The organism is Devosia sp. Root413D1, from assembly GCF_001425235.1.
GTDB lineage: Bacteria > Pseudomonadota > Alphaproteobacteria > Rhizobiales > Devosiaceae > Devosia_A.
In genome coordinates, this window is sequence record NZ_LMEA01000010.1 from 116379 (window position 1) to 227803 (window position 111425).

The window sequence follows — 111425 nt, forward strand, 5'->3', positions numbered from 1 at the left end:
AAGCCGGCGGACCTGATTTCATTCTGCCTGTTGCCGTCACGTCTTTTGAACTCACAGGGGAGTCGCTTGCATGAAGTACGGATTTCTTAAGCCTTTGAGACTGTTGGGGTTGGCGCTGTTCGCCGCCGTCGCCCCGATCAGCACCGCCATCGTTGCACCGGTCACCGCCCAAGCCCAGGAGTTGAAGGGCGGTACGCTGCGTGTCGGCCTGCTCGCCGACATGACCAACTATGATCCGCAGCAGTTCTCGACGGTGAATTTCCACCTGATCAAGAACCTCTATGACAGCCTGATTGAGTACACGCCGGAAGGCGAGGCGGTGCCGAGCCTTGCCACGGAATGGACGATCAACGCCGACAACAGCTCGGTGACGCTGAAGCTGCGCGACGACGTGACCTTCGCCTCGGGCGGCAAGTTCAGCTCGGCCGACGTGGTGGCGACGCTGGAGAAGGCGGCCAACCCCGACCTCGGCAAGAACGTTTTCGGCACCATGGCGATCGTCAAGGATTGGGCAGCGCCCGATGCGACGACCATCACCATCAACTTCAAGGCGCCGGCGCCGACCAAGCAGATCACCGACCTGTTGCAGTTCATGATCCCGATCGAAGCGGCGGGGATCTCGACGGTCGAAACGGTGCCGGCCGGCACCGGGGCGTATCTGCTCGCCGATCGTGCCGTCGGGCAGAGTCTGACGATGAAGAAGAACCCCAACTACTGGCGCGAGAACGAGCCGATCCTCGACGAGATCGTCTTCACTATTTTCGCTGACGACGCGGCGGCCAGCGCGGCGCTCGAGTCGGGTTCGATCGACATGGTCTATGGCAGCACCGCGCGCAACGCCGTGCGGCTGCAGGATGCGGGCTACCAGGTGATCCGCGGGCCGGGCTCGCTGGTGCAGGTGTTCCGCATCAATGCGACACGCGCGCCTTTCACCAACGAGAAATTCCGCCAGGCCTTCAACTACGTCATGGACCGCGAAGGCATGGTGAAGGTGGCCTATGCGGGTCTCGGCACCGTCGTGGCGCTGCCCTGGGCACCGGCCTCGCCGGCGTTCGACGCGGCCTATACCGCCGAGTTCGCCTACAACATGGACAAGGCCAAGGAACTGTTCGCGGCCTCGGGCCTGTCGGCCGCCGAAATGAGCGACTGGAAGATGCTGGTGTTCGGCAATGACGAGCCGGGCGTGGTGATCAGCCAGATCGTGCAGAGCGCCCTGGCCGAAGCCGGCATCAATATCGAACTCGATGTCCGCCAGGGCGCCGAATACACCGATGCGCTGCTGGGCGGCGACTTCTGGGCCACCTTCGGGGCGGTCGGCAATGCGCAGAAGTTCCCGTCGCGCATGGCCACCAACTCGATCTACCGCACGGCCAAGAACCCGGTGCTGAAAGACCCGCATCCGTTCCCGGACTATGTGGCGGCGATCGACAAGGTGAACGCCACTTCCGGCCCGGAGGATGCGGTGAAGGCGGCCTATGCCGAGCTCAACCGCGTGCTGGTGACGGACTCGTTCGCCGTTCCGACCAACACCGTCGATACCGGGCTGATCGTTGCTTCCGACAAGCTCGGCGGCTTCACGCTCGATATCGATAACCTGCTCGTCGCCCGCACGATCGGCTTCAAGTAATGGCTGACGCAGGCGCCGCACGGCCCGACATGGACCCGAAGAGCGTTCCAGTCCTGTCGGTCAGGGATCTCAAGGTGGAGTTCACCGGTTCCGGTCGTGCGGTGCCTGTGGTGCGGGGCGTCGATTTCGACGTCTACGCCAATGAAGTGCTCTGCATCGTCGGCGAAAGCGGATCGGGCAAGAGCGTTACTTCCCTCGCGATCACCGGGCTGTTGCCCGAGACCGCGCGGGTCTCCGGCTCGATCCGGCTCGGCAAGCTCGAGGTGATCGGGGCCGAGCCGGAAACGCTGCGCCAGATGCGCGGGCGCGATGTCGGCTTCATCTTCCAGGACCCGACGACGACGCTCAATCCAGTGCTGCCGGTCGGCCGGCAGATCACCGAGGGGCAGGTGGCGCACGGGCTGCTCGCCAAGGGCGAGGCGCAGAAACGCGCCGCCGAGCTGCTGCGCGAAGTCGATATCGCCGATCCCGAAGGACGGGTCGCTCAGTATCCGCATCAGTTTTCCGGCGGCATGCGGCAGCGGGCGGTGATCGCCATGGCGATGGCCGGACAGCCGAACCTGATCATTGCGGACGAGCCGACCACGGCGCTCGACGTCACGGTACAGGCGCAGGTGCTGGCAGTGCTGGCGCGGCGACAGGCCGAGACCGGCGCGGCGGTGATCCTCATTACCCACGATCTTGGCGTGGTGGCGGAAGTCGCCGACCGGGTGGCGGTGATGTATGGCGGCCGGATCGTCGAGACCGGCCCGGTGGCCGAGCTGTTCCGCTCACCCCGGCACCCCTATACGCGGGCGCTGCTGCGCTCGATCCCGCGGATCGACACCACCGATGCGCGGCTCGACCCGATTCCCGGGCAGCCGCCGACGCCCAGCGCGCTGCCGACCGGCTGCAGTTTCCACCCGCGCTGCGCCCTGGCGGTGGGTCGGGCCCGTTGCAGCGGCGAAGAACCATCCCTACGTGTCGTCAACGAGCTGCAGCAGGCAGCTTGTCATTATGCGGACGAGATCCCCGTTGCGAGCGTAGTTGCCACGCCGCGCGAGGCGGCCGGCGGAGCCACCCCGCCGGCCAACCCGCTGCTCGTCGTCGATGACCTCAAGGTGCATTTCCCGGTTCGATCCTCGATCCTCCGCCGTACCATCGGCTGGGTGCGGGCCGTGGATGGCGTGAGCCTCTCGGTGCGACCGGGCGAGACGGTGAGCCTCGTCGGTGAATCCGGTTGCGGCAAGACCACCACCGGGCGCGCCATCATGGGGCTGATCGGGGCGACGGGCGGCGATATCCGCTTCGAGGGTCAGTCGATCGTCGGGCTGGAGCGCGCCCAGATGCGCAAGGCCCGCCGGCAGATGCAGTATATTTTCCAGGACCCCTATGCCTCGCTCAACCCGGTGCTGACGGTCGAAGACATCGTCGCCGAGCCGCTGCGCATCCACGGCATCTATGACGAAATGGGCGGCGCGCCGCGCATTGCCGAGCTGTTCGATATGGTCGGGCTGTCGCGCTCGATGCTGGGGCGCTACCCGAGTGAGTTCTCGGGCGGGCAGAAGCAGCGCATCGGCATTGCCCGGGCGCTGGCGCTCAAGCCGCGGCTGCTGATCCTCGACGAGCCGGTGGCGGCGCTCGACGTGTCGATCCAGGCGCAGGTGATCAACCTGCTGCAGGACCTGCAGCGGGAGCTGGGGCTCGGCTACCTGTTCATCGCGCATAATCTCAGCGTGGTGCGGCACATCTCGGACCGCGTGGCGGTGATGTATCTGGGCCGCATCGTCGAAGAGAGCGGACGCGACACGCTCTACGACCAGCCGATCCACCCGTACACGCAGAGCCTTCTCTCTGCTGCGCCGGTGCCCGATCCGGCGGTGCGCGACAGCCGGCGGCGCATCGTGCTGGAAGGCGAGATCCCCAATCCGGCCAAGCCACCCAGCGGTTGCACCTTCCACCCGCGCTGCTTTCGCGCCACCGAGCGCTGCCGCAGCGAGGCGCCGGTATTCGCGGCCTACCCGGGGCTCGAGACACGTACGTCGTGCCACCATGCCGGGCCGTTGTCGGTGGTCGCCGAACGGCAGCTGGAGGCGGCGCGATGAAGCTCCTCCACTCGACACGATCGGTGCTGCAGCGGCTGCTGCGTAGCCCCGGTTCGGCGCTGGCGCTGCTGTTCCTCCTCGGCATCACGCTGGCGGCGATCTTGGCGGATTTCCTGCCGCTCAACCCCTATGCACAGAAGCTGGTCAACGCGCTCAACGGGCCATCGGCAGCCAATTGGTTCGGCACCGACGAGGTGGGCCGCGATATCCTGGCGCGCGTGGTGTTCGGGGCGCGGACCTCACTGCTCACTGCGGCCGGCGCGGTGGCGATCGCGGCGGTGATCGGGGTGCCGATCGGGCTGGTCGCCGGGTTCTTCGGTGGCTGGCGCGACGCGACGCTGATGCGCTTCGTCGATGTGCTGCTGGCGCTGCCGGCGATCCTCTTCGCCATGGCGATGATCGCGGTGCTGGGGCGCAGCCAGGTGGCAGCGCTGATCGCGGTGGGGATTACCGGCATTCCGAGCTTTGCCCGCATCACCCGGGCACAGGTGCTGTCGCTCAGGCGGCGCGATTTCGTCACCGCCGTCGAGGCGTTCGGCGGCAGCTCGGCCTACAACATGTTCCGCACGATCCTGCCCAACTCATGGAGCCCGATCTTCGTCCAGATCGTCGTGCTCTGCTCGGTAGCGATCCTGCTCGAGGCGGCCTTGTCCTTCCTCGGCGTCGGGGTGGCGCCGCCGACCCCGAGCTGGGGCGAGATGCTGCGCACCGGCAAATCCTACCTGCATGAGGCGCCGTACTATGCGGTGCTGCCGGGCATCGTGCTGACGCTGACCATCCTCAGCTTCGACACTATCGGTCGGGCGCTGGCCGGCATTCTCGAGAACCGCAGCGAGGTCGTCACGCCCGCCAAGGTCGGGGGCACACCATGATCGGCTTCGTGTTGCGGCGTTTCGGGCAGTTGCTGCCGGTGCTGCTGCTGGCCTCGATCGGCATCTGGGCGATGATCTTCGCAGTGCCGGGCGGGCCGATCGGCATGCTGGTGGGCGAGAACGCCACACCCGAGGCGATCGCCGCGGCGGAGAAGCAGTTCGGTCTCGATCGGCCGGCGGTGGTGCAATATCTCGACTGGCTGTGGAATGCCCTGCAGGGCAATTTCGGCATGTCGATCCATGGCCGTGAGCCGGTGCTGCACCTGATCGGGCAGCGGCTGCCGGCGACGCTGCACCTGGCGGTGGCGGCGACCATCGTGTCGCTGCTGATCGGCATTCCCGTCGCCATCCTCAGCGCGCTGAAGCCCGGCTCGTGGATCGACCGGGTGCTGAGCGCCTGGAGCGCGCTGGCGCTGGGAGTGCCGACCTTCTGGCTGGGGATCCTGTTGATCCTCCTGTTCGCGGTGGAACTGCACTGGCTGCCTTCCGCTTCGGGTTACGTGCCGATCTGGGAAGATCCGCTGGCGGCGCTGCGCAACCTGGCGCTGCCGGCGCTGACGCTCGGGGTCTATGTCTCGGGCATCCTGGCGCGGTTCCTGCGCGCTTCGCTGGTCGGCGAATTGCGCGCCGACTACGTGCGCACCGCGCGTTCCAAGGGGCTGCCGGAGCGGCAGGTGGTCGGCACCCATATCATGCGCAATGCGCTGCTGCCGTTCGTCACCATTGTCGGGTTGATGATGGCCAACTTCATCGGCGGGGCGGTGGTGACCGAGGCGGTGTTCACCTATCCGGGGCTCGGGCGGTTGCTGATCCAGGCGATCAGCACGCGCGACTATCCGCTGATCCAGGGCTGCATCGTGGTGATCCTGGTGCTCTATATCGGCATCAACATGGCCGTCGACGTGCTCTACGCCTATATCGACCCACGGATCGAATACAGCTGATGACAGAACCGGCACCGCGCAATCCGGCGCAGCTTTTTGACCTCTCGGGCCAGGTGGCGCTGGTCACCGGCGCCTCCAGGGGACTTGGCTGGGCGGTGGCGCAGACGCTGGCTGCCGCGGGCGCCCGCGTGGTGCTGACCGGGCGGCGTGCCGAGTTGCTCGAAGAGCGGCTCGAGCAGATGCTCGGCTGGGGGTTCAGCGCCGAGATCGCGGCCTTCGATGCCGCCGACGGCGATGCGGCGGTCGAGGCGCTCAACGATATCGCGGCCCGGCATGGGCGGCTCGACATCCTCTATTCGAACACCGCCGCCGGGGTGCGAAAGCCGTTCGTCGAACTCGACGAAGCCGAGTGGCAATCGGTGATCGATGGCAGTCTCACCGCCGGATGGCGGCTGGCGCGGCATGCGGCGCCATTGATGATCAAGGCGGGTTACGGGCGGATCGTTTTCGTCTCGTCGATCAACGCCACGGTCGCCCGGCCGGGGATCAGTGCCTATGTGACGGCCAAGACCGCGCTGCATGGGCTGGTGCGTGGGCTGGCGGTGGAACTGGCGCCCAATGGCATCACCGTCAATGCCCTGGCGCCGGGCTACTTCCTCACCGATGGCAACGCGCCTTTGCGCGGCGCGGTGCCGGAGTTCCAGCAGAAGATTGCCGACCGCACGCCGATGGCGCGCTGGGGCGATCCACCCGAACTCGGTGCGGCTGCCCTCTATCTCGCCTCACGCGCCTCGGGCTACACCACCGGCAGCGTCATTACCGTCGATGGCGGACTCACCGCCGCGATCTGAAGTTTTCAAGGAAACCATCGAATGTCCGAGACCAAGATGCACCTTGTCCCGTGGGACCGGCTGCAGGCGAATACCCTAAGTGTTTTCCGCGCCGCCGGGTCGGAGCCGCGGGAAGCCCAACTGATCGCCGAGCATCTGGTGGAAGCGAACCTGCGTGGCCACGATTCTCACGGCGTCGGCGTGGTGCCGATGTATATCAACGGCGTGAAGTCCGGTGGCATGGTGATGAACCAGAGCCTCAAGGTGGCGATCGATACCGGCGCCATGCTGATCTGCGATGCGGGGCAGGGCGCCGGGCAGGTGATGGCGCATGATGCGATGGCGCTCGGCATCGCCCGCGCCAAGGACGAAGGCAGTGCCATCGTCAGCCTCCGCAACAGCCATCACATCGGGCGCATCGGCCACTGGGCCGAGCAGTGCGCGGCGGCCGGCATGGTGTCGATCCATTTCGTCAACGTGGTCGCCGGCGCCATCGTCGCGCCGTTCGGCGGCACGCAATCGCGGCTCGGCACGAACCCATTTGCCGCAGCCTTCCCGCGCGATGGCGCGCCGCCGGTGGTGGTGGATTTCGCCACCTCCAAGCTCGCTGCCGGCAAGGTGCGCGTGGCGCACAACAAGGGGGTCGAGCTGCCGCCCGGGGCGCTGCTCGACAACCAGGGCAAGCCTACCATCAACCCTGGTGCCCTGTTCGAAACCCCGCCGGGTTCGCTGACGACGTTCGGCGAGCATAAGGGCTGGGGTCTGATGCTGGCCTGCGAGCTGCTGGGTGCGGCGCTGGTCGGGGCGCCGACGCAGCATGAGAAGGCGGGCAGCGGCGCGGTGATCAACTCGATGTTCTCGGTGATCGTCTCGCCGGAGCGGCTGGGGACAGCCGGACCGTTCGCGGCCGAGATGGAAGCGGTGCTGGGCTGGGTGCTGTCGGAGAACGAGGGCGGCGGCAGTGTGAAGCTGCCGGGGATGCCCGAGCTCGAGACGAGGGCGAAGCGCCTCGCGGAGGGCGTGCCCGTAGATGCGGCGACACTCGAGCAGCTCGAGGCGTCGGCGCGCGATGTCGGGCTTAAGGGCTTCGGGGCTGTCTGATGCGCATCTTCATCGCGGCGCTAGGCACTGAGACCAACACGTTCTCGCCACTGCCGACCGGACGGAAGACGTTCGAGGAAACCCTGTGGGTCCGCCGCGATGCCAGCCTCAGCTCGGACAATTATTTCGTCCTGCCGCTGAGGGAGTGGCGCCGCCTCGCCGAGGCGGCGGGTGACGAGGTGATCGAAAGCCTCTCGGCCTTTGCGCAGCCGGCGGGTCGTACGGTGCAGGCGGTATGGGAGGAACTGCGAGATACGCTGCTCGGCGACCTCCGGGCCGCCGGTCAGCTCGACCTGGTGCTGCTGAACCTCCATGGCGCGATGGCGTCGGAGCAGTGCGACGACTGCGAGGGCGAGCTGGTCGAGATGGTGCGCCAGGTGGTCGGGCCTGAGGTCACCGTGGGCGTCGAGTTCGACCTCCACTGCCACATCTCCGAGCGGCTGATGCGCCATGCCGACCTGCTGGTGCTCTACAAGGAGTATCCGCATACCGATGTCGCCGAGCGCGGGGCGGAGCTGTTCGAGCTGGGGCGCCGTACCGTGCTGGGCGAGATCAAGCCGGTGATGGCGCTGCGTGATCTTCGCATGCTCGATGTGTGGCGCACTTCGGATGCGCCAGTGCGCGCGCTGGTCGACTGGATGCAGGCGGCCGAGCAGTGCGACAATATCCTGTCGGTCAGCTTCGGGCACGGCTTCCCCTGGGCCGATGTGCCCGATGTCGGGGCGAAGACGCTGGTGGTGACCGATGGCGATGCGGCGCTGGCCGAGGCGGTGGCAAAGGAACTCGGCGACCGCATCTGGGCGCTGCGCGAGACCTATGCGGCAAACCTGCTCGACGTGGCCGAGACGATGGCGGCGATTGCTGGCGGCAATGGCTGCACAGTGGTCGCCGATATCTCCGACAATGCCGGGTGCGGTGCGGCAAGCGACTCGACCTTCCTGCTCGAGCCGCTGCTCGCCGCGAAAGCCGAGCGGGCACTGTTCGGGCTGCTATGGGACCCCGCGGCGGTGCGGATCTGCGAAGAGGCCGGCGAAGGCGCGACGCTGGGGCTACGGATCGGCGGCAAGGTCAGCGCCATGTCGGGCCGGCCGGTGGATGTCGAGGCCAGGGTGCTGAAGCTCATCCATGATGCCAAGGTGAGCTATGGCGACGGCAAGATGCCGATGGGCGATGCGGTGCTGCTCGATGCCGGCGGCGTCCACATCGTCATCAACACCATCCGCACGCAGACCTTCAATCCGGATGCGTTTACGCAGTTCGGCATCGATTTGCGCGATTATCGGACGGTGGTGCTGAAGTCGGCGCAGCACTTCCATGCCGGCTTCGCGCCGGTGGCCGACCGGATCATCTACGCGGTGGCCGAGGGCACTTCATCGCCGGATTTCCGGACGCTGCCACTGCCGCATGCCGGGCGGCCGTTATGGCCGCAGGTGGCGGATCCGTGGGCGTGACGGGCACCAACTGACGCCGGTGCGGGCTGACCCCCACCCTTGATCCCTCCCCCTAAACATGGGGAGGGAGACGCAGACTGCGATGTCAGTGCGGGGGTCTCCCTCCCCCTTGCGGGGAGGGGACAGGGGTGGGGGGCAGCCCGCACCGGCCTATCGAGCGGTTCAGACCTTGTGCCCCGGCCATCCCATCAGCAGCTTTACGTCCTTCTCGGCTTCCTTGGCCTTCGCCGCATCCTTGAACACCCGCATGACGCATTGCGGTTTCTTCCTATCGATCACGTCATAGACCAGGTGGTAGCCGGTCTTGTCGAAGATCGGGCCGATCCAGCCGGCGCAGTGGTCGCAGTAGCGGCCCATCGGCTCGGCGTCGTTGTCCATGACCTTGCTCAGGCTCGGGCAGACATTCATCCGCAATTCGAGGCGATCCTCGTTGCGGTCGATGTCCATGTCGCAGTTTTCTTCGATCTTGATGTGGGTCCAGTACTCCTCCATGCCCGCGAGACCCTTGGTCTGGATCAGCTCGAGGATGTGCTTTTCCTGGTTCTTCGAGATGGCGAGGAAATAGGCTTCGAGCACCTCCTCACCCTGCGCCTCGAGGAACTTGAACACCTCGTTGTAGAAGCGAGTGTAGTGATCGGACGGGATCATGTGCGCCTCCTGATGACCTGGCGGCAGGCGCCGGGGCCGGTGATTTCGGTGTCGATGGCGAAGGGCGAGCCCTCGGCCATGCCCTCATTGGTGCGGGTGGTCTGGTCGCAGAAATGCGGCGAGGGGGTGCCGACAAGCTTGGCGACGTGGTGCCAGGCGGTGCAGTGGCGGACGGTGAGGACGATCTCGTCGTCGCCGACCGCGATATCGTAGTCGCAGTTCTCGCGATCGAAGAAGTGCCGCCAGTGGCGCACCAACTGTCCGGTATCGCCGGCCAGCAGATCCTCATGGATCGAGCGATAGACGTCCTTGCCGACCTTGCGGAAAATATCGTCCATCGCGGCAAGGCCGAACTTGCCGATGATGAACTCGATGGTGGTGTCGGTCGCGCCATGGAAATCGAGGTGCACTTCGCCGGTCTCGGCGTAGCGGAGTTTTTCACTCATGCTTGGGGCTCCCAGGACATCTGATTGGCGAGGATGCCGCCATCGACATAGAGCATCTGTCCGGTGATGTAGCGGGCGGCGGGTGAGGCGAGGAAGACGGCGGTGCCGCCGATATCGTCGGGCATGCCGACGCGACCGAGCGGGATCTGCCGTTCGAGCGCCGGGCGCACGCCCGGCGCCGCCAGCCCCTTCGCGGACAGGGGCGTCTCGATGATCCCCGGCCCGATGCCGTTGACGCGGATGCCGCGTTCGGCGAGCGTGACCGCAAGGTTGCGGACCAGCATCAGCACCGCGCCCTTCGAGGTGTCGTAGATGACGCTGTTCTTTTCGGCCGCCAGTGAGTTGGTCGAGCCGGTGCAGATGATGCTCGGATTCTCCTGACCCGGCGCCAGACCTTTGACGAAGGCCTGCGCGGCGAAGAGGTAGCCTTTCACGTTGAGGTTGAAGGTGCGGTCGAACGCCGCCTCGGTGAGGTCGTCGAAATTGGTGTCGAGATAAGTGCCGGCGTTGTTGACCAGCGTATCGAGCCGACCGAGTTTCGCGCGCGCCGCCGCGACGAAGCCCTGCGCACCAGCCACCGTCGAGAGATCGGCCTGGACGAAGTGGCATTCGGTCAGCTTGCCGAGCCGCGCGGCTGCCCCGCTATCGTCAGCGAGGTGCGAGTTGATCACCAGCCGCGCGCCGGTATGGGCAAAGGCCTCGGCGATGGCATAGCCGATGCCGGTGGTAGAACCTGTTATGGCGACGCACTGGCTCATGCGAGTGCGTTCCCGGCGAGACCCGCTTCGACGCTGAGCACAGCGCCGACGAGCGCCTGTGTCGCCTCGGCCTGTGGGGTGCGGAACAGGTCGAGCGGCTTGCCCACTTCGACGATCTTGCCAGACGACATCACATAGACCTTGCTGGTTGTGTAGGCGACGACGGACAGGTCGTGCGCGATGAAGACGAGGCTGAGGCCGAGGTCGCGCACCAGGTCCTTAAGCAGGTTCAGCACCTGCGCCTGGATCGACACGTCGAGGGCGGAGACCGGCTCGTCGGCAATCAGCACTTTCGGGCCCGGCATCAGGGCGCGGGCGATGGCGATGCGTTGCAGCTGGCCGCCGGAGAACTCATGCGGGAAGCGCTCGAGCGCATTCTTGTCGAGCCCGACCTGGTCGAGCACCTCAAGCACGCGGGCGGCGTGGTCGCCTTCGATCCTCAAACTGCGCAGCGGCTCGAGCAGCGAAGTGCCGACACGCATGCGCGGATCGAGCGAGGAGCGTGGGTTCTGCAGCACCACCTGCACCGAGCGACGGAACAGTTTTCGGTGCGCCTCGCCGCCGGTCCAGACGTCGACGCCGTCATAGAGCACCTGGCCTTCGCCCGGACGTTCGACGCCGGTGAGCATGCGAGTGAGGGTGGTCTTGCCCGATCCGGATTCGCCGACAAGGCCGACGGCCTCGCCGGGGCGCACCGAGAAATCGATGCTGTCGAGCACCTTGAGCTTCGGGCGCGGGACGAACAGTTTTTGCCGGTTGAGGTTGTAGACCTGGCTCAGCTGCCGGACTTCGAGCAGCGGGCGCGCGTCGGCGGGGAATGGGGTCACGGCACTCATTGCGCGGCCACCTCGCCGGCGACGTTGATCGGGTGCCAGCAGGCGGCGCTGATGCCGTCGCTGCCCAGTTCCGGCATGGTCTCGCGGCACTTGTCGGTGGCTGCCGGGCAACGTGGGTTGAAGGCGCAGCCGGTGGGCAGGCTGTGCAGCGGCGGCACCATGCCGGGGATCGAGACGAGGCGCGACGAGCCGTCGAGCGCGATATTGTCCATGGTCGGCTGGCTGTCGAGCAGGCCGCGCGTGTAATGGTGCCTGGGGTTGCGGAACACCTCCTGCACCGGGCCGATCTCGACGATGCGGCCGGCATACATCACGGCGACGGTGTCGCACATGGCGGCGATGATCGGCAGGTCGTGGGTGATCATCAGCAGCGCCGAGCCGCGGTCGCGGACCGCGCCGTTGAGCAGCCGCAGCACCTGCTTCTGCACCGTGACATCGAGCGCAGTGGTCGGCTCGTCGGCGATGATCAGCTGCGGGTAACAGGCGAGCGCCATGGCGATCATGATGCGCTGGCGCTGGCCGCCCGAGATCTCGTGCGGGTAGGCGCGCACCAGTTGCTCGGGGCGGGGCAGGTTCATCTGCTTGATCAGCTCGATGGTCTGCGCCTCGGCAACCTTCCTGTCGGCGCCGGTATGGCGGCGGATCACCGAGCTGATCTGGTCGCCGACGCGGCGCACCGGATTGAGCGAGCTGAGCGGATCCTGGAACACCATGGAGAGGGTGCGGCCGCGGCGGCTCGACAGCGCCTTGTCGGACTGGGTGACGAGGTCGACGCCGTCATGGAGGATGCTGCCGTGGGTGCTCCAGCCCATGGGCAAGAGGCCCATCAGCGCCAGCGCGGTCATCGACTTGCCGGAGCCGGATTCCCCGACCAGCCCCATGCGGCCGCCCTGCGGGATGGTGAAGGAGACGCCGCGCACGGCGGTGACGTCACCGTTAGTGACCTCGAGGTTTTTGACTTCGATGGCGTGCGGTTTGGCCGAGGTCATCAGCTCCTCCGCTTCAGCTTGGGATCGAGCACATCGCGCAACCCGTCACCGAGCAGGTTCAGCCCGAGCACGACGATGACGATGGCGAGGCCGGGCCACATGGCGAGCGGCGAGGAAATGCCGACGGTCTGCTGGGCTTCGTTGAGCATCATGCCCCACGAGATCGAGGGCCGGGTGACGCCGACGCCGAGATAGGAAAGGCCCGCCTCGGTGAGGATGCCGGCGGCAAAATAGAGGGTGAACTGGACGATCATTACACCGGCGATATTGGGGATGACGTGGCGCGCCAGGATGAACAGCTTGCCGCGGCCGTAGAGCTTGGCGGAGGTGATGAAATCCTCCTGCAGCACGCTCATCGCCGCGGAGCGGATGACGCGGGTGAAGGAGGGGGTGAAGAAGGCGGTGAGCGCGAAGATGGTGGTGAGTGCGCCCGAGCCCATGGTGGCGGCGAGCACCAGCGCGGTCACCATGCCGGGGATCGACAGCATGATGTCGGCGCCGCGCGAGATGGTTTCGTCGGCGATCTTGCCATAGGCGGCGGCGACCAGCCCGGCGACGGTGCCGAGGATCAGGCTGATGGTGGCGCCGCCGGCGCCGACGAGGATCGAGGTGCGCGCTCCGACCATCAGCTGGGCGATGATATCGCGGCCGAGCCCGTCGGTGCCGAGCCAGTGGTCGACGGTGCCCGGCGGCAGCATGCGGTTCTTGATGTTGGGGATGTTCGGGTTCGAGGGCAGCCAGAAGAACGAAACGATGGCGATGACCAGAAAGCCGATGGTCAGCACGACGCCGACGACCAGCGAGGCGTTGAGCTCGAGGCGGCGCCGGCGGCGCGGGGTGACTGCGGGGGCGGTGGTGGTGTTCATGGGGATGCCTCCGTTCTCACGCCGCGTTCCGGACGCGCGGATCGAGCACGCCGTAGAGCAGGTCGACGACGAAGTTGACGAAGATGACGAAGATGATGATCAGCATGACGGTCGACTGCACCACGATCACCTCGCGGGCCGCGACGTTGGCGAGGATCATGCGGCTCAGGCCCGGCAGCGAGAACACCATCTCGATGATCACGGTGCCGCCGATCAGCTCGGCGATCTGCAGCCCGACAATGGTGACGATGGGGAGCGCCGCGTTGCGCAGGCCAACGCTGAGCAGCGCCTGGGTGCGGGTCATGCCGACGGCGCGCGCGGTGCGCACATAGTCCTGGTTCATGACGTCGAGCACGGCGGAACGCACGTAGCGGATCAGCACCGCGGCCATGATCAGGCCGAGCGACAGCACCGGCAGCACCAGCGAGCGAATGGCGCCGATCGGACTTTCGCGCCAATCGGTCCAGCCGCCGGTGGGCAGCCAGCCGAGTTTCACGCCGAACAGCACCGAGAGCAGGATGCCGGCCCAGAATACCGGCACGGCGATGCCGATCTGGCTGATCAGCGCCAGCACGGCGCCCGAGGGCTTTCCCACGTTGCGCGCGGCGTAAGTGCCGACCGGGATGGCGATGATGAGGCCGAGCAGCAGGCCCGAGAGAGCGAGCGGCACCGAGACGGAAAGCCGCGCGGTGACCAGCTCGGCTACGCTTTCCTTGGTGCGGAAGGACTGGCCGAGGTCGCCCTGCAGCATGTTGGTGATCCAGTTGAAGTACTGGACCGGCAGCGGCTGATCGAGCCCATAGGCGTGCGCGAGGGCGTTGATCGCCTCGGCGGTGGCGTCCTTGCCGAGGACGATGGCGGCCACGTTGCCGCCGGCAGCACGGATCAGAATGAAGATGGCCAGCGAGGCAACGAAGACTGCGCCCAGAAAAAACGCAAGTTTGCGCAGCGCGTAGATTGCCATTCAGCTCAACCCTTGACGAAGCGGCCTGTTCGGGGCCGCAGAAACCTGGTGCGAGCCGCCGGCACGGGCCGGCGGCTCGCGGATTGGATCAGGCTACACTTACCAGTGCAGCTTGCCGATCTCGATTGCGACGAGGACGCGCGGCTCAAGGAAGCCCTTGAGCTCGCCGTCGAACAGGCCGACGCCTTTCTTGGCGATCAGCGGCACGATGACGGCGTCCTTGCGCAGGATGTCGGCGGCCTCTTTCATCTTGGCGAGGTAGTCCTCATCCGAGGTCGCCTTGTCGGCATCGCTCAGCGCCTGGGTGTATTCGGCGCTGCAATAGGTGCTCCAGCCGGCCTTGTCCGGGGTGGGGCAGGCCCACTGGGTCGGCTCGGCGTCGCCCGACATCACGGTGATATCGAACTGCGGCGGACGGCCCTGGAAGATCAGCTGGCTGTAGCGCGCGAGGTCAATGGCGTTGCGGGTGACGTTGAAGCCGGCGCCCTGCATCGCCGGGATCATGATGTCGGCCGGCAGCGACAGGTCAGGCACGTCGCTCAGCGAAGCGTATTCGAGCGGGGTCGAGGCGAACTCCGGAGCCTTGGCCATCGCGCCCTCATAGTCGAACGGGTAGGGGCAGGTTTCGGGGCTTTCCGGCGAGTACCAGGGCTGGTTGGGCAGCGCGAAGGTACAGGTGTTCTCGGCACCCCAGGCGGCGCCGAAGGCGTCGTTGTACGATTGGCGGTCGAGCGTCGCGGCAAGCGCCTGGCGCAAAGCCGGGTCGAGCTTCTGGTTGAACACGGCGTAGGTCGGCTCGCCGATCTGCGGGTAGGTGACGAGCGTGAACTTCTTGTCGAGCTCACGCTTGGTCAGCTGTTCCCACAGGTCAATGGTGATCACCGGAACGGCATCGACTTCACCGGCTTCCAGCGCATTGAGGCCGGCGGTGCCGTCGGTCACGATGCGCACGGTGGCGGCGGTGATCGTTGGCTTGGTGCCCCAGTAGTTCGGGTTGGCTTCAAACTCGAAGGTCGAGTTGGTGGTGTAGGACTTCAGCACGTAGGGGCCGGTGCCGATCGGGTTGGTGGCGATGCTGCCGGCGGCGTGCTCGGGCTGGATCAGCCCGGCGACCGAGCCCATGCCGCGCCAGAAGTTCTGGCTCGGCTGCGACAGCGTCACCTTGACGGTCTGGTCATCGACCTTCTCGATGGCGGTGACGGCATTGTAGGCCGACGAGTTGTTGACGACCGGCGAGGCCTTCATGGTGTTGAGCGAGTAGATCACGTCCTCGACGGTCACCGGGGTGCCATCGGAGAAGTTGGTCTTCCGGATCTTGAACTCGTAGGTCAGCTTGTCGTCGGAAATGGTCCAGGACTCGGCGACGCCGGGCTCAACCGAGCCGTCCTTGTTGAAATAGATCAGCGGCTCGACGACGTTGGCCGGAATCCACAGGCGCAGCGCGGTGAGGCCGCTGGTGACGTAGTCGAGCGTGCCCGGATCCTGTCGGGCGATCAGCACCACCTTGTTCTCGGCGGCGCGCGGCGAGGCGGCCATGGCTTCGGCGCCGCCAAAGGCTGCCAGCATGATCGCAGCCGCGGCGATGGCGCCGAGGCGCTGGCCGAACTTTCCCTTAGACTGCATGTTGAATCGTCCCTTCCGATTGTCCCTAAAAATCTGTGCGTGGCGCGGCGCCTCCACATCTGACCCCCTGTGCCGTCGGCAGTGCACCGCGCCTGTGCTGCCGTCGTATTCCATAATGTGGAATGCAAACTCTTTTTGCATGCCGATAGTCTGCATAGGATATGTGCGTATGGCAAGTAGCTTCCCGTTTCAGCGGCAAAACGCGCAGCAATTTGATGTTCGGTCGCTGAGTTGCGTTCCGCTATATGGAACGTTGTTTGCGCAGTAGCATGATTTTCTCGCTGGCGATGGCTGGGTGATCGAGCGGGAATCGGTGTAATCGCCCCGAACACGATGTCATCCCGGCACAGGCCCTTATGCGCGTGGTCGTGCCCACCCACCGGTGTCATCCCAGCGAAAGCTGGGACCCATCCATCCACTTGCGCGGGCTGTGAGTTGGGTCCCAGCTTTGGCTGGGATGACATCGAGTTTGGGGTGCTTGCAGAGCGTTGGTTCGCGTACCGGCGCTACCCATTGCGTCCCAAGTAGCGTGCATCAGAGCAGCAGGGTGGTTCGGTGGCGGTCTACCGGAAACTGATCTAGCTTCTGCGCCGCCTCGAGGAGAAATTTGACGTGAAGATCGGAATTGTCGGGCTTGGCGCCCGGGTAGGGTACCTGGCGCGGATCGCGGTGCAGCAGGTGCCGGGCGCGAGGTTGGTTGGCTATGTCGATCCGACGCCCTATGGGATGCCGGAACTGACCGGGGCAGGGATCGATGCGGGGCCCGCCTATGAAACGCCGGAGGCGCTGCTCAAGGCCGAAAAGCTCAACCTCTTGATGGTCGGCTCGCCCAACCACATGCATCTCGATCACATTCGGATCGGGCTCGAGGCGGGCCTGAAGGTGTTCACCGAAAAGCCGGTGGTGACCACCGAGGCGGATACCTATGCGCTGCTCGAGCTGTTGAAGCAGAGCGGCGGCGCCGACAGCGTGATGATCGGCCTGGTGCTGCGCTATGCGCCGCTCTATCGCGACCTCGTCGCGAGCTATCGTTCGGGCGCGCTCGGCAAGATCACCTCGATCGAGGCCAGCGAGCACATCGCGCCCTACCATGGGGCGTTCTTCATGCGCGACTGGCGGCGGCGCAGCGGCTATTCGGGCGGCTTCATCCTCGAAAAGTGCTGCCACGATATCGACCTCTACCAGGGGCTGGTCGGCAATCGGCCGGTGCGGGTGGCGAGCTTCGGCGGGCGCAAGACCTTCGTGCCCGAGAACATGCCGACCAAGGCCGGGATCAACGATCTCGACGTGTATTTCCGCAAACCCGGTGGCTGGGAGAGCAATAGCCGGGTGTGGGACGGCGATGGCGACATCATCGACTACCAGACGGCGCTGGTGGAATATTCCGGCGGCGAGAACCTCTGCTTTCACACCAACCTGAATGTGCCCGACGAGTACCGGCATTTCACCGTCATCGGCACGCATGGCATGGCCGAGGGCGATTTCGTGCGCAACTTCTACCGCATGCACGATGCGCGGACCGGCGAACGGATGGTCGACAAGCGCTATGAGACCAAGGGCACCTCGGTACATTACGGCGCCGACGAGCAGATGGTGGCCGATATCTTCGCCCACCTGACCGATGGCGCGTCGCTTCCGGTGTCGATCGTCGACGGGCTGGTGGCGGGGATGACAGCGATCAAGATCGATGAGGCGCGGGCCAGCCGGCAGGTGATCGAGCTCACCGAGACCTGGCGGCAGTTCGACAGCTACGGGCTCAGCTGACGGATTCTCCGTTGGAAGGGCTTTGCGGCCTCAAACGGCGCCGATATGTTCGCGCGGAATTCTCGGAGGACAATCCCATGCATAAATCCATCGCAGCCCTCGGGCTCGCGTCCATCCTGGCGCTCGGCGTCTCCTCGGGGGCACTCGCCGCCGGCGAGAAGGTCTCGGTGATCACCCCGTTCCTCGCGGCGATCGCCACGGGCGAGATGATCGAGGCGTTCAAGGCCAAGGCGACCGAGTATCAGTGGACCGTCGACGTGGTGGACACCGCCGGCGACATGGCGGCCTTCGCCAGCCGCGTCGAGGATGCGACCACCAGCGGCGCCAACGCCATTGTCCTGGTGTCGGTCGACCCGGCGCAGATCCAGGACCAGGTCGACAAGGCCAAGGCGGCGGGCGTGCCTGTCATCACCATCGACGGCGCCAAGAACGCCTCGAGCGTGCTCAACGTCACCTCCGACAACTACGTGCTCGGCGAGACGATGACCAAGTTCCTGTTCGATCAAATCGGCAACAAGGGCAACATCGTGCGCTTCTTCTACTCGGCACACCCGGGCGTGCATCAGCGCGAGCTGGCGCTCGATGCGGCGCTGAAGGCCAACCCTGCGATCAAGCAGGTGGCCGATCACTACGTGGCAGTACCGGGCCAGGTCGATGACAGCCGCGCCGCCATGGATGCGATGCTGCTCGCCAACCCGGGCGACGGCGCCATCAACGCGGTGTGGGCGGCCTGGGACGAGCCGGGGATCGGAGCCAACCTCGCCATCGAGGCGGCGGGCCGCAAGGGCATCGTCATTGCCGGCATCGACGGCAACCCGCAGGCGATCGACCTGATCAAGGCCTGCGGCGCCTATATCGGCACCGTGCGCCAGGGCTTTGGCGAGATGGCCAGCATCGCGGCCGGCGAGCTCAACACCATCCTCGCCGGCGGCAGCGCCAAGGCCGACGAACTCTACGCGCCGGTGGAACTGATCACCCGCGAGAGCCTCGGCGTCACCTGTCCCTGACGTTGCTGGACCTTTCCGGGATCAGCCGGCGCTTCGGCGCAACCCACGCGCTCGAGGACGTGAGCCTCGCCCTTTCCGAGGGCGAGGTGCTCGGGCTTGTCGGGCCGAACGGCGCCGGCAAATCCACGCTGATCAAGATCATCGCCGGCGCGGATCGACCCGATGCGGGCGAGATCCGCATCGACGGCAGCCTCACGCAGTTTCACTCGGCGCATGATGCCTACGCGGCGGGCATCCGGGTCATCCACCAGGATGCGCCGCTGGTGCCGGGCTTCGATACGGTCGAAAACTGCTATCTCGGCCGCGCCTATCCACGGCGGTTCGGACGGATCGACCGCAAAGCGATGCGCGCGGCGATTGCCGAAGTGGCGGCCGACATCGCGCCGGAGCTCGATCTCGACCTGCCGGTGATGTTCCTGCCGCCGGCCGAGCGGCAGTTCGTGCGGCTGTTGCGGGCGGTGGCCGACAAGGGCCGCCTGCTGATCCTCGACGAGCCGACCGCGGCGCTGCCGGCAGAGGATGCCGAGCGGTTCTATGACGTGCTGCGCCGCACGCGACAGCGCGGCACCTCGATCATCCTGGTCAGCCACCGGCTCGACGAGATCGCCGATTTCTGCGGACGCGCCGTGGTGATCCGCGACGGGCGGATCGTGGCGCGCTTTGCCGAGGGCGAAGTGAAACCCGAGGCGATGATCGCGGCAATGGGCGGCAGCGCCTCGGAGCGCTCGAACCGGGCGACCGACACCAGCGCGCCCAAGATTATCGAGATCGATGGCGTGACGGCAGGCGACCTGACCCGGCCGGCGCGACTTGACGTGCATGCCGGTGAGGTGATCGCGCTTTATGGGCTGGCCGGGTCCGGACGCTCGAGCCTGCTCAACGCGATCTGGGGGGCGATCCCCTGGGTCGGCAAGATGCGGCTCGCCGGTGCGGATTATGCGCCGCGCTCGCCGCGGCAGGCGATTGCCCGGGGCGTGTCGTGCGTGCCGGCCGACCGACATCGCAGCGGGCTGTTCGTCAACGAGGACCTGGTGTTCAACAAGACGCTGCCGCTGCTGTCGGGCTATCGCCGCCTGCGCGGGCTGCCGGTGCCGGATGTGAAGGCCGAAGAGGCGGAGTTTGTTGTCGCTGCCGAGCGGGTGTCGCTCAGTTATCGCGACCCGAAACAGCTGGCGCGGACGTTGTCCGGCGGCAACCAGCAGAAGCTGATCTTTTCGCGCTGGGCCAACCGGCACTCCAAGGTGATGCTGCTCGATGAGCCGACCGAGGGCGTCGACGTGATGGCCAAGGCGACCATCAAGGACATCATCCGGGCCATCGCCGCCGACGGCAATGCGGTGCTGGTTTCGACCTCGGACCGCGACGAGGCGCTGGAACTGGGCGACCGTATCGCGGTGTTCCGGCAGGGCGGCATCGTTAAAGTTTTCACCCGCGCGGAGGCGAGCGCCGAAGCGCTGTCGGCGGCCGCGCAGTCTCGGGAGGCGGCGTGACCCGCACCAATCTCAATCGCTTCGGCACGCTGATCGCCTTCGTGCTGCTCTGCATCGGTTTTTCGATCGCGGCGCCTGCGGCATTCGCGTCGCCAGCCAATGTGTTCAACCTCGTCCAGCAGATGGCGACGCTGGCGATCGTCGCGACCGCGGCGACGCTGGTGATGACCATTTCGGAGTTCGACCTGTCGGTCGGCTTTTCGGCGTCACTGGCGGCGGTGATCTGCTTCGTGCTGTTCGGGCAGGGCTATGACGTGTGGCTGGCGGTGCCGGCAGCGCTGCTGGTGGGGATCATCGGCGGTGCCGCCAATGGGGTGCTGGTGGCGCGGTTCGGCATTCCGTCCTTCGTTGCGACGCTGGCGCTCGGCACCATCCTTTCGGGCTTCGCTTTCGGGCTCAGTGGTGGGCAGAGCCTGTTCCAGTCGGTGCCGGATGGCTTCAAGAGCCTGGCGCGCGGCGACGTGTTCGGCATTCCAGTGCTGGGCTTCTGGATCGTCGCGGTGCTGGGGGTCGCGGCGTTCGTCTTGACGCAGACCGAGTTCGGGCGGCGGTTGCGGGCCATCGGCGGCAATGCACAGGCAGCGCGGCTCGCCGGTCTGCCGATCGTCCGCGACGTCATCGTCACCTTCGCCATTGCCGGCGGCCTCTCGGCCCTCGCCGGGCTGCTGCTGGCGTCGCGGCTGGGCAGCGTGCAGCACACCATGGGCGAGCCGCTGCTGCTGCCGGCCTATGCGGCGGTGTTCATCGGCACCACGGCATCGCCGACCGGAGCGCCGACGGTGGCGGGAACGCTGCTCGGCGTCGCCATCACTGGGGTGATGGTCAACGGCATGACCATCGTCGGGGTCGAGCCGTTCGTGCAGAAGATCATGACCGGGGTGATCATTCTCGTGGCCGTGCTGCTGCGCCGGGTGGGGCGGGCGAAATGAGCATCCTGGTGCTCGATTGCGGCAGCTCGGCGCTGAAGGCGACGGTGTTCGCCGACGACGGCGCGGTGATCGCCACCACCGATGCCGGCTACCCCGAGCAGCGTGCGCCGCATCGGCGGGCGCCGGAGGACTGGTGGCGCGCCGCGGTCGAGGCGTTGGGCAGGCTGCCACGCGACGGCGTCACGGCGCTGTCGCTGACCGGGATGATGGAGAACCTGATCGCCGTCGATGCGGTCGGCACGCCAGTGCGCGACGCGGCGCTCTATTCCGATCCGATCGGGACGGAAGCCTTCGAGGCGGTGGTGGCGCGGCTCGCGGCGGCCGATGCCACGGCGATCCTCGGCAATGCGCCGCGGCCGCTGATGACGGCGTTCAAGCTGCTGGCGCTTGGGCCGAAAGGCGCCGAGTGGGTGCTGCCTGGCTCAAAGGATTACCTGGCGCTGCGGCTCACCGGTGTCGCAGCCACCGATCCGAGCTGCGCCAGCACCACCGGGCTGATGGATATCGGCACGCGCGACTGGTCGGCTGAGCTGGTCGAACTGCTCGACATCGATCGCGGCTTGCTGCCCCCGATCCTCGCGGCAGAAACCGTGCTCGGCGGGCTGACGGCTGAGGCCGCGACTGCGCTGGGTCTGCCGGCTGGCATCCCGGTGATCAACGGCTGTGGCGATGCCGCAGCGACGACCATCGGCAGCGGGGCGGAGCAGCCCGATGAGGTCAGCATCTACCTGGGCACCAGCGGTTGGGTGGCGGGTGTCACCGCGCTGACCGAGCGAACGCCGCGGCCATACTATCGGCTGTCGCATCCGCTGCATGGCGGGCTGATCGAGGTGGCGCCGATCTTCTCTGCCGGCGCGGCGGCGCAATGGGCCCGTGACACGCTGAGTCTGACCCTCTCCGAAGCCGAGCGGCTGGCGGATGAGGCGGATGCTGCACCCGGCGGGGCGCTGTTCCTGCCTTATCTCAACGGCGAGCGCACCCCGTTCGTCGACCTTGAACTCAGGGCCGGGTTCGCCAATGTCGCGGCTAGCGACAGCGCGGCGGCGCTCTACTATGCGGCGCTCGAAGGCGTGGCGTTCGCCATCGCCGCCAATGTGCGGGCCATGGGCGCCGTTGGGCCGGTTTACCTGGTGGGCGGTGGCGCGCAGAGCGCGGTGTGGCCGCAGATCATGGCCGACGTGCTGGGCCGCGAGGTCACGGTGCCGCAGTATCCGGTATTGGCCGCGAGCCTCGGCGCCTATCGCGCCGCAGCGAAGGCACTTGGGCTGACCGTCGGCGCCGCGGCGCGGGGCAGGGTTTTCCTGCCGAGGGCCGATCGGGCGGAGCGGATTGCGCGGCAGCAGCAGCGGTTCGAGCGGGCGACGGTGATGCTGCGGGAGCTGGCGCGGGTTTAGGCCGGACTAGATGAACGCCGGTGCGGGCCGACCCCCACCCTTAATCCCTCCCCCTAAGAATGGGGAGGGAGACGGCAGCCTCGATGTCCGTGTGAGGGTCTCCCTCCCCATTCTTAGGGGGAGGGGACAGGGGTGGGGGTCCGCGACCACCAGCCCAGCGGCCAGCTAGTCGCCCGCTTCCGCCGCCAGCATATCACTCAGGTCCCGCGAAAAATGCTTGCGGAACATGGTCAGCTGGGCGGCGCCGAGCGGGGTGGCGCGGGCGCCCAGCGTGCCGGCGACGAGGCGAGGGCGCCTGGCGCCGATGACCACCAGTTCGGCCAGCGATTGCTCGGTTGCCGCCACCAGCCGCTCGATGATCGGCTGCGGGGCGGTGCTGTCGATAATGGCGTGATCGATCTCCAGCACAGCGCCGGTATTGACGATGATCTCGGCGAGGGCGCTGCCCGACGCCTCGACCCATGGGGCGATGTGCGCTTCCCAATCCGCCCATGGCCACTCGGAGGGGTTGCCGACCGGCAGTTCGATGCCCGCCTTGGCGAGGCGCCGGCCGAGGGCCGTGGTCGAGGCGATGTCGTGGCCGAAGCTGCGATGGCCGTCATGGCCGTTGACCAGCATCGATCCGAGGTTGGCGGAGTTGCCGGTCGGGCCTTCCCACAGCGTGTGTTCGGCGGTGATGCCCGCCCCGAGATAGGTCGAAACGAACAGGTGTACCAGGTTGGCCGGGCGCGGCGGCGGCGACATCACCATTTCGGCGAAGCAGGCGCAGTTGCCGTCATTGAACCAGGTGGTGGCGAGGCCCGTCGCCGCTTCGAGCGCGGCGCGCAGATCGAGGTCACGCCACGCCTCGAGCTGATGAGCCGGCGCGTCGACATTGCCGATCAGGCTACCGAGGTTGCTGGGTGTCGCGAGGCCGACGCCGGCGACGCGTTGCTGCTGCGCGGGGCTGAGCCGGGCAACAAGGCCGGCGATCGCTTCGGCCGCCTCGGCGATGACGGTGGTTGCGTCGGGGTAGGCGAAATCGCGGCGATAGCGGCCGAGATCCTCGCTGCCGAGGTTGATCAGGATGATGTCGATGTGGTGCCAGGAGATCTCGCAGCCGATGCCATAGGCGCCGGCGTAGTCGAGGTAGAGCGGCGTCGCCGGCTGGCCGCGGCGGCCGCGCAACACATCGCCACGGGTGATGAGGCCATCATCCTCGAGCTCGGTGACGATCGCCGACGCCGTCTGCGGGGCGAGGCCGGTGCGACGCGACACTTCGGCGTTGGAAATGCCGGGGCTGAAGGTGATGGTGGTGAGCACGGCGCGGCGATTGGCGGCGCGCAGGCTGGCATGTTGCACGCCGCGTCCCGCGGGTTCAAAAAAGTCAGCCAATTCTAAGCCCTCGCCGCAACCCAAATTGACGCCGAAGCAACGCCGCTCAGCCCGAAGTACGGGCTGAGCTTCGATTCCTGCGTCCACAAGTACTAAGTGGGGTGGCGCGGCGGGGCGTCAACCCACGAGATCACTACCAATTGGTCACAGAGCCATCGCGGCGGTGCAGCATGGGTGCCTGCCAGAACTTGAAGCTTTGCTGCTTGATCAGTTCTTCATTGACCTCGATGCCGAGGCCTGGGGCATTGCTGACCGGGTAGTGCGAGCCCTCAAGCCGCGGCTGCACGGGGAAAAACTCGGTATTGTCGAAGCCGAGATGTTCCGCCGGGCTGGAGCGGGTCTCGAGCCAGGAAAAGTTCGGCACCGCTGCCGAGAAGTGAACGGTGGCCGCCGTGCAGATCGGGCCGAGCGGGTTGTGCGGCATCATGTCCACGTAGTGCGCCTCGGACCAGCCGGCGACCTTCATCGATTCGGTCAGGCCGCCGACATTGCACACGTCGATGCGGTTGAACTGATGGATGCCGCGTTCGATGTAGGGCAGGAACTGCCACTTGGACGCAAACTCCTCGCCGATGGCGAAGGGTATGTCAGTGAGGGTGCGCAGCGATTCATAGGCCTCGGGGGTCTCGTCGCGGATCGGCTCCTCGAGAAAGTCGAGCGTGCCGGACGGCATCTTCTGGCAGAAGCTCGCAGCCTCGGCCACGGACAGGCGGTGGTGGAAGTCGATGCCGAGGATGACGTCCTCACCCAGCTCCTCGCGCGCCTTGACCATCCACTTGGCGGTCTTGCCGATATGCTCACGCGGCTCGTAGATCGTTTCGCCATGACCCGACGGCGACAGCCGCATGGCGTTCCAGCCATGGGCAATCAGCATTTTGGCCTGCTCGATCATTTCGGTGCCGGGTTCGCCCGAGGTGGTGGCGAAGGTCGGGATCTTGTCGCGCTGCTTGCCGCCCAGGAGCTCGTAAACAGGTACCCCCAATGCCTTGCCCTTGATGTCGTAGAGCGCGATGTCGATGGCCGAGATCGCCGCCTGCAGCACGCGGCCGCCCTCGAAATACTGGCTGCGGTAGAGCAGCTGCCAGATGTGGCCGATCTTGAACGGGTCCATGCCGATGAGGATCTCGGCGTAGTGCTCGATGGCGCCGACTACTGCCTTTTCGCGACCCGACAGGCCGCTTTCGCCCCAGCCGAAAATGCCCTCGTCGGTCTCGATCTTGACGACGAGCTGGTTACGGATGCCCACCCAGACGGCGTAGGGCTTGATGGCGGTAATCTTCACTTCAATGGCTCCTCAGCGGCGGGGTTGTCCCGCTCGATTGTGAGAGAAGGGGCCCTGATTGGCGGAAGGGAGTCAATTGGACGAGCGAATGAACCGGCGCGGCGAGGCCGGCGTCGACGGCCGGCCCCAGGGCATGGCCGCTCCAGCTGATCAACCGTCGCGGCCACCGCCTCGCGCTTAGTTGGTCTTGGGCGAGCCACCCAATCTGGCGCGCATCCCGCCATCGACCCGCAAGACCTCGCCGGTGATAAAGGAGGCGTTTTCGGAAGCGAGGAACAGCACGGCGCTGGCGACCTCGGACGGGTGGGCCATGCGGCCGAGCGGATGCATGGCGTCGATTTCCGCATAGACGGCGGCCGGGTCGGGCGCGGCGTCGACAGCGTTGCGGAGCAGTGGGGTATCGACCGAGCCAGGGGCGATGCCGTTCACGCGCACGCCGTAGGGAGCGTAGTCGACGGCCATCGAGCGGACGAGGCCGATGAGGCCGTGCTTGGACACCGAGTAGGCGGTGACGCCGGCCTGCGAGGCCACACCCTGCACCGAGGAGATGTGGACGACGCTGCCTTTTGAGGCGCGCAACATGGCCATCGAGGCCTTCGAGATGAGGAAGGCGCCCTTGAGGTTGACGTCGAGGGTGCGGTCCCAGAGCGCCTCGTCGGTGGTCTCGACGGTGCCGTAGGTCTGGATACCGGCATTGTGGCTCAATACGTCGAGGCCGCCGAAGCTCTGTTGCGCCATGGCCGCGGCACGGCTGCAGTCGGCGAGGCTGGCGACGGAGCCGACGCAGATCTCGGTGGCTGCGGCCTTGCCCTTGAGCGCGGCCGCGACCTCATCGAGCCCGGCGGCATCGACATCCATCAGTACAAGCTTGGCGCCCTCGGCCGCGAAGGCCTCAGCGACGGCGCGTCCGATGCCCTTGGCCGCGCCGGTGACCAATACACGTTGCATGAAGTCCTCCCTGTTGTTGCCGGGCATATCAGCATCGGAACGGTGCTGGCGAAAGATGGAAACAGGGACTAATAGGCGCCGTCACCCGCCAGCCGGGCGGCCACCGCCCGCAAGCAGCGGCCTGCAACACACCGCCGGTTGTTGTTTGCCGAGGTGTAATAAAGAAGTTCCACCGGTAACCATTTTCGCGGTTCTGCCTATAACGTGATCGGCGAAGTCGTTGCGGCGCGTTGACTTTCGACGTGACAGACGCTTAGTGTTAAAAATGTGTTACAAAGAGGAGGAGGGTAAGATGCCTCATCTTAAACTTGCGTGTGGAACTCTGGCAGCGGTTTCTTTCATGGCTGCCCTGTGGAGCCCGGCTGCGCTGGCGCAGAGCGCTCCGACGGACATTCCTGGCGTCATGTCTGTTTGCGCACCGGTGGTGGGCGAACAGTATGACGGCGACAAGGACCGCTGGGGCCAGTGTATTGCCGCAGTGGACGGTTTCCTCAAGGGCATCGGTGCGCCCTCGGAGGCCGCTAATGAGACGATCGCTGAACTGGTGGCGGCTCTGGTTGAGCTCTACCAGGACGACGAAACTTGTCTGGTAGACCAGACCGAGCTTCCGATCGCAATTGAAACGGCGGCACAGCTTTCGACTGATGGGGTTCAGCAGGCCCAGATCATCGAGATCAGTGCCACGATCAGGGATTGCCAGATTATTACTACGGCGGCGATCCCCGTGCCGGAGCTGGCCAGCGCCAATTAAGGCGCCGGCTATCTGCCTAACCCGATGGCAGGGTCCAGGCCTCATCGCAGGGTGAGGCGAGGATTGGTGTTTGGGCAGTGCCGGGCAGCGGGCCACACGCTGACGGTGCTTATGAGCGGTAGTGCCATTGCGGTGGCGTGCCGTCGATTTTGAAGTTCGGCCGAGCTACTGGCTGAGCGCCGCGTTCCCGAGGGCGGGAGAGGATGTAGTCGCTTGGCGGATGCAGCCGAGTGCTTTGGGCTAGGCGACGGAGCAAAACTTGCGTGTCTTTCTTTCGTCCGAGATCGGGGATGTGGTCCCGATCGATCGCGCGTTCACCAGGCGGGTACCGCAACATGGCCTGCCGCTGGCATTGAACAACGGAATCCCGGTGATCGCGGCGAGGCCGCCACGGGCGACCGTTCAGGATATCCTCAAGCGAACCATCGACATCGTGCTTTCGGCGGGGGCGCTGATCGCGCTGTCGCCGACGCTGCTGATGCTGGCGATCGCCATCAAGCTTTCCAGTCCCGGGCCGGTGCTGTTCCGGCAATGGCGCCACGGCCGCAATGGCGTGCCGTTCCGCATCTACAAATTCCGCACCATGCGGACAGACGCCTGCGATCCGACCGGGGTGCGACAGGTGACGACCGGCGACCCCGGGGTGACGCCGCTTGGGCGCTTCATGCGCTCGCGCAGCCTCGACGAGTTGCCGCAGCTGTTCAATGTGCTCAGGGGCGACATGTCGCTGGTCGGACCGCGCCCGCATGCCATCGGCATGAAGGCAGCGGGCGTGGTCTATGAGGACCTGGTGCCTTACTATGAGCTGCGGCACGCAGTGCGGCCAGGCCTGTCGGGTTGGGCTCAGGCCAATGGCCTGCGCGGACCGACGACCGATGCGCAGTCTTCGTGCAGCCGGATCGATCACGACCTGGCCTATATCCAGAATCAGTCGCTTGGCCTCGACCTCAAGATCATCTGGATGACGATCAAGAGCGAGTTTCTCTCCGGCTCCGGCAACTGACGGACGTCGGGCGGCCCGGCGCCCCGCGCGTGGAGGCCAGCCCCCTGTCGCACCATTGCGCGGCCTTCATCGTCGTTTGGCGATGGAGTGCTCTTTTCTTTTCGCTCCGATCCGCCTAGAGCATTTCCATCGTCTCGCTGAGACGACGGAATGCTCCAGGTTATCGGCTTGGTCGCGCTTTCGAGGTGGAAAAGTCTCACGACTTTTCCTGCAGGCGCTCCAGGACGTGTCGGGCGAGTGAAGGGAAGCGTGATGCCGAAGACCGACATTGCCCGGCGGGTTTACAACCATACCTGGAAGCTCGATCCGATCGTCAGAAGCCTGCTCGATACGGATTTCTACAAGCTATTGATGCTGCAGATGATCTGGGGGCTCTACCCCAAAGTCGACGCCACCTTCTCGCTGATCAACCGCAAGACCTCAGTCCGTCTCGCCGACGATATCGACGAGGGCGAACTGCGCGCGCAACTCGACCATGCGCGGACCCTCCGCTTCGGCAAGAAGGAGATGATCTGGCTGGCGGGTAACAGCTTTTATGGCTCGAAGCAGATTTTCTCGCCCGAGTTCCTGCGCTGGCTCGAGGGGTTCCGGCTGCCGGATTACCACCTCGAAAAGCGCGACGGGCAGTTTGAGCTGACCTTCCACGGCAAGTGGATCGAGACCACGATGTGGGAGATCCCGGCGCTCGCCATCATCAATGAACTGCGCAGTCGTGCCGCGTTGAAGGCCTATGGGCCGTTCGCGCTCGACGTCGTCTATGCGCGGGCCAAGGCCAAGATGTGGGAGAAGGTGGAGCGGCTGAAATTGCTCCCTGAGCTCCGCATCTCGGATTTCGGCACCCGTCGCCGGCACTCGTTCCTGTGGCAGCGCTGGTGCGTCGAGGCGCTGAAGGAAGGGCTGGGGCTCGAAGTGTTTACCGGCACGTCGAACGTGCTGCTGGCCATGGACAACGACCTTGAGGCACTGGGCACCAACGCGCATGAGCTGCCCATGGTGCTGGCGGCAATCGCGCCGAACGAGGAAGCGCTGAAACAGGCGCCGTACCAGGTGCTGCAGGATTGGGAGAGCTACTATGGCGGCAATCTCAAGATCGTCCTGCCCGACGCCTTCGGTACCGATGCGTTCCTCAGGCATGCGCCCGACTGGGTGGCGGACTGGACCGGCTTCCGGCCGGACAGTGCGCCCGCCATCGAGGGCGGCGAGAAGATCATCAAGTGGTGGCAGGAACGCGGGCGCGACCCGCGCGACAAGCTGCTGATCTTCTCCGATGGGCTGGACGTCGACATGATCGAGGAAGCCTATCACCACTTCCATGGCCGGGTGCGCATGGCCTTCGGCTGGGGCACCAACCTCACCAACGATTTCTCGGGCTGTTCGCCGTGGCCCAACCCGCAGCTTGAGCCGATCTCGCTGGTGTGCAAGGTGAGCGAGGCGGATGGCCGTCCGGCGGTGAAGCTCTCGGACAATCCGGAGAAGGCCACCGGCGATGCGGCAGAAATCCGCCGCTACATCAGGATCTTCGGCGACAAGGGCCGGGTTTCCCACAAAGTTACCGTCTGACAGACGCTGTTTTTCGTCGCGGGAATCGAATCGGAAGAGTCTCACAGCTTTCCCTGATCCCGCTTGGTTATCTGAGGTCTTATGCATTACTCCGCCTGTATCGAGTGGCTGTTCGCCACCGAAGAACCTGATGTTGCCAACCGGGTCCGCGCGGCCAAGGCCGCGGGGCTCGACGCTGTCGAGTTCTGGCGTTTCTCCAACAAGGATTGCGACGCCATCAAGCTGGCGCTCGACGAAACCGGGCTGACGCTGGCCGGGATTCTGTGTGAGCCGATCGCGCCGCTGACCAATCCGGAATCGCACCAGTGGTTCCTCGAGGGGGTGCGCACCTCGCTGGCGGCGGCGCTGCAGCTGGGCGCCAGGGTGATCATCGCCCAGGCCGGCGACAACCAGCCCGGCATGGCGCGCGCGGCGCAGCATGCGGCGATCGTCAAGGTGCTGAAGGAAGCCGCCAGAATCCTCGAGGGCTCGGACGTGGTGCTGGCGCTGGAGCCGCTCAACGACCGCGTGGATCACCCGGGCTATTACCTCACCTCGACCGAGGAAGGGCTCGACATCGTCGACGAGGTGGGCCGGCCCGAAATCAAGCTGCTCTATGACATCTACCACGCGGCCGTGATGGGCGAGGAAATCGAGGTGCTGGCCGGCCGGCTCGATCGCGTCGTGCATGTGCATCTTGCCGATACACCGGGCCGCGGCGAGCCGGGCAGCGGTCGCATGGACTATGCCGAGCGGCTCGAATGGCTAAAGGCGCAGGGCTATGACGGGCTGATCGGGCTCGAGTACAAGCCGAGCAGGCCGACGGTCGAGACGCTGAAGTTCCGCGATGCGGTGTAAGCCGAAAATGAACGGAACGGAGATGGGGCGCTCAGCGTGAGTTAAGCTTGGGTGTGACAGCGTCGTGGCCATCCAGGAGGAGGTCCAGATGCGCTCTCCCACTCGACTCCAGCTTATCCGCAGCCTCGCTTTTTGCGTCGGCATACTTGTCGCCGGCGCAGCGCTAGCCGCTCCCAAGGACAACGCGGCAAAGTCCGATTGCCTGCAGAAGGCGCTGGTGCAGTTCAATATCGATGATGCGGGTTGTGCGATCTACCCGCTCACCTCGGTGATCTATGGCGAGTGCAAGGTTCGCGTCGCGCGGGCCTACCAGATTGCCATGGCCAACTGCGTGCTCGACACGCCGTCATCAAGTAGCCGGCCGCAACTGCGCAACCCGGGCAGGCTGACCATCAAGCAGTAGCCGGTCAGTCCCCGGCTTCGCCCCTCAGCCAATAGCCGGCGGCCCGGATGTAGTCGTTGTTGAAACCGCGGGCGACGAGGTGGTGGCGCAGCGCCTTGGCCATCTGTGCCTCACCGGCGACGAAGGCAAAACCTTCGCCGGGTGGGAAGCCGATCTCGGCGACTGTGGGCAGGATCAGGTTGTCGGCGCCGGCCTCGCGGCCATTGCGGTGGATCCAGTGGATCGCCACCGGAGAGCTGGTTTCGAAGCGCTGCTCGTCGGCGGCCTCGGGCACTTCGATGATGGCGATAGCAGGCTTATTGGCGGGCAGTTCCTCGATGCGGCGGCCGATGGCGGGCAGCGCGGTCTCGTCGCCGGCAATGAAGTACCAGTCGAACGCCTCGGGGACACGGATGGTGCCGCGCGGACCACCGATCATCAACTGGTCGCCGGGCTTGGCGGCCGCCGCCCAGCTTGAGGCCGGGCCATCGCCATGCAGCACGAAGTCGAGGTCGAGGGTCAGCGCTGCGGCGTCGAAGTAGCGCGGCGTGTATTCGCGCACGAACGGCTTTGCCACCTCGTCGGGCCAGACGAGGCCATCGGGATGGCGCTCAGGGCGGGGGAGCGGCTTGCCGTCGGAGGGCAGGAAGACCTTGACGTGGTCGGCGTGACCCGGGGACTGAAAGCCCTCGAGTTCAGGGCCGGTGAGCCGGATCCGGCGCATATGCGGGGTGATGTCGACGACCGAGGCGACGTCGAGGATGCGGATGCGGGTTTCGAGCCGGATGCGCTCGAGCGATCTATTTATGACTTCCATAGTCAAGATTTAGCCGAGGCCGATCCGATCGGTCAAGTGAACACCCCGTAAGCTGTGATTGTTCGATCGAAACAAACAATCCCTTGCGCCGATGGTGCGCTATTCGAGTGAATGCCGGTGCCCTATCTCTAGTGCCGAAGCGACCGGCAAAGGCCGGCACACTAGACAGCGATCGGCAGGGGCCGACACAGGAGCGCGATCGGCAAGAGCCGACGCAAGGAGTTAGCGATGATCACTCAGATCAAGGGCCTGCACCACGTTACCTCGATGGCGCGCGATGCGGCCGAGAACAACCATTTCTTTTCGAAGACGCTCGGCCTGCGCCGGGTCAAGCAGACGGTCAATTTTGACGCGCCCGATGTCTATCACCTCTATTACGGTGATGAGGTCGGCACGCCGGGCACGGTGATGACGCACTTTCCGTTCCCGCACATCGCCCGTGGCCGGCCTGGTGTCGGCGAGGTCGGCACCACGGTGTTCTCGGTGCCTGAGGGTTCGCTCGGCTACTGGCAGGAGCGGCTGGCGGCGGATCGCGTCGGGGATCTCGAACTCTCCGAAAGCTTCGGCGAGAAGCGCCTGAGCTTCCGGGCGCCGGAGGGCGATGCGCTGGCCCTGGTCGAGAATGCTGCCGATGCGCGGCTGCCGTGGACCGGCAACGGCGTCGATGCCGAGCATGCGATCCGTGGCTTCCATTCGGCCTCGCTGCGGCTGCGCGATGGCGGCGCCACCGAAGAGCTGCTGAAGTTCATGGGCTACCAGAACGCCGAAAGCTCGGGGAACATCCACCGGCTGATCCGGCCGGATGGCAACCCGGCCAACAGCATCGACATCGAGGTGCTGCCCGACGCCAACCGGGCCGATCTCGGCGCCGGTTCGGTGCACCACATCGCCTTCGCGGTGGAGAACCGGGCGGCGCAGCTCGAAGTGCGCAAGGCCTTGCTGGACACCGGCTACCAGGTGACGCCGGTGATCGACCGCGACTATTTCTGGGCGATCTATTTCCGGACCCCGGGCGGTGTGCTGTTCGAGATCGCGACGAACGAACCCGGCTTCGACCGGGACGAGGACACCGCGCATCTGGGTGAAGCGCTGAAGCTGCCCAAGCAGCACGAGCACCTGAGAAGCACGCTGGAGCAGACGCTGCAGCCGCTCGAAGAGAAGGAGCCAGCATGATGGCCGAGACGATCGACAGCTACGTCAACGTGGATATCCCCGGCGCATCCTCGGATGCGCCGGCCTTCTACCTGTTGCACGGTACCGGCGGCGACGAACACCAGTTCACTGACCTCGCGGCCGAACTGAAGCCCGGGGCGCGACGCATCGGGGTACGCGGTGACATCTCCGAAGGCGGCGCCCTGCGCTACTTCAAGCGCGTCGGTGAGGGACGCTACGACATGGCGGACCTGGCGCGGGCGACCAGGAAGCTCGCGGGCTTTGTCGGCGCCAGCAAGGGGAACGCCAAAGAGGTGCTCGGGCTCGGCTACTCGAACGGGGCGAACATCCTCGCCTCGGTCTTGTTCGAGGCGCCGGAGCAGTTCGACGTGGCGGTGCTGATGCACCCGCTGATCCCGTTCACCCCCAAGCCGCAGCCGGGGCTCAGGGGTAAGCGGATCATCATCACCGCCGGCCGTCGCGACCCGATCGCGCCGGTGCATTCGGCCGAGCTGCTCTCGGCCTACTTCAAGGAGCAGGGTGCCGAGGTATCGCTGTTCTGGCACGAAGGCGGCCACGAAATCCGCCGCGAGGAGCTGCTCGCGGTGCGGGATTTTCTCGGCTGAGGAACGCCGTGGTTCGTCGTGTATGTGCACCAAGCTACGCTCGTGCCCCACCCACCGGACGTCATCCCAGCGAAAGCTGGGACCCATCCATCCACTTGCGCGGTGGCGAGACGGACGAGGGCGAAGCCCTCGCCGTGGGGTCCCAGCTTTCACTGGGATGACACCGAGGTGGGGGCACCATGGAGTGGCAAGGTCAGCGATGGGCGCTGGCGTCAGATCAACCCGTGCTCCTGCATCGCCTGATGCTCGTCGGGGGTGATGTAAGCGAAGATCTTGGGCGTATCGCCGGCGACGTTGAGGAAGTAGCGGTTGGCGAAGCCGACTGTGCCGGTCTTGCCGTCCCGCCTGCGCTTGTAGTCGAACTCCCAGTCGACCGTCGCCATGACGTTGGCGTCATCGAGTTCAGTGACCTTGACGCCGGTGATCCGCATGGCAGTGCCACCGACGTTGCGGTATTTGGCAAAGCCCTGGCCGATCATGTTCCTGAACTCGGTATTGTTGGCGCCGCCCATCACGCCCTGCGGGCTCGATTCGACCAGGTAGGGCGCGAAGCTTGCCACGGTGCCGTCGACATCCTCGACGGGCGGATCCTGCAGCGCAGCGTTGCTGCGTTTGGCATAAGCCTCGAAGAAGCTCTTGATATCGGTGCCTTGTTTCAGCATTGGCCTTCTCCTTGTACCTGACCAATGCTCCCGGGGCAGATCGGTTGCCTCGCGCCGGCTCGCCGGCCGGCACCACTCACCCGGTGGCGCGTAGAACCACATCATCCGACGAAGTCGACGGGCACGCCGGGTTTCACCATCTTCGCCAACTCATTGGCATCCCAGTTGGTCAACCTTACGCAGCCATGCGAGCCAGTCTTGTCGATGAGAGATGGTTCCGGGGTGCCGTGGATGCCGAAGGTCGGCTCGCTCAGGTCGATCCACATCGAGCCGACCGGCCCGTTCGGACCGGGCGGGATGGTGAGCACTTCGGTGTTCTTGCCCTGCTGGAAATTAACCTTGGGATTGTAGGTGTACTCGGGCATCGGGGCGACGCCTTCGACGATGTGGGTGCCCGACGGAGAGGGGTTCTCCTCGGAGCCGATGGTGGCAGGGTAGGCGGCAAGCAGGCGATTGTCGGCGCCATAGGCGCGGACCTGGCGCAGCGACTTGTCAGCCTCGATGCGCACGACCTCGCCTTTGAGATCGGGGCCGTAGCCGGCGACATAGATCGGCTCGCCGACCGTGTAGCCGGCGCCGGGATTGAGCGCCTTCAAGAGGTCGATATCCATATGGAAACGCTCGGCCAGCGACTCCTCGATCGAGGTGTAGCCGAGGAATTTGCGCTTCGCCTGCTCGGCATAGTCCTTGGGGATCGGCTCGCCGATGGCGTTGAGGTCATCGGCGATGATGGCGTAGTCGCCGATCACCGGCCCGCCGGTTTCGAGCGCCGCCAGCACCTCGGGGTCGAGCGCCCCATCGGGCGGCAGCCCGCGCATCAGCTCGAAGGCCAGCACAGCCTTGCGGACATTGTCGCCATCGAAACCATCGATGACGCCCGGCGAGGCGCCGGCACGATCGAGCAGCACCTGCAGGCGGATCACGGCCGGGTCGGGGTGACGCTCGGCCGCAACTGCGGGATCGGCCGGCGCGACGGGCGCGTAGATCGCGGCGATGGTCGAGATGTCGGCGGCGTTCACCGCCTCGGCAGTCAGTGGAGGGATCGGCAGGGTTACCGCCTCCTGCGCGTGGGCAGCGGCAGCGGCAAGGGCAAAAGCGAGGATGGCGAGCGCGCGGCGCATGGTTTCCAATTCCTTTAGGGAACAGGAAAGCGCGCCAGCGGGCTACAAGTTGCCTCGGCGCCCCCTTGGAGGCGCGGGATGGTTAGCATTTGGCTAAAAAGCGACCGGCCGGACAAGGGCGAAGCCCGCGCCGGGAGGCTGTCGCCGAGGTCAGGCCTGCAGGTCGGCCCACTCGGGGTGGCGGCGGAACTGCGCCACGACGTAGGAGCAGACCGGTACGATCTTGCTGCCGGTGGCGCGGGCGTCGGCGATGGCGGTTTCCACCAGCTTCAGCGCCAGGCCGAGGTTGCGATGCTGCGGCGGCACGCCGGTATGGTCTGCAATGATGGTGTTGGCGTCGCGGCGCTGGTAGGTCATTTCGGCTTCGGAGCCGTCGGGGAGATAGACCACGTAGCGGCCACGGCCGTTGGCTTCTTCGTGCTCGACGGGGAGTTCGTCAGACATAGCAGGCCTTTCAGTTCGGCGGCGGGTGAGCGCCGGTAATGCGTGTCATATGGGGTGGCAGCGGACAGGCGGAAGGGCGGTGGGGGCAGGTCAGATCTGCGTCATCGGCTCACCCAGTTCGGGGAACAGACGCCGCTCATTGAGGAACGGGTGGACCGCCAGGGCTGCGGCCATGTCCTTGAGCGCCAGCGCTCGCTTGCCCAGCTGCAGGTACATCAGGGCGCGCCCGGAGAGGGCGCCAAAGTGACGCGGCTCGAGGGCCAGCACTTTCTCGCAATCGGCGATCGAGGCGTCGAAATCGCCCAGCGTGTAATAGATGGTGGCCCGTTGGTTCCAGCCTTCGGCATAATCGGGATAGTCGGCGATCAGCTTGTCGAGCAGGCGCAGTGCGCCGGCCGCGTCGCCCATGCCGCGCGCCGTCAGCACCTCGCGCATGCGGCCAGCGAGGATCGGGTCGGACGGGGTGGTCCAATAGGTCCAGATCTGCGCATCGATCGCCTGTGCGGTTTCGGCATTCGGCGCCACACGCAACTGGGCGAACAGCTTGTCGATAGCGGCGCGGTCGGCGGCGTCGTCGGCGAAAGCCGGCCCTGCCGCGAGCAGCAGCAGGAGCCCCATGAAGAGGCGCGTCAGGATCGAAGCGAGCCGACGTGGGATGTGCAGCATCGGGCGATATTCGACCTCATGCCGGCGCGGCGCAAGTAGGAGTTAGTGCTCCGCCTCGCCCTTGCTCCCCTCCCCCTTGAGGGGAGGGGCTGGGGGTGGGGGTGGTGAGGCGGGCTCGGTGCTGACTGCACCACCCCCTCCCTCAATCCCTCCCCTCAAGGGGGAGGGAGGCGACGGTTTCGTGGCCGGTGGTCGCCGTCTCCTTCCGCCAGCGGGCCTCGATGCTGCGGCCGAAGGCGCCGAGATAGGGCGCGGCGGCGAGCAGGATCGACTGCCAGTAATGCAGCAGGAGGAACAGCACGACCAGCACCAGCGCGCCGACGATGATCACCAGCTCGAGGCTCAGCCCCATCGATTTCAGCCAGGCCGAGAGCAGCATGCCGGGAAGGATATGCGCCGCGGCCCAGACGAAGGCCGAGGTGACGTTGATGATCGAGAAGTGCCGGTAGTTCATGCCGAACATGCCGGCAATGCCGGGGACGACCGCTTTCACCCCCGGGATGAACCGCCCGATGAACACCGACTTGCCGCCGTGCCTGGCAAAGAACGCTTCGCCGCGAGCGATCAGCGGCAGGTGGTTGCGGAACGGCCAGAGCGTCTTGATCCGGTCCTTGAGCCAGAAGCCGAGCGCATAGGAGATCGCATCGCCGACCACGGCGCCGAGCACCGCGGCAAGGTAGATCTCCCAGAACGGCAGCTTACCCTCAGCGATCAGCCCGCCGGCCAGCAGCAGCACCGGGGTCGAGGGGATGAACAGGCCGAGGATGAACACCGCCTCGGTGGCGGCGATCAGAAAGATGAACCACAGGCTGAGCCAGAAATTGCCCGAGATGGTTTCGAGCACCATCTCCAGCCAGCCTGTGAGCGCAGTGAAAATCTCAAGCATCGGCCCTCAATAGCGGGCCGACGTGAGATGCGTATGACAGGGTTTTGAGAGGCTTTCCTAGTGCCCGGCCTCGGGCTTCTGCCAGCGGGCCTGCAGCGAGCGGCCGAACTCGCCCATGAAGGGGGCGAAGACGAGGAGGATGCGCTTCCAGAAGTGGACGACGAGGAAGGCCACGGTCAAGACGATGGCGCCGACGATGATCACCATCTCAAGGCTCAGCCCGATGGACTTGAGCCAGCCGGTGAGCAGCACGCCGGGCAGGATATGCACGGCCGCCCAGACGAAGGCGGAGATGACGTTGATCACCGAGAAGTGCCGGTAGGGCATGCTCATCATGCCGGCGACGCCGGGGATGACGGCTTTGACGCCGGTGATGAAGCGGCCGATGAAAATCGCCTTGCCGCCATGGCGAGCGAAGAACACTTCGCCCTGCTCGATCAGCTTCAGGTGGTTCTTGAACGGCCAGACCGTTCGGATCTTGTCCTTGAGCAGGTAACCGACGGTGTAGGAAATGGCGTCGCCGATAATGGCGCCGAGCACCGCGGCAAAGAAGATCGGCCAGAAGGGCAGGCTGCCCTGCGCGATCAGGCCGCCGGTCAGCAGCAGGATGGGGAGCGACGGCACCAGCAGGCCGAGGATGAACACGGCCTCACCGATGCAGACGAGGAAGATGAACAGCAGCGAAAGCCAGAAATTGTCGGAGATGCCCTGCAGGAACAGCTCGAGCCAGGTCGAGATGGAGTGAAGAAATTCGAACATAGGCTCCTGGAAGCTCCCCTGGAATAAGGCGCGGAGCCCCAAGCCCCACGCAGCAGCGTGTCATGAATGGAAGGGCGCCACCAGCCGCCATGGGCACCCGCTTTGCGACTATTTGAAGAGGGGCGCATGAACTCCGCGTGAACGTGGTAGAGCATGTAAATTGTCGCGCTTTCGAAGCGGAAAAGTCTGCAACTTTTCCTGAAAGCGTTTTATGCCGTCTCTGCTGAGCTCGGGGCCGTGGGGGCGAGCGGGCAGCAAAGACAGCAGGAATGAACGATGTCGCTGCCCATCCATCACATGATTTCCAGTGGACCGCAGCCGGTGGCGCCGTTCAGCCATGCGGTCGAGGCCGACGGCTTTGTGTTCATCACCGGGCAGATGCCGACTGACCCGGCGGCGCCCGACGCGCCGCTGCCGGAGGGAATCGAGGCGCAGACGCGCCGGGTGATCGACAACCTGAAGCTGATCCTCGGCGGCATCGGGCTGGGGCTCGAGCACGTGACGATGGCGCGCATCTATCTCACTGAGTTCCAGCGCGACTATGCGGCGCTCAACGCGATGTGGCCGAGCTTCTTCGAGGCCGGAAAGCTGCCGGCCCGCACCACGGTCGGCGTCACCGCACTGGCGGTGGGGGCGCTGGTCGAGATCGACCTGATCGCGCGGCGACCCTAGAAACCGGCCAGCACCGCGCCGGCCGCGGCGCTCAGCAGCACCACCAGCCATGGTGGAGTTCTGATCAGCAGCAGGACCAGCGCGCCGATGCCCCAGCCGAGATCGAGCAGGCCGAACACGGCGCTGGTGAACACCGGATCATAGAGCGTTGCCAGCAGCAGGCCGACCACGGCGGCATTGGCGAGATCGAGGCCGGCGCGCAGGCGTGGATTAACGCGCAGCGACTGCCAATAGGGCAGGGCGCCGAACACCAGGAGGAACGAGGGCAGATAGATGGCGCTGAGCCCGAGCAGCGCGCCGGCGATGCCATTGGGCGGCGCGTCGAGCAGCGCGCCGACATAGGCAGCGAAGGCGAAGAGCGGGCCGGGAACCGCCTGCGCCGCGCCGTAGCCGGCGAGGAACAGGTTGCGGTCGATCAGGCCGGGGGTCACCAGCTCGGCCTCGAGCAGCGGCAGCACGACATGCCCGCCGCCGAACACCAGCGAGCCGGTGCGGTAGAATTTCTCGGCGACCACCAAAGTGGCGTTGCCGGTGGCGGCGAGGATCGGCAGGGCGAGCAGCAGGCCGAAAAACAGGGCGAGGAAGATGCTGCTGGTGCGATCAAAGGCGAGGCGCGGGGCAGCGGCTGATGGCGCCAAGAGGTATCCGGCGAGAGCTGCCGCGGCAATCAGCGCCAGCTGGGTCAGGCCGGATGGGAGCAGCAGCGCGATCGCCGCGGCAGCAAGAGCAATGAGGCGGCGCTTGAGGTCCGGGGTCAGCGACTTCGACATGGCCCACACGGCTTGTGCGACCACCGCGAGTGCCGCGAGCTTCAGCCCATGCAGGACGCCGTCGGCCAGCGGGCCGGCGAGGCGGGTGGCGCCATAGGCGAAAGCCAGCAGCAGGACGACCGAGGGCAGGGTAAAGGCCACCCACGCCGCGATAGCGCCCCAGTAACCGGCGCGCAGCTTGCCGATGGCGATGCCGACCTGGCTCGAGGCGGGGCCGGGGAGAAACTGGCAGAGCGCCACCAGATCGGCATAGGCGGCATCATCGAGCCAAGCGCGGCGCTGTACCAGCTCGGTGCGGAAGTAGCCGAGGTGAGCCACGGGGCCACCAAAGCTGGTGAGCCCGAGCAGCAGGAAGACGCGGAAGACCTCGGCGACGCTGTTCCTGCTTTGCTGCATCGCCGACACACACTCCGTCGTCATCCCGGCGAAAGCCGGGACCCAGCGCTCGGTGGCTCCGCGCGCTGCGGCTTCTCCGAACTTGCCGTGAAAGACCGGAGATATCCGGCGCGTTGCGCCGCCCGAGCAGTGGGTCCCGACTTTCGTCGGGATGACGGCCGGTGGCTAGCGGACGGCTGTGCCAGAGCCCCTCGTCACAATCAACTCGTTACCTTCGCCGTCCGACCGTAGACCAGCAGCATGATGATGATCACCAGGCCATAGATGATCTGCCGGCCGGCCTCGGGCATCTGCATGATCGACAGCACCGAGTTGAGCAGCACGATGAGGATCACCCCGACCACCGTGCCGATGAAGCGGCCGCGGCCGCCGAGGATGTGGGTGCCGCCGATCACCACCGCGGCGATGGCCGGCAGCAGGTAGGCGTTGCCCATGCCCTGGTAGGCCTTGGCCGAATAGCCGGCGAGCAGCACGCCGGCGAGCGCGGCGCAGAGACCGGAGATGACGAAGGCGCCGACGATGACCCAACGGGTGCGGATGCCGCTGAGATAGGACGCCGCCTCGCGGTTGCCGGTGGCGTAAATCGCCTTGCCGAAGGCGGTGCGGCTGAGGATTGCGGCGATGACGATGGAGACGGCGGCCCAGACGAAGATGGCGACGGGAATGCCGAGGATCTTGTCGGCGGCGAGGTAGCGCATCAGCGGCGTGGCCGAATCCTGCGGAGCAAAGCCGCCGGTGTGGGCGATCATGAGGCCGCGCATCACCGAGTCGACGCCGAGAGTGAAGATCATCGAGGGGATGCGGAGGTAAGCGACGCCGAAGCCGTTGAACAGCCCGACCAGCAGGCCGATGGCGAGGCCGGTGGGGATGGCGGCGGGGCCGCCGACGGTGGTCGCCATCATGGCGGCGGCGGTCATCGTCCAGGGGACGCTGAGGTCGATGTGACCGAGCAGGATCACCATCATCATCCCGGCCGCGACGATGCCGAGAAAGGCGCCGGTCTGCAGCTGGGTGAGCAGGTAATTGGGGCTCAGGAGCGGCATCGTGCCGAGCGTGGCGACGGTATAGATCGAGCCGAGCGCCAGGATCACCAGCACGAAGCCGGCGGAGATGACGATCGGAAGATCGTCGGATTTCAGGCGGGGCAGGGTGAGATCGTTGGCCATGGGTCCGGTCCTACCTGAAGAGTTCGAGACGGTTCTTCACCCGCAACGTGCGGATGGCGCCGAGGCTGACGGCGGCAAGCAGCACCACGCCTTCGACCAGCGGCTGCAGCAGCGGATCGATCGACAGGATGCGGAAGTAGAACGAGATGGCGCGCAGGATCAGTGCGCCGATCAGGGCGCCGATCACCGTGCCGACGCCGCCGAGCAGCGAGATGCCGCCCAGCACCACGGCGGCGATGGAGTTGAGCGTGTAAGCGCCGGCCTGCGGGATATCGGCGTTGCCGGAGCCGGTCTGGATGGCGAGATAGAGCCCGGCGCAGCCGGCGAAAAAGCCCGCCAGCGTGAAGGCCCAGAGCTTGGCGCGATTGATCGGCAGGCCCGACATATAGGCGGCGCCTTCGGATGAGCCGATGGCATAGAGGGTACGGCCGGTGACGGTGCGGCGGAACGGCATCCACACCGCGGCGGTGATGGTGACGAGGATGAGCAGCGGCACCGGCACCCAGGCGATGGGCTGCAGCCAGGCCGCCTCACCGTCCTCGAACAGGTGATAGGTCTCGGCCAGGTCCTTGATCGAGTTAGTGACGGCCCAGTTGAGATCGAGATCGACCTCGCCGCCCGGCTGTGGGCGGATCAACAGGGCAAGGCCGATGGCGACGGCGCCGGTGGCGAGCGTCGCGATGATCGGTTGCAGGCGGCCATAGACGATGACGAGGCCGTTGACGAGGCCGAAGCCGGCGCCGGCGGCCACCGAGACGACGCAGCCGAGGATGATCTGCCAGGGTTCGCCCCGCACCAGTTCGCTGGCGATACAGCTGGTGAGGGTCATCACCGCGCCGACCGACAGGTCGAGGCCGCCGACGATCACCGTCATCGCCTGCGCCATGGCGACGAAGGCGAGCGCCACCGATTCATTGGTGTTGGCGATGAAGACGTTGGTGGAAAAACCGCGCGGGTGGATGAAATTGTAGACCAGGTAGAGCGCGGCGAGCAGCAGGATGGCGCCGTAGAAGCCGCGGTTCTGGCGGATCGACATGGCGAGCGCCGAGGCGCGCGGTGGGGTGCTGGCGGTGATGGCGCTCATGCGGGCACCGCCTCTCGGGCCGGCACATCGGTCGGCCTGGTGATGTTGAGCGCGGCGGCAACGAGGGCTTCCTCGGTGATGGCGTCGCCACTGAACTCGGTGACGATGCGGCCGTCATACATCACGGCGACGCGGTCGCAGCAGCCGATCAGCTCGGCGTAATCGGTGGAATAGAACAGGATCGCGGTGTCCTTGTCGGCGAGCTCGCGCATCAGCCGGTAGAGCTCCTGCTTGGTGCCGACGTCGATGCCGCGGGTGGGATCGTTGAGCAGCATCACTTCGGGCTGGGTCAGCAGCCATTTGGCGATCACCACCTTCTGCTGGTTGCCACCGGAGAGGCTGGCGACCGGATCTTCCGGCTTGTTGAGCTTGATCTGCAGCTGGGCGATGGCATCGGCGACGGCCTGACGCGACTTCGTGGGGTCGATGAACGGTCCCTGGCGGACCTTGTCGAAGCTGGCGACGAGGAGATTGTCGGCGATCGACATGGGCAGCATCAGGCCCTCGGTTTTCCGATCCTCCGGTACCAGCGCGATGCGGCTGCGGCCGCCCTTGGCGTCGGCGGGCGAGGCCGGGATGCCGCCCTCGCCACCGACCGTGACCTTGCCCTCGACGCCGCGCAGCACACCGAACAGGGCGAGCAGCAGTTCCTTCTGGCCCTGGCCATCGAGGCCGCCCAGCCCGACGATCTCGCCCTTGCCGACCGAGAGCGAGACGCCGTTGAGGCGGTTTTCCCATTTGAGGTCGGTGACGGCGAGATGCGGCTTGCGGCTCAGCGCCGGCGGCTTCACTGGAAACTGGTGGACGATGTCGCGGCCGATCATCAGCTTGACGATCTCGTCCTGAGTGCGGGCGCCCTTCAAGAAGGTTTCGATGTGGCGGCCGTTGCGGAACACCGAGAGGGTGTCGCAAAGCGCCTCGACCTCGTGCATGCGGTGCGAGATGAACAGCATGCCGGTGCCCTCGGCCTTCAGCTCGGCGAGCACGTTGTAGACGGTTTCGACGTCGCGGCTGGTCAGCGCCGAGGTCGCTTCGTCGAGGATCAGCAGTTTCGGATTCTTGCCGAGCGCCTTGGCGATCTCGACCATTTGCCGGCGCGACAGCGAGAGATCGCGGATCAGGGCGCGCGGATCGACGTCCTCGCAATGGATGCGGGCCAGCAGCGCCTCGGCGCGCTCGCGCTGGGCGCGGCGGTCGATCAGGCCGAAGCGGCGCGGTGGATCGGATATCGAGATGTTGTCGGCCACCGACAGGTCGGGCAGCAGCGACAGCTCCTGGAACACGCAGACAATGCCGGCCTTGGCTGCCTCGGAGGGGCGCGAGAAGCGGTGCTGTATACCTTCGACGCTGAGCGTACCGCTATCGGGCTGCACCACCCCGGCCATGATCTTGATCAGGGTGGATTTGCCGGCGCCGTTTTCGCCCAGGATGGCGTGGATGGAGCCCTCGTGGCACGAAAAGTCCACCCCCTCGAGCGCCCGTGCCCCCGAGAAATACTTGGAAACGCCGCTCAGTTCGGCAAATGGCCGTGCGGCCCGCCCGTCCAGCATCGTCAATCCTCAGCCGTCGAATGAAAGGGGAGAAGCGATGCCGGGCGATGGGACCCGGCACCGCCTGGAAACCCGGCGTCGCTCTTGCGAAGCGACCGGGTTTCCGTTCACCGCTGGTCGCGCGGTCGAAGGCCTCGTGGACCTGCCGACCGCGCTCCAGGACGTGCGGAGGTCTACTGCACGTTCTCCTCGGTCTGGGCCATGATCGCCGGGCCCGAGATGTTCACGCCGCAGGGCGGGAATTCGTTGACGGTGAAGAAGTTGTCCGGCAGGTCGGTCCAGAAGTTTTCGCCGTCCTTGAGCCCCGTGTAATCGACCGACGGCAGCGGCACCGAGATGAGCTGCGGCATCACGTTGCCCTCGAGGGCCGAGATGGCTGCCTTCATCGAGATGGCGACGAGGCCGGGCGACTGGCCGATCGAGAGGCCGACAAGACCCTCGCCGGAGTGCTTGGCGACAAGCTTCCTGAAGCCGTTCTCGGCTTCGCCGCCCACCGGGACGAACGGGTGCTTGGCATCGAGCAGGGCCTGCACGGTGCCGGTCGAACCACCCTGAGTGATGACACCATCGAAGGTGCCGTGCACGGCGAGCGCGTCGGCGGTGACCTTCTGGGCGGTGCCGTCATCCCAGTTGCCGACCACCTGGACGATTTCCCAGGGACCGGGGGTGGCATCGAACACCTCGTGGATGCCGATCGAACGATCACGGTCGACCGAGTTGCCGGCAAGGCCGCGGACTTCGAGGATCTTGCCCGAGGTCTTGCCCTTGGCGGCCAGTTCCTTGAGCACGAAGCTGCCCCAGTCGCGGCCCATCTGCAGCTGGTCCTCGTTGACCATCATGACCGCGTCGGTATCGAGGATGTTGTCGAACGGCACGATCACCACGTTCTCGCGGTCGGCGAGGCGGATGACGCGGTCAAAACCTTCCGGCGATACTGCGATGGTGACGATGGCGTCAAAGCCCTGGTTGATGAAGTCCTCGATGGCGCCGAGCTGGGCCGGCGCGTCGGTGCCGGTCGAGACGACCTTGAACTCCTTGATCTTGTCCTTGATCGCCGGGTCCTCAGCGAAGGCCTTGGCGGTCTTGATCATCTGGATGCGCCAGGTGTTGCCGACATAGCCGTTGACCACGGCGATGCGGTACGGCCCTTCCTGCTTGTCCCATTGGAAATACTTGGTCTCGGCGTTCCACGGGGCAAAACAGGTGGGGTCGGCGCCTGGGCCGGAAACCACCTTGGGGCCGGCGGTGCTGAGACTGGTCGAGACGAGCAGGCCGACAAGCGCGGCCGAGGCAATGCGTAGTGCGTTCATAGGTTTCTCCTCCCAGAGAACGATCTGAAACAACTAGGCAGTCGCTGGTCTGTGGTGGCCGGTAGTCCTCCCCCGCCCACCTGTCGTCGGGGCCGTTTCGGCCCATCCGGCGCGCCGCTCGGGCGTCGCCAAATTCTACTCCTTGAACAAAGCCAGCCCCGCTTCGAGGTGCTGGCTCATGCGATACTGAAAGGCAAAGCGGTTGCGGCTCTCGAGCGCGTCGGCGATGCCGCCATGCTCGTCGAAGCTGACACCATGGGTCTTCATGCGGTTGACGCCGCTCTCCATGATCTTGAGCATCACCGGCTTCATGATCCGATAGATCTCGTTGACCTGCTTGTTGCCGAGGATGCCGACAAGCTTGGAATGAAAGCGGAAGTCGTGCTGGGCGGCGACGTGGAGTTGCTCCTCCTCGCGCATGGTGTCGTTGATGGTTCTCAGCTCGACGATATCCTCGCACGTCGCGCGATCGAACAACTGGTCGACCGCGCCGACCTCGATCAGCTGGCGGAAGCCCTGGGTGTCGAGGAAGGTCTGCCGGCTCAGCTCCAGCGTATTGAACGAGTAGAGTTCGAAGACGGCGTCCATCCGCCGATCGATGATCACCGCGCCCACCTTGGGGCGCACGTCGACCACGCCATAGGCCTTGAGGATGCGCATCGCCTCGCGCACCGTGGTGCGGCTCGACGTGAACATCTCACCCAGCTCGCGCTCCGACGGCAGCGGATCGCCGACGCCGAGATTGCGCTTGTCGATCAGCGCCTTGATCTGTCCGACCAGGGTTTCGACGGCGGAATCATAGAGGTGCACGGCGCCATGCTTCTGGCGCGCGCCCCCTTGCTTCAGCCGAACGACATCGCTCCTGGCCGTCATGACCGGATTGCCTCGACACAAGTTGTAGTAGATCCCTCAATCCTACATTTGTAGGACCAGCGGCACGGTAGTTTCAGTGTTTTTGGCTGTCAATAGCCCCGCAATGGAAGCTTATGCGAGATTGTGACGTCATCTGGTATGACAAATAGTAGTTCAAACTGATCTGACAACGATTGCACAGATGTCAAATGGCGCGGAAAAATCATTGAATGCTAACATGTTAGCAAGGGTGCGCCGCGAGTGAATGTGGAACACCGAAAAACCCCGCAGCAGGTGCTGCGAGGCTGTGAAAAACCTGCCGGCAACCGGCTCAGGAGCAGGGGTGATCTGCCTCAGTTCGGTGTGTAGGTCAGCGCCACGACGCCATCGGGCAGGGGCGTGGCTTCCAACAGGCGAAGCTTACTCTGAACGCCAGAACCGAAGACGGCCTGGCCGCCACCGAGCAGGATCGGGTTGAGGAACAGGTGCAACTCGTCGATCAGGCCGCGCTCGAGGCAACTGCGGACGAGCAGCGGACTGCCGAAACTGACGATGTCGCCGCCCGGCTGCTGCTTGATGGCAGTGAGCTCAGCGGGATCCCGCAGCAGAAGGGAGGTTTCCCAACTGGCCTCGGCTTCGGGCAGGCTGGTGGAGACGACGATCTTGGTGGCGTGCGCGATCCAGTCGGCATGGGCGCGCTCGCCAGGAGTGGCGTCGGGATCGTTCGGGACGCTCGGCCAGTAGCCCTGCATGCCCTTGTAGGTCTTGGGACCAAAGACCACGGCATCGGCATTGGCGGTCAGCTGCTTGGCGCGAGCAGCGATCTGGTCGTTGTAGGTCACCCAATGGAAGCCGCCAGCGGCATCGGAGGCATAGCCATCCAGCGAGATATGCAGGTGCATCTTGAGTTTGCGCATGGTTGGTCCTCATTGGTTAAGTCATAGCTTAACTAAAGCGGAGCCGGGCCGGAGTCAATAGTTAGTAGGATGCTTAAGTGATGTGCTTGCCGTGCATGCCGCCAGCCACCGTGGTCAGCGAGCTTCGGCGCCCAAAGCGAAGGGCGCCGGCCTTGCGACCGACGCCCTTCAAAACTCAGTGGCGAAACCTCAGGCGGCGTAGGCCTTGGTCTTTTGCTGCTGCTCGCCCAGGCCCTCGATGCCCAGCTTCATGGTCTGGCCCGGCTTCAGCCAGATCGGGGTGGGCTTCTGGCCCATGCCGACACCCGGCGGGGTGCCGGTGGTGATCACGTCACCCGGCTGCAGGCTCATGAACTGGCTGAGATAGGCGACGAGGTGGGCGACGCCGAAGATCATGGTCTTGGTCGAGCCGTCCTGGTAGCGGTGGCCATCGACGTCGAGCCACATGCCGAGGTTCTGCACGTCCTTGATTTCGTCCTTGGTGACCAGCCACGGGCCGATCGGGCCGAAGGTGTCGGCCGACTTGCCCTTGGTCCACTGGCCGCCGCGCTCGGTCTGGAAGTGGCGCTCGGAAAGGTCGTTCACCACGCAGTAGCCGGCGACGTAATCCAGCGCGTCCTTTTCCTCGATATACTTGGCTTCCTTGCCGATGATGACGCCGAGCTCGACTTCCCAGTCGGGCTTCAGGGTGTTCTTGGGCAGGATCACGTCGTCGTTCGGGCCGATGATGGCGCTGGTGGCCTTCATGAACAGGATCGGCTCGGCCGGAATGGCAGCGCCGGTCTCGGCGGCGTGGTCGGCATAGTTGAGGCCGATGCACATGAACTTGCCGACATTGCCGACGCAGGGGCCGATACGCGAGCCCTGGTCGAGCACCGGCAGGCTACCATGGTCGGCCGCCTTGATCTTGGCGAGACCGGCAGCGCCGATCGAGGCGCCGTTGATGTCGGGCACCACGGACGAGAGATCGCGATAGGTCCCGTCGGTGTGCAGGATGGCGGGCTTTTCGGCGCCCTTGGCGCCGACGCGCAGAAGTTTCATGGAATGCTCCTCAGACTTGGCGGGAAGGGATAGGGCCAGACCCACGCGGAGTCGAGGCCAACCATGGTCGAATCCGTTCGGTGCATTCAGGCAGGCGGAATGTCGAGGGTGAACAGCCGGGGGCGGCCGTTGGCCGGGTGATCGGCGAGCACCAGCAGTTCGGCGCTGGCACTGCCGTTCGCGGCGGACGCATAGCCGGCGAGCAGCAGGCCCTCGACCTTGTCGCCCTCGATCGGGGCGAGCCGGCCGAGGCGGCGTACCGTCTCGCGCTTGCGGTCGAACAGATGGATGGCGAAGCCCGCCGTCGCGTCGGATGCGGGGCCGGAGAGGATGAGCAGGCGGCCATCGGGCAGCATGGCGAGATCGCGAATGCCGGCGCCGCGGCCGAGCGGGACACGCAGGGTTCTGGGGGCGAGATCGGCGCCTGGGGTGAACAGCGCGGCGGCGCGGACGCTGAGCAACAGCGCCTTGCCGTCGATGACCGGGCTGCGGAAGCCGAAGTAGAGCCGGCGTCGCCAGGCGGCGAGACCTTCGATGTTGAGGCCATCGCGCTTGTTGGGCGATTTGAGGAAATACGGAGCAAAGCTCTTGCGCTCTGCCAGCAGTTCGTTGAGGCGGAAACTCAGCTCGGGGCGGCGACCATCGCGGCTGATGCGGGCGACGAGGTGGGCGGAGCGGCGATAGTCGGCGCGCTTCCGCTGCTCAGGGGTGACCCAGTCGTGGATGCTGTGCGAGCCGGCGACATAGTAATGGGGGCCGAGCCAGGCGACGCCTTCGCCATCGAGGATGTAGCGATCGGGCCCGGGATCGCCGTCATCGGGGGCGATACCGACGGCCTCGAGCGCGTCGCGGTCGGTGGGCAGCAGCGGCACCACGGCGCCGGCCGTCAGGGTTGCCGCATCGAGGTCGAGCGTCGCGAACTGGGCGAACAGCCCTTCGTTGTCGATGACGAGGCATTTGCGCCGCCGGCGGTTCAGCGGGGCGGCGCTGGCGATGCCGCTGAGGTCGGTGGCGACCGCAGCCTCGCCGCTCCGGAACTCGCCGATCACGGCGAGCTCCCGGGTGGCGATGAACGGCGGATCGACGCGCCGCGGCATCGGTTACTCCGGGCGGACGATGCCCTTCTTCAACAGCACGTTGCCGTAGAGGCGGCGCTCACCGGTCTGGATCACCGCGTAGGCGCCGTGCACGCGCTCGTAGAAGGCGAAGCGCTCGAGCAGGCTGAGTTTCATCTCCGGCTCGTGCTTTTTGATCAGCTTGTCGAAGTCCTTGTGGGTCGCTTCGCGCTTTTTGGCGTCGCCGACCACCTCCATGCCGAAGGCCTGCTCGTCGACGAAGGTATCGAGCGGCATCACCGTGAGGATGGCGTCGAGCACCTCGGTGGCGCTGATGCCGTCGAGCCGCACCAATTGCGGGCCGGCGCTGTCGCCGGGGTAGTTGGCATCGACGATGGCGATCTCGTCGCCATGGCCCATGGCGCGCAGGATGTAGAGCAGGTCAGGGCCGAGGATCGGGGGGATGTTTTTGAGCATGCGAGGGGTCTCGTTGGTGGATTGGAGTTCGGCAGTAGGCAGTAGGCAGTAGAAGAATGGAGAGGGAGCGGTGCACCACTGCCGACTGCCGACTGCCGCCTACCCGAACGGAAACGCCGAGTGGGCTGGATCTTCCCGCAGCAACTGGCCATCGGCGAAGAGTTCGGCGTGCTCGACGGCGAAGGCGATGAGCTCGGCCATCACCGAGTCGATATGGGCGCGCATGGCGGCCGAGGCGATCGCGGCGTCGCCGGCGGTGATGCCGTCGAGAATCTTCTGGTGCTCGGCGAGGGTGACGCTCAACCGGCGCGGCGTGAGGATCAGCCGGCGAGCCCGATCGAGATTGGCGCGGGTGTTCTCGATGACGCCCTTCACCTTGGTGAAGCGCATGTCGCCGAAGACGATGTCGTGGAACTCTAGGTCGCGCTCGTGGAAGCCGTTCTGGTCGTCGATCTCCACGGCGGCGCGCTGGTAGCTCATGTTGCGCTGCAGCGTGTCGATCAGCTCCGGGCTGTGATTGCCGGTGACGACGCGCACCGCTTCGGCCTCGAGCGCCTTGCGGATCAGCATGTATTCGAGCACGTCGGCGATGCGCACCAGCGAAACGGTGGAGCCGCGCTGCGGCAGGATATCGACCAGGCCCTCGGCCTGCAGGCGAGCCAGCGCCTCCGAGACCGGGAAGCGCGAGACGCCCAGCCGCTCGCAGATGGCGCCCTTGTCGATCACTTCGCCGGGCTTGAGGTCAAGCTGGACGATGGCCTGGCGCAACGTGTCGGTGACGAACACGGTGACATTGCCACGCGTCGGGGTCGCCGGCGTAGACAGAAATGAGTAGGGACTTGCCTCGGTCTTCATGCTAACATGTTAGTTGGAGTGCCGGAGCTTTTCAATCGCACCTGCTTGTCACCCGACTGGTTTTCCGCCGCAAGCGGGCTAGCTCGGGCGTACAATAGTTTTGGTGGTTTTGAGTGGTGTTGGCAGTTCCTGCCCCGAATCCAGGATCAAAAGAGCCGCTCGCGATGTCCGATGTCATGTCCCGCCCCGCCGCCGCTAAGACGCTGCTGCTCAACGCCCAAGACAATGTCGCGGTGGCGCTGAGCAATCTCGATGTCGGCACCGATACGCCGCAGGGCGTCAAGACCACCAAGCGGGTGCCCAAGGGACACAAGTTCACCGTGCGGCAGGTTGCGGCAGGCGAGCCGATCGTCAAGTTCGGGCAGATCATCGGCTTCGCCAAGGATAACATCCCGCCGGGCGAATGGGTGCACGAGCACAATGTGACGATCGGCGAAGAGCATGGCGCGTTCAAGCGCGACTACGCGTTCGGCGAGGGCATCGTGCCGGTGGAGTTCGTGGCCGACGCAGAGCGGGCGACGTTCCAGGGCTTCCGCCGCTCCAACGGGCAGGTCGGCACCCGCAACTATATCGGCATTCTCACCTCGGTGAACTGCTCGACCACGGTGGCCGGGTTCATCGCGCGCGAGGTCGAGCGCTCGGGCATTCTCGAGCAATATCCCAACGTCGATGGGATCGTGGCGCTGAAGCAGGCGAATGGCTGTGTCATCGATTATCGAGGGGTGATCTTCGACATTTTGAAGAAGACCACCTGGGGCTATGCCACCAACCCGAACATGGGCGGGGTGATCATGGTGGGGCTAGGGTGCGAGGGTTTCCAGATCCCGCGGCTCAAGGAAGCCTATGGTGTCACCGAGAATGAGACCTTCCGCACCATGACAATCCAGGAAGTCGGCGGCACGAAAAAGACCGTCGAAGCCGGCGTCGAGGCGGTCAAAGCCATGCTGCCGATCGTCAACAAGGCCAGGCGCGAAACGGTGCCGGCGTCGGAACTGATGCTGGCGCTGCAGTGCGGTGGCTCGGATGGCTATTCGGGCATCACTGCCAACCCGGCGCTGGGCGTCGCGGCCGACATCCTGGTGCGGCATGGCGGCACGGCGATTCTGTCGGAGACGCCGGAGGTTTATGGGGCGGAGCACCTGCTTACCCGGCGCGCCAAAAATCGCGAGGTCGGCGAAAAGCTCATCGATATCATCCATTGGTGGGAAGATTACGCCGAGCGCAACAATATGGAGATGAACAACAATCCGTCGCCGGGCAACAAACTCGGCGGACTTACCACTATCCTCGAGAAATCTTTGGGTGCGACTGCAAAAGGTGGGACGACTCCACTCAATGCAGTGTATCACTATGCCGATCCGGTGACCGAAAAGGGGTTCGTGTTCATGGATACGCCGGGATACGATCCGGTTTCGGCGACCGGGCAGGTCGCGGGTGGTGCGAATATACTATGCTTCACCACAGGGCGTGGCTCGGCCTATGGCTGCAAGCCGACGCCGTCGATCAAGATCGCCACCAACTCGGACATCTATCACAAGATGATCGACGACATGGATATCAACGGCGGCGAAGTGGTCGAGGGCGGCTCGCTCGAAGAGAAGGGGCAGGAGATATTCGACAAGATCCTTGCCGTCGCTTCGGGCGAAAAGAGCAAGTCGGAACTCCTGGGCTACGGCGACAACGAGTTCGTGCCCTGGCAGATCGGCGCAACCTTCTGATGCGGCGCGCCGTCCACGTGGTGATCACTGGACGGGTGCAGGGAGTGGGCTTTCGCGCTTTCGTCGAGCGTGAGGCCGAGGCATTGCGGCTCGAAGGCTGGGTGCGCAACCGGCGTGACGGCACAGTCGAAGCGGTGTTCGCCGGCGATGAGGGCGAAATCCAGCACATCCTGATGGAACTCAATGCCGGCCCGCCCGCCGCCGCGGTGACCGACGTGCGGACCGGACCCTATGAAGGCCCGATCCCGCCGGGATTCAGCTCGCTGCCGACGGCGTGAGGGCTGGGTCGGTCGGCAGTCGGCAGTAGAAAAAGGGCTTGCGTCGCTGCCCGGCTTTCGCGCTTTCCGACTGCCGACTGCCGACTGCCGACTGCCGACTGCCGACTGCCGACCGTCGACTGCCGATTTGACTTTGCGCCGAGACCCCCTACATTCACGTCATGTCTTGCTTCGCGACCATCATCGGTATGGCACCGCGCCGGGAAAACCCGGTCGCAGGCATATAGCCCCATGATCCGCGCCTAGGCGCCGCCGGGTCTGGGGCATCCCGAACCCACGCGGAGCTTTCCGCTCGGGCTCACCAGCAAGGCGCCACATCCAAACAACACCAGCGTGAACCGTCGCGGGCGATGACCCGCCGACATTCGCGCATCGAAAGGAATTTCTCAGATGCAATCCATGCGTCGCTATGACCTGCAACCGCGTATCGTCCTCAGCGAGGACGACCACCGCAAACTCATCGCCCTGGCGCTGGCCGGCAGCGGACACAGCTCCGATGCGGCCGACGACCTGTTGTATGAAATCGAACGCGCCCGCGTCGTGCCGACCCCCAAGTTGGGTTCGAGCATCGTGCGGATGGGCTCGACCGTGACCTACCGGCCCGACAACGGCGCGGAGCGCACCGTGCAACTGGTCTATCCGGTCGATGCCGATATCTCCCAGGGCAAGATCTCGGTGCTGACCCCGGTCGGCACGGCGCTGATCGGCCTCGATGTCGGGCAGTCGATCACCTGGGAGGCGCGTGACGGCCACAAGCACGTGTTGACCGTCCTGGCGGTCGCGCGGCAGGCGTGATTCGCGGCCAGCGGGCCGCCCGGCCTGCTCGTCTGCAGCCGGATCATCAGCAAAACCAGCCGGTTGGACTGTCACAATTGTGCGGTCCAACCGTCATCGACCGGGCATCGCCAGTGGTTAATGAAGTGTTGCGGCCAAATTGGCCGCGCCGCACTTCGGAGGCTCGAATGGCCCAGCAACGTGCCCACCACCCAATCGTCACCGGCATGCGCTCGACCACCGGGCAGGCGCTGGCGATCCGCTACGATCTTAGCTCCAACACTATCGCCTTCGTCGAGGACGACTGGTTCGCGGACGCCGTGTGCAGCGGAAGTGTGCCGCCTCGCACCGAGGTGAGGCAGCGGCTGGGCAACAACGTCACCAGGCTGAGGCCACGGCGGCGGGTGTGAGCTTCTCTGGCCGGCGCGAGCTGACCCCCACCCCTGTCCCCTCCCCCTAGGGGCGCGGTAGCGCCCCGGAATGGGGAGGGAGACCCATGCTGAGCCGCCCGTGTGGGCGTCTCCCTCCCCCTGTTTGAGGGGGAGGGGACAGGGGTGGGGGTCAGCCCGCGCCAGCTCGGCGGCTAAGGCCGTGTCGCCCCATTCACCGCCAGGTAGATGCTGTGCAGGCTCTGCGTGGCGCAGATGAACAGGCGGTTGCGGCGGGGGCCGCCGAATTCGACATTGGCGACGGTGTCGGGCGTCAGGAGCTTGCCGAGCAGCACGCCCGATGAGTTGAAGCAGTGGACGCCGTCGCCGGCCGAGGTCCAGACATTGCCGCGGTCGTCGAGGCGGAAGCCGTCGGGCAGGCCGGTATCGGTGACGCAGAAGACGCGGGAATTGCTGACGGTGTTGTCGGCGTTGACGTCGAACACCCGGATGTGGCGCGGCAGGTCGGCGCCGTGGCTATAGGCGCTGTCGGCGACATAGAGACGCTTCTCGTCAGGCGAAAAGGCGATGCCGTTGGGGCGGACGAAATCGTCGATCGCGACCTTCAGCACGCCGGTGGCGGGATCGAGGCAGAAGACGTAGCAGCCATCCTGCTCGAACTCGCCCTTGTAGCCCTCGTAGTCCGAGAGAATGCCGTAGCCGGGGTCGGTGAACCAGATGGTGCCGTCGGATTTCACCACCACATCGTTGGGGGCGTTGAGCTTCTTGCCGCGATAGCTGTCGGCGAGGACGGTGATCGAGCCATCGAGCTCGGTGCGGACGACGTTGCGGCCGCCATGCGAGCAGGAGACCAGCCGACCCTCACGGTCGCGCGTGTTGCCGTTGATGTAGTTTGCATTGTGCCGGTAGACCGAGGCGCCGCCGTCGGGGGTCCAGCGCAGCATGCGGTTGTTGGGGATGTCGGACCAGACCAGCTGGTTGGCGTCGCCGAACCAGCACGGGCCCTCGGCCCAGCGGCAATCGGAATAGAGCGTTTCGAGCTTGGCGCTGCCCTGGATCAGGTGCCCGAACTCTTTCTCGTGATGCTGATAGACGCCGGCCATTTTGGTCCCCCGCTTGTTTGTTTGGCGGCATCCAATCGGAAGTTTTGGAGCCCGGCAAGGCTACTTGCGTTCATTGCAGGCGAGGCGCAGAGCTTCCGCCTCAAGGAGAATACCGATGCCGATCACCGATGCGCTCAACACCCGCCTCAAGGATCCCTCGCTGCTGCAGGCCGCCGCCTTTATCGGCGGGCGCTGGCTCGAGACGGCAGAAAACGGCACAACTTTCGAAGTGACTAACCCCTCGACCGGCGCGGTGCTGGCGGTGCTGCCGAACTGCGGCGTGGCGGAAGCCAAGCTCGCGATTACCGCAGCCGAGACGGCGCAGCAGGCCTGGGCGAAGCAGACCGGCAAGGCGCGCGCCGCCGTGCTGCGCAAGCTGCATGAGTTGATGGTCGAGAACGCCGACGATCTGGCGGCGATCATGACCGCCGAGCAGGGTAAGCCGGTGCCCGAGGCCAAGGGCGAGGTGCTCTATGGCGCCGCCTATGTCGAGTGGTTTGGCGAGGAAGCCAAGCGGGTCTATGGCGACACCATTCCCGGGCACCAGGAAGACAAGCGGATCATCGTGATCAAGCAGCCGGTGGGGGTGGTCGCGACGATCACGCCGTGGAACTTCCCCAACGCCATGCTTGCCCGCAAGGTGGCTCCCGCATTGGCGGCCGGGTGTGCGGTGGTGTCGAAGCCGGCAGCGGAAACGCCGCTTTCCGCCATCGCCATTGGCGTGTTGGCCGAGCGGGCCGGGCTGCCCGCCGGGCTGTTCAACCTGTTGCCGTCGACCCATTCGTCGGATCTGGGCAAGGAGTTCTGCTCGAACGAGGTGGTCAGGAAGCTGAGTTTTACTGGCTCGACCGAGGTCGGCCGCATCCTGGTGCGGCAAGGAGCCGACCAGATCAAGCGGCTGAGCCTCGAGCTCGGCGGCAATGCGCCGTTCATCGTGTTCGATGATGCTGATCTGGATGCGGCGGTCGAGGGCGCGATGATCTCGAAGTACCGCAATAACGGGCAGACCTGCGTCTGCGCCAACCGCATCTATGTGCAGGCCGGCGTCTACGATGCGTTCGCCGAAAAGCTCACCGCGGCAGTGGAAAAGCTGAGGGTGGGCGACGGATTTGGCGAGGGGATCACCACCGGACCGCTGATCGACGAGAAGGCAGTGGAGAAGGTGGAGCGGCACCTCACCGATGCGCTGCGCAAGGGCGGCCGGCTGCTGGTTGGTGGCAAGCGCAAGGAGGGGTTGTTCTTCGAGCCGACCATCGTCGCCGACGCGACCGCCGACATGATGCTGGCACGCGAAGAGACGTTCGGGCCTCTGGCGCCGCTGTTCCGCTTCGAGACGGTGGACGAGGTGATCCGGCTCGCCAACGCTACCGAGTTCGGGCTCGCGTCATACTTCTATGCGCGCGACCTGGGCCGGGTGTTCGAGGTGGCCGAGGCGCTCGATTACGGCATGGTCGGGATCAATACCGGGCTGATCTCCACCGAGGTGGCGCCGTTCGGCGGCGTGAAGCAATCGGGGCATGGGCGCGAGGGGTCGAAGTACGGGATCGAGGATTATCTCGACATCAAGTATCTTTGCCTGAGTGTTTGAGGCGGTGCATTGGCCCCACCCCACCCAGTTTCGCTAGGCAGCAAGCTGCCAAGCTCCACTACCCTCCCCATCAAGGGGAGGGAGACCCGACTGCAGGCTTCGGGCTCTGTCGTCTCCCTCCCCCTTGTGGGGAGGGTAGCGCAGCTAGGCGGAGCCTTAGCGGAGCTGGGTGGGGGTGGCCACCCGCACGGGGCCAGAGGCTAAAGCCTGATCAACCCCGCCGCGGTCGGCCTGAACCCGCACGCCTTGTAGAACCCATCCAGCTTCTCCTCATAATCGACATGCAGCCAATGCGCGCCGCGCTCGCGGGCGGCGTCGGCCACCTGCCGCACCAGCTCCTTGGCAATGCCGCGGCGCTGGAAAGCGGGGTCCACAGTCGTATCGAGCAGGAAAGCGTGGACGCCGCCGTCCCAGGCGACATTGACGTAGCCGACCATGCGGGTACCGGCATAAGCGCAGGCGTGGGTGAGGCTGCGGGTAAGGATGAAGGCGAGGTCGCCGCTCCAGTCACCACCCCAGGCGGCGCGCCACAGCGGGGCCAGTTCTTCCTCGCTCGGGAACGGATCGAGCCGGTAGGCGATCTCGATGCCAGTGTTGTCTTTAGTTTCCTGCATGCAGTTCCGTTCCGGCGAGGCCTTCGATGATCGGGCAATCGGGACGGTGATCGCCATCGCAGGCATCGGCGAGGGTGGCGAGGGTGTGGCGCATCTCGCCGAGCAGCCGGATCTTCTGGTCGAGTTCGGCGATGTGGCTCTGGGTCAGCGCCTTGACGTCGGCGCTCGAGCGCTGCGTATCGCCCCAGAGGCGCAGCAGATCGCGGATTTCGTCCATCGAGAAGCCGAGGTCGCGGGCGCGGCGGATGAAACCGAGACGGTGGATGTCATGATGGCCGTAATCGCGATAATTGCTGTCGCGCCGGTCGGCATTGGGAATGAGGCCGATGGATTCGTAGTGACGGATCATCTTGGCCGATACGCCGGTGAGCCGGGAGGCCTCGCCGATCTGCATGGGAACACCTATCTGAACAATGTGCTTGACCTTACCATGATGGGAAGGTGCAGAACAGGGCCCAGTACGATTTCGTTTGTCGCGTCTCCGCCGGGCTCAGCCGCCGGGAGACGTTCTACAGGAGCCGAGCATGGATCACGCTGAACACAAGCATTCGCACGGGTCAGGGGGCGCGGTCAGTCGCGACCCGGTCTGCGGCATGACCGTCGATATGGCCAAGACACCGCACCGCACCATGCATGAGGGCCGCGAGATCGGCTTCTGCAGCGGCGGCTGCAAGGCCAAGTTCGAGGCGGAGCCGGCAAAGTACCTGACGGCGACCGACCCGGTCTGCGGCATGCAGGTGGATCGGACGACCGCCAAACACATGCTGAAGCACGAGGGGACGCGCTACTATTTCTGCAGCGCCGGGTGCCTCAGCAAGTTCGAAGCCGAGCCGCAGAAATACCTTAACGCTCAGAAGGACGACGCCTGCGGCTGCGGGGATGGGCATGATCACGGCGCCGCCGCGAAGGGTGGACACGATCATGCGGGCCACGACCACAGCCATCACGGCCACTCGCACGGTGCGCCGCCGGTCGATCCGTCGACCGTTGCGGCAGGGTCCAAGTGGACCTGCCCGATGCATCCGGAGATCGTCAAGGACGGCCCGGGCGATTGCCCGATCTGCGGCATGGCGCTCGAGCTGATGGTGGCCTCGCTCGATGACGGCCCGAACCCCGAACTCGTCGATTTCACCCGCCGGCTGTTGGTGAGCGCCGGGCTGTCGATCCCGATCCTCATCATCTCGATGGGCGGCATGGTCGGCCTGCCGGTGCGCGAGTGGATCGGCGAGCCGCTGGCCACCTGGATCGAAATGGCATTGGCCACGCCGGTGGTGCTGTGGGCGGCCTGGCCGTTCTTCCGGCGCTTCTGGAACTCGCTCAAGAACCGCTCGCCCAATATGTGGACGTTGATCGGGCTCGGAGTGGGCGCGGCCTACCTGTTCTCGGTGGTGGCGGTGCTGTTCCCGCAGCTGTTCCCGATGAGCATGACGCATATGAACGGCGTGCCGCCGGTGTATTTCGAAGCGGCGGCGGTGATCGTCGCGCTGGTGTTCGTCGGCCAGGTGCTGGAGCTGCGCGCCCGCGACGCCACCGGCAAGGCGATCCGGGCATTGCTCAACCTCGCGCCGAAGACGGCGCGCAAGGTGTGGCAGGGCAGGGATATCGAAGTGCCGATCGAAGAGGTGCGGGCCGGTGACTGGTTGCGGGTGCGGCCGGGCGAGGCGGTGCCGGTCGATGGCGAGGTGCTCGAAGGGCAGTCGTTCGTCGATGAATCGATGCTGACCGGCGAGCCGGTGCCGGTGGAAAAGCTGAAGGGCGAGCCGGTAACCGGTGGCACGCTGAATGGCGAGGGCAGCTTCGTCATGCAGGCGCTGCGGGTCGGTTCGGAAACCCGGCTCAGCCAGATCGTCGAGCTGGTGGGCAAGGCGCAGCGCAGCCGCGCTCCGATTCAGGCGCTGGCCGACAAGGTGGCGAACTGGTTCGTGCCCCTGGTGGTGGTGATCGCTATTGCCGCGTTCGCGGCGTGGATGATCTGGGGCCCTGGCCTCGCCGAGGCGATCGTCGCGGCGATCTCGGTGCTGATCATCGCCTGTCCCTGTGCGCTCGGCCTTGCGACGCCGATCTCGATCATGGTGGCGACCGGGCGCGGCGCGCATGCCGGCATCTTGGTGAAGGACGCCAAGGCACTCGAGGGCTTTGCCCGGGTCGATACGCTGATCGTCGACAAGACCGGCACGCTCACCGAGGGGAAGCCGACGCTCGACCAGGTGATCCCGGTGAAGGGCGTCGACGAAGGTTTTGTGCTCGCCGTCGCGGCAGCGCTCGAGAAGCACTCGGAGCACCCGATCGGCACGGCCGTGGTCAAGGGCGCCGAGGTGCGCGGGGCGCGGGTCTACGAGGCCGAAGGCTTCACCTCGCTCACCGGGCGCGGCATCAAGGGAATGGTCGGCGGCAAGCCGGCGCTGCTCGGCAACCTCAAGCTGTTCAAGGAGCAGAATATCGCCGTCGACGACAAGCTGGCCGGGCTGCTCGAGCAGCAGGCGGGCTCGGGCAAGACGGCGATCCTCGTCGCCCATGATGGGGCAGCGATCGGCGTGGTGACCGTGTCGGACCCGATCAAAGCGGGGGCAAAGGAAGCGATCGCGGCGCTGCGGGCCGATGGCGTGGCGGTGGTGATGGCGACGGGCGATGCCAGGGGCACAGCCGAAGCGGTCGGGCGCGAGCTCGGCCTCAGCGAGGTACAGGCGGGCATGGCGCCCGAGGACAAGCACACGCTGATCGAGCAACTGAAGGCCAAGGGCAAGTCGGTGGCGTTCGCCGGCGACGGCGTCAACGATGCGCCGGCGCTGGCGGCAGCCGATGTCGGCGTGGCAATGGGCACCGGGGCGGATGTGGCGATCGAAAGCGCCGGTATCACGCTCTTGAAGGGCGAGCTCAACGGCATCGTCAAGGCGCGCAAGCTTTCCAAGGCGACGCTCAGCAATATCAAGCTGAACCTGCTGTTCGCCTTCGGCTACAACGCGCTGGGCATTCCAGTGGCGGCGGGCGTGCTCTACCCGCTGACCGGCTGGCTGCTCTCGCCGATGCTGGCTGCGGCGGCTATGGCGCTGAGTTCGGTGAGCGTCATCGCCAACGCGCTGCGGCTGAACTCGGTGAAGCTGTAGGCCACGGACGGCAGGTGGCGTCTGCTCTTGCCGGGACAGGACACGCACGCGGAGACGCTGAAAGCCGTCTCCGCGTGGTCGCCCAGATCACGCCGACAGCCTGCCTGAGCCTTGGCGGCGACCCGACGGCCCACGCGAACCGCTCTCATGGGCAATGCTGCTGAGGTACTTGGCCGGGGGTTTGCCGAGCGCCTTCTTGAACATGGCGATGAAGGATGCGACCGACGCGTAGCCGAGATCAGCCGAGACCTGCTGAACCGTCGCGCCATCGGACAATTCGCGTATCGCGACAATCAGATGCAGCTGCTGCCGCCAGCGACCGAAGGTCAATCCTGTCTCCTGAACCACCAGGCGGCTGAGACTGCTCTCGCTCATCGCCACGCGCCCAGCCCAGACGCCCAACGTCGCGCGGTCGGCGGGATTGGCTGCAAGTGCGTTCACTATGGAGGCCAGACGTGGCTCTGCGGACACCGGCAGATGCAGCTGTTGCACGGGCATCAGCGGCAATTGGGCCAGGAGGACCTTGATCAGCAGATCATCGGCTTCGTTCGCGCTCTCGCGGTCGGCAAGTTCAATGATCAGTTCGCGCAGCAGTGGCGAAATCGAGAGGGTGCAGCATTGGTCTGGGAGATCGACCGCACCGGGCTCCAGGTACACGAAGAAGAGCTTCGCATTGGCGGTTGCTATGTTGCTGTGTGGAAGACTGCCGGGAATCCATACCGCGCAATGTGGTGGCACCATCCAGAGGCCACTCGGAACGCGGCACGTGACCCCACCCGCGAGCGCGAAGACCAACTGCCCCTTGCGGTGCTGATGCTCGGGTACTTCCGTTCTCGCCTCGCCGACGTCGATCCGCACCGACACTGCCGGGGCGGAGATCCGGTCTACGTCCAGGTCCGTCCACGGATATTGAAGCGCCTGCCGCATGTTTGACCGTCACGCATTTGACCGTTTTCAATAATGAATTGCCATTATATCGAAATTCATGTGCCGTGAAAGGCGCTACACGTTTGGCGGCGCGCCACAGCGGGCTGGTCGATCAAGAGGTAACTCATGGCAAACGTGGTCATTGTGCCGGGTGGCTGGCATGGCGGGTGCGAACTTTCGCCATTCGCACGCAGGTTGCGCGCCCTCGGACATGACGTCTTCACGCCAACCCTCACGGGACTGGGCGACAGATCGCACCTGGCGGTCATGCGGCCAAACCTGGACACGCACATTGAGGACGTGACGAACGTCGTTGAATTCGAGGACCTCTCGAATGTGGTTCTCTGCGCCCACAGTTACGGCGGGATGGTGATCACAGGTGTGGCGGATCGACTGGCCGAGCGCATATCGGCGCTCGTCTATATCGATGCGCTGGTGCCGGAGGACGGTGACTCCTGGTGGCGGCTGATGAACGACTATTTCCGAACCATCGCCATCGAAGGAGCCGACGGCGACGGCTTCGGCGTTAGTCCGCCAGCGGGCATGGACGTCCGCTGCCGGCCACACCCTTTGGCGTCGTTTCTCCAGACCATCCATCTGACCGGGCGGTGGAAGGAGGTTCGTGAAAAGCTCTTCGTCTATGCGACCGGCTGGAGCGACAGCCCATTCCCGCCGACCGTCGCTCGCCTGAGGAGACTGCCGGACTGGCGGATCGAGGAGTTGCCAGTTCGGCACAACGTCATCGCCGCGGCCCCAGAGCAGTTCCTGGCCATCCTGACGACGCTCAACGCGATGCAGTGATTACGGCGCCCGCCGACCGGTTGCGTCTCCCAACTCACATCGGAGCGGAAACCGTCACGCTCGGATCGTACCGGTAGGTGGCCCGGGTGGCGGTGGTCTTGCCGGCGGCGGTCGAGGTGCCGAGAATCAGCAGCGGCAGTTTGGTGGCCGGGTCAGCATAAAGCGTCGATGAACTTTCGACGCCGGCCATGGCGAAGTCGTACTTGAAGGCGAGGTAGTCCTTGCCCTCGAAATTCTGGGTGCCGAGGCATTCGGCGCCTGCCACCTGGTCGATCATGCCGGCGGCGCCGCTGATGCCGGCCGTCATCTGGGCGGCCATGCTGTCGGGCATTGCTGTCCAGGCGCCGCCCATCTGCATCCAGGCCTTGCCGTCATGCACGGTCATTTCCTGCGTCGCGCCGCCGATATGGGTGGTGGCGTGGATCGACGCCGGCGGTACGACTTCGGCAGTCATGGTCATATCGTCTGAAACGAGTTCCATCACGTAGGGGCCGCCGGTGAGCGAGCCGGTGAGCACCGATTTCAGGTCGGCGAGGCAGTCGGCCTGGGCGGGAGCGGCGAAGGCGATGGCGGATAATGCGACAAGGGTGGCAATGCGCATGGGAGTCTCTCCGTTGAAGGCGGCGAACGTGCGCGGCCGAGGATGAAGCGGTGATGAACGCCGCGGAGCTGGTGCGAGCTGACCCCCACCCCTGTCCCCTCCCCCCTGGGGACGCGGTAGCGCCCCGGAATGGGGAGGGAGACCAAAACACTGGCGCTGATGAGAGCGTCTCCCTCCCCTTGTTTAGGGGGAGGGGACAGGGGTGGGGGTCAGCCCGCGCCGGATTTGCGTTGGTTCAACGCCTGGTTCCGAATGAACGTCCAACGTCGCATTGACCACTGACATGTCAGAGAACTAGAAAGCGCCAAGGTTTCTCCGGGGCGCACATGGCCAATCTCGACAAGTATCTCACCATCGAAGACCTGATGAAGGCCGCGAAGCGCCGCGTGCCCAAGATGTTTTTCGACTATGCGGACTCGGGGTCGTGGACCGAGAGCACCTATCGCGACAACACCACCGACTTCGAAAAGATCAAGCTCAGGCAGCGCGTGGCGGTCAATCTCGAGAACCGCAACCTCGCGACGACGATGATGGGCCAGCCGGTGTCGATGCCGGTGGCGATCGCCCCGGTGGGGTCGACCGGCATGCAGTCGGCCGACGGCGAGATCAAGGCGGCGCGGGCGGCGGAGAAGTTCGGCATCCCGTTCACCCTCTCGACCATGGCGATCTGCTCGATCGAGGACGTCGCCGAAAACACCACGAAGCCGTTCTGGTTCCAGCTCTACGTGATGCGCGACAAGCCGTTCATCGAGCGGCTGATCGACCGCGCCAAGGCGGCCAAGTGCCCGGTGCTGGTGTTGACGATGGACCTGCAGATCCTCGGGCAACGGCACAAGGATATCCGCAACGGGCTGAAGGCGCCGCCGCCGATCACCCCGAAATTCCTGTTCGAGATTGCCACCAAGCCGGCCTGGGCCCTGGGCATGCTGGGCACCAAGCGCCGCACCTTCCGCAATATTGCCGGGCACGTCACCGAGGCGGTGGACCTCGCCTCGCTCAGCCAGTGGACGGCGACACAGTTCGACCTGACGCTGAACTGGAAGGATATCGCCTGGATCAAGAAGCGCTTCGGCGGTCCGGTGATCGTCAAGGGCATCCTCGATGCCGAGGACGCGCGGCTGGCGGTGGAGAACGGCGCCGACGGCATCATCGTCTCCAACCATGGCGGCCGGCAGCTCGACAGCGCCCCCTCGACCATCCGGGTGCTGCCCGAGATCGTCGATGCGGTGGGCAACCGCACCGAAGTGCTGATGGATTCGGGCATTCGCTCGGGCCAGGACGTGCTGAAGGCGCTGGCGCTCGGCGCTAAGGGCACCTTTGTCGGCCGCGCCATGGCCTTCGGGCTGGGCGCCGGCGGCGAGGCGGGCGTGACCCGGGCGCTGCAGATCATCAACAAGGAGATGGACGTCACCATGGCCCTGATGGGTGAGCGCGACGTCAAGAATATCGGGCTCCACAATATCTACTCGAACGACCTGCAGAAGCGGCAGGGCTACTGAGCTGGCGGGCGGGGGGTTAACCACCGGCTCTTCAGTCGTCGCCTCCCTCCCCCCGCGGCGCTACGCGTCCGCTAGGGGGGGAGGGATTGAGGGAGGGGGTGGTGCAGTCAGCACCTAGGTTCCCCTCACCACCCCCACCCCCCGCCCCTCCCCTCAAGGGGGAGGGGAGCAGATGCCCCCTGCGCGTGGTCACGCCGTGACAGCCGCTTCGCGCTCGTCGGCGATTGACCAGTTGTAGATGCAACGATCGAGGCCGATGGCGATTTCCACTACCAGCACGTCGATCTCGCGCGTCCCGTTCTTGCCGGTGACCACAGCCTTCTGAGGGAAATCGGTGCGGCGGGAGATCGAGGTGACCTCCATCCATTTGTCGCCATTGTCCACCTCGATATCCATGGTGATCTCGGAATAGGCCGGCAGCCGGTCAGACGGCACGATACGGGTAGGCAGGCGGGTCACCGCGGCGATCATCCGGCGCACCGGTTCGAGCACCGCGGTGTGGTAGTCGTTGGCGGTATCGGCGGCATAGGCGCACTGGAACTCCATCTGCCAGAACTCCTTGAGCCGGACGTGCCGGGTCGATTGGTCCTGCTCGCGGCGGAACGACTTGCCGGCCTGCCAGACGCAGAACGGCAGCCGGGTTTTGGCGTGAGTGTTGAGCTGGTGCGTCATGTAGACATAGGTCGAGGGCGTGGTCTCCGGCCGAAGCACCAGTTCGCGCTCGCTGTCGGAACTGCGCTGCGGCACGTAGATATCGTCCGGGCCGTAGGCCGATGAGATCAGTTCGCGCGGCGTCAGGATCGGCGCTTCGACGCGCCGGATATCCCAGGCGGGGTTGATCGAGCGGAGGAGCACGGTGACCTCGGCCGAAATGTAGGAAATGGCGCTGTCGCGCAGGCGAATTTCGCGCTCGTTCCAGTGGACGAGCCCGTTGGCGTCATAAAGGGAAAGCATGCTGCTCTCTCATTCTAGCGGTGTGGGGATGTGGTTCGGGCTTTACGTCTCCGGCCGGCGGAGACGGCGCATGCCGAACCCCCGCGTCTAGCCGAAGACGCCCATACCTCGACGACCGGCGCCACGGAGCGCGGCCGGAACGATGGATGCAGCAATGTTCGCAGACTGGAACATGGGCGCGAACCTATGCGAGCGCGTGCCGCGGCGCAAGCGCCCGCGTCAGACGCCGCTCCAGGCACCGCCCGGCGCGCCGTCCGGACGCCAGGTGAGCTGCTGGTACACCTTCTTTGCCACCGCCTGCATCTGCGCTTCGGGCAGATCACCGACGACCGTGCAGGTGATCTTGTCGTTGGCCCAGTAGAAGGCGTCGAGATTGTCGCGCGCCGTGAACTCCTTATCGGTGCGGCGGTCGGGCAAGGCGGCGGTGATGTAGACGGTGACCCGCTCCTGCGCGGCGTTCTCGTACATCAGTTGCGCGGCGGGGCCGGTGGGCTCTGCGCCATAGCCGGGCAGCAGCCGGCCGCCGACCAGGGTGAAACCGTCGGCGGCAAGGTCGGGTGGGTTGATCGGGCGCTCGACGCGGTTGGACAGCCACGAGACGAGGTGATCCTTGTCGGCGGCGGCGACTTCGACGGCGTGGCGGTTTTCCTTGACGTAGAGGGCGTGCGCCGAGACCGCCGAGGCGATCAGCTCCTGGCGCGGCGGCGGGCTGAAATAGTCGCGGCCGGCCCAGCCGAGGGCGCCGCCCAGCGCCAGCGTCACCACCGCCGCGGCGGCGGCCTGCGCCCAGCCGAAGCTGCGGGTAGCGGCGGGTGAGCGGGCGATCAGATGCGGGTCGAGCCGCGATGGCACGGTCTCGTCGGCCGTGCTGCCGAACAGCGCGGTCAGCGCCTCGTTCTGGCGCTGCCAGTTGACCAGTTCGGCGGCCTTGTCGGGATGGGCAGCGAGCCAGGCCTCGACCTCGGCGGCACGCTCCGGCGGCAGCTGGCCATCGACAAAGGCGTGCAGGTCAGTTTCGGAAATTGGGGCGAGGTTCGTCATTTGACCGACCTCAATCTGGGTTCCTCGCCGCTGCCGGTCAACGTGCGGAGCGCCGCACGGGCGCGGCCGAGGCGGGACATCAACGTGCCGGCGGGGATGCCGAGGACATCGGCGGCGTCCTGGTAGCTCATGCCCTCAAGCACGACCAGCAGCAGCGCCTCGCGCTGGTCGTCAGGCAGGCGGTCGATGGCGCGGGACATTTCGGCGAGGGCGATACGGCCCGGCTGGGCCGGAGCCACCGCGGGTTCGGAAACAAGGCTGTCGATGGGAACGTGCTCTCCACGGCGGCGCTCGAAGCGAAGGTCGTTGCGCCAAAGGTTGATCAGGATACGGAACAGCCAGGCCTGCAACGGCCCGGTCGGAGCGAACAGGCTCCGCTTGCGGATTGCCCGTTCGAGGCAATCCTGGACGAGGTCGTCGGCGCGGTCGGCGTTGCGCGTCAGCGCGCGCGCATAGCGGCGCAACGCCGGAACCGTCGCCTCGATCTCATCCAGGAAGTCCATGTGGCTCTGGCCGGCTTACTTCTCGACGGCAGTGTGCCAGACCTCGCCGACCATGTCGCCGGTGGTGTCGCCAGGCTTCTCGTCCTTGACCCAGAAGTAGAGCGGCCAGCCCTTGTAGGCCCACATCTTGGAGCCGTCGGTGCGGTCAACCAGGGTGAAATCGCCCTCGGGCTTAGCGCCGGCATCAGCGATCAGCGGCGGCCAGTTCTCGGCGCACTTGTCATAGCAGTTGGTGACGCCGACAGCGTCCTTGTCGAAGGTGTAGAGCGTCATGTCGTTGGCGCCGACCAGCACTTCCTTGCCGCCGATCTCCATCGTCTTGATGGCGCCACCGACATAATCCTCGGCGATGGCGGCAGTGGCGAACAGGGCGAGCGCGGCAGCGCCGAGCGTGACTGCAAGTTTCATGATGTCCCTCCGTTGGGCTTTTCGGGCACGGGCATTAGGCCGCGCCTCATTGTCTCCAACACCGCAGCTCGGGGTTTATTCCCGCGGCCGAACGATTTTGTGAGGAATTTGATCACGCTGCCACAGCGTCGAGGTTCGCGGCGGGTGGACAGCCGCAGTAACGCCTGTTCATCTACGCACAAGGCCGGATGGAACGGCCAGGCAACAGCCAAGGAGGACTACCTGAATGAAGAGGCGTGAATTCTTCAAGTCGGCCACCGCGATCACCGCCAGTGCCGCAGCAGCGACAACCCTCGCCGCGCCAGCGCTGGCGCAGAGCCAGCCCAAGGTAAGCTGGCGGTTGGCGTCGTCGTTCCCCAAGGGACTCGACACCATCTATGGCGGCGGCGAAACGCTGGCGAAATATGTGAGCGAGGCGACCGACGGGAATTTCACCATCGACGTGTTCGCCGCCGGCGAAATCGTGCCGCCGTTCGAAGTGGTGGATGCGGTTTCGGCCGGTACGGTCGAGATGGCCCACACCGTCGGGTATTATTTCTCCGGCAAGGACGTCGCCTGGGCGGCACTGGCCGCCATCCCGTTCTCGCTCAATGCGCGTGGCATGAGCGCCTGGTACTATCACGGCGGCGGATTGGATCTGTCGAACGAGTTCTTCGCCAACTACAACATCGTCGGCTTTCCGTGCGGCAATACCGCCGCGCAGATGGGTGGCTGGTTCCGCAAGGAGATCAACTCGATCGCGGACCTGCAGGGCCTCAAGATGCGTATCGGCTTTGCCGGGGCGATCATGAGCAAGCTCGGCGTGATTCCGACGCCGATGCCGGGTGGCGAAATCTACAACGCGCTGGAGAAGGGCACCCTCGATGCGGCCGAGTGGGTGGGGCCCTATGACGACGAGAAGCTCGGTTTCCAGAAGGTCGCGCCGTACTACTACTATCCGGGCTGGTGGGAAGGTGGCCCGACCGTGCATGCGTTGATCGGCAAGGCAAAGTTCGAAGAACTGCCGCCGGCCTACCAGTCACTGCTGAAGACCGCCTGCCAGGCGACGAGCAACGACATGCTGGCCAAGTACGACTATGTGAACCCCACTGCGCTGAAGCAGCTGGTGGCGGCCGGGGCGCAGCTCAAACCGTTCAGCCCGGCAATCATGGAAGCGGCCTTCAAGGCGTCGACCGAGGCCTATGCCGAGTTCGAGGCATCGAGCCCGAACTTCAAGAAGATCTGGGACTCGATCAAGGCGTTCCGCAAGGACCACTACCTGTGGAACCAGGTTGCCGAGCTCAACTTCGATGCGTTCCTGCAAGCGCAGCAGCGCAACAACGCACTGTAAGGTTGGCACCGGGGCGGCGGTTCGTTCCGCCGCCTCCGTCCACCCGGCCGTTCAGTAGTCATCCCCGCGAAAGCGGGGATCTCTGTTTTGGGGCGTGCATCGCAAAACGGAGGTTCCCGCTTTCGCGGGAATGACCCGGTGGGCGAGACAAGACCGGCGTCAGTTGAAGCTCGGCGGCGGTGGCGCTTCGTAGCTCGGCACGGGTTCGCCGAATGACGGGGGTGGCTGCGGCTCGAAGCTCGGGGCGGGGGTTGCGCCGCCGCCGCTCGACGGCAGCACGATCTCGACCGTATTGAGGTCGACTTCCGGGGCCTTGTCGAGGAAGAAGGTCACCAGCTCGGGGAAGGCGATGAGGATGCCGACGAGGATCAGCTGCAAGACCAGCCAGGGGATGGCGCCCATATAGATGTCGCGAGTCTTGACCTTGTCGCGGGGGACGATGCCGCGCAGGTAGAACAGCGCGAAGCCGAAGGGCGGGTGCATGAAGCTGGTCTGCATGTTGGCGCAGATCATCACGCCGAACCACACCAGGTTGATCCCCATGGCCTCGGCGACCGGCGCCAGCAGCGGGATGACGATGAAGGCGATCTCGAAGAAATCGAGGAAGAACGCCAGCACGAAAATGAAGATGTTGACGAAGATCAGGAAGCCGACCACGCCGCCGGGCAGGTGCGAGAGCAGGTGCTCGATCCAGTGACCGCCGCCGACGCCCTGGAAGACGAGGCTGAAGACACGGGCGCCCAACAGGATGAACACCACCATGGCGGTAAGCCGCATGGTCGAGTTCATGCCCTCCCACATCAGGCCCCAGCTCAGCCGGCGGTTGAACCAGGCAAGGAGGATGGCGCCGACGACGCCCATGGCGCCGGCCTCGGTGGGGGTGACGAGGCCGAGGAGGATGGTGCCGAGCACGATGAAGATCAGCGCCAGGCTCGGCACCGTGCCGCGGATGATCTTCTTCCACAGCGGCCAGCCGCGCAGGGTGCGCGCTTCGGGGGGCAGCGCCGGCACATCCTCGGGGCGGAAGATCGACAGGATGAACACCCAGCCCATGAACAAGAGGACCTGGACGATCGAGGCGCCGGTGGCGCCGATATACATTTCGCCCGGCGAGCGCTGCAGCTGATCGGCGAGGACGATCAGCACCAGTGAAGGCGGGATCAGCTGGGTGATGGTGCCGGATGCGGCGATTACGCCGGTGGCGTGGCGCACATTGTAGCCGTAGCGCATCATCACCGGCAGCGAGATCAGCCCCATGGCGATCACCGAGGCGGCGACGGTGCCGGTGATGGCGCCGAGAATGGCGCCGACGATGATCACCGCATAGCTCAGCCCGCCGCGAATGCCGCCGAACAGCTGGCCAAAACCATCGAGCAGATCTTCGGCGAGGCCGGATTTCTCGAGGATCACCCCCATGAAGGTGAAGAATGGGATGGCCAGCAGCAGCTCGTTACTGAGCACGCCGTAGAGCTGGTAGGTGAGGTTGCCGAGAAAGTTCGGGGCAATCAACCCGAGCTCGATGGCGACGAGGCCGGAAAACAGGCCGATCGCGGCGAGCGAGAAGGCGGCCGGGTAACCGATGATGAGAAACACCACCAGCCCGCCGAACATGATCGGCGCCATGTTTTCGCGGATCAGGTCGATCATTGCAGCGGCTTCTCGTAGGCGAACTCGCGGACATAATCCGTGGTGAGCGCGGCGATGCACTTGATGATCTCGGCGATGCCCTGCAGCAACAGCACACCGAAGCCGAGCGGCAGCATAAGCCGCACCGGCCAGCGCGGCAGGCCACCGGCGGCGTTGGACATGATGTTCTGCGTCCAGGCCTGCAGGAACCACGGCCAGGTGAACCAGATCAGGAGGATGCAGAGCGGCAGCAGGAAGAACAGCCCGCCGAGCAGGTCGATCCAGGTTCGCGCCCGCTCACTGATGGCGCCATAGAACAGGTCGACGCGTACGTGTTCGTTGAGCTTCAGCGTCCAGGCGCCGCCCAGCATCACCATGCCGCCGAACATGTACCAGACCGACTCGCTGAGGACGTTGGAATACTGGGTGTAGAACCACACCAGGCCACCGAACACGCCGCCGCCATAGCTGCGCTCGAGCCAGATCATGCCGCTGATCGAATAGCGGAAAATCGCGTTGAAGGCCGAGACCAGCGCCGAGAACAGCACCAGCCAGATGGCGATAAGGCCGACCCGGCGGCTCAATTCGTCAATGATGCGCGTAAAGCGCAAAGCCAGCGCCATAGGCAGCTGTTCCCCCGGCCCTCGTTCCTGTCCGGCCCGCTCTGCTGGCGAAGTCCAGACCGCAAGGCAACATGTGTCGGCGGGTCGCGTCAACCGCCACGCAGACGGTTTGTTGTGAACTGGTACATTTGACAACAAAAGTTGTCTATTGTAGCAGGGTGCATGGATAACACCACCGCGGTATTGCTCGAGGATGCGGACAAGGCGCGGCAGGCGATGACGCCGCTGCGGCTGAAGCTGTTGGCGCTGCTGCGCGAGCCGGGTTCGGCGGCAACGCTGGCGGTGGCGCTTGAGCTGCCGCGGCAGAAGGTCGGCTATCACCTGCATGCACTGGAGAAGGCGGGGCTGGTGATGCCTGCCGGCGAGCGGCAGCGGCGCGGCTTCACCGAGCGGTTGTTCGTCGCCAGGGCCGGTTCGTTCGTCGTCGATCCCTCCATTTTTGGCGTCCCGCCGGCGGTGGAAAAGCAGGATCGGTTCGCCGCCGAGCACCTGGTGGCGCGGTCAGCCGAGACGGTGCGTGAGGTGACGCGGATGCAGGCCGCCGCGGCAGATGAGGGTACGCGGCTGCTCACCTTCACCATTGAGGCGGATATCGGCTTTGCCGCGCCGCAGGATATCGAGGCCTTTGCCGAGCGGCTGACGGCGATGGTCGCGGGCCTGGCCGAAGAGTTTGCGCCGAAGGCCGAGGGCCGGCGCTACCGGCTGCTGATCGGCGGGCACCCGGCGATCAAGGCCAAGAGGCCAGACAAGATCAACTGAGGGAGTTGCAGATGGTTGAGAAGCAGGACCGGGTTATCGTCGAGATGACCATCGCGGCGCCGATCGAGACTGTGTGGGCGGCGCTGCGCGACCCCGCGCAGATGCTCAACTGGTTCGGCTGGGACGCCGATACGCTGAAAGACGAAATCCAGTTCATCTTCTTCGAACATGCCACCGCGGATGCGGCCAACAAGGTCGTTGCCATCCACGAGCACGAGGGGATTGCCGACCGGATGGAGCTCAGAACCGCGCCTGGCGGCACGGTCCTGCGCGTGGTGCGCAGCAGCGCGGTGACCGGCGACTGGAATGCGTTCTACGAGGATACCTGGGAGGGCTGGACGACGTTCTTCCAGCAACTGCGGCACTATCTCGAGCGGCACCCGGGAGCGAAACGGCGGACGCTGTTCCTGTCGGGCAAGCTGCAGGCGCCGGGGGCGCTGCCGGTCGAAGCGCTGGGGCTCAAGCCGCTATGGAGCGCCGCTGCGGGCAGCAAGGCGGCATTCGAGCTGCCGGTGGGTGAGCGGGTGGCGGGTACTGTGTGGCACCACTCGGGGCACCAGGTGGGGATGAGCGTCGATGGCTGGGGCGATGGGCTCATGGTGATCACCGACCAGCCGGCGCCGAATGGCGGACCCAACGGCGGCGGCACCGCGGTGCTGACGACGTTCGGGCTGTCGGACGCGGTGTTCGCGGCGCTGCAGCAGCGCTGGACGGCGTGGTGGGGCGAGCGGTTCGTGAAGGTGGGTTGACGGATAGAGACGGCCCGCTCCCGGCCTCCCCCATAAAGGGGGAGGTGAAGAGCCGAGGCTCTGTCTTCGATCGTGCCAACCACACCGGCGGGGCACCTCCCCCTTTATGGGGGAGGATGGGAGGGGGGCGTCTGCTTCAGTAATAGAGGGGCTATTACCCCTCCAGCCACTGCACCTGCTCAGGCGTCAGCTTGATGTCGAAGGCGTTCATGCTGTCGTCGAGTTCGCCGAGTTTGCGCGGGCCGATCAGCGGGATGGACGGGAAGTCCTGCGCCAGCACATAGGCGAGGGCCACGTGGATCGGGCTCTTGCCGAGCTTGGTGGCCAGTTCGATCGCCCGGTCGCGGCGGACGAAGTTCTGCTCATTGTACCAGACGCGGACCATCTCCTCGTTGTCGCGCTTATCGCGGCCGGCGAGGTCGGTGAAGAAGCCGCGGGCCTGGCTCGACCAGGAGAAGTTCGGGATCTGGCGATCCTTCAGCCACTGCTTCCACTCCGCGGTCGACGAGGTGACGCAGCCGGCCCAGATCGGGTCGAGCATCTCGGCAAGGGCGAAGTTGTTGGAGAGTGCCCCGGGCCGCTGCTTGCCGTGCTTGTCGGCATAGGCGATGGCCTCGTCGAAACGCTCGCGGGTCCAGTTGGAGCCGCCGAACGGCCCGCGGATGCGGCCCTTCTTCACCTCGGCATCCATGGCGTCGACGAACTCGCCGACCGGCACGTCGAGATTGTCGCGGTGCATGAAGTAGACGTCGACATAGTCGGTCTGCAGGCGATCGAGCGATTGGGTCAACTGCTTGGAGATGACGTCCGGGTAGACCAGCGGACTATGGGCGCCCTTGCCGATCACCACGGCCTCTTCGCGCACGCCGCGCGACTTCTGCCACTCGCCGAACAGCTTTTCGGTGTAGCCGCCGGCGTAAATGAAGGCGGTGTCGAAGATGTTGCCGCCCTTTTCCCAGAACGCATCGAGGAGGATGGCGCCCGAAGCGAAGGTGCGGAAATCCTCGAAGCCGAGGGCAGCGGCGGAGGCCGGCTTCTGCACACCCGGGATGGTGCGCTTGGGGATCACCGTGCCGCCGGATTTGAGCGGCCGGCCCGACAGCGTGTTGATGCGGCGGGTCGACTTCTCGATGCTGAACTCGATGCCGGCATCGGCGCGCCATTTGTCGAGCGCGCGGGCCTGGCCAAGACTGTCGGCCCAGGTCATGCCCGGCGCGGTCAGCTCCTGCCGGCCGGCGAGGATGGCTTCGGCAGCCGCATCCGCCTCGAACGAGAACAGGTGCTTCTGCTTGCCGACGCTGATCGTCTCGCGGCTGCCGTCATTGCGGATGATGTCGATCTTGCCGTTACCGCCTTCGCGCCCGCCATCGGCGAACCAGAAGTTCGGCACTTCGATGCGGCCATCGGAGCCGAGGATGCGCAGCACGTTGTCCTGGTTGACGAACACCGAGCAGCTGACCTCAGCAATGATGCCGTTCTCGAACTGCAGCAGCGCCGCAGCCCAGTCATCGGTGCCCTCGGCATTGAGGCGGGCCATGCCGGACACCTTCACCGGATCGGCGAACGGCCGCCCGAGCGAGGCGCCGGCGATGAAGCGCGACATCGAGACCGGGTAGCCGCCGACATCGAGGATGCCGCCGCCGGCCAGTTCGGAGGCGAAGATGCGGTGGTCGGGGATGAACTTGCCCATCTGGAAGCCGAAGCTCGACTTGATGGCGCGCACTTCGCCGATGGTGCCGGAATTCACCAGCTCCCAGAGCTTCTGGGTCTGCGGGTGGAGGCGGTACATGAAGGCTTCGCCAACGAAGGTGCCGGCCTTCTTGTGCGCATGGATCACCGCGTCGACCTCGAAGGCGGTCAGCGCCATCGGCTTTTCGACCAGCACGTGCTTACCGGCTTCGGCCGCCTTGATCGCCCACTCGGCGTGGCCGGTATGGGGCAAAGCGAGATAGACCGCATCGACGTTGGGGTCGGCGAGCAAGGCGTCATAGCCGTGGATGACACGGGCGCCCGGGAAATCCTCGGCGAGGCCGGGCTTGTTCGGGTTGCGGGTGGCGATGGCTTCGAGCTTGCCGAGGCGCGAGTCCTTGAGGCCGCGGGTGAAGTCCTTGGCGATGGCGCCCGGGCCGATGATCCCCCAGCGGATCGGTGCGGTGATTTTGGTCAATTGGAAGTCCTCTTCGAAATCGGAAGAACGGCGCCGCGCCGCGCGGAGCCTGGGTGGAAATGCTGTCAGCGCAGCCGCTTGCCGGCGGCGTCGAACAGGAAGGCGTGCCGGGCGCTGATCGCGACGGTGAGGCTGTCGAGAGCGCCATGGTCGCGCGATTCCTCGCGCTCGATGATGAGCTGCTCGCCGCCCGGCGCCCGGGCATAGAGGTAGCTGGTCTGGCCGAGATGCTCGGCCACGTCGATGCCAACGGTGATGTCGCTGTCCCCCTTGCCGGCATCGGCGAAGTGCTCCGGCCGAACCCCCAGGGTGACTTTATCGCCCTTGTTGGCACTGGAATCGGCGATCGGCAACGCGACCTTCGTACCCCCGTGGTTGGCGAGCGCGACGACCAGCTTGCCGTTGTCGCGATCCACCACTTCGGCGGCCATGAAGTTCATTTTGGGCGAACCGATGAAGCCGGCGACGAACAGGTTGTCGGGGTTGTCATAGAGTTGCAGCGGGGCGCCGACCTGGGCGATCTCGCCCTCGCGCAGCACCACGATCTTATCGGCCAGCGTCATCGCCTCGACCTGGTCGTGGGTGACGTAGATCATCGTCGCCTTGAGTTCCTTGTGCAGCCGCGCGATCTCGATGCGCATGTGGACGCGTAGCTCGGCATCGAGGTTCGACAGCGGTTCGTCGAACAGGAACACCTGCGGGTGCCGGACGATGGCACGGCCGATGGCGACGCGCTGGCGCTGGCCGCCGGAGAGTTGCTTGGGCAGCCGATCGAGCAGCGGGTCGAGTTCGAGGATGCGCGAGGCTTCCTTCACCTGCTTTTCGATCTCGTCCTTGGGCTTGCCGGCAAAGCGCAGCGCGAAGCCCATGTTCTCGCGCACCGTCATATGCGGGTAGAGCGCATAGGTCTGGAACACCATGGCGATGCCGCGCTTAGAGGGATCGACATCGTTCATGCGCTCGCCGCCGATATCGAGCTCACCCGAGGTGATCGGCTCGAGTCCGGCGATCATGCGTAGGAGGGTAGACTTGCCGCAGCCGGACGGGCCGACGAAGACCACGAACTCGCTGCTGTTGATGTCGAGGTCGACGCCCTTGATCACTTCGAGGTTGCCAAAGGCCTTGCGGATGCCCCTCAGCTTCAGATTGCTCATGTTGAGAGACCTTATTTGACCGCGCCCAGCATGCCTTCGACGAAGCGGCGCTGGAGCACGAAGAAGATGAGGAGGGTGGGGAGCGTGGCGAGGATGGTCCCCACCATGATGACGCCCCATTCGGGATAGTAGGCCGAGCTCAGCGACTGGATCACCAGGGTGATGGTCTTCTGCTCGTTGGTCTGCAGGACGATCAGCGGCCACAGGTAGTTGTTCCAGTTGGCCATGAACACGATGATGATGGCCGCCGCATAGGTCGAGCGCATCACCGGCAGGTAGACATAGAGGAAGATCTGCCACTCCTTGAGCCCGTCGATGCGGGCCGCGTCGCGCAGTTCCGACGGGAAGGCCTTCGTCGCCTGGCGGAAATAGAAGATGATGAAGATCGAGGCGATGGCCGGGAGCAGGATCGCGGCGTAGGTGTTGATGAGCTTGAGGTTGGCCATCATGATGAACAGCGGGATCATCAGGGCGGCGAACGGGATCGACAGCATCAGCAGCAAGGCGCCGAAGATCTTCTCGCGGAAGCGGGATTTGAACATCTCGAAGCCGTAACCGGCCAGCGAGGAGATGATCAGCGTCAGCACCGTCCCGACAATGGCGAGAAACGCCGAGTTCCAGAAGATGCGTGGCGCGTCGACCGTGGTGAAGAAGGTGACGATATTGGCCCATAGCGCATTGCCGAGGGTCGCCTTGCCGGTGAGCACGTCGGCGGCCGTGTTGGTGCTCGAGACGAACATCCAGATGAACGGGAAGATCGAAACGAAGGCGGCGATGCTGAGCAGCAGGTAGACGAGACCGCGGCTCACCAGCGCGAGCAGGTTGAACGAGGGGTTCGAACGCCGCGCCGCAATCGCAGGGCTGAGTTCGGTGGCTTGATCGAGCGTGCTCATCGACGGTCCCTCGCGACCAGAAACTGCAGGAAGCTCAGGATGCCGACCAGCACCACGATGACGTAGGAGACAGTCGAGGCGTAGCCGAAGTTCGGCATGAACTTGAAGGTCAGGTTGTAGATGTAGAGCGACAGGGTGAGCGTCGAATCCGACGGGCCGCCCAGGGTCAGCACATTGACCTCGTCGAACAGCTGCAGCGTGCCGATGGTGGAGATCACCGAGGTGAACAGGATCACCGGCTTCAGCATCGGCACGGTGATGTACCAGAAGCGAGCCCAGGCCGGCACGCCATCGATGCGCGCTGCTTCATAGATCGAGCGGTCGATGTTCTGCATCGCGGCCAGATAGAAAATCATGTTGTAGCCGGTCCAGCGCCAGGTGATGGCGGAGATCACCACGACCTTGGCCCAGAACGGGTCGCCCAGCCACGGGATCGGGTCGGCGATGAGCCCGCTGGCGAGCAGGAAATCGTTGATCACGCCGTCATTGGCGAACATCGACTTGAACAGGATCGAGTAGGCCACCAGCGAGGTGATGCAGGGGAGGAAGATGGCGGTGCGGAAGAAGCCGCGGCCCCACAGCCTCGTGTCGTTCAGCGCTGTCGCGAACAGCAGCGCCAGCACCAGCATGATCGGGACCTGGATGATCAGGAAGGTGAAGGTGTTGCCGAGGGCACGCAGGAAGATCGGATCCTGCGTCAGGCGCACGATATTGGCGAAGCCGCCAAAGCTGAAATTCATCCCGCGACCGGTCTGGAAGCTCATCCAGAGCGACCAGACGATGGGGTAGACCATGAAGAGCCCAAGCAGCACCAAGGCGGGCATAACGAAGAGCCAGCCGTTGATCTGCTCGGAACGCTCGAGTTTCGTTTGTGCTGCCACGCAAACGCTCCCGCCCAAAAAGATGCCAATGACATTTGCCGCCCGGGGGGCGGCAATATGCCGGAGATGGGGGCGGGCGAACCCGCCCCCGGGGAGGATCTTACTGGATCTGCTGCTTCACCTGGGCGTCGATGGCCGCGATGGCCTCATCGACCGAACCGCCCTTGGCGAGGGCCGGAAGCTGCGCGACGATCGCCGCATCGACTTCCTGGGTGAAGATGCCGTAGTTCACGGCCGGCACGGCAGCGAGCCAATCGGAGAAGTTCTGCCACACGGCCTGGCCGCCGAAATACTCGTCGCTGGCCTTGTATGCGGCGCCTTCACGAGCGGCGAGGAGCGAGCCGAGCGCACCCTGGTCGACGAGGATCTTCTGGTAGAAGTCGACGTCCTTGCCCCAGACCGTGGCGAGGAAGTCAGAGGCTTCGTTCTTTTCAGCCGAGGACGAGAGCACGTACCAGCTCGAGCCGCCGAGGTTTGAGGCGTGGGTGGCGCCTTCGACGTTCGAGAGCTTGGGCAGCGGCGCAACGCCCCACTTGCCGGACTGGTTGGCGGCCTTGATGGTGGCGGTCATCCACACGCCGGTATAGACGGCGGCGGTCTCACCCGAGACGAACGCACCGGTATATTCGTTCCAGCCGGCGACGGGCTTGTAGATCTCGGGGGTCTGCAGCAGCTTCGAATAGGTCTCGAGCGCCGCCTTGAAGGTCGGGCTGCCGGCGATGTCGGCCTGCCCATCGGGCGTGAAGTACCACTTGCCGGCCGATTGCAGCATGATGCGGATGGTGCCCGCGTCATTGATGTCGACGCCGAGCAGCGGGTGGCCGGTCTTCTCCTTGACGGTCTTGCCGATGTCGATCAGCTGCTCCCAGGTGATATCCTGCAGCGCCGCGGCATCGAAGCCGGCTTCCGAGAGGTAGTCGGAGCGGTAGAACAGGCCCGTGACGCCGGAGTCGAAGGGCAGCGAGTAGGTCTGGCCGTTCACCGTGGCAAGCTCGACCTTATAGGGCGCGAAGCCGGCATAATCGACCTTGCCGTTGAGCGGCTCGAAGGCGCCGGGGAACGACTGCAGGTATTTCTGCGCGCCGTAATCTTCGATCAGCACGATATCAGGCAGGCCGTCGGTGGCGCCCGAAGCGAGCTGCGCCTGCAGCTTCTGTTCGAGGTCGGCCTTGGCAAAATCGACGATGTTGAAGGTCACGTCCGGGTGCGCCGCGGTGTAGCGGGCGGCGGCTTCCTTCATGGTCGCGCCGTTGAAGTTGGGGTCCCAGCACCAGACAGTGACTTCGGCTGCCGAAACAGCGGCGATGGACAGTAGGCTGACGCCGAACGCCAGGCCGAGCGTGCTGCGCCACCGCGAATGGATGCGATCCATGTAATCCTCCCGTTTTCATTTGGCTCACCTTGGGCAAGCGTGGTTAGAATATGCGACCAAAGGCGCATGTCCGCGACAAAGGGAAACTCGACTTGGCGGAAAGTAAGGTGCATGAGCGTGCGGTCTACCAGCCGCATGCAGGCAGCGTCGAAGCCCATCCGACGATCCTGTCGACCTTCCATAACCACCCGCTGGTGATGCTGAAGCCGCACTGGCACGCACAGGTCGAAGTCAATTTCATCGTCGCCGGCACCGTGCACTACCGCATGCACACCCACGACCTGACCCTGAGCGCCGGGCAGATGGTGCTGTTCTGGGGCGGGCTGCCGCACCAGATGGATGATCTCTCCGACGACGCAATCTATGCCGGGGCGCATCTGCCGCTGATGCATTTCTTCCGGCTGCGGCTGCCCGAGGATGTGCCGCACCGGCTGATGCAGGGGACGACCCTGCTGAGCTGCACGCCCGATGATTCCGATGCGCACAATTTCGCGCGCTGGAACCGCTATGCCCGCTCGGGCGATGTGGTGAAGGCACAGCACGCGGTGGACGAGCTGTTGCTGCGGCTCGAGCGGGTGCGGTTCGAACCGTACGAGCTGGTGGGTGACAGCAAGGCAGCCGGCCACGCGGTCGAAACCGCCGAAGTGCAGTCGTCGCGCAATGTCGGCAAGATGTGTGACTACATCGCCGAGAATTTCCTGCACGAGATCGACTCCGTCGATATCGCGCGGGCGGCGAACCTCCACCCGAAATACGCCATGAGCATCTTCAAGCGCTCGACCGGCATGACGCTCAACGAGTACGTCAGCCTGTTGCGGCTCAGCTACGCGCAGGCGCTGCTGCTGCGCGACGACGCCAATGTGCTGCGCGTCGCGATGGAATCGGGGTTCGGCTCACTCAGCGCCTTCAACAAGTCGTTCCGCAAGATCGCCGGCATGTCCCCGTCGGATTTCCGGCGCGACGCCTTCATCCCCGGAGCGCTCGCCTCCTGAGCTTGAACTTTTGCGCATCGGCATTGTAACGATGCGAAACTTCCAGCGCGGGGATGCTCAATGTTCGTAGTGGGTGGCGAAAGCCTGATCGACCTGATCTCGGAGCCGGTCGGGGCCGATGGGGTGATCCGGCTCGTGGCGCACCAGGGCGGCTCGCCCTATAACTGCGCCATCGCGCTTTCGAAGCTCGGCAACGATACCGGCTTCCTCTGTCCGATCAGCACCGATGGCCTCGGTACCTACCTCCTGGCGCCACTGGCGGAAGCCGGGGTGAAGCCGCTGCTCGCCGAGCGGGTGGAGGCCTACACGACGCTGGCGGTGGTGACGTTCGATGCCAAGAAAAGCGCGCAATACGGTTTCTATCGCAACGCCGATCGCGCCTTCACCCGCGAGGGGCTGATCGCGGCGCTGCCCGCCAAACTCGAGGCGTTCCAGGTCGGCGGCTTCTGCCCGATCGAACCCGAGGATGCAGCGATCTGGCTCGATGTGGCGAGGGAAGCGGCGCGGCGGGGCGCGACGCTGACCATGGACCCCAATGTGCGGCCATCGCTGGTGCCGGATTTTGCCGGCTACAAGGCGCGGCTCTCGAGTTTCCTCGACATCGTCAACCTGGTGAAGGTGTCGATCGAGGACCTGGCTTCGCTGGAACAGAGCCGCGCAGTGCGCGCCACCGAGCTGACGGCCGCCGAGGTCGAGGCGCTGGTGAGCAAGTACGTGGCCGATTTCCTTGGCCGAGCCAATTGCGAGCTGGTGATCGTCACCTTCGGCGACGAGGGCAGCCGAGCCTTCACTAAATCGGGCTCGGCGAAGCAGGGCGTTTACCCCGCCGTGCCGTTCGGCGACACGGTGGGGGCCGGCGACACGCTGATGGCGGCGGTACTGACGCTGCTCAACGAGCAGGGCAACCTCAAGCCGGGCAAGCCTGGCGCCATGGATGATGCGGCGCTCGCGACGATGCTGCGCTTCGGCGCGGTGGCGGCAGGGCTCAACTGCCAGTTCGTCGGCTGCCACCCGCCGACCCGCGGCGAAGTCGACGCGGTGCTGGCAAAGGGTTAGCCGCCGCCACGCGCCATGGTTCAACTCACAGGGACGTCATTCCCGCGCAGGCGGGAACCTAGTGGGATGCTGCGGCACCTGCTGGAGCTGAGAGATCCCACCGGGTCCCCGCCTTCGCGGGGATGACGCCGGTGGGTAGGTCAAGCTTGGCTCAACCGCGCGGCGGTGCAGCAGCGCTCAGCCGCCGGCGCCCTGGTAGCGATTAAGCGCGTAGCGCCACTGCCGCATGGCGAGCGCGACGAAGAACGGTCCTGCCAGCAGCGCTGCCGGGCCGGCCCAATCGCCGAGGATCGGCACGGGCTTGCCGAGCAGTACCGCGACCGGCACGGCGGCCATGAAGCCGAGCGGCACCAAGCTCAGCATCGTCGCCTGGATGGCAGTGGGGAAGATGTTGATCGGGTAGCGCGACAGCTCCCAGAAGCCGAAGAACAGCGAATAGAGGTGGTTGGAGCGGGTCCAGATCAGCGCCGTGGCGCCGATCATGGTGAGCGTCGCGCCGGTGACCATGGCGGCGCTGATCAGCGCACCGGCGAAGTAGGCGACCCAGCCGATCGACCAGGGCACGGCGACGATGCTGAGGGCCCAGCCCATCATGCCGATGCCGAGCAGGGCGTGGCCGGTATAGCCGGGGTTGAGGCCGGAAAACACCATATAGGCCCAGGGGCTGACCGGTTTGGTGAGCAGTGTATCGAGGGTGCCGAGCCGCACTGCCTCCTCGAGCTGGCGCATCTGGGTGAAGCTCATGCAGGCGCCGAGCGAGTAGCCGAGCAGGTGGAACGAGAACAGCAGCGCCAGCTCCGACCAGTTCCAGCCGGCAATGGTGCCGAAGCGGTCGGCGAGGATCCAGATCACCGCGAACGAGCTGGCATAGGTGATGATCTGGGCGATGCGATCGATCCAGAAGGCGCCGCGATATTCCATCTGGGAGCGGAGGTACATCAGCGCGAGGCGCGGCAGGATGCGGAGGGTGCGCAGCATCTCAGCCTCCCTGTACGACGATGCGGGTGGAGGCCTTGCGCCAGAGCAGCGCCACGCCGCCCGCCAGCAGCGCCGCCCAGCCGAGGCCAAGGCCGAAATAGGCAAGGGTCGCCGTGACGTCGAGCCGCCCGAGCCACACCGCCGAGGGGTAGTAGACGATCCAGGCGAAGGGCAGGTGCGCCGCGATGACGGCGAGGGGGGCAGGGAAGAACCAGAATGGGATCAGCTGGCCGGACAGCAGGTTGAGGATCGCCTGCATCATCCATTCGAGCGAGAACGAGGTGAGGAGCCAGAAGGCGACAAGGCCGAACAGCGCCGAGAGCAGCGCGATGATGGTGTAGGCGAGGAGGCCAAAGGCGACGAACATCACGCCATGGAACGGGCTCGCCGGCGGCAGCATGCCGTAGACGGCGGCGACAACCGCGACGGTGGGCACGACGAGGATGACGAAGCGGAAGGCGGCGCGGCCGAGTTCGGTGGCGAGCACATAGAGCGGGAAGCTGGCGGGTTTCAGCAGCCACACGGCGACGTCGCCGGTGCGCAGCGCCTGGCCGATGCCGCTGACGATCGATTCGTAGCGGATGGCGCCGGTGACCGCGCCGCCGAGCAGGGCATAGGTCACCATCTGCTCGAGGCTGACGCCGGCAATGCTGGCGCTGCCGCCATAGATGGCAACCCAGATGGCGACGCGGGCGAAAACCTGCACCAGCTTGCCGATCATGTTGGCCCAGACCTCGTTGCGGTAAGCGAGCTGGGTCAGAAAGGCGCTGCGGGCGAAGGCGAAATAGACGCTCATCGCAACGGTAACTCGGCGTTGCGGCGCTGGTAGAAGGTGCGGATTACCTCCTCGATATTGGGCTCCTCGAGCGCAATATCCTTCAGCGTCGTGGTATCGCCGAGCTCATCGAGCACGTGCACCAGCGAGACGTCGTCGCGATCGAGCAGATAGTGCTTGCGCAGGCCGTCGTCGGAGGTGAGGCGCGCACTCTTCAGCTCGAGCGGGCCGGGATCGGCGGCGAACTCCAGCATCAGCCGGCGGGCCGAGCCGAGGGCGGTGCGCAGCTTCGCCGTTTCGCCGTCGAAGATCAGGCGGCTGTGGTCGACCATGATCAGGCGCGGGCAGATCTCCTCGATATCCTGCAGGTCGTGCGTGGTGAGGATGATGGTGGTGCCGCGCTCGCGGTTGACGCGCGACAGGAACTTGCGCACCGCATCCTTGGCGACGACGTCGAGGCCGATGGTCGGCTCGTCGAGGAACAGAATCTTCGGATCATGCAGCAGCGCCATGACGATCTCGGCGCGCATGCGCTGGCCGAGGCTCAGTTGCCGGACGGCGCGCTCGAGGAAGGGTTCGAGATCGAGCAGGCGGCTCAGGGATTTGAGGTTCTCGTCGAAGCGTGGGCGGGCGATGCCATAGATCTCGCGATGCAACTCGAACGAGTCGCGCACCGGCAGATCCCACCAGAGCTGGCTGCGCTGGCCGAAGACGACGCCGATTTCGCGCGCATTGGCCTGGCGTTCGCGGTGCGGCACGCGTCCGAGCACGGTGACGTCACCGGCCGACGGCACGAGGATGCCGGTCATCATCTTGATCATCGTCGATTTGCCGGCGCCGTTCGGGCCGAGATAGCCGACCGCCTCGCCGGCGGCGATGGCGAAGCTCACGTCGGTGACCGCTTCGACCTCGGTGTATTCGGCGGTAACCAGCGTCTTCAGCGCGCCGAAGAAGCCGGGGAACCGGCGATGCTGCCGGAACCGCTTGGAAACGGCTCGTGCCTCGATGATTTGAGCCATGGTGGAGGCCGCCCCCTCGCGGCCCGGAGCGAGGGTAGCTGATTCCCTGGGCCTCACAGGCTCGTCAGTTGCGGTTGATTGGCGGCGCTGATCAATTGCCGCCGGAGCTGCGTGGGGCTGATCTCCATCGTGTCGTCGAGTTCACGAGTAGTGAGGAAGGCCCAAATGCGTCACTGGGTTTGGATGCTCCTGGTAGCAGTGCTGCTGGGGGCCGGGATCGCCGTCTACATGCTGAAGCCGGTGCAGGGCGCGGCGCGCGACTTGGCGCTCACCGGCGACGTGACACGCGGGCAGTATTTGCTGCGGCTCGGCGACTGCATCACCTGTCACACCGACAAGAAGAACGGCATCGCCGAACTCGGTGGCGGCCCTGGGCTGGTAACGCCGTTCGGCACGTTCTATGCGCCCAACATCACCTCGGACCCCAAGGCGGGCATCGGCGGCTGGACGCTGGCGCAGTTTTCGAAAGCAATCAGCGATGGCGAAGGGCCAGCCGGGCATCTCTATCCGGCGTTTCCCTATGAGAACTACACGCTGATGAGCGACCAGGATGTCGCCGATCTCTACGCGGCGCTGCAGCAGGTGCCGCCGGTCAGCACGTCGGCCAAGCCGCACGAGGTGGCCTTCCCGTTCGATATGCGACCGCTGGTGGCCGGCTGGAAGAACCTGTTCTTTACGCCGCGCCGCTACGAGGCCGATGCCAGCCATTCTGAGCGCTGGAATCGCGGGCGCTACCTGGTCGAGGGGCCGGGGCACTGCGTGATGTGCCATTCGCCGCGGAACCTCCTCGGTGCGGTGGAGAAGGGCAAGGAACTGACCGGCAACCCGGCCGGCGGCACCGGCGGCAGGGCGCCGGCCCTGACGGCCGAGCGGTTGAAGACCGAAGGCTATGACGTCGCCTCGATCGCCAGCGCGCTGAGCGACGGCTTCACCCCCGAGTTCAACGTGCTGGGCAGCGCCATGGGCGAGGTGATCGCCGACGGCACCTCGTTCTGGACCGAGGCGGACCGCGAGGCGGTGGGGGCGTATCTGCTGGGGGAGGAGTAGGGGGCTAGTCGAACGTCTCCGATGAGATGTGGCGAGCAGAGTCGATGACCCGCACCACTCGCAGCGTCGTCGCGTCGAAATCGAAGAACACGAGATAGCGCCCGATAGGAAAGCTTCGCAGTCTTGGTGCAAGGTCGTCGCGTGCACGTCCCATTTGTGGCGTGCTCGCAAGGTGCCGGACCGACTCGGCAATGCGTCGCATCTGACCGTCGGCCGCGGTCGGATTGTCTGAAGCAATAAAGGACCAGATACTTCTCAGGTCGCGACGCGCAGCATTGGTGTGACGGACACTAAGCGGCATCTTGGCGGCTCGCCTTCAGCCGCTTCGCCTCGGCGATGATTTCCTCCATGTCGAGCGGCCCGGCATCGCCGCTGTCCAAACCTTCCTGGATCAGCTTTTTCAGCTCTTCCGTCCTTACGCTCCGCAGGACCTCTGCGTCTTCAAGCAGCCGCAATCCGTCACGCAGCACTTCGCTGGCGCTGTTGTAGCGGCCGCTTTCGACGAGCTCGCGGACGAACTTCTCGTAGTGTTCCCCGAGGGTGTAGCTGGATGGCATGGCTGGTCTCCTTCAGGGAGCAGACTATCACTTTATGATAGTTTTGCCATCAGGCTCCGGCACGGATGGCGAGGGCGTCTTCGAGGGTCATCTCGGTATGGTGCTCCCATTCGGGACGTGGTTCGGGGAAATCGGTGCGGAAGTGGCCGCCGCGGCTTTCCTCGCGCTGCAACGCACCGGCGGCGACCAGCGTCGCCGAGGTGGTCATGTTGAGGAACGAGCGGGTGACGCCCTGCGCTGTGGCCTCGATCTCGGCGATGCGGCGCAACGCGGTGCGAAGGTCCGTGGCGTTGCGCTCGACCCCGACCAGGTCGGTCATGGTGCGGCGCAATTCCTTCACCGACACGTGGTTGCGCAGGCGTTCCTCCACCGCCTCGCCCTCGACCGGGTCCCAGCCGATGCCGGGGAAGGGGGCAAGCGGGCTGCGCAGCGGCTCGAGGCCGGAGATATCGGCGGCGATGCGGGCGCCATAGACCACGGCCTCGAGCAGCGAGTTCGAGGCAAGGCGGTTGGCGCCATGCAGGCCCGTCGACGAGCACTCACCGGCGGCCCAGAGGCCGGGCAGCGAGGAGCGGCCATTGGCTTCGACCTTGACCCCGCCCATGTGGTAGTGCGCCGCCGGAGTGACCGGGATCAGCTGGGTCACCGGGTCGATGCCGAAATCGGTGCAGTATTTGGCGACGGTGGGGAAGGCGGTGAGGATGCGCGCGCCGATCGCCTCGCGGGTATCGAGGAACACCTTCCGGCCGGCCTTGATCTGACGGTAATTGGCGCGGGCGACGATATCGCGCGGCGCCAGTTCGGCATCGGGATGGATCGCCGGCATGAAGCGCTCGCCGAGGTCGTTGACGAGGATGGCGCCTTCGCCGCGCAGCGCCTCGGTGGCGAGCGGGGCAGGGTCGGCGCCGGTAGCGATGGCGGTGGGGTGGAACTGCACAAACTCGGGGTCGGCGATCAGCGCCCCGGCCCGGGCCGCCATGCCCATGGCATGGCCGCGCACCCCGGAGGGGTTGGTGGTGACGGCATAGAGCCCGCCGAGCCCGCCTGCGGCGAGTACGGTGGCGCGCGCCCGGATCAGCACCGGCTCGGCATAGCGATCACCGAGCTTGCGCGCATAGACGCCGATGATGCGGCCGTCGGCGCGGGCGAGATCGACGACGGTCAAACCCTCGACGATGCGGATCGAGGGGGTCTTGCGCACCTCGGCGATGATCGCCTGCATGATGGCGTAGCCGGCGCGGTCGCCTTCGACACGCACCACACGGTTGCGCGAGTGGGCAGCTTCCTTGCTCAGCACATAGTGGCCGAGCTCGTCGCGGTCGAACGGGGTGCCCCAGCGGGCGAGGTCTTCGATGCGCGCCGCGGCTTCGGCGGTGACCGATTCCGCTTCGTCCTCATCGACGATGCCGGCGCCGGCGATCTCGGTGTCGACCGCATGGGCATGCGAGGTGTCGCCCGGACCGACCGCGGCGGCAACGCCGCCCTGTGCCCAGGCCGACGAGGCGCCGTTGCCGAGCGGCACGGGGGAAATGACGGTGACGGGGCGGGGAGCGAGCTTCAGCGCGCAGAACAAGCCAGCCAAACCAGCGCCGACGATGAGGGCACCGTCGGCGTTGAGGACGTTGTCAGTAAAGGTCATCGGTCTCCCCCGGGCGAAACGCCCGGATCAGGCCTCGTCGACCACAGGGGTTTCTGCAGCGCGCTTCTTAAGCGATTCTATGGCGTTTTTGGCGCTCGACTTCGACTTGTAGGTTTCGGTCCGGACCATGGTCTCGCCGTTCGCGGCGACGAAGCGGACGAAGGTCTGGCCATCCTTGGAGGCTGCGAGCTCAAAGCGGTAGCCCTTGCCGGTTTCGCCCTTGGCCGTATCCACAACGGAGGCCGACGGGGCGTTCTTCTTCAGCGAAGCAATGGCGTTCTTGGCGCTGTCCTTGCCCGCATAGTTCTCGGACCAGAAGATGGTCTCGGCGTTGTAGACGTATTTGGCGACGAACTGGCCGCCCTTGGCGGAGGTGATCTTGAAGGAATGTGGCACGACGCTTTTACCCCTCGGTTGCGGGCCGGGAAGTCGTGGCCCGATCCGGCAAATCTAGCGCGGTGCGGGAGTCCCGCAACCCTCAACGTCAGGCACGCGCTTGATTTGATTGAGCTTGGGACTCTCGCGTGGGTTATTGAGCGGAGCTTTCTATAGACGAAAGTCCGAAGGCTGGTGGCTGTGGACCCCCACCCCTGTCCCCTCCCCCTAAAAAAGGGGAGGGAGACGATAGCCTCGGCATTGGTGAGAGGGTCTCCCTGCCCATTCCGGGGCGCTATCGCGCCCCTAGGGGGAGGGGACAGGGGTGGGGGCAGCCCACACCGGCGCTTGGCTAGTGCGCAGTCGGCTAGTTTGCGCCGGGATCAATCACGTTTCTTGGAAAAATCGATCATCCGCTGCACGGCGGCGCGGGCGGGTTCGAGCAGTTCGTCGGCGACGGTGACTTCCTCGGTCATGGTGTGGAGCGACCACAAGACGTTCTCGAGGTTGATGCGCTTCATGTGCGGGCAGATGTTGCAGCCGCGCAGGAAATCGACGCCGGTCGCTTCCGACGCCACGTTGTCGGACATCGAACACTCGGTGACCATTACCACGCGCGGCGGCTTCTGGGTCTTGACGTAGTCGATCATCGCGGCGGTCGAGCCGGCGAAATCCACCGCGTCGATCACCTCGGGCGGGCACTCGGGGTGGGCGATGATCTTGGCCGTCGGGTAAGCATGGCGCAGCTCGGCGATGTCGGCGGCGGTGAAGGTTTCGTGCACCTCGCACGAGCCGGCCCAGGTGATGACCTTCTTCTGCGTCTTCTTGGCGGTGTTGCGGGCCAGGTACTGGTCGGGAATCATGATCACCGTGTCGCCGGCGACGCCATTGACGATGTCGGCGGCGTTCGACGAGGTGCAGCAGACATCGGTCACCGCCTTCACCGCAGCGGAGGTGTTGACGTAGGTGATGACCGGCACGCCCGGATACTGGGCGCGCATGGCGATGACATCCTCGGGGGTGATCGAGGAAGCGAGCGAGCAGCCGGCTCGGCTGTCGGGGATCAGCACGGTCTTTTTGGGGTTCAGCAGCTTCGACGTCTCGGCCATGAAGTGCACACCGCACTGCACGATGATCGACTGCTTGACCTTGGTGGCCTCAATGGCGAGCTGCAGGCTGTCGCCGACGATATCGGCGACGCCGTGATAGATCTGCGGCGACTGATAGTTATGGGCGAGGATGACCGCATCCTTCTCCTTCTTCAGCCGGTTGATCTGCAGGATCAGCGGCGCATAGAAGGGCCATTCGATCTCAGGAATACGGTCTTTCACCCGCTCGTAGACGCGCGATGTGACGCGTTCGACCGCCTTGGTGAACTTGAGATCGAAACTCTCCGCGAGGATGGCGCGAGCCTCCTCCAGCGGGGTGAGAGCGTTGATAAGCTGCACCGGACCGTCCCTCCAGACGCGGCAGACTTAAGGTCGATTGCTCGCCATTTCAATGTCGCGATTTGGCTTGATCGGCATGCGGCAAGTGCCTAACGCTCTCGCCGAACGACAGCCCTCGAGGATCGCCATGCCGCAAGACGCCGCCGCCCTTCGCCAGACTCTCTCGCTTGCGCCGGTGATTCCGGTGATCGTCCTGGACGATGTGTCCGCGGCGCGGCCGCTGGCCGAGGCACTGGTGGCGGGTGGCCTGCCGGTGCTGGAAGTGACGCTCCGGACCCCGCACGCGCTGCAGATCATCGAGGAGATGGCCAAGGTGGCGGGCGCTGTCGTCGGTTCGGGCACGGTGCGCTCGCCGCTACAGATGGGCCACTCGGTCGATGCCGGCTGCCAGTTCATGGTGTCGCCCGGCGCCTCGCCGCGGCTGCTCGAAGCGGCCGAGGAGCACAAGATCCCGCTGTTGCCCGGCATCGGCACGCCGACCGAGGCGATGACCGCGTCGGAACATGGTTACTCGTTCCTTAAGTTCTTCCCGGCCGAGGCGCTGGGTGGGGTGAAGGTGCTGAAAGCCTATGCCAGCCCGCTCGCTGACATCACCTTCTGCCCGACCGGCGGCATCGACATGGCAAAAGCCAAAGAATACCTGGCGCTGCCCAACGTGATCTGCGTCGGCGGCTCGTGGATCATGCCGGCCGATGCCATTGCCAACAAGGACTGGAAGCGGATCGAGACGCTGGCGCGCGAAGCGGCGGCGTTGAAGCAGAACTAACTCTGCTCAAAGCGCCCGCAGCGTCGCCAGTTTGCTGCCGGCACTATCGATGAGAACCAGCACGCCGGGCTCGGCGTGAAATTTGACGGTGGCCGCGAGGACGGCGAAGAAGCTCGCCTCCTGCGCCATGGTTGCCGGTTCGCACGCCATCTCGGTCCAGGCGATGTCGGTAAACTGCAGCGCGTTGTCGTTGATGGTGACGCCGCCGCCGAAGCTGTTGCAGCCGCCGCTGCCGGAGGCGCGCCCGTCCGGCTCGACTTGCAGCGTGGTGCGCACACCGGGCGTGACGACGCCGTCGCGCAGTTCCTCAAGCGCCCAGTTGCCATAGAGCAGCGAGCCGCCGGCGAAAGCTGGGCTGGCCGTTGCGATGGCGAGGAGACAGACCAGCGGCAAGGAGCGGAGCGACATTTTCAACCTCCAGCGAAGCGAGGGGCCATACCCCTCTGCCATTGTGGCAAAGCCGTGATCTGAACTGCTATGGGTGGGCCGATGGCGCCCCGGAGGAGCGATGCACGGCAACAAGACGATCGGCCTGTCCCACCTCAGGATCACGCTGTCGGACAACTTCTATATCGGCCCCGGCCGTGCAGACCTGATGGAGCTGATCGCCGAGACCGGCTCGATCTCCGAGGCCGCCAAGCGGATGGGGATGTCGTACAAGCGGGCCTGGGGGCTGGTGCAGGTGCTGAACGAGGGGTTCGGAGCGCCGCTGGTCGAGGCGTCGCGCGGCGGCAGTATGCAGGGGGCGTCGCTCACCGCTGCGGGGCGCGAGGTGCTGGAGCGCTATCGCGGCATGCAGGAGGCGACGCGCAAGGCGATCGCGCGGGATGTCGAGGCGCTCGGCGCGCTGCACGGCGATATGTCCGAGAGAAAATAACGCTTGCTGCCTGCATCTGGCGTTGGCACAACCATCGATATTCCCATTCGGATATATCGAGGATCCTATGCGTCGGACCACCCTTCTGCTTGGCGCCAGCCTGCTGGCGCTGACGAGCGCGCAGGCCTTTGCCGCCGATGTCAGCGCGGCCGTTGCCGCCAACTTCACCAAGCCGGCCGAGGAGTTGGGCGCGGCGTTCACGGCGAAGACCGGCGACACGGTGAGCTTCAGCTTTGGCGCCACCGGGGCGCTCTACACCCAGATCAGCCAGGGTGCGCCGTTCGAGGTGTTTCTTTCCGCCGATAACAAGCGGCCAGCGCAGGCGGTGAAGGAAGGTTTTGCGGTCGATGGCACGGTGTTCACCTATGCGGTGGGCAAGGTCGTGCTCTACTCGCCCTCCCTCGATCTCACCGACGGCGCGGCGGTGCTTACTGCCAACGGGTTCCAGCATCTGTCGGTCGCCGACCCCAAGACCGCGCCCTATGGCGCCGCGGCGATGGAAACGCTGGACAAGCTCGGGCTGACCGAAGCCGTGACGCCCAAGATCGTCACCGGCGAGAATATCAGCCAGGCGCTGCAGTTCATCGATTCAGCCAATGCGGAGCTCGGCTTCGTCGCCCTGAGCCAGGTGATCGACAAGCCGGCTTCGCAAGTCTGGCGGGTGCCGGCCGAGGATTATTCGCCGATCCTCCAGGATGCCGTGCTGCTGAAGCCGGGCGAGTCGGATCCAGCCGCAGCCGCCTTTCTCGAATTCTTGAAGGGCGACGAAGCGCGCGCCATCATCGAGAAATACGGCTACGAGGTCGGCTCGGGTCAATGAGGTTTTCATGATGCTTGATGCCAGTGAGATCGTGCAGCCGGTTGGGCTGACGCTGACGCTGGCGCTCATCGTCACCCTGATCCTGCTGCTGGTCGGCACGCCGATCGCCTGGTGGCTGTGCCGCACGCGCTCGCCGCTGCAGGCGCCGATCGCCGCACTGGTGTCGCTACCACTGGTGCTGCCGCCGACAGTGCTCGGGTTCTACCTCTTGCTGGCGTTCGGGCCGAACGGCCCGGGCGGCCTCTTGGCGCCGCTCTGGGGAGCGCGGACTTTGGCTTTCTCGTTCGAGGGACTGGTCATCGCCTCGGTGCTCTACTCGCTGCCCTTCATGGTGCAACCACTGCGCACTGCGTTTGAGGCGCTGGGCGAGGAACCGCTGGAAGCGGCGGCGACACTCGGGGCAGGGCGGTGGACGACATTCTCCAGGGTGGTGATCCCGCTGTCGCGCACCGGCTATCTCACCGGCGCCATCCTGACCTTCGCGCACACCGTCGGCGAGTTCGGGGTGGTGCTGATGATCGGCGGCAATATCCCCGGCAAGACCAAGCTGGTGTCGATGGCGATCTACGACTTCGTCGAGCGGCTGGAGTGGGACAAGGCCCATATCCTCGCCGGCGGCATGGTGGTGTTCGCGTTCGTGGTGATCACGGCGGTGATGCTGATCGATCGGCGGGTTGGGCGGGTGGTGGGGTGAGGGCTGACTGATAGAGACGGCCCCCTCCCGGCCTCCCCCATGAAGGGGGAGGTGAAGAGTAGAGGCTCTGTCTTCGATCGTGCCAGGTTAACCAGCGGGGCACCTCCCCCCTTGTGGGGGAGGATGGGAGGGGGGCGTCTCTATCAGTCGGCCTCAAGCCAGCCGCAACAACTCCACGAAACGCTTCAGCGCTTTGGTCAGGCCCTTGCGCTTCTTGGTGTCGAGATCGGCGAACAGAGCTTCTTCGAGCTGTTCCCAGTTGGCGGCCAGCACTTCGCGGATGCGGGCGCCGCGTTCGGTGAGGGCCAAGCCCTCGGTGAGGTCCGGGCCGATGGCCTGGCGTGCCACGATGTCCCGCTCGATCAGCCGCTGCAGCCGGGGCTGCAGCGCTTCGGGCTCGAGCCCCAGGTGCTCGGCGAGGGCGGCCTCGCTCGCCCCGAGCTCGGCATGCAGCACGAAGATCACGGCGTCGTCGCCGGCCTCCAGCCCGCGATCCAGCAGCGGCACCAGCAGCGCCTTGTGGGCCAGCTGGCCGGCTTCGATCAGCCGGTAAAGCGTTGAACGGGCTTCGGGTTTGGTCATGGGTGGATAGATAGACTTCAGGACGGGATCGAGCGACATGGGACCCATCCTATCGTTAATCTCAGAGAGACCAAGTGGCGGCATTGTTCAGGCTTTGCGGATGACTTATGCGTGGCTGAGGCGGTGTTCGGCAGAAGCACCGCCAGTCTACACAGTTCAGGTCAGGAACGCATGAGCCAGGACCTCGCCCGCATCAGGGCCTTCGTGCAGGTGTTCGATGCCGGCGGCTTCTCGTCCGCGGCGCGGCAACACGGGCGCTCCAAGGCGCTGCTGTCGAAATATGTCACCGACCTCGAGGATTATCTCGGGGTGCGGCTGATGAACCGGACCACCCGCAAACTCAGCCTCACCGAAGCCGGCGAAGCCTATTATCGCGAGGCGAGCCAGCTCTTGCAGCAGCTCGACGACCTCGATGCGACGATCTCGGACCAGACGGCCGAACCGCGCGGGCTGGTGCGGGTATCGGCGCCGCGCAACCTCGGTGAAACGACACTGGCGCCGGCGATCTTCGCCTTCATCGCCAGGAACCCGCTGATGTCGGTCGATCTGCGCCTCGAGGATCGCTATGTCGACCTGGTCGAGGAAAGCGTCGATGTGGCGCTGCGCATCTCGACGCTGGCCGATTCCTCGCTGATCGCCCGCAAGATCTCCGATATGCGGCACGTGATCTGTGCCGCGCCGAGCCTCGTCAAGCGGGTCGGCACGCCGACCTCGGGCGAGGCGCTGCGCAACATGCCATGCGTGCTCGATACCAACATGCCCTCGCACAGTTCGTGGCGCTTCATCGAGAACGGCACGCCGGTCTCGGTGCACGTCTCCGGTCCGGCCCGGGTAAATTCTCCGGTGGCCGCCATGCAGGCGGCGCTCGCCGGCCTTGGGTTCGCCGTATTGCCGACCTACCTCGCTGACCCGCTGATCGCCGAAGGGCGGCTGGTTCGCGTGCTCGAGGACAGGATGCCCGAGGGTCCGAGCCTGCAAGCGGTCTATCCGCATCGGCGGCATCTTGCCGGCAAGGTTCGCGCCCTGATCGACCATCTGGTCGCCTGGTTCGCCGACAATCCGGTGAAGTAGGCAAAACAGGGCACGGGGCGTCGATGACGGGTTTGTTGCGCAAGCTGGCGCTGGCTGCGGCCGCCACACTCGGTCTTATCGGCGCCGCCCAGGCCCACCCGCATATCTTCATCGATGCCAAGGCGACGATCGTCTTCAACGATGCGGGCGAACTCACCGAGATCAGGAACGCCTGGACCTTCGACGAAGCCTTCTCGGTCTGGCAGATCCAGGGGCTCGATACCAATAATGACGGCATCACCTCGTCCGAGGAGATGCAGGAGTTGGCCGACGAGAACATCAAGGGTCTCGCGGAATACAATTTCTACACCTCGGCCGGCGCCTACACGGCGAGCGGCCAGACCGGCGCTTCGCTGCCCTTCACTGAAGTGGGCGGAGCGAAGTTCGTATTCGCCGACAACCGCTCGACGCTGAGCTTCGATATCGCGCCCAAGACGCCATATCGGATCACGGGCAAGCTCGAGATCGCCATCGCCGATCCGGAATACTATGTGGCGATCACCTTCCACGCGCCGGCCGATGTGATGCTGGTCAATGCCCCCGCGGGCTGTGCGCTGCACATGGAACCGCCACGAGAGCTGTCGCCCGACCTGCAGGCGCGATTGTTCGACCTGTCATCCGACGTAACGCAACTGCCGCCCGATCTCGAAGCGGCGGTGCGTGGCTCGCAGGGGGCGATCGTGCTCGATTGCTCCGGCGCCGCAGCGCCGGCGCAGGCAGCGACGGCGCTCGAGGCAGTGACCCAGGTGGCCGAGGCGAAACCGGCGCTGCCGTTCGGCGGTCCGCCGCCGGAGCCGGGGTTCGTGCTGCCCAAGACCGGTTTCCTCGGCTGGGTCGCGCAGATGCAGTCGGATTTCTACCAGGCGCTGACCGCGGCGCTCGGCAAGCTCAAGACCGACTACACGGCGTTCTGGGTGCTGGGTGGGCTGAGCTTTCTCTATGGCGTGTTCCACGCGGCCGGGCCGGGGCACGGCAAGGTGGTGATCGGCTCCTATATGCTGGCCAACGAGCGGCAGGTGCGCCGCGGCATCGGACTGAGCTTTGCCGCGGCGATGATGCAGTCGCTGGTGGCGGTGGTGTTCGTCGGCGTCGCCGCGGCGATCCTCGGGCTGTCGAGTGTCGCCATGGGCACGGCAGTCGGCTGGATCGAGAAGGCGTCGTACGGGCTCGTAGCGCTGCTCGGCCTGTGGCTGATCGCGCGAAAGCTGTTCGGCTGGGGTGGGCATTCGCACGACCACGGACCGGACCTGACGGCCAAGGCGCACCAGCACCTGCATGCCGACGAAGCGCCCAGACACGCGCTGCTCAATGTTCGCAAACAAGACTTGGAGCGGGGGCAAAGCTTCAATTTCCGCACCGGCCTGCAGCCGGCGGGTGGCCCGGCGCTCGACGCCTATGGCCGGCTGCCGGGTGACGCGCATTATGGGCACGACCACGGCGACCACGATCACGATCATGAACACGAGCACGGCCATCATCACGTGGTGACCGCCGAGCAGACCGGCGGCGACTGGCGCGAACAGCTTGGCGTGGTGCTGGGGGTTGGGCTCAGGCCCTGTTCGGGAGCGCTGGTGGTGCTGGTGTTCGCGTTGAGCCAGGGCATCCTGCTTGCCGGCATTGCCGCAGTGTTCCTGATGGGGCTCGGCACGGCGATCACCGTCTCGGCGCTGGCGGTGCTGGCGGTCGGGGCGAAGGGCTTTGCCACCCGCTATCTGGGCAGCGAAGGCAAGCTCGGCAGCCGCCTTGTCTGGTGGGCGGAGCTCGGCGGGGCGCTGGTGGTATTTGCTTTTGGCGCGGTGCTGCTGCTCGCCAGTTTCTAGAACGATCGCGCGACAAACCCGCCTCGCCGCGACACCCTTGCACTTGTGTTCGGGGCGCTGCTGATTATGTTGCGCGCCAACAGACCGTTTCCAAACCACAGGCCAGCCCATGGCAACCGGACTTCCTGCCGGACACCCCGCGATCGCGACACCGAAAGTGGGGGTGCTGCTGCTCAACCTGGGCACGCCCGATGGCACCGACTACTGGTCGGTGCGCCGCTACCTCAGCGAATTCCTCTCCGACCCGCGGGTGATCGAGTCTCCGCAATGGCTATGGCAGCCGATCCTGCAAGGCGTGGTGCTCAGTACCCGGCCGCAGAAGAGCGGCGCGAACTATGCCCGGATCTGGGACAAGGACGCCAACGAGAGCCCGCTCCGCGTCATCACCCGCAAGCAGGCGACCAAGCTGCAGGAGCGGCTGGGCAAGAACATCATCGTCGATTTCGCCATGCGCTACGGCAACCCATCCACCAAATCGGGCATCGAAGCGCTGCAGGCGGCGGGGTGCCAGAAGATCCTGCTGGCGCCGCTCTATCCGCAATATTCGGCAACGACGACGGCGACGGCCAACGACAAGGCATTCGATGCGCTGAAGACGCTGCGCTGGCAGCCGGCGGTGCGCACGCTCCCGGCCTATTTCGATGACCCGGCCTATATCGAGGCGCTGGCGCAGAGCATTGCCGACGGGGTGGCGGCGCTGGATTTCACCCCTGACGTGATCCTCACCTCGTATCACGGCATGCCGGTGCAGTATTTCGAGGCGGGCGACCCCTACCACTGCCAGTGCCTCAAGACGACACGGCTGGTGCGCGAGCACCTGGGCTGGTCCGAGGACAAGCTCAAGGTCACCTTCCAGAGCCGGTTCGGCCCGACCAAGTGGCTCGAGCCCTATACCGACGCCACGCTGATGGCGCTGCCGGCAGAGGGCGTGAAGCGGGTCGCGGTCGTCGCCCCGGCCTTCTCGGTCGATTGCATCGAGACGCTGGAAGAGATCGCGATCACCGGCCGCGAGCAGTTCGAACATGCCGGCGGCGAGCGCTACGCCTATATCCCGTGCCTCAATGACAGCGAGCTGGGGATGGGAATGCTGGAAAGCGTGATCCGCAAGGAACTGGCGGGCTGGGTTTAGGGGTTGGTAGCGCGTACCAGGCTACCCCGACTCGATACATTGGCGCGCCACGCTCCACCATTTCCTCGACTATCGTGGCTTTCCCCTCATCCGGCGCTACGCGCCACCTCCGGGCGAGGGCTACGCCCTCGTCCCGCGACCCCGACGGGGAGAAGAATCTTGAGAGCGCAGTGATCACCTCTTTCCTCTCCCCGTCGGGGAGAGGGTGGATCGGCCGAAGGCCGAGACGGGGTGAGGGGTGGCAGGCACTGAGCATCCAACCTGGCGCCTATCGACTTTCGTCGGGATGACGGCCGGTGGGTGGGGCAGTCGGAGCAGTCAGCGTCCCGAAGTCAGAGCTTCAGATCCTTCAGCGGCCCCGCCACCGCCTCCACCATGCCCTTGGTGATCGACTGGGTTAGATCGAAATAACCAACCCACGGATCGGCTTCCTGCGCTTTGGCCGCGGCGGATTCGATCGTGAACAGGTTGGCGGCCTTGATCGTTTCCAACTCGTCCCAGCCGACCGGCACGGCGCAGGGCGCGCCGGGGCGGGCTCGGGTCGAGAACGGAGCGATGGCGGTGGCGCCGCGCTCGTTGCGCAGGTAATCGACGAACATCCGGCCCTTGCGTTCGACCTTGCGGATATTGGCGGTGAAGCTATCGGGTTCGTTGTCCTCGAGCTTCTGCGCGAAGGTGCGGCAGAACAGTTTGACCAGCGGCCACTCGGTCACCGGCTTGAGTGGTGCGATGACGTGGATGCCTTTGCCGCCGGTGACCATCGGGAAGCTCTCGAGTCCCCATTCAGCGAGCACGTCGCGGATATGCAGCGCCGCCTCGCGGGTGACCTTGAAGTCGAGCCCTTCGTCGGGGTCGATATCGAAGATGATGCGGTCGGGCCTTTCCAGCGTATCGATATGGCTGCCCCAGATGTGGAACTCCAGCGTCGACATCTGCACACCGGCAAGGATGCCGGCGAGATCGACGACGTAGAAGTGGTCCTCCTTGTCGCTCTCCTTGAGCTCGATGGCGACGCGCTTCATGGTATCGGGGAAGCCGCCGGTATCGTGCTTTTGAAAGAACGGCTTGCTGCCGCGCGGCACCCGCACCAGGCTGAGCGCGCGCTTTTCGATATGGGGCAGCATGCGCTCGGCGACCGCGTCGTAATAGGCGACGAGTTGGCCCTTGGTGACGCCGCCATCGGGCAGCGCCTCGCGGTCGGGGCTGGTGAGCCGGACGCCGAGCCGCTCGGCCACGGCTATTCCCATGTCGTCGGTGAGCTTCATGGCTTTGAGCTTAGCCGCTGATTTCCGCTTTGTCGCCACGGGCTTGGGCGGCTTGGTTTCCAGTTTCACCTCTCGCGCCGGCTTGTCCTGCCTGAGGCCGACAAAGGAGGGGTGGCGCAGCACACCATCGGGGGTGAACTCGGTGAAGTCGACCTCGCCGACCAGTTCCGGCTCGACCCAGCGGGCGCGCCGTACGATGTCGCGCGGCACGCTTTCGAATGGCGGGGTTTTGCGCGCCCGCTGGTCCAGTTCGGCCTGCAGTTCGGCCGAGCTCTTTTGGGTGAAGCCGGTGCCGACGCGGCCACGATAGACCAGCTTGCCACCTTCCCAGGTGCCGAGCAGCAGCGAGGCGAAGCCCTTGTGCTTGTCGGATGGGCGCCAGCCGCCGATGACGAATTCCTGCCGGTTGGTGCACTTGATCTTCAGCCAGCTGCGGCTGCGTTCATGCCGGTAGGGTGCATCGGCGAGCTTGGCGATCACCCCCTCCTGGTGCGCCTCGCACATCGCCTTGAGCACCTGGTCGCCGTGGCCGCGCACATGCTCGGAATATTGGACCTCCGCATCACCCCTGGTTTTCCCGAGGAGCTTCCGCAACCGCTCCTTGCGCTCGAGCAGCGGCAGTTTTTCGAGGTTCTCGCCGTCCTGTTCGAGCAGGTCGAAGACGAAATAGACCAGCGGGCCACCGCTCGACAACGCGTCCTTGAGGGTCGAGAAATCGGAGCGGCCATCCTTGAACGCGCAGATTTCGCCGTCGAGCAGTGCCGAGCCCTTGGTGAGCTTCGACAGCGGTGCAACGAGGCGCTGGAACTGCCGGGTCCAGTCATTGCCGTTGCGGGTGAAGAGCCGCACTTCCGGGCCAGCAACCGCGGCGACGCAGCGGTAGCCGTCATATTTCATCTCGAACAGCCAGTCGTCGCCGACGGGAACCTCCTCGACCAGCGTTGCCAGCTGCGGCTCGCGGAAATCCGGCAGCGCCACCGCCTTGCCGCCGGTCCATACCTTGGCAGTGGGCTCGGCTTCCGCCTTTACGGTCTTCTTGCGCGGCTTGTTCCCCTTGGCGATGCCCGGGAGGTCTCGACCGGTCTCGACGCTGGTGGTGAACTTCTCGGTCAGCCCATCGGTGTCGGTCGAATAATCGTCACGGTGCTTGATCAGCAGCCAGTTCTCGCGCGTGCCGTTCCTGGTCTGGTTGTCGCGACCCTTCATGTGGACCAGCACCCACTCGCCCTTCATCCGCTTGCCCTTGAGGGTGAACTTCAGGTCACCGCCGTCGAGCCCCTCGTGCGGATCGCCTGATGGTTCCCAGGTACCTTCGTCCCACAGCATCACTGTGCCGCCGCCATACTCGCCCTCGGGGATGGTGCCCTCGAAATCGCCATAGTCGAGCGGGTGATCCTCGACCCGCACCGCCAGCCGCTTGTCGGCCGGGTTGGTGGAGGGGCCCTTGGTGATAGCCCAACTCTTCAGCACGCCGTCGAGCTCGAGGCGGAAATCATAGTGGAGCCGCGTCGCGTCGTGCTTCTGCACCACGAAGCGCAGCGGCTTGCCTTTCTTGGCGCGCTTCGCGCTCGCCCCTGAGGGCTCGGCGGTCTTGCCGAAATCGCGCTTGGCCCGATAGTCCTTCAGCAGCTCGCCTGGGGTGGTGGCCATCTCAGCTCGCCTTCTTGCGCGGCGCCGACTTGGCCGGAGCCTTGCGCGCCGCTGTCGCAGCCGGCTTGGCCTTGCCGCCCTCGAGGCTCTTTTTCAGCGCCGCCATCAGGTCGACGACGTTGTCGCCGCGCGGGCTGCGCGAGGGTTCCTCGACCTCGGTGGTGATCCTGCGGCCCTTCGATTTCAGCTTGCGCTGGATCAGTTCGCGCAAGGCGGCCTGATAGTGGTCCTTGAAGGCTTTGGGGTCGAACTTCTCGGTCTTCTTTTCGATCAGCGCCGTCGCCACATCGAGCAGGTCGTCGTCGGTGGATTTGGCGGGGATATCGGAAAAGAAGCTCTCGGACTTCTTCAGCTCATCCTCGTAGTGCAGCGTCTCGAGCAGGATGCCTTTGCCGCAGGGCTTGATCGAAACGAGGTACTCCTTGCCGCGTAGCGCCAGCTGTCCGATCCCCACCTTCTTCGCCTTGCGCAGCGCATCCCGCACCACGCGGAAGGCGTCTTCGGCGAGTTCGTCGGCCGGGGTCAGATAGTAGGGCGTATCGAAATACATCGGCGGGATCTCGTCCTCGTCGACGAACTGCACCAGCTCGAGGGTCTTGCGCGTCTCGAGCTTCACCGCGTCGATCTCGTCGTCGGTGAGCAGCACATAGTCGCCCTTTTCGTATTCGAAGCCCTTGCGGATCTCGTCCTTCTCCACCGGACCGACGCCATCGACGACCTTCTCGTAGTGGATCGGCTTGCCGGTCGGCTCGTGGATCTGACGGAAGCTCGGTTTGGCGCCGGACTTCGTCGCGGTGAACATCTCGACCGGGATCGAGACGAGGGAGAGGCGCAACTGGCCTTTCCAGATCGGACGGGTGGCAGGCATGGGATCAACTCGCGAACGATTGCTTTGTGGTTCAACGGGATTTGCTACCCGAGTGTTCCCACCGGATTCGGGGGCTCGACATTGCGCGGACTCCGGCGGGCACATACATGTTTGCCAACGGGTCGGGCATGGAAGGGGACGAGACGATGGACTTTCTGGAACTCGACGGGTTGAGCCTGACGCTGATCGCCTTGGGCGTACTGGCGGTGCTGGTGCTGTTCGCGGGCGCCAAGGTGGTGCCGCAGGGCTACAACTTCACCGTGGAGCGGTTCGGTCGCTACATCCGCACGCTGAAGCCCGGGTTGAGCCTGATCATTCCGTTCGTCGATGGCGTCGGCCGCAAGATGAACATGATGGAGCAGGTGGTCGACGTGCCGCACCAGGAAGTGATCACCCGCGACAACGCCACGGTCACCGTCAACGGCGTCAATTTCTATCAGATCTTCGATGCCGCAGCCGCGGCCTACGAGGTGGCGCAGCTCGAGCTGGCGGTGCAGAACCTGACCATGACCAACATCCGTACGGTGATGGGTTCGATGGATCTCGACCAGCTGCTTTCGAACCGCGACGAGATCAACCAGCGCCTGCTCAAAGTGGTGGATGCAGCGGTGCAGCCGTGGGGGCTCAAGATCACCCGCATCGAGATCAAGGATATCGATCCGCCCAAGGACCTGGTTGAGTCGATGGGCCGGCAGATGAAGGCCGAGCGCGAGAAGCGCGCGCTGATCCTCGAAGCCGAGGGCAAGCGGCAGGCCTCGATCCTGCAGGCCGAAGGCCAGAAGCAGAGCCAGGTGCTGGAGGCCGAGGGCCGGCGCGAAGCGGCATTCCGCGATGCGGAAGCGCGCGAGCGTTCCGCCGAAGCCGAGGCCAAGGCCACCGAAGTGGTGTCCAACGCCATCGCCTCGGGCAGTGTGCAGGCGATCAATTATTTCGTCGCCAACAACTACATCAAGGCGCTCGAAAGCCTCGCCAAGTCGCCCAACCAGAAGATCCTGATGCTGCCGGTCGAGGCGGCCAGCGTCATCGGTGCCCTTGGCGGCATCGCCGAGATCGCCAAGGAAACCTTCGGCGCCGAAAAGCCGGCCACCCGGCCGGTCGGCGGCCGTCCACCGTCCACCACTTAACCGGCACTGGGTTTGTTTTTGTCGCGCTTTCGAACCGGAAAAGTCTGCAACTTTTCCTGAAAGCGCTCCAGCGGAGAAGGCAGACATGCAGGTCATCGACTTCATCGCTACCCACGGGGCGTGGTCCTGGGTGGTGGCCGGGCTGATCCTCCTGGCGCTCGAACTGGTGGTGCCGGGTGGGGTGCTGATCTGGCTCGGCGGTGCGGCGCTGGTCACCGGGGTGCTGGCGCTGTTCGTCAGCATTTTCTGGCCGCTGCAGTTCGTGATCTTCGGCGCCCTGGCGCTGGCCAGCATCGGGCTGTGGCTGAAGTTCCGCGGCCCGGGTGTGGCGTCCGACCGGCCGTTCCTCAACCAGCGCGCCAACCGCTTCATCGGCCAGGAAGCGGTGCTCGACGAGCCGATCCGCGACGGCATCGGCCGGATCGCGCTCGATGACACCGTGTGGCGCGTGCAAGGCCCCGATCTTGCGGCCGGCTCGCGCGTCCGGATCATCGAGGCGGATGGGGCCCTGCTCAGGGTCGAGGCTGTTTAGGATCGCCCGGACAAGGTTTCCTTAACCATAAGCTGCAAGGGTTCGTTGACCATTATCGCCCGAGGCAGTGCAGCAGATGCGAACGAGGAAAGCCGGCTTTGCCGTCAGCGCTACAGCGCTGGCGCTGCTCGCGATTCCCGCTGCTGCGGGCGAGTTCACGCCGCTCGGCGACGGCTCGGCGACCAATAATGCCGATCTTACGGGTAACCCGGCGATCGACTGCGCCAACTGCGTCGCGACGCCGCCCTATGAATGGGGGAACGAACCGTTCGAGCTCGACTGGAGCCTCGGCCTTCGCGGCGGCATCAAGGATGACGGCACCGGCGACGGCCCCACCTATGAGCTGATCGCGCTACCGAGCGTGACGCTGAAGCATGAGACCATCCGCGGCGGCTACGATGTCGGGTTGAGCGGCGAGCTCGGCTACGCGGTCGACGGCAGCGCCCGCATCGGCTCGATCACCGGCACGGCCGGGGGTGAGTACAAGCTTGACGCGCTGACGACGCTCGCCGGCCGGGGCAACCTCAAGGTCTCGCAGGACGATGCAAACGGCCCGGACTATGCCGATAACGTCGCTTCCGCGCCGGTCGTCGTGTCCGGCGATGGCGAGGTCAGCGCGGCGCGTGACCTCGGGGCGTTCAACCTGGCGGTGCGCGGCAGCGCCGGCCGCGAGGTCTATGGCAAGACCATCTATGACGACAACTCGACCGCCGACAACAGCTTCCAGAACACCACGGCCTATGGCGCCGGCGCCCGGCTTGGTTACGAGCTGACGCCCGGCCTTGTCGCCTTTGTCGACGTGGAAGCGGATTACCTCGCCTATGACGCGCCCTCGCCGAGCCTCCTGGTGAAGCTCGACAACGTCACCTATGCCGGTCGTGGCGGGCTCAGCGCCAAATTCAACGAGACGCTGGAGCTCGAGGGCTCACTGGGCTTCGGCTACACCGATCTCACCGATGGCTCGCTCAGCGATTTCTCGGCCGTGCTGTACGACGCCAAGGCGGTGTTTCGGCCGGACGAGACGCTGACGCTGACCGGCGCCTTCAGCACGACGATCTCGCAGCCGGGCACCACGTCGGGCGCCACGGCGAAGCTCACCTACGCCGCCACCGGTCAGCTCGACTATCTGGTAAACCCGTGGCTGAAGCTGCGCGCGGATGCGCAGTGGAGCGAAGCGCATTACCAGGGCATCGACAACGACGAGTACAACTGGGGCTTTGGCATCGGGGCAGATTACCTGCTCAACGAGCACACCGACCTTACGGCCGATTACAGTTTCCTCAGGACTGAGAAGACCCCGGCCCCGGCCACCGACGAGCATCAGGTGACGGTGGGGGTAAAGTTCCACCGGTAGAGTGCTGCGCGATATCGTTGCACTATTGCCCCGACACTCGGTATGCGAACCGACGCTGTGAAAATCCCCCAGAACTCGGTGTCATCCCCGCGAAAGCGGGGACCTCCGTTTGCGATCGTGCGGCAGGCACCAAAACAGAGGTTCCCGCTTTCGCGGGAATGACCCGGTGAGTGGGGCACACCCCGGTGGAGGTGACGAGAAGGGCCATCTCGCCGTTGGTGAGATACTCTAGATCAGATGCCGGATCTGTTTGCGGAACGCTTCGGAGAGGTCGGGCCGGTCGAGTGCGAACACCACGTTGGCGGTGAGGAAACCGAGCTTTGAGCCGCAGTCGAAGGACTGGCCCTTGTACTTGACGCCGCTGAAGTGCTGCTGGGTCATCAGCGTCTGCATGGCGTCGGTGAGCTGGATCTCGCCGCCGGCGCCGCGCTCCTGGTCGGCGATCAGGGAGAAGATCTGCGGCTGGAGGATATAGCGACCGGAAATGATCAGGTTGGAGGGCGCGTCCTCGCGCTTCGGCTTTTCCACCATGCCGGTGATGCGGAAGCCTTCGTCCGGACCGGCGCCACGCGCCACGACACCATAGGACGAGACATCTTCCATCGGCACTTCCTCGACGGCGATGACGTTGCCGCCGCTCGTCTCGTAGGCGTCCATCATCTGCCGGAGCACCCCAGGGACGCCCTTGAACACCATGTCGGGCAGCAGCAGCGCGAAGGGCTGGTCGCCCACCAGCTCGCGGGCGCACCAGACGGCGTGGCCGAGCCCCAGCGGCTCCTGCTGGCGGGTGAAGCTGGTCTGGCCGGCCGAGGGCAGGTCCTGCTGCAGCTCGCTCAGCGCCTCGGTCTTGCCGCGGATCTCGAGCGTGTGCTCGAGTTCGTACTGCCGGTCGAAGTGATCCTCGATGACGCCCTTGTTGCGGCCGGTGACGAACACGAAGTGCTCGATCCCCGCCTCGCGCGCTTCATCCACCGCGTACTGGATCAGCGGGCGATCGACCACGGTCAGCATTTCCTTGGGCATCGCCTTGGTGGCGGGCAGGAAACGGGTGCCGAGACCCGCAACCGGGAACACGGCGGTGCGCACGCGATTGGGCAAGGAGAACTCCTGAAAAAGGCGGGAGAGAAGGCAATAGGCGGGCTATAAGGCGTTTCTTAGCACCTCGCAAATTAGCGTCCACGCCATTAATTTCTGGTTTGAGGGTTGGGGACCATGACGGTTCTGATCACAGGCGGCGCCGGCTATATCGGCAGTCACATGGTGCTGCGGCTTGCCGATGCCGGGCAGGCGGTGGTGGTGCTCGACAACCTCACCACCGGCTTCGACTGGGCCATCGACCACCGGGCGACGTTCGTTCAGGGCAATGCCGGTGACATGGAACTGGTCGGCAAGCTCATCGCCGAGCACGGCATCACTGAGATCGTGCATTTCGCCGGCTCGATCGTGGTGCCGGAATCGGTCAGCGATCCCCTGAAATACTACGCCAACAACACCGCGACCTCGCGCAACCTGATCGAGGCCGCGGTGAAGGGCGGGGTGAAGCACTTCATTTTCTCCTCGACCGCGGCGGTTTACGGCAATGCCGGGCTCGAGCCGGTGGCCGAGACCAGCCAGCTGATGCCGGAATCGCCCTATGGCCGCTCCAAGCTGATGACCGAGTTGATGCTGGCCGATGTGGCGGCAGCGCACCCCTTGACCTACGGGGTGCTGCGCTACTTCAACGTCGCGGGCGCCGACCCCAAAAAGCGCAGCGGGCAATCCTCACCGACCGCCACGCACCTGATCAAGGTCGCCGCGCAGGCGGCGCTGGGCCAGCGGCCGAGCATGGGGATTTTCGGCACCGACTTCCCGACCCCCGACGGCACCGGGGTGCGTGACTACATCCATGTCAGCGACCTCTGCGAGGCGCACGCGCTGCTGCTCGAATACCTGCGCAAGGGCGGCGCCTCGGTCACCATGAACTGCGGCTATGGCCGCGGCTTTTCGGTGCGCGACGTGGTGCGCACGGTCAAAGTGGTGTCGGGCGTCGACTTCAAGGTGGTCGAAGAGCCCCGCCGCGCCGGCGATCCGGCCTCGATCGTCGCCAAGGCCGACAAGGTGCGGCAGGTGCTGGGCTGGAAGCCGGCGCATGACGACCTCACCGAGATCGTTGACGCGGCGCTGAACTGGGAGCGCTATTTAGCCACACGAAACAGGTAGCGATTCGCCATGCAACGTCACCTCGCCTTCGTCGTCGCGTTCCTTGGTCTCATCTCGCCGGCCTTCGCTCAACCGGTCGAGAGCTTCGAGTCCTTCATCAAGAATTTTGAAGCGACGGCGGTGGCGGCGGGTGTCACCCATGACACCTACGCCAAGGCGATGTACGGGCTGAAGCCCGATGCGAATGTGCCGGCGCTGGTGACGGCGCAGCCCGAGTTCACCACGCCGCTGTGGGACTACATCGAAAAGCGCGTCACCGAGTGGCGCCTCGACAAGGGCAAGGAAGCGATCGCACAGAACCAGGCGCTGCTGACGGCGACTGGCGAGAAGTATGGCGTCGACCCCTACCTGCTGGCCTCGATCTGGGGCATCGAGACCAATTACGGCCGGGTGCTGAGCGATCCCCAGTATATCCGTCCGATCATCCCGTCCCTCGCAACGCTGGTGCATCAGCGGCGCGTTCGGCTCGAAGGCGACACGGCGGACCTGATCGCGGCATTGCTGCTGGTGCAACGCGGGCCGCTCGACGCTACGCAGTTGGTCGGCAGCTGGGCCGGTGCTATCGGGCACCTCCAGGTCAACCCGAGCAATGTCATCAAATACGGCACGGATGGCGACGGTGACGGCGCCATCGACCTGCAGAACTCTCTCGCCGACGCGCTGGCGACATCCGCTGTGTACATTGTCGGGCTCGGCTACAAGCCGGGCCTCGAGTGGGGCTTCGAGGTCGATGTGCCGGATGGATTTGATTACCTGCTGGCGACGCGCGACCAGTTGCGGCCGATCTCGTTCTTTACCGAGCTCGGGGTAAAGCGGGTCGGTGGCGCCAGCTTCAACGACAGCTCGATCCCGGTATTCCTCTACGCTCCGACCGGGGCGAAGGGGCCGAAATTTCTGATGACGAACAACTACCTGATCCTCAAGGGCTACAATTTCTCCGACAGCTACGCGATGGCGATTTCGCATCTCGAGGACAGGTTGCAGGGCCGTGGCGAGTACGTCACCGCCTGGCCGCGGGACACCAAGTTTCCCAACCTCGAGCAGCGCCGGGCGATCCAGGAGGCGCTGATCAAGCTCGGGCTCTACGAGGGCAAGCTCGACGGCCGCATCGGGCCGGTCAGCCAGGCTGCCTATGCCAAGTTCCAGGCCTCGAAGGGCGAAGTGGCGGACGGGTTCATTACGCTGCACAGCTATGAGGAGCTGGTGGCTGCTGCCGCTGCTGCTGGGCAATAACTGCGTTCTCGGCCAACCACCGCAGCTTCATCAAACTCGATGACACCGGTAGGGGCGGAGGGGTGGTAGCTCTCTCGGGACATGGCAAGCGATGCCCGCTGTTAGGGAAGCAGAGCACTCCCCGGTAGATTTATCGCGAGCGGTCTTCAATTCACCGCCGTTCGTCAGCTAAATGGCTGCCATGCAGAAGAAACCCAACCGGTTCGTGCTCTGGGTCGTCGGCGCCGTCGTGGCGGCGCTGGTGCTCACCGACATGCTGCCGATGTTCGCGCAGGCGCGCGAGGCCGAGTTCGTCGTGCCGGCGATCACCCAGCAGCTCGATGACGGGCGGATCCTTGTGGCGCAGCAGGAACAGGCGCCGCGCAAGAAGCGGCGAACGCTGATGGACCTGTTGTTCGGCGATGACGAGCAGCGGCAGGAAGAAGCCCCGGTGGTCGAAAAGCCGGTGGTGAAAAAGCAGAAGAAGGCGGCGCTGCCGCCGCCGGAAAAGCCCAAGATCGAGAAGGCGCTCGGCGCGACCCGGCTTGCCGTGTTCGGCGACTCGATGGCGACCGATGTCGGCAAGGCATTGGAGCGCTTCTATGCCGAGGACCCGAACATCTCGATCCTGACGCAGGGCGTCGGCTCGTCGAGCTTCGTCAGGCCGGATTTCTTCGACTGGCCCAAGACCATCAGTGAGCAGATTACCGGCAACGGCTTCGACATCGCGGTCATCATCATCGGCATCAACGACCGGCAGAAGATGCGCCTCAATGGCGAGGTCTATGGCTCGCTGACGCCGGAATGGACCACCGAGTATTCGGCCCGCGTCACCAATGTGGTGAAGGCGCTGCGCGCCGCCAACAAGCCGACGATCTGGATCGGGCTGCCGCCGATGGAAGCGCCGAAGTTCGGCAAGGCGATGATCCAGGTCAATGAGATCCAGCGCCTCGCGGCGTTCAGCGGGGGCGCCGAGTTTCTCGATATCTATGAGAAGTTCGCCACCGAAGAGGGCGGCTATACCGCGCGTGGGCCCGACCTCAACGGCAACCAGGTGCGCATGCGCAAGGAAGACGGCATCCACTTCTCCGCCGCCGGCGCCGACAAGCTGGCCTTCTACCTGAGCCAGAGCCTCAAGAACTACTATCGCGGCGGCGGCACGGTGGGGATCGAAGTCGCCGATCCGCTGCTCGGCACCGACGCGCAGCTGATGATGCGCCCGCCCTATCAGGGGCTGGGGCAGATGAAGCTGCTCGAAGTGGCGGGTGCTGTGATCTCGCTCACCAATACGCCGCGGCGCGCTGCCGACCTGGTGACCGCCGACATGGCCGATGCGGCAACCGTCGGGTTCGATCTGACGCAGATGATCGAGGCGCCGGTCGGTCGCGCCGATGCGTTCGGTGTCGGCAAGGTCGAGAACCCGAACCCGAAATGAAGCGCCGCGCCGTTTTTGCCGGCCTTGCCCTTATCGCAGGAGCCGTTCCCGCCATGGCCGATGACCAGGCTTTCCTCGCCGCTGCCCGTGACAATGACGCGGCGGCGCTGACGCAGTTGCTGGCGGCCGGGCAGGCGGTCGACGTGCGCGACAGCGGCGGCCGCACGGCGCTGCTGGTGGCGACGCACGCCAATGCGCTGGCGGCGGCGCAGGTGCTGATCGAGGCCGGCGCCGACGTCAATGCCAAGGACGACATCAAGGATACGCCCTACCTCTACGCCGGCGCCGAAGGGCGGACCGAGATCCTGACGCTCTTGCTGGCGGCCGGCGCCAAACTCACCGATACCAACCGCTTCGGCGGCACGCCGCTGATCCCGGCGGCCGAGAAGGGGCATCCGGAGAATGTGCGGCTGCTGCTAGCGGCGGGGGTCGACCCCAACCACGTCAACGGGCTGGGCTGGACGGCGCTGCTCGAGGCGGTGATCCTCACCGATGGTGGGTCGACCTACCAGGAGATCGTCGCCGACCTGATCAAGGGCGGCGCCGATGTGAACCTCGCCGACGGAGATGGGGTGACGCCGCTGGCCCACGCCAGGGCGCGTGGCTATGCCGAGATCGCGAGGCTGCTCGAGACGGCCGGGGCGAAGTAGGCGGTTTACGCAGTAACGTTGTACTGCCCCTCACCCCGACCCTCTCCCCGGAGGGGAGAGGGGGCGATGTGGCACTGTCGGTGCAAAGTGCGTCCCCTCTCCCCGCCGGGGAGAGGGTCAGGGTGAGGGGCAGCCCAGCGCATCTCAAATCAACCGTGAGCTGATGCTCACGCCTCACCCGCCGCGGCTATCAGGTTGTCGCGCAGGTTGGTGATGCCGCGTTGCAGGATGCGGAACTCGTCCTTGTTCAGCCCGGCCGCCTTGTAGGTGATCTTCGACAGCTCGCGGGCCTTCTCGCGCAATTGCCGGCCGGTTTCTGTGAGCCGCACGAACACCATCCGCTCATCCTCAGTGCCACGCGTCCGCGTGACGTAACCCATCGCCTCGAGCCGCTTGAGCATCGGGGTCACCGTGCTCGGCTCGAGGAACAGCTTGTCGCTCAGCCCTTTGACGGTCTGCTCGTCCTGTTCCCATAGGGCGACGATGGCGATGTATTGCGGGTAGGTGAGCCCGAGTTCCTCCAGCACGGGCTTGTAGACCCGCGAGTAGGCGAGGTTGGCCGAGTAGACGGCAAAGCACATGAAGTCGGCGAGGCCCGCTTCCTGGTCACGCTGCGGTTCGGCCATCGGAGAGCTCCGTTCGCAAAATCATTATCGCGATAACTTTTCGCTTGTACGGCTGCACGAGCTGTGACACAAGTCGCGCCGTAATGATTATCGCGATAACTAAATGGTGGTGTTGGCGCGGCCTGCCAAGCCCCGATGTGAAACGAACGGAAGAGCAATGAACCAGATTGAAAAGACCCTCTATACCGGCCGCACCCACACCAGCGGGGGCCGTGCCGGCACGGCGCGCAGCTCGGACGGCGCGCTCGACGTGGCGCTGTCGCCGCCGGGCTTCGGCAACGGCACCAATCCCGAGCAGCTGTTCGCTGCCGGCTGGTCGGCGTGCTTTCTCGGCGCGATCGGCGCGGTGGCCAGCAAGCTCAAGGTGGCGCTGCCGGCCGAGCGCACGGTGGATGCGGAAGTCGACCTGGTGATGGAAGGCGAGCAGTACGGCCTCAGGGCGCGGCTCAATATCAGCCTGCCGGGCCTCGAGCGCGAGCTCGCCGAACAGCTGGTCGCCGCGGCGCACCAGACCTGCCCCTACTCCAAGGCGACGCGCGGGAATATTCCAGTCGAGATCAACGTGGTTTGACTGAAGGAGACACGCTGCTCCAGCCCACCACTCGGTGTCATCCCTCTCGAAAGCTGGGACCCAACTCACCGTCGGCACGGGCTGATGGGTGGGTCCCAGCTTTCGCTGGGATGACATCCGGTGTGTGCGGCGAGAGACGGCCGAAGAAGAAAAAAAGGGGCGCCCGAGGCGCCCCTTCATTCGTTCCTGCGGATCGCCTTATCGCGGCAGATCGGTCTTGCCCATCAGCCACTCGTCGATCGAGCGGGCGCATTGGCGGCCTTCGCGGATGGCCCAGACGACCAGCGACTGGCCGCGGCGCATGTCGCCGCAGGCGAAGAACTTTTCGCGGCTGGTCTGGTACTTCAGCGTGTCGGCCATGACGTTCGAGCGCTTGTCGGTGGCAACACCGGCGCCCTGCACGAGGCCTTCCTGCACCGGTCCGAGGAAGCCCATAGCGAGCAGCACGAGATCGGCCTTCAGCACGAACTCGGTGCCGGGGATCGGCTGGAACTTCTCGTCGGCGCGGGCGCATTGCAGGCCGGTCACCTTGCCGTTCTCGCCGTCGAAGCGGATGGTCGCCACGGCGAAGTCACGGGTGACGCCTTCTTCCTGCGACGAGGAGATGCGGAACTTCACCGGATAGTTCGGCCAGACCAGCGCCTTGTTCTCCTTTTCGGGAGGCATGGGCATGATCTCGATCTGGGTCACCGAAGCGGCGCCCTGACGGTTCGAGGTGCCGATGCAGTCGGACCCGGTATCGCCGCCGCCGATGACGACGACGTGCTTGCCGCCGGCAAGGATCGGGGTGACGTTGTTCAGCGGCTCGCCGGTGACCCGGCGGTTCTGCTGGCCGAGGAAATCCATGGCGAAATGGATGCCGTCGAGCTCGCGGCCGGGGATTGGCAGGTCGCGCGGCTTCTCGGCGCCGCCCGACATGGCGATGGCGTCGTACCGGCCGGCGAGCTCATCGGCGGTGATATCCTTGCCGACATTGACGCCGGTATGGAGCGTTACGCCTTCGGCCACCATCTGCTCGACGCGGCGATCGATCTGCGTCTTGTCGAGCTTGAAGTTCGGGATGCCATAGCGCATCAGGCCGCCGATCTGCTCGGCCTTCTCATAGAGATGCACATCATGGCCGGCCCTGGCCAGCTGCTGGGCCGCGGACATGCCGGCCGGGCCCGAACCGATCACCGCAACCTTCTTGCCGGTCTTGTTCGGATTGATCTGCGGCTTGATCCAGCCCTCTTCCCAGCCCTTGTCGACAATGGCGCACTCGATCGACTTGATGTTGACCGGGGTGTCCGGGATGTTCAGCGTGCAGCTCGCCTCGCACGGGGCAGGGCAGATGCGGCCGGTGAACTCGGGGAAGTTGTTGGTGGAGTGAAGGTTCTTCAGCGCCTTCAGCCACTCGCCCTTGTAGACGAGATCGTTCCAATCCGGGATCTGGTTATTCACCGGGCAGCCGTTGTGGCAGTACGGAATGCCGCAATCCATGCAGCGCGCCGCCTGGTCACGGGTGCCCTTGTCGCCCAGCGGGAGGGTGAACTCGTTGTAGTTCTTCAGCCGCTCGGCGACCGGGAGGTAATCCCGGTCGACGCGATCGATTTCGAGGAAGCCAGTGATCTTGCCCATTGTTCTTACTCCGCCGCGACCTGTTGAGCGGCCTCACGGGCCTTTTCCATCCGCTGGAGCGCCTTGCGGTACTCGATCGGCATGACCTTCCTGAACTTGGGCAGGTACTCGTCCCAGTTGGAAAGGATGTGGTTGGCGCGCGACGAGCCGGTGAAGCTCTTGTGCCGCGCGATCAGCTGATAGAGCCGTTCGGCATCGCGACGCTGCAGGTCGTGCAGGATCTCGACCACGCCCATGGTCTCGAGGTCGCCGTGGTGGCCGAAGTCGCGGCCATTGAGGCGTTCCTCTTCGACGACCGGCTCGAGCTCGACCATCGACATATTGCAGCGGCTCTCGAAGCTCTCGTCCTCGTCGAGGACATAGGCCACGCCGCCGGACATGCCCGCCGCGAAGTTGCGGCCGGTCCGGCCCAGCACCACCACCACGCCGCCGGTCATGTACTCACAGCCGTGGTCGCCGGTGCCTTCGACAACGGCGATGGCGCCGGAGTTGCGGACGGCGAAGCGCTCGCCGGCCACACCGCGGAAGTAGCACTCACCGGTGATGGCGCCGTAAAGCGCGGTGTTGCCGATGATGATCGAGTCCTCGGGCACGTAGCCGCGTTCTTCCGGCGGCCGCACCACGAGGCGAGCGCCGGAAAGGCCCTTGCCCACATAGTCGTTGGCCTCGCCCACCAGATCGATGGAGATGCCGCGCGCGGCCCAGGCACCGAAGGCCTGGCCGGCCGTGCCGGTCAGCGACACCGCGATGGTGTCTTCGGCGAGGCCGGCATGGCCATAGCGCTTGGCCACCGCACCGCCGAGCATGGCGCCCGCCGAGCGATCGACGCTGGTGATGGTCTCC

111 protein-coding genes (2 of these 111 cut by a window edge) are annotated in these 111425 nt (G+C 65.4%); 50 read left to right on the forward strand and 61 right to left on the reverse strand.

Annotated elements, in window-relative coordinates:
• The 8 genes in view from ASC89_RS15250 to ASC89_RS15285 are tightly spaced (at most 54 nt apart) and all read left to right on the forward strand, a layout consistent with a single transcriptional unit that may run on beyond the window.
• Positions 1 to 16, forward strand: the end of a protein-coding gene (locus ASC89_RS15250; RefSeq protein WP_055999265.1) for a M81 family metallopeptidase. It extends 1505 nt beyond the left edge of the window; the window shows 16 of its 1521 coding nt (coding positions 1506-1521); the start codon falls outside the window, past its left edge; it ends in the stop codon at positions 14 to 16.
• A gap of 54 nt (positions 17 to 70) precedes the next feature.
• Positions 71 to 1627, forward strand: a complete 1557-nt coding sequence (locus ASC89_RS15255; RefSeq protein WP_055999268.1) for an ABC transporter substrate-binding protein — start codon at positions 71 to 73, stop codon at positions 1625 to 1627.
• Complete coding sequence (locus tag ASC89_RS15260) at positions 1627 to 3711, forward strand: ABC transporter ATP-binding protein (RefSeq protein WP_082533404.1); 2085 nt, start codon at positions 1627 to 1629, stop codon at positions 3709 to 3711. The genes ASC89_RS15255 and ASC89_RS15260 overlap by 1 nt, the downstream gene beginning before the upstream one ends.
• Entirely contained in the window at positions 3708 to 4583 is an 876-nt protein-coding gene (locus tag ASC89_RS15265) for an ABC transporter permease (protein ID WP_055999273.1), read from the forward strand. Before ASC89_RS15260 ends, ASC89_RS15265 begins: the two co-directional genes overlap by 4 nt.
• A complete protein-coding gene (locus ASC89_RS15270) occupies positions 4580 to 5527 on the forward strand; it encodes an ABC transporter permease (protein ID WP_055999276.1) in 948 nt (315 codons plus the stop codon). The genes ASC89_RS15265 and ASC89_RS15270 overlap by 4 nt, the downstream gene beginning before the upstream one ends.
• Positions 5527 to 6318: an SDR family NAD(P)-dependent oxidoreductase gene (locus ASC89_RS15275; RefSeq protein ID WP_055999279.1), complete on the forward strand. Its 792-nt coding sequence runs from the start codon at positions 5527 to 5529 to the stop codon at positions 6316 to 6318. Before ASC89_RS15270 ends, ASC89_RS15275 begins: the two co-directional genes overlap by 1 nt.
• Positions 6319 to 6339: 21 nt before the next feature.
• Positions 6340 to 7398: a malate/lactate/ureidoglycolate dehydrogenase gene (locus ASC89_RS15280; protein ID WP_082528294.1), complete on the forward strand. Its 1059-nt coding sequence runs from the start codon at positions 6340 to 6342 to the stop codon at positions 7396 to 7398.
• Entirely contained in the window at positions 7398 to 8849 is a 1452-nt protein-coding gene (locus tag ASC89_RS15285) for a M81 family metallopeptidase (RefSeq protein WP_055999282.1), read from the forward strand. Before ASC89_RS15280 ends, ASC89_RS15285 begins: the two co-directional genes overlap by 1 nt.
• A gap of 162 nt (positions 8850 to 9011) precedes the next feature.
• Here the strand turns inward: ASC89_RS15285 and ASC89_RS15290 are convergent, their stop codons facing one another.
• From ASC89_RS15290 to ASC89_RS15325, 8 genes are all read right to left on the reverse strand, one after another.
• Positions 9012 to 9497 (reverse strand): hypothetical protein, encoded by a 486-nt coding sequence (locus tag ASC89_RS15290; RefSeq protein ID WP_055999285.1) that lies wholly within the window; start codon positions 9495 to 9497, stop codon positions 9012 to 9014.
• On the reverse strand, positions 9494 to 9943 hold the full coding sequence (locus ASC89_RS15295) for a hypothetical protein (RefSeq protein WP_055999288.1): 450 nt from the start codon (positions 9941 to 9943) through the stop codon (positions 9494 to 9496). The genes ASC89_RS15290 and ASC89_RS15295 overlap by 4 nt, the downstream gene beginning before the upstream one ends.
• Positions 9940 to 10701 carry an SDR family NAD(P)-dependent oxidoreductase gene (locus tag ASC89_RS15300; RefSeq protein WP_055999291.1) on the reverse strand — a complete coding sequence of 254 codons (762 nt, stop codon included), beginning with the start codon at positions 10699 to 10701 and terminating at the stop codon, positions 9940 to 9942. Before ASC89_RS15300 ends, ASC89_RS15295 begins: the two co-directional genes overlap by 4 nt.
• The gene (locus ASC89_RS15305) at positions 10698 to 11537 is read right to left on the reverse strand and encodes a dipeptide/oligopeptide/nickel ABC transporter ATP-binding protein (protein ID WP_055999293.1); all 840 of its coding nucleotides are present in this window, start codon (positions 11535 to 11537) and stop codon (positions 10698 to 10700) included. The genes ASC89_RS15300 and ASC89_RS15305 overlap by 4 nt, the downstream gene beginning before the upstream one ends.
• A complete protein-coding gene (locus tag ASC89_RS15310) occupies positions 11534 to 12526 on the reverse strand; it encodes an ABC transporter ATP-binding protein (RefSeq protein WP_055999296.1) in 993 nt (330 codons plus the stop codon). Before ASC89_RS15310 ends, ASC89_RS15305 begins: the two co-directional genes overlap by 4 nt.
• The gene (locus ASC89_RS15315; RefSeq protein WP_082533405.1) at positions 12526 to 13392 is read right to left on the reverse strand and encodes an ABC transporter permease; all 867 of its coding nucleotides are present in this window, start codon (positions 13390 to 13392) and stop codon (positions 12526 to 12528) included. Before ASC89_RS15315 ends, ASC89_RS15310 begins: the two co-directional genes overlap by 1 nt.
• A 16-nt stretch (positions 13393 to 13408) precedes the next feature.
• Entirely contained in the window at positions 13409 to 14356 is a 948-nt protein-coding gene (locus tag ASC89_RS15320) for an ABC transporter permease (RefSeq protein ID WP_055999302.1), read from the reverse strand.
• A gap of 99 nt (positions 14357 to 14455) precedes the next feature.
• On the reverse strand, positions 14456 to 15979 hold the full coding sequence (locus tag ASC89_RS15325) for an ABC transporter substrate-binding protein (protein ID WP_055882800.1): 1524 nt from the start codon (positions 15977 to 15979) through the stop codon (positions 14456 to 14458).
• 612 nt (positions 15980 to 16591) lie between these two features.
• On the opposite strand from ASC89_RS15325, the gene ASC89_RS15330 reads away from it, so the two are divergent.
• From ASC89_RS15330 to ASC89_RS15350, 5 genes are all read left to right on the forward strand, one after another.
• Positions 16592 to 17743, forward strand: coding sequence for a Gfo/Idh/MocA family protein (locus tag ASC89_RS15330; protein WP_055882802.1), 1152 nt, complete (start codon positions 16592 to 16594; stop codon positions 17741 to 17743).
• 77 nt (positions 17744 to 17820) lie between these two features.
• The gene (locus ASC89_RS15335) at positions 17821 to 18750 is read left to right on the forward strand and encodes a substrate-binding domain-containing protein (RefSeq protein ID WP_055999306.1); all 930 of its coding nucleotides are present in this window, start codon (positions 17821 to 17823) and stop codon (positions 18748 to 18750) included.
• Positions 18751 to 18752: 2 nt separating this feature from the next.
• Positions 18753 to 20240, forward strand: a complete 1488-nt coding sequence (locus ASC89_RS28510) for a sugar ABC transporter ATP-binding protein (RefSeq protein ID WP_055999309.1) — start codon at positions 18753 to 18755, stop codon at positions 20238 to 20240.
• Positions 20237 to 21169 carry an ABC transporter permease gene (locus ASC89_RS15345; protein ID WP_055999312.1) on the forward strand — a complete coding sequence of 311 codons (933 nt, stop codon included), beginning with the start codon at positions 20237 to 20239 and terminating at the stop codon, positions 21167 to 21169. Before ASC89_RS28510 ends, ASC89_RS15345 begins: the two co-directional genes overlap by 4 nt.
• On the forward strand, positions 21166 to 22563 hold the full coding sequence (locus ASC89_RS15350) for an FGGY-family carbohydrate kinase (protein WP_055999314.1): 1398 nt from the start codon (positions 21166 to 21168) through the stop codon (positions 22561 to 22563). The genes ASC89_RS15345 and ASC89_RS15350 overlap by 4 nt, the downstream gene beginning before the upstream one ends.
• Positions 22564 to 22728: 165 nt before the next feature.
• On the opposite strand, the gene ASC89_RS15355 is transcribed toward ASC89_RS15350, so the two are convergent.
• The 3 genes from ASC89_RS15355 to ASC89_RS15365 all read right to left on the reverse strand — a co-directional run bounded on the left by ASC89_RS15355 (position 22729) and on the right by ASC89_RS15365 (position 26167).
• Complete coding sequence (locus ASC89_RS15355) at positions 22729 to 23904, reverse strand: ROK family transcriptional regulator (protein ID WP_162247948.1); 1176 nt, start codon at positions 23902 to 23904, stop codon at positions 22729 to 22731.
• 166 nt (positions 23905 to 24070) lie between these two features.
• The gene (locus ASC89_RS15360) at positions 24071 to 25219 is read right to left on the reverse strand and encodes a mandelate racemase/muconate lactonizing enzyme family protein (RefSeq protein ID WP_055999320.1); all 1149 of its coding nucleotides are present in this window, start codon (positions 25217 to 25219) and stop codon (positions 24071 to 24073) included.
• A 177-nt stretch (positions 25220 to 25396) separates the two neighbouring features.
• On the reverse strand, positions 25397 to 26167 hold the full coding sequence (locus tag ASC89_RS15365) for an SDR family NAD(P)-dependent oxidoreductase (protein WP_055882814.1): 771 nt from the start codon (positions 26165 to 26167) through the stop codon (positions 25397 to 25399).
• Between the two features lie 292 nt (positions 26168 to 26459).
• Here ASC89_RS15365 and ASC89_RS15370 point away from each other — a divergent pair, with 292 nt between their 5' ends.
• From ASC89_RS15370 to ASC89_RS15390, 5 genes are all read left to right on the forward strand, one after another.
• Positions 26460 to 26918, forward strand: coding sequence for a hypothetical protein (locus ASC89_RS15370; protein ID WP_055882816.1), 459 nt, complete (start codon positions 26460 to 26462; stop codon positions 26916 to 26918).
• Between the two features lie 259 nt (positions 26919 to 27177).
• Positions 27178 to 27921 carry a sugar transferase gene (locus ASC89_RS15375; RefSeq protein ID WP_082528297.1) on the forward strand — a complete coding sequence of 248 codons (744 nt, stop codon included), beginning with the start codon at positions 27178 to 27180 and terminating at the stop codon, positions 27919 to 27921.
• 252 nt (positions 27922 to 28173) lie between these two features.
• Positions 28174 to 29481 carry a nicotinate phosphoribosyltransferase gene (gene pncB, locus ASC89_RS15380; protein WP_055999323.1) on the forward strand — a complete coding sequence of 436 codons (1308 nt, stop codon included), beginning with the start codon at positions 28174 to 28176 and terminating at the stop codon, positions 29479 to 29481.
• Positions 29482 to 29562: 81 nt separating this feature from the next.
• The gene (locus ASC89_RS15385) at positions 29563 to 30318 is read left to right on the forward strand and encodes a hydroxypyruvate isomerase family protein (protein WP_055882819.1); all 756 of its coding nucleotides are present in this window, start codon (positions 29563 to 29565) and stop codon (positions 30316 to 30318) included.
• Positions 30319 to 30406: 88 nt separating this feature from the next.
• On the forward strand, positions 30407 to 30721 hold the full coding sequence (locus ASC89_RS15390; RefSeq protein ID WP_055882821.1) for a hypothetical protein: 315 nt from the start codon (positions 30407 to 30409) through the stop codon (positions 30719 to 30721).
• Between the two features lie 4 nt (positions 30722 to 30725).
• On the opposite strand, the gene ASC89_RS15395 is transcribed toward ASC89_RS15390, so the two are convergent.
• The gene (locus tag ASC89_RS15395) at positions 30726 to 31517 is read right to left on the reverse strand and encodes a siderophore-interacting protein (protein WP_055999326.1); all 792 of its coding nucleotides are present in this window, start codon (positions 31515 to 31517) and stop codon (positions 30726 to 30728) included.
• A gap of 228 nt (positions 31518 to 31745) precedes the next feature.
• Between ASC89_RS15395 and ASC89_RS15400 the strand changes: the two genes are divergently transcribed.
• Both ASC89_RS15400 and ASC89_RS15405 read left to right on the forward strand, forming a co-directional pair.
• Positions 31746 to 32690 (forward strand): VOC family protein, encoded by a 945-nt coding sequence (locus tag ASC89_RS15400; RefSeq protein ID WP_055999328.1) that lies wholly within the window; start codon positions 31746 to 31748, stop codon positions 32688 to 32690.
• A complete protein-coding gene (locus ASC89_RS15405) occupies positions 32690 to 33295 on the forward strand; it encodes an alpha/beta hydrolase (protein WP_055999332.1) in 606 nt (201 codons plus the stop codon). The genes ASC89_RS15400 and ASC89_RS15405 overlap by 1 nt, the downstream gene beginning before the upstream one ends.
• 212 nt (positions 33296 to 33507) lie before the next feature.
• On the opposite strand, the gene ASC89_RS15410 is transcribed toward ASC89_RS15405, so the two are convergent.
• From ASC89_RS15410 to ASC89_RS15435, 6 genes are all read right to left on the reverse strand, one after another.
• Positions 33508 to 33957: a hypothetical protein gene (locus ASC89_RS15410; RefSeq protein WP_055999335.1), complete on the reverse strand. Its 450-nt coding sequence runs from the start codon at positions 33955 to 33957 to the stop codon at positions 33508 to 33510.
• 101 nt (positions 33958 to 34058) lie between these two features.
• The gene (locus tag ASC89_RS15415) at positions 34059 to 35078 is read right to left on the reverse strand and encodes a L,D-transpeptidase (protein ID WP_055999339.1); all 1020 of its coding nucleotides are present in this window, start codon (positions 35076 to 35078) and stop codon (positions 34059 to 34061) included.
• A 150-nt stretch (positions 35079 to 35228) separates the two neighbouring features.
• Positions 35229 to 35522 carry a GNAT family N-acetyltransferase gene (locus tag ASC89_RS15420; RefSeq protein ID WP_055882832.1) on the reverse strand — a complete coding sequence of 98 codons (294 nt, stop codon included), beginning with the start codon at positions 35520 to 35522 and terminating at the stop codon, positions 35229 to 35231.
• A gap of 90 nt (positions 35523 to 35612) precedes the next feature.
• A complete protein-coding gene (locus tag ASC89_RS15425; protein WP_055999342.1) occupies positions 35613 to 36188 on the reverse strand; it encodes a tetratricopeptide repeat protein in 576 nt (191 codons plus the stop codon).
• 142 nt (positions 36189 to 36330) lie between these two features.
• Complete coding sequence (locus ASC89_RS15430; RefSeq protein ID WP_055999345.1) at positions 36331 to 37074, reverse strand: DedA family protein; 744 nt, start codon at positions 37072 to 37074, stop codon at positions 36331 to 36333.
• A gap of 57 nt (positions 37075 to 37131) precedes the next feature.
• Complete coding sequence (locus tag ASC89_RS15435) at positions 37132 to 37833, reverse strand: DedA family protein (RefSeq protein WP_055882837.1); 702 nt, start codon at positions 37831 to 37833, stop codon at positions 37132 to 37134.
• A 297-nt stretch (positions 37834 to 38130) separates the two neighbouring features.
• Here ASC89_RS15435 and ASC89_RS15440 point away from each other — a divergent pair, with 297 nt between their 5' ends.
• Positions 38131 to 38505 carry a RidA family protein gene (locus ASC89_RS15440; RefSeq protein WP_055883295.1) on the forward strand — a complete coding sequence of 125 codons (375 nt, stop codon included), beginning with the start codon at positions 38131 to 38133 and terminating at the stop codon, positions 38503 to 38505.
• Here ASC89_RS15440 and chrA read toward each other — a convergent pair.
• From chrA to ASC89_RS15495, 11 genes are all read right to left on the reverse strand, one after another.
• Entirely contained in the window at positions 38502 to 39671 is a 1170-nt protein-coding gene (chrA, locus tag ASC89_RS15445; protein WP_244488474.1) for a chromate efflux transporter, read from the reverse strand. The two genes, ASC89_RS15440 and chrA, sit on opposite strands and share 4 nt — an antisense overlap.
• A 200-nt stretch (positions 39672 to 39871) precedes the next feature.
• A complete protein-coding gene (locus ASC89_RS15450; protein ID WP_055882841.1) occupies positions 39872 to 40837 on the reverse strand; it encodes an ABC transporter permease in 966 nt (321 codons plus the stop codon).
• A 10-nt stretch (positions 40838 to 40847) separates the two neighbouring features.
• The gene (locus ASC89_RS15455) at positions 40848 to 41921 is read right to left on the reverse strand and encodes an ABC transporter permease (protein WP_055999350.1); all 1074 of its coding nucleotides are present in this window, start codon (positions 41919 to 41921) and stop codon (positions 40848 to 40850) included.
• Positions 41918 to 43471, reverse strand: coding sequence for a sugar ABC transporter ATP-binding protein (locus tag ASC89_RS15460; RefSeq protein WP_055999353.1), 1554 nt, complete (start codon positions 43469 to 43471; stop codon positions 41918 to 41920). The genes ASC89_RS15455 and ASC89_RS15460 overlap by 4 nt, the downstream gene beginning before the upstream one ends.
• A gap of 173 nt (positions 43472 to 43644) precedes the next feature.
• Positions 43645 to 44781, reverse strand: coding sequence for a sugar ABC transporter substrate-binding protein (locus ASC89_RS15465; protein ID WP_055999356.1), 1137 nt, complete (start codon positions 44779 to 44781; stop codon positions 43645 to 43647).
• A 135-nt stretch (positions 44782 to 44916) separates the two neighbouring features.
• The gene (locus tag ASC89_RS15470) at positions 44917 to 45654 is read right to left on the reverse strand and encodes a FadR/GntR family transcriptional regulator (RefSeq protein ID WP_055999359.1); all 738 of its coding nucleotides are present in this window, start codon (positions 45652 to 45654) and stop codon (positions 44917 to 44919) included.
• A 332-nt stretch (positions 45655 to 45986) separates the two neighbouring features.
• Positions 45987 to 46550 carry a dihydrofolate reductase family protein gene (locus ASC89_RS15475; RefSeq protein ID WP_055999362.1) on the reverse strand — a complete coding sequence of 188 codons (564 nt, stop codon included), beginning with the start codon at positions 46548 to 46550 and terminating at the stop codon, positions 45987 to 45989.
• 189 nt (positions 46551 to 46739) lie between these two features.
• The gene (locus ASC89_RS15480; RefSeq protein ID WP_055882852.1) at positions 46740 to 47591 is read right to left on the reverse strand and encodes a fumarylacetoacetate hydrolase family protein; all 852 of its coding nucleotides are present in this window, start codon (positions 47589 to 47591) and stop codon (positions 46740 to 46742) included.
• Between the two features lie 86 nt (positions 47592 to 47677).
• A complete protein-coding gene (locus ASC89_RS15485; protein ID WP_055999365.1) occupies positions 47678 to 48688 on the reverse strand; it encodes a DUF3616 domain-containing protein in 1011 nt (336 codons plus the stop codon).
• A gap of 3 nt (positions 48689 to 48691) precedes the next feature.
• Positions 48692 to 49123, reverse strand: a complete 432-nt coding sequence (locus ASC89_RS15490) for an RbsD/FucU family protein (RefSeq protein WP_055999368.1) — start codon at positions 49121 to 49123, stop codon at positions 48692 to 48694.
• 99 nt (positions 49124 to 49222) lie between these two features.
• The gene (locus ASC89_RS15495; protein ID WP_055882858.1) at positions 49223 to 49978 is read right to left on the reverse strand and encodes a GntR family transcriptional regulator; all 756 of its coding nucleotides are present in this window, start codon (positions 49976 to 49978) and stop codon (positions 49223 to 49225) included.
• Between the two features lie 164 nt (positions 49979 to 50142).
• Between ASC89_RS15495 and ASC89_RS15500 the strand changes: the two genes are divergently transcribed.
• The 4 genes from ASC89_RS15500 (at position 50143) to ASC89_RS15515 (ending at position 53158) form a co-directional block, all read left to right on the forward strand.
• Positions 50143 to 51696, forward strand: a complete 1554-nt coding sequence (locus ASC89_RS15500) for a UxaA family hydrolase (RefSeq protein ID WP_055999371.1) — start codon at positions 50143 to 50145, stop codon at positions 51694 to 51696.
• Entirely contained in the window at positions 51696 to 51974 is a 279-nt protein-coding gene (locus ASC89_RS15505) for an acylphosphatase (RefSeq protein ID WP_055882862.1), read from the forward strand. Before ASC89_RS15500 ends, ASC89_RS15505 begins: the two co-directional genes overlap by 1 nt.
• A gap of 390 nt (positions 51975 to 52364) precedes the next feature.
• Positions 52365 to 52769, forward strand: a complete 405-nt coding sequence (gene rnk, locus ASC89_RS15510) for a nucleoside diphosphate kinase regulator (RefSeq protein WP_055999374.1) — start codon at positions 52365 to 52367, stop codon at positions 52767 to 52769.
• A gap of 167 nt (positions 52770 to 52936) precedes the next feature.
• Positions 52937 to 53158, forward strand: a complete 222-nt coding sequence (locus ASC89_RS15515; RefSeq protein WP_055999377.1) for a hypothetical protein — start codon at positions 52937 to 52939, stop codon at positions 53156 to 53158.
• 173 nt (positions 53159 to 53331) lie between these two features.
• Here the strand turns inward: ASC89_RS15515 and ASC89_RS15520 are convergent, their stop codons facing one another.
• A complete protein-coding gene (locus ASC89_RS15520) occupies positions 53332 to 54240 on the reverse strand; it encodes an SMP-30/gluconolactonase/LRE family protein (protein ID WP_055999381.1) in 909 nt (302 codons plus the stop codon).
• Positions 54241 to 54355: 115 nt separating this feature from the next.
• On the opposite strand from ASC89_RS15520, the gene ASC89_RS15525 reads away from it, so the two are divergent.
• Positions 54356 to 55828: an NAD-dependent succinate-semialdehyde dehydrogenase gene (locus tag ASC89_RS15525; protein ID WP_055999384.1), complete on the forward strand. Its 1473-nt coding sequence runs from the start codon at positions 54356 to 54358 to the stop codon at positions 55826 to 55828.
• A 200-nt stretch (positions 55829 to 56028) separates the two neighbouring features.
• Here the strand turns inward: ASC89_RS15525 and ASC89_RS15530 are convergent, their stop codons facing one another.
• Together ASC89_RS15530 and cueR are read right to left on the reverse strand one after the other, a co-directional pair.
• Positions 56029 to 56442 carry a GNAT family N-acetyltransferase gene (locus ASC89_RS15530; RefSeq protein WP_055999387.1) on the reverse strand — a complete coding sequence of 138 codons (414 nt, stop codon included), beginning with the start codon at positions 56440 to 56442 and terminating at the stop codon, positions 56029 to 56031.
• Positions 56429 to 56836: a Cu(I)-responsive transcriptional regulator gene (cueR, locus tag ASC89_RS15535; protein ID WP_055882876.1), complete on the reverse strand. Its 408-nt coding sequence runs from the start codon at positions 56834 to 56836 to the stop codon at positions 56429 to 56431. Before cueR ends, ASC89_RS15530 begins: the two co-directional genes overlap by 14 nt.
• 130 nt (positions 56837 to 56966) lie before the next feature.
• On the opposite strand from cueR, the gene ASC89_RS15540 reads away from it, so the two are divergent.
• Entirely contained in the window at positions 56967 to 59546 is a 2580-nt protein-coding gene (locus ASC89_RS15540) for a heavy metal translocating P-type ATPase (RefSeq protein ID WP_055999389.1), read from the forward strand.
• Between the two features lie 87 nt (positions 59547 to 59633).
• Here ASC89_RS15540 and ASC89_RS15545 read toward each other — a convergent pair whose 3' ends face one another.
• Positions 59634 to 60473, reverse strand: coding sequence for a helix-turn-helix domain-containing protein (locus ASC89_RS15545; protein ID WP_055999392.1), 840 nt, complete (start codon positions 60471 to 60473; stop codon positions 59634 to 59636).
• Positions 60474 to 60599: 126 nt separating this feature from the next.
• Here ASC89_RS15545 and ASC89_RS15550 point away from each other — a divergent pair, with 126 nt between their 5' ends.
• Entirely contained in the window at positions 60600 to 61274 is a 675-nt protein-coding gene (locus ASC89_RS15550; protein ID WP_055999395.1) for an alpha/beta fold hydrolase, read from the forward strand.
• A 34-nt stretch (positions 61275 to 61308) separates the two neighbouring features.
• On the opposite strand, the gene ASC89_RS15555 is transcribed toward ASC89_RS15550, so the two are convergent.
• A complete protein-coding gene (locus tag ASC89_RS15555; RefSeq protein WP_055999398.1) occupies positions 61309 to 61875 on the reverse strand; it encodes a hypothetical protein in 567 nt (188 codons plus the stop codon).
• Between the two features lie 326 nt (positions 61876 to 62201).
• On the opposite strand from ASC89_RS15555, the gene ASC89_RS15560 reads away from it, so the two are divergent.
• Positions 62202 to 63374 carry an alpha-hydroxy acid oxidase gene (locus tag ASC89_RS15560; protein WP_055999401.1) on the forward strand — a complete coding sequence of 391 codons (1173 nt, stop codon included), beginning with the start codon at positions 62202 to 62204 and terminating at the stop codon, positions 63372 to 63374.
• A gap of 189 nt (positions 63375 to 63563) precedes the next feature.
• Here ASC89_RS15560 and ASC89_RS15565 read toward each other — a convergent pair whose 3' ends face one another.
• The 4 genes from ASC89_RS15565 to ASC89_RS15580 all read right to left on the reverse strand — a co-directional run bounded on the left by ASC89_RS15565 (position 63564) and on the right by ASC89_RS15580 (position 66280).
• The gene (locus ASC89_RS15565; RefSeq protein WP_055999404.1) at positions 63564 to 64328 is read right to left on the reverse strand and encodes an aminoacyl--tRNA ligase-related protein; all 765 of its coding nucleotides are present in this window, start codon (positions 64326 to 64328) and stop codon (positions 63564 to 63566) included.
• Positions 64329 to 64547: 219 nt separating this feature from the next.
• A complete protein-coding gene (locus tag ASC89_RS15570; protein WP_055999407.1) occupies positions 64548 to 65369 on the reverse strand; it encodes an anti-sigma factor in 822 nt (273 codons plus the stop codon).
• A complete protein-coding gene (locus tag ASC89_RS15575) occupies positions 65366 to 65872 on the reverse strand; it encodes a sigma-70 family RNA polymerase sigma factor (RefSeq protein ID WP_055999409.1) in 507 nt (168 codons plus the stop codon). The genes ASC89_RS15570 and ASC89_RS15575 overlap by 4 nt, the downstream gene beginning before the upstream one ends.
• A gap of 15 nt (positions 65873 to 65887) precedes the next feature.
• On the reverse strand, positions 65888 to 66280 hold the full coding sequence (locus ASC89_RS15580) for a hypothetical protein (RefSeq protein ID WP_055882892.1): 393 nt from the start codon (positions 66278 to 66280) through the stop codon (positions 65888 to 65890).
• Positions 66281 to 66506: 226 nt separating this feature from the next.
• Here ASC89_RS15580 and ASC89_RS15585 point away from each other — a divergent pair, with 226 nt between their 5' ends.
• A complete protein-coding gene (locus ASC89_RS15585; protein WP_055882894.1) occupies positions 66507 to 67610 on the forward strand; it encodes a TRAP transporter substrate-binding protein in 1104 nt (367 codons plus the stop codon).
• A 159-nt stretch (positions 67611 to 67769) separates the two neighbouring features.
• Here the strand turns inward: ASC89_RS15585 and ASC89_RS15590 are convergent, their stop codons facing one another.
• A complete protein-coding gene (locus tag ASC89_RS15590; RefSeq protein WP_055999412.1) occupies positions 67770 to 69257 on the reverse strand; it encodes a TRAP transporter large permease subunit in 1488 nt (495 codons plus the stop codon).
• Positions 69254 to 69859 carry a TRAP transporter small permease subunit gene (locus tag ASC89_RS15595; RefSeq protein WP_055999415.1) on the reverse strand — a complete coding sequence of 202 codons (606 nt, stop codon included), beginning with the start codon at positions 69857 to 69859 and terminating at the stop codon, positions 69254 to 69256. The genes ASC89_RS15590 and ASC89_RS15595 overlap by 4 nt, the downstream gene beginning before the upstream one ends.
• A gap of 162 nt (positions 69860 to 70021) precedes the next feature.
• On the opposite strand from ASC89_RS15595, the gene ASC89_RS15600 reads away from it, so the two are divergent.
• On the forward strand, positions 70022 to 70618 hold the full coding sequence (locus ASC89_RS15600) for a helix-turn-helix domain-containing protein (protein WP_055882898.1): 597 nt from the start codon (positions 70022 to 70024) through the stop codon (positions 70616 to 70618).
• Positions 70619 to 70629: 11 nt separating this feature from the next.
• A complete protein-coding gene (locus tag ASC89_RS15605; protein ID WP_055882900.1) occupies positions 70630 to 71367 on the forward strand; it encodes an SRPBCC domain-containing protein in 738 nt (245 codons plus the stop codon).
• A gap of 154 nt (positions 71368 to 71521) precedes the next feature.
• On the opposite strand, the gene ASC89_RS15610 is transcribed toward ASC89_RS15605, so the two are convergent.
• The 5 genes from ASC89_RS15610 to ASC89_RS15630 form a co-directional block, all read right to left on the reverse strand.
• A complete protein-coding gene (locus tag ASC89_RS15610; protein WP_055882902.1) occupies positions 71522 to 73534 on the reverse strand; it encodes an aldo/keto reductase in 2013 nt (670 codons plus the stop codon).
• A gap of 65 nt (positions 73535 to 73599) precedes the next feature.
• The gene (locus tag ASC89_RS15615) at positions 73600 to 74688 is read right to left on the reverse strand and encodes an ABC transporter ATP-binding protein (RefSeq protein WP_055882904.1); all 1089 of its coding nucleotides are present in this window, start codon (positions 74686 to 74688) and stop codon (positions 73600 to 73602) included.
• An 11-nt stretch (positions 74689 to 74699) separates the two neighbouring features.
• Positions 74700 to 75581, reverse strand: a complete 882-nt coding sequence (locus tag ASC89_RS15620; RefSeq protein WP_082528299.1) for a carbohydrate ABC transporter permease — start codon at positions 75579 to 75581, stop codon at positions 74700 to 74702.
• Positions 75578 to 76405 carry a carbohydrate ABC transporter permease gene (locus tag ASC89_RS15625; RefSeq protein ID WP_082528324.1) on the reverse strand — a complete coding sequence of 276 codons (828 nt, stop codon included), beginning with the start codon at positions 76403 to 76405 and terminating at the stop codon, positions 75578 to 75580. The genes ASC89_RS15620 and ASC89_RS15625 overlap by 4 nt, the downstream gene beginning before the upstream one ends.
• 157 nt (positions 76406 to 76562) lie before the next feature.
• Entirely contained in the window at positions 76563 to 77834 is a 1272-nt protein-coding gene (locus tag ASC89_RS15630) for an ABC transporter substrate-binding protein (RefSeq protein WP_055882908.1), read from the reverse strand.
• 107 nt (positions 77835 to 77941) lie between these two features.
• On the opposite strand from ASC89_RS15630, the gene ASC89_RS15635 reads away from it, so the two are divergent.
• Positions 77942 to 78826, forward strand: coding sequence for a helix-turn-helix domain-containing protein (locus ASC89_RS15635; protein ID WP_055883301.1), 885 nt, complete (start codon positions 77942 to 77944; stop codon positions 78824 to 78826).
• Positions 78827 to 78886: 60 nt separating this feature from the next.
• Positions 78887 to 79882 carry a carbohydrate kinase family protein gene (locus ASC89_RS15640; protein ID WP_055882910.1) on the forward strand — a complete coding sequence of 332 codons (996 nt, stop codon included), beginning with the start codon at positions 78887 to 78889 and terminating at the stop codon, positions 79880 to 79882.
• Between the two features lie 177 nt (positions 79883 to 80059).
• Here ASC89_RS15640 and ASC89_RS15645 read toward each other — a convergent pair whose 3' ends face one another.
• The 3 genes from ASC89_RS15645 to ASC89_RS15655 are packed head-to-tail and all read right to left on the reverse strand — an operon-like array spanning position 80060 to position 82654.
• The gene (locus tag ASC89_RS15645; RefSeq protein WP_055882912.1) at positions 80060 to 80860 is read right to left on the reverse strand and encodes an ABC transporter permease; all 801 of its coding nucleotides are present in this window, start codon (positions 80858 to 80860) and stop codon (positions 80060 to 80062) included.
• Between the two features lies 1 nt (position 80861).
• Positions 80862 to 81656 (reverse strand): ABC-2 family transporter protein, encoded by a 795-nt coding sequence (locus ASC89_RS15650; RefSeq protein ID WP_055882914.1) that lies wholly within the window; start codon positions 81654 to 81656, stop codon positions 80862 to 80864.
• Complete coding sequence (locus ASC89_RS15655; protein ID WP_055882916.1) at positions 81653 to 82654, reverse strand: ATP-binding cassette domain-containing protein; 1002 nt, start codon at positions 82652 to 82654, stop codon at positions 81653 to 81655. Before ASC89_RS15655 ends, ASC89_RS15650 begins: the two co-directional genes overlap by 4 nt.
• A gap of 165 nt (positions 82655 to 82819) precedes the next feature.
• Here ASC89_RS15655 and ASC89_RS15660 point away from each other — a divergent pair, with 165 nt between their 5' ends.
• Positions 82820 to 83701: a cytochrome c gene (locus tag ASC89_RS15660; protein WP_156384643.1), complete on the forward strand. Its 882-nt coding sequence runs from the start codon at positions 82820 to 82822 to the stop codon at positions 83699 to 83701.
• A gap of 4 nt (positions 83702 to 83705) precedes the next feature.
• Here ASC89_RS15660 and ASC89_RS28180 read toward each other — a convergent pair whose 3' ends face one another.
• The 5 genes from ASC89_RS28180 to nadA form a co-directional block, all read right to left on the reverse strand.
• Positions 83706 to 84002: a type II toxin-antitoxin system RelE/ParE family toxin gene (locus ASC89_RS28180; protein ID WP_082528300.1), complete on the reverse strand. Its 297-nt coding sequence runs from the start codon at positions 84000 to 84002 to the stop codon at positions 83706 to 83708.
• A complete protein-coding gene (locus tag ASC89_RS15665) occupies positions 83992 to 84258 on the reverse strand; it encodes a type II toxin-antitoxin system ParD family antitoxin (protein WP_055882920.1) in 267 nt (88 codons plus the stop codon). Before ASC89_RS15665 ends, ASC89_RS28180 begins: the two co-directional genes overlap by 11 nt.
• A 49-nt stretch (positions 84259 to 84307) precedes the next feature.
• Complete coding sequence (locus ASC89_RS15670; RefSeq protein WP_055882921.1) at positions 84308 to 85897, reverse strand: L-aspartate oxidase; 1590 nt, start codon at positions 85895 to 85897, stop codon at positions 84308 to 84310.
• 27 nt (positions 85898 to 85924) lie between these two features.
• Positions 85925 to 86293, reverse strand: a complete 369-nt coding sequence (locus ASC89_RS15675; RefSeq protein ID WP_055882923.1) for a DUF1508 domain-containing protein — start codon at positions 86291 to 86293, stop codon at positions 85925 to 85927.
• Between the two features lie 362 nt (positions 86294 to 86655).
• On the reverse strand, positions 86656 to 87711 hold the full coding sequence (gene nadA, locus ASC89_RS15680; RefSeq protein ID WP_244488488.1) for a quinolinate synthase NadA: 1056 nt from the start codon (positions 87709 to 87711) through the stop codon (positions 86656 to 86658).
• 136 nt (positions 87712 to 87847) lie between these two features.
• Between nadA and eda the strand changes: the two genes are divergently transcribed.
• Positions 87848 to 88486 (forward strand): bifunctional 4-hydroxy-2-oxoglutarate aldolase/2-dehydro-3-deoxy-phosphogluconate aldolase, encoded by a 639-nt coding sequence (gene eda, locus ASC89_RS15685; protein WP_055882927.1) that lies wholly within the window; start codon positions 87848 to 87850, stop codon positions 88484 to 88486.
• Between the two features lie 6 nt (positions 88487 to 88492).
• Here the strand turns inward: eda and ASC89_RS15690 are convergent, their stop codons facing one another.
• Positions 88493 to 88894, reverse strand: a complete 402-nt coding sequence (locus ASC89_RS15690; protein ID WP_055882928.1) for an META domain-containing protein — start codon at positions 88892 to 88894, stop codon at positions 88493 to 88495.
• A gap of 100 nt (positions 88895 to 88994) precedes the next feature.
• Here ASC89_RS15690 and ASC89_RS15695 point away from each other — a divergent pair, with 100 nt between their 5' ends.
• The 3 genes from ASC89_RS15695 (at position 88995) to modB (ending at position 90877) form a co-directional block, all read left to right on the forward strand.
• Positions 88995 to 89363 (forward strand): winged helix-turn-helix domain-containing protein, encoded by a 369-nt coding sequence (locus ASC89_RS15695; RefSeq protein ID WP_055882930.1) that lies wholly within the window; start codon positions 88995 to 88997, stop codon positions 89361 to 89363.
• Positions 89364 to 89430: 67 nt separating this feature from the next.
• Positions 89431 to 90183: a molybdate ABC transporter substrate-binding protein gene (gene modA, locus ASC89_RS15700; protein WP_055882931.1), complete on the forward strand. Its 753-nt coding sequence runs from the start codon at positions 89431 to 89433 to the stop codon at positions 90181 to 90183.
• Between the two features lie 10 nt (positions 90184 to 90193).
• Positions 90194 to 90877 (forward strand): molybdate ABC transporter permease subunit, encoded by a 684-nt coding sequence (gene modB, locus ASC89_RS15705; protein WP_407065071.1) that lies wholly within the window; start codon positions 90194 to 90196, stop codon positions 90875 to 90877.
• Positions 90878 to 91030: 153 nt separating this feature from the next.
• Here modB and ASC89_RS15710 read toward each other — a convergent pair whose 3' ends face one another.
• On the reverse strand, positions 91031 to 91498 hold the full coding sequence (locus tag ASC89_RS15710) for a MarR family winged helix-turn-helix transcriptional regulator (protein ID WP_055882934.1): 468 nt from the start codon (positions 91496 to 91498) through the stop codon (positions 91031 to 91033).
• A gap of 132 nt (positions 91499 to 91630) precedes the next feature.
• On the opposite strand from ASC89_RS15710, the gene ASC89_RS15715 reads away from it, so the two are divergent.
• The 3 genes from ASC89_RS15715 (at position 91631) to hemH (ending at position 95479) form a co-directional block, all read left to right on the forward strand.
• Positions 91631 to 92530: a LysR family transcriptional regulator gene (locus ASC89_RS15715; protein WP_055882936.1), complete on the forward strand. Its 900-nt coding sequence runs from the start codon at positions 91631 to 91633 to the stop codon at positions 92528 to 92530.
• Between the two features lie 23 nt (positions 92531 to 92553).
• The gene (locus ASC89_RS15720) at positions 92554 to 94350 is read left to right on the forward strand and encodes a DUF1007 family protein (protein WP_055999424.1); all 1797 of its coding nucleotides are present in this window, start codon (positions 92554 to 92556) and stop codon (positions 94348 to 94350) included.
• A gap of 109 nt (positions 94351 to 94459) precedes the next feature.
• Complete coding sequence (hemH, locus tag ASC89_RS15725; RefSeq protein WP_055999427.1) at positions 94460 to 95479, forward strand: ferrochelatase; 1020 nt, start codon at positions 94460 to 94462, stop codon at positions 95477 to 95479.
• A gap of 332 nt (positions 95480 to 95811) precedes the next feature.
• Here hemH and ligD read toward each other — a convergent pair whose 3' ends face one another.
• Complete coding sequence (ligD, locus tag ASC89_RS15730; protein WP_055999430.1) at positions 95812 to 98394, reverse strand: DNA ligase D; 2583 nt, start codon at positions 98392 to 98394, stop codon at positions 95812 to 95814.
• Position 98395: 1 nt separating this feature from the next.
• Entirely contained in the window at positions 98396 to 99262 is an 867-nt protein-coding gene (locus ASC89_RS15735; RefSeq protein ID WP_055999438.1) for a Ku protein, read from the reverse strand.
• Positions 99263 to 99408: 146 nt separating this feature from the next.
• Between ASC89_RS15735 and ASC89_RS15740 the strand changes: the two genes are divergently transcribed.
• The 3 genes from ASC89_RS15740 (at position 99409) to ASC89_RS15750 (ending at position 102272) form a co-directional block, all read left to right on the forward strand.
• A complete protein-coding gene (locus ASC89_RS15740; RefSeq protein ID WP_055883302.1) occupies positions 99409 to 100386 on the forward strand; it encodes an SPFH domain-containing protein in 978 nt (325 codons plus the stop codon).
• A gap of 85 nt (positions 100387 to 100471) precedes the next feature.
• On the forward strand, positions 100472 to 100918 hold the full coding sequence (locus ASC89_RS15745) for an NfeD family protein (RefSeq protein ID WP_055999441.1): 447 nt from the start codon (positions 100472 to 100474) through the stop codon (positions 100916 to 100918).
• A 76-nt stretch (positions 100919 to 100994) separates the two neighbouring features.
• Positions 100995 to 102272, forward strand: a complete 1278-nt coding sequence (locus ASC89_RS15750) for an outer membrane beta-barrel protein (RefSeq protein WP_055999444.1) — start codon at positions 100995 to 100997, stop codon at positions 102270 to 102272.
• A 228-nt stretch (positions 102273 to 102500) separates the two neighbouring features.
• Here ASC89_RS15750 and galU read toward each other — a convergent pair whose 3' ends face one another.
• Positions 102501 to 103370: a UTP--glucose-1-phosphate uridylyltransferase GalU gene (galU, locus tag ASC89_RS15755; protein WP_055882948.1), complete on the reverse strand. Its 870-nt coding sequence runs from the start codon at positions 103368 to 103370 to the stop codon at positions 102501 to 102503.
• A 114-nt stretch (positions 103371 to 103484) separates the two neighbouring features.
• Between galU and galE the strand changes: the two genes are divergently transcribed.
• From galE to ASC89_RS15775, 4 genes are all read left to right on the forward strand, one after another.
• The gene (gene galE, locus ASC89_RS15760; protein ID WP_055999447.1) at positions 103485 to 104471 is read left to right on the forward strand and encodes a UDP-glucose 4-epimerase GalE; all 987 of its coding nucleotides are present in this window, start codon (positions 103485 to 103487) and stop codon (positions 104469 to 104471) included.
• A gap of 9 nt (positions 104472 to 104480) precedes the next feature.
• Complete coding sequence (locus ASC89_RS15765) at positions 104481 to 105704, forward strand: lytic murein transglycosylase (RefSeq protein WP_055999450.1); 1224 nt, start codon at positions 104481 to 104483, stop codon at positions 105702 to 105704.
• A 181-nt stretch (positions 105705 to 105885) separates the two neighbouring features.
• Positions 105886 to 107118 (forward strand): DUF459 domain-containing protein, encoded by a 1233-nt coding sequence (locus ASC89_RS15770; protein WP_162247949.1) that lies wholly within the window; start codon positions 105886 to 105888, stop codon positions 107116 to 107118.
• A 53-nt stretch (positions 107119 to 107171) separates the two neighbouring features.
• Positions 107172 to 107768 carry an ankyrin repeat domain-containing protein gene (locus ASC89_RS15775; protein ID WP_244488475.1) on the forward strand — a complete coding sequence of 199 codons (597 nt, stop codon included), beginning with the start codon at positions 107172 to 107174 and terminating at the stop codon, positions 107766 to 107768.
• Positions 107769 to 107935: 167 nt separating this feature from the next.
• Here ASC89_RS15775 and ASC89_RS15780 read toward each other — a convergent pair whose 3' ends face one another.
• Positions 107936 to 108394: a MarR family winged helix-turn-helix transcriptional regulator gene (locus tag ASC89_RS15780; RefSeq protein ID WP_055999459.1), complete on the reverse strand. Its 459-nt coding sequence runs from the start codon at positions 108392 to 108394 to the stop codon at positions 107936 to 107938.
• Between the two features lie 157 nt (positions 108395 to 108551).
• On the opposite strand from ASC89_RS15780, the gene ASC89_RS15785 reads away from it, so the two are divergent.
• The gene (locus ASC89_RS15785; protein WP_055999462.1) at positions 108552 to 108965 is read left to right on the forward strand and encodes an organic hydroperoxide resistance protein; all 414 of its coding nucleotides are present in this window, start codon (positions 108552 to 108554) and stop codon (positions 108963 to 108965) included.
• 198 nt (positions 108966 to 109163) lie between these two features.
• Here ASC89_RS15785 and ASC89_RS15790 read toward each other — a convergent pair whose 3' ends face one another.
• Positions 109164 to 110582, reverse strand: coding sequence for a glutamate synthase subunit beta (locus tag ASC89_RS15790; RefSeq protein ID WP_055999465.1), 1419 nt, complete (start codon positions 110580 to 110582; stop codon positions 109164 to 109166).
• 5 nt (positions 110583 to 110587) lie between these two features.
• On the reverse strand, positions 110588 to 111425 hold the 3' portion of the coding sequence (gene gltB, locus ASC89_RS15795; RefSeq protein WP_244488489.1) for a glutamate synthase large subunit. The gene runs 3803 nt beyond the window's last position; only the last 838 of its 4641 coding nucleotides appear in the window; the start codon falls outside the window, past its right edge; it ends in the stop codon at positions 110588 to 110590.

Bases quoted from the DNA above. Each gene is read 5' to 3' on its own strand.
- ASC89_RS15495 (WP_055882858.1), bottom strand. From the start codon at position 49,978: ATGAAGACCGAGGCAAGTCCCTACTCATTTCTGTCTACGCCGGCGACC.
- ASC89_RS15670 (WP_055882921.1), bottom strand. From the start codon at position 85,897: ATGACCTTTACTGACAACGTCCTCAACGCCGACGGTGCCCTCATCGTC.
- ASC89_RS15790 (WP_055999465.1), bottom strand. From the start codon at position 110,582: ATGGGCAAGATCACTGGCTTCCTCGAAATCGATCGCGTCGACCGGGAT.
- ASC89_RS15585 (WP_055882894.1), top strand. From the start codon at position 66,507: ATGAAGAGGCGTGAATTCTTCAAGTCGGCCACCGCGATCACCGCCAGT.
- ASC89_RS15315 (WP_082533405.1), bottom strand. From the start codon at position 13,392: ATGAACACCACCACCGCCCCCGCAGTCACCCCGCGCCGCCGGCGCCGC.
- ASC89_RS15460 (WP_055999353.1), bottom strand. From the start codon at position 43,471: ATGCTGGACGGGCGGGCCGCACGGCCATTTGCCGAACTGAGCGGCGTT.
- ASC89_RS15470 (WP_055999359.1), bottom strand. From the start codon at position 45,654: ATGACGGCCAGGAGCGATGTCGTTCGGCTGAAGCAAGGGGGCGCGCGC.
- ASC89_RS15595 (WP_055999415.1), bottom strand. From the start codon at position 69,859: ATGGCGCTGGCTTTGCGCTTTACGCGCATCATTGACGAATTGAGCCGC.
- ASC89_RS15320 (WP_055999302.1), bottom strand. From the start codon at position 14,356: ATGGCAATCTACGCGCTGCGCAAACTTGCGTTTTTTCTGGGCGCAGTC.
- ASC89_RS15505 (WP_055882862.1), top strand. From the start codon at position 51,696: ATGCGGCGCGCCGTCCACGTGGTGATCACTGGACGGGTGCAGGGAGTG.
- ASC89_RS15420 (WP_055882832.1), bottom strand. From the start codon at position 35,522: ATGTCTGACGAACTCCCCGTCGAGCACGAAGAAGCCAACGGCCGTGGC.
- hemH (WP_055999427.1), top strand. From the start codon at position 94,460: ATGGCAACCGGACTTCCTGCCGGACACCCCGCGATCGCGACACCGAAA.
- ASC89_RS15565 (WP_055999404.1), bottom strand. From the start codon at position 64,328: ATGCTTTCCCTTTATGACGCCAACGGGCTCGTCCACTGGAACGAGCGC.
- ASC89_RS15550 (WP_055999395.1), top strand. From the start codon at position 60,600: ATGGCAAACGTGGTCATTGTGCCGGGTGGCTGGCATGGCGGGTGCGAA.
- ASC89_RS15490 (WP_055999368.1), bottom strand. From the start codon at position 49,123: ATGCTCAAAAACATCCCCCCGATCCTCGGCCCTGACCTGCTCTACATC.
- ASC89_RS15735 (WP_055999438.1), bottom strand. From the start codon at position 99,262: ATGCCTGCCACCCGTCCGATCTGGAAAGGCCAGTTGCGCCTCTCCCTC.
- ASC89_RS15690 (WP_055882928.1), bottom strand. From the start codon at position 88,894: ATGTCGCTCCGCTCCTTGCCGCTGGTCTGTCTCCTCGCCATCGCAACG.
- ASC89_RS15270 (WP_055999276.1), top strand. From the start codon at position 4,580: ATGATCGGCTTCGTGTTGCGGCGTTTCGGGCAGTTGCTGCCGGTGCTG.
- ASC89_RS15410 (WP_055999335.1), bottom strand. From the start codon at position 33,957: ATGCTGAAACAAGGCACCGATATCAAGAGCTTCTTCGAGGCTTATGCC.
- ASC89_RS15400 (WP_055999328.1), top strand. From the start codon at position 31,746: ATGATCACTCAGATCAAGGGCCTGCACCACGTTACCTCGATGGCGCGC.
- ASC89_RS15335 (WP_055999306.1), top strand. From the start codon at position 17,821: ATGCATAAATCCATCGCAGCCCTCGGGCTCGCGTCCATCCTGGCGCTC.
- ASC89_RS15260 (WP_082533404.1), top strand. From the start codon at position 1,627: ATGGCTGACGCAGGCGCCGCACGGCCCGACATGGACCCGAAGAGCGTT.
- ASC89_RS15405 (WP_055999332.1), top strand. From the start codon at position 32,690: ATGGCCGAGACGATCGACAGCTACGTCAACGTGGATATCCCCGGCGCA.
- ASC89_RS15740 (WP_055883302.1), top strand. From the start codon at position 99,409: ATGGACTTTCTGGAACTCGACGGGTTGAGCCTGACGCTGATCGCCTTG.
- ASC89_RS15520 (WP_055999381.1), bottom strand. From the start codon at position 54,240: ATGGCCGGCGTCTATCAGCATCACGAGAAAGAGTTCGGGCACCTGATC.
- ASC89_RS15710 (WP_055882934.1), bottom strand. From the start codon at position 91,498: ATGTCGCTCGATCCCGTCCTGAAGTCTATCTATCCACCCATGACCAAA.
- eda (WP_055882927.1), top strand. From the start codon at position 87,848: ATGCCGCAAGACGCCGCCGCCCTTCGCCAGACTCTCTCGCTTGCGCCG.
- ASC89_RS15295 (WP_055999288.1), bottom strand. From the start codon at position 9,943: ATGAGTGAAAAACTCCGCTACGCCGAGACCGGCGAAGTGCACCTCGAT.
- rnk (WP_055999374.1), top strand. From the start codon at position 52,365: ATGCAATCCATGCGTCGCTATGACCTGCAACCGCGTATCGTCCTCAGC.
- ASC89_RS15540 (WP_055999389.1), top strand. From the start codon at position 56,967: ATGGATCACGCTGAACACAAGCATTCGCACGGGTCAGGGGGCGCGGTC.
- ASC89_RS15455 (WP_055999350.1), bottom strand. From the start codon at position 41,921: ATGAGCGCCATCACCGCCAGCACCCCACCGCGCGCCTCGGCGCTCGCC.
- pncB (WP_055999323.1), top strand. From the start codon at position 28,174: ATGCCGAAGACCGACATTGCCCGGCGGGTTTACAACCATACCTGGAAG.
- ASC89_RS15785 (WP_055999462.1), top strand. From the start codon at position 108,552: ATGAACCAGATTGAAAAGACCCTCTATACCGGCCGCACCCACACCAGC.
- ASC89_RS15255 (WP_055999268.1), top strand. From the start codon at position 71: ATGAAGTACGGATTTCTTAAGCCTTTGAGACTGTTGGGGTTGGCGCTG.
- ASC89_RS15285 (WP_055999282.1), top strand. From the start codon at position 7,398: ATGCGCATCTTCATCGCGGCGCTAGGCACTGAGACCAACACGTTCTCG.
- ASC89_RS15640 (WP_055882910.1), top strand. From the start codon at position 78,887: ATGTTCGTAGTGGGTGGCGAAAGCCTGATCGACCTGATCTCGGAGCCG.
- ASC89_RS15365 (WP_055882814.1), bottom strand. From the start codon at position 26,167: ATGCAACGTGTATTGGTCACCGGCGCGGCCAAGGGCATCGGACGCGCC.
- ASC89_RS15290 (WP_055999285.1), bottom strand. From the start codon at position 9,497: ATGATCCCGTCCGATCACTACACTCGCTTCTACAACGAGGTGTTCAAG.
- ASC89_RS15750 (WP_055999444.1), top strand. From the start codon at position 100,995: ATGCGAACGAGGAAAGCCGGCTTTGCCGTCAGCGCTACAGCGCTGGCG.
- ASC89_RS15435 (WP_055882837.1), bottom strand. From the start codon at position 37,833: ATGTTCGAATTTCTTCACTCCATCTCGACCTGGCTCGAGCTGTTCCTG.
- ASC89_RS15530 (WP_055999387.1), bottom strand. From the start codon at position 56,442: ATGCAGGAAACTAAAGACAACACTGGCATCGAGATCGCCTACCGGCTC.
- ASC89_RS15350 (WP_055999314.1), top strand. From the start codon at position 21,166: ATGAGCATCCTGGTGCTCGATTGCGGCAGCTCGGCGCTGAAGGCGACG.
- ASC89_RS15590 (WP_055999412.1), bottom strand. From the start codon at position 69,257: ATGATCGACCTGATCCGCGAAAACATGGCGCCGATCATGTTCGGCGGG.
- ASC89_RS15765 (WP_055999450.1), top strand. From the start codon at position 104,481: ATGCAACGTCACCTCGCCTTCGTCGTCGCGTTCCTTGGTCTCATCTCG.
- modA (WP_055882931.1), top strand. From the start codon at position 89,431: ATGCGTCGGACCACCCTTCTGCTTGGCGCCAGCCTGCTGGCGCTGACG.
- ASC89_RS15775 (WP_244488475.1), top strand. From the start codon at position 107,172: ATGGCCGATGACCAGGCTTTCCTCGCCGCTGCCCGTGACAATGACGCG.
- ASC89_RS15650 (WP_055882914.1), bottom strand. From the start codon at position 81,656: ATGAGCGTCTATTTCGCCTTCGCCCGCAGCGCCTTTCTGACCCAGCTC.
- chrA (WP_244488474.1), bottom strand. From the start codon at position 39,671: ATGCAGCAAAGCAGGAACAGCGTCGCCGAGGTCTTCCGCGTCTTCCTG.
- ASC89_RS15265 (WP_055999273.1), top strand. From the start codon at position 3,708: ATGAAGCTCCTCCACTCGACACGATCGGTGCTGCAGCGGCTGCTGCGT.
- galE (WP_055999447.1), top strand. From the start codon at position 103,485: ATGACGGTTCTGATCACAGGCGGCGCCGGCTATATCGGCAGTCACATG.
- ASC89_RS15625 (WP_082528324.1), bottom strand. From the start codon at position 76,405: ATGCCCGCCTTGGTGCTGCTTGGGCTCTTCATGGTCTACCCCATCGTC.
- ASC89_RS15600 (WP_055882898.1), top strand. From the start codon at position 70,022: ATGGATAACACCACCGCGGTATTGCTCGAGGATGCGGACAAGGCGCGG.
- ASC89_RS15770 (WP_162247949.1), top strand. From the start codon at position 105,886: ATGCAGAAGAAACCCAACCGGTTCGTGCTCTGGGTCGTCGGCGCCGTC.
- ASC89_RS15390 (WP_055882821.1), top strand. From the start codon at position 30,407: ATGCGCTCTCCCACTCGACTCCAGCTTATCCGCAGCCTCGCTTTTTGC.
- ASC89_RS15305 (WP_055999293.1), bottom strand. From the start codon at position 11,537: ATGAGTGCCGTGACCCCATTCCCCGCCGACGCGCGCCCGCTGCTCGAA.
- ASC89_RS15545 (WP_055999392.1), bottom strand. From the start codon at position 60,473: ATGCGGCAGGCGCTTCAATATCCGTGGACGGACCTGGACGTAGACCGG.
- ASC89_RS15475 (WP_055999362.1), bottom strand. From the start codon at position 46,550: ATGCGCAAACTCAAGATGCACCTGCATATCTCGCTGGATGGCTATGCC.
- ligD (WP_055999430.1), bottom strand. From the start codon at position 98,394: ATGGCCACCACCCCAGGCGAGCTGCTGAAGGACTATCGGGCCAAGCGC.
- ASC89_RS15275 (WP_055999279.1), top strand. From the start codon at position 5,527: ATGACAGAACCGGCACCGCGCAATCCGGCGCAGCTTTTTGACCTCTCG.
- ASC89_RS15525 (WP_055999384.1), top strand. From the start codon at position 54,356: ATGCCGATCACCGATGCGCTCAACACCCGCCTCAAGGATCCCTCGCTG.
- ASC89_RS15480 (WP_055882852.1), bottom strand. From the start codon at position 47,591: ATGAAACTTCTGCGCGTCGGCGCCAAGGGCGCCGAAAAGCCCGCCATC.
- ASC89_RS15645 (WP_055882912.1), bottom strand. From the start codon at position 80,860: ATGCTGCGCACCCTCCGCATCCTGCCGCGCCTCGCGCTGATGTACCTC.
- ASC89_RS15655 (WP_055882916.1), bottom strand. From the start codon at position 82,654: ATGGCTCAAATCATCGAGGCACGAGCCGTTTCCAAGCGGTTCCGGCAG.
- ASC89_RS15415 (WP_055999339.1), bottom strand. From the start codon at position 35,078: ATGCGCCGCGCGCTCGCCATCCTCGCTTTTGCCCTTGCCGCTGCCGCT.
- ASC89_RS15500 (WP_055999371.1), top strand. From the start codon at position 50,143: ATGTCCGATGTCATGTCCCGCCCCGCCGCCGCTAAGACGCTGCTGCTC.
- ASC89_RS15665 (WP_055882920.1), bottom strand. From the start codon at position 84,258: ATGCCATCCAGCTACACCCTCGGGGAACACTACGAGAAGTTCGTCCGC.
- ASC89_RS15430 (WP_055999345.1), bottom strand. From the start codon at position 37,074: ATGCTTGAGATTTTCACTGCGCTCACAGGCTGGCTGGAGATGGTGCTC.
- ASC89_RS15570 (WP_055999407.1), bottom strand. From the start codon at position 65,369: ATGACGAACCTCGCCCCAATTTCCGAAACTGACCTGCACGCCTTTGTC.
- ASC89_RS15425 (WP_055999342.1), bottom strand. From the start codon at position 36,188: ATGCTGCACATCCCACGTCGGCTCGCTTCGATCCTGACGCGCCTCTTC.
- ASC89_RS15745 (WP_055999441.1), top strand. From the start codon at position 100,472: ATGCAGGTCATCGACTTCATCGCTACCCACGGGGCGTGGTCCTGGGTG.
- ASC89_RS15575 (WP_055999409.1), bottom strand. From the start codon at position 65,872: ATGGACTTCCTGGATGAGATCGAGGCGACGGTTCCGGCGTTGCGCCGC.
- ASC89_RS15385 (WP_055882819.1), top strand. From the start codon at position 29,563: ATGCATTACTCCGCCTGTATCGAGTGGCTGTTCGCCACCGAAGAACCT.
- cueR (WP_055882876.1), bottom strand. From the start codon at position 56,836: ATGCAGATCGGCGAGGCCTCCCGGCTCACCGGCGTATCGGCCAAGATG.
- ASC89_RS15560 (WP_055999401.1), top strand. From the start codon at position 62,202: ATGGCCAATCTCGACAAGTATCTCACCATCGAAGACCTGATGAAGGCC.
- ASC89_RS15440 (WP_055883295.1), top strand. From the start codon at position 38,131: ATGATTTCCAGTGGACCGCAGCCGGTGGCGCCGTTCAGCCATGCGGTC.
- ASC89_RS15395 (WP_055999326.1), bottom strand. From the start codon at position 31,517: ATGGAAGTCATAAATAGATCGCTCGAGCGCATCCGGCTCGAAACCCGC.
- ASC89_RS15370 (WP_055882816.1), top strand. From the start codon at position 26,460: ATGCCTCATCTTAAACTTGCGTGTGGAACTCTGGCAGCGGTTTCTTTC.
- ASC89_RS15580 (WP_055882892.1), bottom strand. From the start codon at position 66,280: ATGAAACTTGCAGTCACGCTCGGCGCTGCCGCGCTCGCCCTGTTCGCC.
- ASC89_RS15780 (WP_055999459.1), bottom strand. From the start codon at position 108,394: ATGGCCGAACCGCAGCGTGACCAGGAAGCGGGCCTCGCCGACTTCATG.
- ASC89_RS15300 (WP_055999291.1), bottom strand. From the start codon at position 10,701: ATGAGCCAGTGCGTCGCCATAACAGGTTCTACCACCGGCATCGGCTAT.
- ASC89_RS15620 (WP_082528299.1), bottom strand. From the start codon at position 75,581: ATGAGCACGCTCGATCAAGCCACCGAACTCAGCCCTGCGATTGCGGCG.
- ASC89_RS15310 (WP_055999296.1), bottom strand. From the start codon at position 12,526: ATGACCTCGGCCAAACCGCACGCCATCGAAGTCAAAAACCTCGAGGTC.
- ASC89_RS15630 (WP_055882908.1), bottom strand. From the start codon at position 77,834: ATGGATCGCATCCATTCGCGGTGGCGCAGCACGCTCGGCCTGGCGTTC.
- ASC89_RS28180 (WP_082528300.1), bottom strand. From the start codon at position 84,002: ATGCCGCTTAGTGTCCGTCACACCAATGCTGCGCGTCGCGACCTGAGA.
- ASC89_RS15465 (WP_055999356.1), bottom strand. From the start codon at position 44,781: ATGAACGCACTACGCATTGCCTCGGCCGCGCTTGTCGGCCTGCTCGTC.
- ASC89_RS15660 (WP_156384643.1), top strand. From the start codon at position 82,820: ATGCGTCACTGGGTTTGGATGCTCCTGGTAGCAGTGCTGCTGGGGGCC.
- ASC89_RS15715 (WP_055882936.1), top strand. From the start codon at position 91,631: ATGAGCCAGGACCTCGCCCGCATCAGGGCCTTCGTGCAGGTGTTCGAT.
- ASC89_RS15720 (WP_055999424.1), top strand. From the start codon at position 92,554: ATGACGGGTTTGTTGCGCAAGCTGGCGCTGGCTGCGGCCGCCACACTC.
- ASC89_RS15605 (WP_055882900.1), top strand. From the start codon at position 70,630: ATGGTTGAGAAGCAGGACCGGGTTATCGTCGAGATGACCATCGCGGCG.
- ASC89_RS15485 (WP_055999365.1), bottom strand. From the start codon at position 48,688: ATGCCGCGGCGCGTCGATCCGCCGTTCATCGCCACCCGGGAGCTCGCC.
- ASC89_RS15515 (WP_055999377.1), top strand. From the start codon at position 52,937: ATGGCCCAGCAACGTGCCCACCACCCAATCGTCACCGGCATGCGCTCG.
- ASC89_RS15280 (WP_082528294.1), top strand. From the start codon at position 6,340: ATGTCCGAGACCAAGATGCACCTTGTCCCGTGGGACCGGCTGCAGGCG.
- ASC89_RS15695 (WP_055882930.1), top strand. From the start codon at position 88,995: ATGCACGGCAACAAGACGATCGGCCTGTCCCACCTCAGGATCACGCTG.
- ASC89_RS15555 (WP_055999398.1), bottom strand. From the start codon at position 61,875: ATGCGCATTGCCACCCTTGTCGCATTATCCGCCATCGCCTTCGCCGCT.
- modB (WP_407065071.1), top strand. From the start codon at position 90,194: ATGCTTGATGCCAGTGAGATCGTGCAGCCGGTTGGGCTGACGCTGACG.
- ASC89_RS15615 (WP_055882904.1), bottom strand. From the start codon at position 74,688: ATGAGCAATCTGAAGCTGAGGGGCATCCGCAAGGCCTTTGGCAACCTC.
- ASC89_RS15450 (WP_055882841.1), bottom strand. From the start codon at position 40,837: ATGGCCAACGATCTCACCCTGCCCCGCCTGAAATCCGACGATCTTCCG.
- ASC89_RS15325 (WP_055882800.1), bottom strand. From the start codon at position 15,979: ATGCAGTCTAAGGGAAAGTTCGGCCAGCGCCTCGGCGCCATCGCCGCG.